Raw genomic sequence first — 103,846 nt, forward strand, 5'->3', positions numbered from 1 at the left:
CTTCCTGATGGATGGCGAACACATCGGCTTCTTCGACCGTCTGCGGATTGATGCCCTGATGTGACTGGACATGCGAAAGCGCTGCCAGACGGTCGCGATAGACTGCCGCATGTTCGAAATCGAGATCGGCAGATGCCGCCTGCATGGCGGTGGCCAGATGGTCTTTCACCGACTGGCTCTTGCCGGACAGGAATGCTTTGGCCTCCGAGACCAGCTCGGCATAGTCGGCATCGCTGATTTCGTGCGTGCACGGACCGGAGCAGCGCTTGATCTGATAAAGCAGACAGGGGCGCGTGCGGCTTTCGAATACCGAATCGGTGCAGGTGCGCAGCAGAAAGGCGCGTTGCAACGCGTTGATTGTGCGTCCTACCGCCCCGGCCGACGCGAAGGGGCCGAAATAGTCGCCCTTGCGAGAGCGTGCGCCGCGATGCTTGAAAATACCCGGCGCGCGATGATCGCCCGTCAGCAGAATATAGGGAAACGACTTGTCGTCGCGCATCAGCACATTGAAGCGCGGGCGCAATCGCTTGATCAGATTGGCTTCGAGCAGCAGCGCTTCGGTTTCGGTGCGCGTGACGACAAATTCCATCATCGCCGTCTCGCGGATCATCCGGACGATGCGATTCGAATGGGCTATGCCGCGCGCATAATTGGAAACGCGTTTCTTGAGATTGCGCGCCTTGCCGACATAAAGCACGTCACCGTCACTGTTGAACATGCGATAGACGCCGGGATTGTTCGGCAGCCGTTTCACGAAGGCGTTGATGATATCCTGACCGCTGAGACCTGCCGTATCCGGCAGTCCATCGGACGAGTCCCACTGGATCTGATCGGCCATTGAAGGCGCAGCAACAATTTCGGAACCGGTGTCGTCGCTGTCTTCATCATCTTCGGCTTCCGCATCGCCAATGATAATACCGGCCACGTCCTGCTCGTCGTCGGACGGCAGGTTAGAGCCAGTATCGTCATGGCTTTTGCGGTTGCCGCTCATTCAGTGATTCCTGCGATGTCGGGGGTTTCCCATGCCAGATGTTGCCCGCCGTCAAGCGCGATCATCTGGCCGGTAATGGAACGATTCTCCCAGAAGTAACGCACTGTGCGCCCGAATTCCGGCAATTCTGGCGCACGTTGCAAGGCGACCTTGCTGACCTGTCGTTCAAAATCACCCGGTCGCTGCCGCTCACTCGGCAAGGTCGGACCCGGCGCAATGGCGTTGACGCGAATGCGCGGGGCCAATGCCTGCGCAAGCGTGCGGGTTGCATTCCAAAGCGCTGTCTTGGACAGCGTATAGGAGAAGAAGTTCGGATTGAGCTTCCAGACGCGCTGGTCGATTACATTGACGATCAGCCCGTCCACTGCTTCCGGCAGAGCCTTGGCCATTGCTTCGGAAAGCATGACCGGGGCTTTGAGGTGAATCGCAAAATGCTTGTCCCACAAAGCCATGTCGAGATCACCAACCCGGTCATCCTCAAACAAGGACGCATTATTGACGAGCAGGCGGATCGGGCCGATCTGGCGCTCTGCTTGCGCAATAAGGCCGCGCACATCCTGCTCGGATGAGAGGTCGGCCTGAACGACGCAGGCCGTTCCGCCGCGCGCAATGATGGCGTCGGCAAGAGCCTGACCTTCTTCGATGGAACGGTTGCAGTGGATCGCAACAGGGAAGCCATGGGCTGCGAGGTCTTCGACAATCGCCTTTCCGATGCGCCGTGCGCCGCCCGTCACGAGGACCGGACATTTTGCAAGCTGGCTGACTTCCTGTTCGTTCAACACGGTAAACACTTTCTTATCGAGATTCTCTCGTGATTTTCATGCCATTTTGCTCGTCAGATTGCATCCATTAATAGCGGGAAATACGTCCGCTACTGACAAAATGCGAGCAATATCAGTTGCTTCTCGTAGCGAGGGAGTGAGTTGATTGCCCCGCAACAATCCGCACCCGCTCATATAGTCACAAAAGCTTGGCGTTGCGAGAATGCAACATCGCATTTTTGCCATTTTCTCGTCGGGTTTTCTTCACAGAAGCGGGCATTTCGTGCCGCAATTACCGACGATACCTCCTCCCCATCAGCACGGCATGGGCAACTTCGAACTCCCAACATGCTGCCCGCCCGATAAGGGACCGTGTCAAACGTAATTTGTGTAAGGAGAATGCTATGCGCACTCTTAAGTCTCTCGTAATCGCCTCGGCTGCGCTGCTGCCGTTCTCTGCGACTGCCTTTGCAGCTGACGCCATTCAGGAACAGCCTCCTGTTCCGGCTCCGGTCGAAATGGCTCCCCAGAACACCTGGGCTGGCGGCTATACCGGTCTGTACCTCGGCTACGGCTGGAACAAGGCCAAGAATTCGAATGGTTACGGCGAAGTAAAGCCTGACGACTGGAAGGCTGGCGCTTACGCTGGCTGGAACTTCCAGCAGGACCAGTTCGTATACGGTGTTGAAGGTGACGCCGGCTACTCCTGGGCCAAGAAGTCCAGGGACGGTCTGGAAGTCAAGCAGGGCTTTGAAGGCTCGCTGCGTGCACGTCTCGGCTACGACCTGAACCCGATCATGCCATACATCACCGGTGGTATCGCCGGTTCGCAGGTTAAGCTCGACAACGGCTTTGATGACGAAAGCAAGTTCCGCGTTGGTTGGACTGCTGGCGCCGGCATGGAAGCCAAGCTGACCGAAAACATCCTGGGCCGCGTTGAATACCGCTACACCCAGTTCGGTAACAAGACCTACGATCTCGGCAACGAATCGGTTCGTAGCAAGCTCGACACCCATGACATCCGCGTCGGTCTCGGCTACAAGTTCTAATTATCTGATAATTGAACACGGAAAACCGGGCAGGCAACTGCCCGGTTTTTTGTTGCTCGAATTTTTCTTCGGGCAAACAGGCCGCTTAGTAACCTTCCTGCTGTGCGGTATCGATCAGCCATTTACGAAAAGCGGCCATCGCGTCCGTTTCCGGGCGCGATTGAAGTCGGGCCAGCCAGTAGCTGCCCATCGTCACCGTTTGTGGGAAGGGCTGGACGATTGTTTCGGCGTGAAGCTGCCGGGTGAACATTGACGGCGGCGCAAGCGCGACACCTGCCCCCTGTATTGCAGCTTCCATCATGGCCAGCGACGAATCGAACATGATGCTTTTGGGCAGCGGCATGTCGCCGGTGACGCCAGCAGCAGCAAACCATTGCGACCATTCATCGGCCCGATAGGACCGAAGCAGCGTATGGCGAGCGAGATCAGGCGGGTTTTTCAGCTGACTGGCTATGTCCGAAATGCACAAGGGCGAAAGCGGCGCTTCCAGAAGGCGGGTTGCCTCGACACCGTGCCACGCCCCGGACCCGAACCGAATCGCAAAATCCAGTCCCTCAGCGGCGATGTCGACGCGGTTATTATTGGTCGAAAGCCGCAAATCGATAAACGGATGCGTGGTCTGAAAATCGCGCAGGCGAGGGATCAGCCAGCCGACGGCCAAAGTTCCGACCACACCAACGCGCAGAACCTCGCGATAATGTCCGCCTTCAAAACGTTCCAGCGTCCCGGCAATGTTATCGAAGGCCTCCCGCAAGGTGGGCAGCAGCGTTTCACCTTCATGGGTGAGCAGCAATCCGCGCGGCAAGCGTTCGAACAGGGTGACATTGAGGCGGCTTTCGAGGCTTTTCACCTGATGGCTGACAGCGGCTTGGGTCACGCATAATTCGATTGCCGCCTTGGTGAAGCTGAGATGGCGTGCCGACGCCTCGAAGGCGCGCAGTGCATTCAGCGGAAGATGAGGCCGGACCATCGCTATACCCAAATTTTTCTAATGTCAGAGGCAAGATAACGTCGTTTGTTTCGGACGTATAGCTCGCTTATATCGAGAGTGCCGAATAGACGGGTTTTGATTTCAATTCACCTGCATCCGGTTTAACGCGCGTTATTTCACATGAGAAAACACCGATTCCTTCCGCATGTCTCCCACGCGGCAGGGAAATCGGTTCACAATGAGGATTGCGTATAAGTCATGAGAAAAACTACCGTTTCCGCCTTGAGCATAACTGCCGTCGCCAGCCTGTTGACCAGTGTCTCCGTACAGGCCGCAAACGCGCCGAGCGAGAAAGAAATCAGGCATCTGGTCGATGAAACGATCAAGCCTGTCATGGCCGAACACAAGATTCCCGGAATGGCTGTCGCCGTTACGGCGGGTGGCGAGACCTACTTTTTCGGCTATGGCGTCGCCTCTAAGGAAAGCGGACAGAAGGTGACCGAAGACACGATCTTCGAGATTGGTTCCGTCTCCAAAACCTTTACCGCGACGCTCGGCGGGTTGGGGCTTGCGGAGGGTGCGTTTAAACCGGGGGACACGGCGACGAAATACGCTCCCAAACTGGCAGGCAGCAGCTTCGACAAGGTCTCGATGCTTGATCTTGGCACCTACACTGCTGGCGGTTTGCCCCTGCAATTTCCAGACAGTGTCACCGACCACAAGACGATGATCTACTATTTCAAGAATTGGAAGCCGGATTATCCTGCGGGCACGCAGCGCCGCTATTCAAATCCGAGTATCGGTCTGTTTGGTTATCTCGCCGCTCAAAGCATGGGCGAGCCCTTCGACAAGGTGATGGAAACGAGGCTCATTCCAGCCTTCGGCCTGAAGCACACATTCATCCAGGTGCCTGAAAGCCAGATGAAGAATTACGCCTATGGCTATTCGAAAGCCAACAAGCCGATCCGCGTGTCTCCCGGCGCCTTCGACGCGCAGGCTTATGGAATCAAGACCACTGCGCCGGACCTGATCCGTTTCGTTCAGTTGAATATGGACAGCACATCGCTTGGTCAGCCGATGCAAAAGGCCGTAGCGGCCACGCATACCGGCCATTACAAGGTCGGTGACATGACACAGAGCCTTGGCTGGGAGCGTTACGCCTATCCTGTGAGTCTGAAAACGCTGCTTGGCGGCAACACCTCCGATATGGCGATGAAATCGCACAAAATCGAAAAGCTCGACCCACCTTTGCAGCCGTCGGACGACATGCTGCTGAACAAGACCGGTTCGACCGGTGGTTTCGGGGCCTATGTGGCCTTTGTGCCGGGCAAAAAGATCGGCATTGTGATGCTTGCGAACCGCAATTATCCGAACGATGCACGGATCAAGGCCGGTTACCGCATCCTGAAGGCGCTGGACGGCAATCAATAATCGCTGAAAATACAAACGCCCCGGATAGCGGCTGCCATCCGGGGCATTTGAAAGCTTGGCGCAGAACTTAGCCTTGCGGCAGCAAAGCCGCCAGTTCCGGATGCAGTTCCTGATAACGCTTGATCCAGCGCTTCAGCTTCGGACGTCCACGTTCCCATTTGCCATCGAAGCGCAGCGCGAGATAGCCCAGCACAGCAGCGACGGCGATATGGCCCGCATGCAGCTTGCCCGCCAGACGCGGCGGGGCCTCATTGAGCAGGTCGAGCGCACGCTCGGCCTTGCGCCATTGCAGATCCAGCCATGGCTGGTGGATTTTATCTTCCGGGCGCAGGCGGCGTTCATAGACATGCGCGAGCAGAACGTCGGCCAGGCCATCGGCAATGGCTTCATAACGCTCGGCATCGGTGCGCTTTTCCGCGTTGCGCGGGAAAAGCTTGTTGCCGGAAACGCGGTTCAGATATTGGGTGATGGCGCGGCTGTCGAACACCGCCTTGCCGTCATCGGTAACAAGGGTTGGAATCTTGCCAAGTGGATTGGCGTTGATGAGGTTCTCCGGCTCCGCCGACGTGTTCACGACCACGCTTTCAAAAGGGACGCCTGCATAATGCGCGGCCATGCGCACCTTCGCGCTGTAAGGCGAGGCGGGTGAATAGAGAATCTGCGTCATATTTGATTCCTGAGAATGAAGATTATTGGGTTGCCGGCATCATGACCGAACGGCTGCGGCAGGCGTTATTATTAACCTCCTGGCAGGCGCGATATTGGAGATCCTTCGTCATGCAGATGCGCACTTCCTGAAGATAATTGCGCTGGCAGGTGACAGAAATGCCGCTGGCCTTCATGCCCGGATTGGCTGCAAGAAAGGCTTTTTCGACCAGCATCGGGTCAACCCGGCGGTCACCGCTTACATTGCGAAGGCTGGGCGGAATATTGACCTGCTCATAGGCGTTGCGCAGCGTGTCGAAATAATCGCTCTGGGACAGACCCGAGCAGCTTCCGTGCTTGCGCCATTCATGGCCTATCAATCCAGCGGCCGGCATGATGTCCGAGAGGCTGGAAATAATCTGACGCGGAACATAACCGCCGCGGCTGCGCACATTGTCGAGCTGGCAATTGGCCGGATAGCCCCATTCATTTTGGGGCCAGAGACCATGGGCGACGAAGCCGAAAGGGCGCTGGTTGTTGCATTGCTGCTTGTTGGCGCGACGGCCTTCCGACGCGCAATAGCTCGGTGACCAAGAAAGCGACAGCACATAGAAGTCGAAATCGCCGGGCACATCGCCATTGTCCTGGTCGTCAGCAAGAGCTGCACCCGACAATATTGTCGTCGCCATCAGGGCAATCGAAAGCAAAGCGCTTGGGACAGCCGCCAGTCTTCGCAGCATGGAACCTCCGGTCAGGTCAGCGGAGGACGCGGCAGCTTGGCGCGTCGTAGACATACCAGCGGTCGAAGCCTTCAACGCAGAATTCCACGTTGCGACCGACCGATGCAAAACCCTGACCTTCTTCGACTAGATACCAGACGGAACGGTATTGGCCGTCGCTTAACACGGCAGTGGCCTTGCAATAGGTGCGTTCGATTTCTGCCGGGTTGGTCTTCGGCTCATAACGGGTCAGCTGAACATCGCTCATCGCTGAAATGCCGACTTGCGGCAGTTCGGGAACGTGGCGCACCTGATAGCCGAAGCGCGAGACCACCGAGCGCAGCACGCTCTGCTGGTTGCAGACGGTGTTGTCGACGACGGCTGGTGCAGACTGAGGATAATCGGCAGCGCTGGCGGGCAGGGCTGCAAAAGTCACCGGCAGGACGGAGGCGGCGAAGAGGGCGGCCCGCGAAAAGCGACCGAAGCGATCCAGTTTGCCCGAGGTAAGTTGCATGTCTCTATCCTGTCCCAAAATGCGAACGCGAAGCGCGCGCTTATGTCTGTGATAGCCGAAGCTTTGCTTCGCGCAGTTTCTTTCAGCACGCGGCAGCGGTCAAGAGCGATCCGTCTCGCCGCGTATCCACCGAACACTGAAATTGCTACCCTTTTCTTCGGCCAGCAGTTTCGTAAGGCTGGGAAGCACGGTTTGCATCTCACTTTCGAGTGTATAGGGCGGATTCACGACAATCATACCGGTGCCATCGAGGCGCGGCTTGGATGAGGGCGGGCGAATCGCCAGCTCGATCTGCATGATCTTCGGAATCCCGGTTTCATGAAGCCGCTTGGCGAAGCGCTCGGTTTCCTTGCGGTCCTTCACCGGATACCACAGCGCATAAGTGCCGCCGCCGAAGCGCTTGTGCGCCTTGGCGAGACCATCCACCATACGGTCGAATTCGCCTTCAATTTCGAACGGCGGATCAACCAGCACGAGGCCGCGTTTTTCCTTTGGCGGAAGATGCGCGCCAAGCGCCAGCCAGCCGTCGAGTTCAATGACGCGCACCTGATAATCGCCGTCGAAGCGCTTTGCCAGTTTGGCCGCATCCTGCGGGTGCAGTTCCAGCGCTGACAGGCGGTCCTGCTTGCGCAACAAATGCCGCGTCACATAAGGCGAACCAGGATAGTGGCGGAGTTTTCCGTCCGCGTTCACCGCCCGCACTGCATCGAGATAAGGCGTGAGCAGTTCCAGCACTGCCGGTTCGATCTGGCCTTTTTCGACCGCTTCGATGACACGGTGAATGCCACCCGTCCATTCGCCGGTCTTGCCCGCTTCGACGCTTTTCAGGTCGTAAAGTCCGATGCCCGCATGGGTGTCGATGACGCGAAAGGCCTGATCCTTGCGCTTCAGATAGTCGATGATACGGGCGAGGATGACGTGTTTGACGACATCCGCGAAATTTCCGGCGTGATAGGCGTGACGATAATTCATGATCGCGCTTGTTTCACGGCTTTCCGCTTTCGGCAAGAGGATACCAATTTCCGATTCGCCACGACTGTCATAAATGTGACATACAGCGGTCACCAACCGCATCTTCACCTGAGTCGAGCTTGCAATGTCCGGTGGCGTCCTTCTGATCGTCCTGTTTGGCGCGTTTCTTCACGCGAGCTGGAACGCCATCGTCAAAAGCAGCGGCGACAAGTTTTTCGCTGCCGCCAGCGTGACCGGCGCTGCCGGTTTCATCGCCTTGTTCATCGTGCCATTTCTGCCGATGCCGAATGCGGTCAGCTGGGTCTATATCCTGATGTCGACCGTCACCCAGACTTTCTATATGTCGCTGGTGGCGGCGGCCTATAAATCCGGCGATATGAGCGAGGCCTATCCCATCATGCGCGGCACGCCGCCTTTGCTCGTCGCGCTGGTCAGCGCCCCGCTGGTGGGCGAGGTCATGGGCTGGAAGAGCTGGCTCGGCATTGTCTTCATCTGTTCAGGCGTGCTGGCCATGGCGCTGGAAGCAAGGCGGCGCAATCGCGGCACCTCCAGTCGCACGGCCATTCTGGCGCTGACCAATGCCGGCTTTATCGCCGGTTACACTATCATCGACGGTCTTGGCGTGCGGGCGTCGGGTGCGCCGCTTTCCTATACATTATGGCTGTTTGTCATCAATGCCGTGCCGTTGGCGGGCTGGGCGCTCTATCGCGAGCCCGACCGTTTTATCAGCTATATGCGCAATCGCTGGCGTCCGGCGCTGATCGGCGGCGTGGGGACGCTCGGTTCCTACGGGCTGGCACTCTGGGCGATGACCATGGCGCCGATTGCCGTGGTGGCGGCCTTGCGTGAAACCGCCATCCTGTTCGGCATGATCATTTCTGCGGTCGTGCTGAAGGAAAAGGTAGGGTTGCCGCGTTTTGCGGCTGCGGCACTGATTGTGCTGGGTGCGATTACGCTTCGTCTGTCTTAGAGGTCCTACGTTGAAAACATATTTCGCCGTGTGAGCGCTTGCGGTAATAAAGAAATATGAACGAGCAAATTTCCATATCCAATATCAAGATCGGTCATTCGGCTTGCCCGCATGACTGCCCGTCCACCTGCGCGCTCGACGTCGAACTTCTGGACGAGCGCACCATCGGTCGTGTGCGCGGTTCGAAGGACAACAGCTATACGGCGGGGGTCATCTGCGCCAAGGTGGCGCGTTATGCCGAACGCGTTCATCATCCGGATCGCCTGAAACACCCCTTGATACGCTCCGGCGATAAGGGCGCGGGCGAATGGAAACAGGCGTCCTGGGAAGCAGCGCTTGATCTGATTGCCGAGCGGTTTTTGAAAGCCGAAGCAGAATATGGCAGTGAAAGCGTCTGGCCCTATTACTATGCTGGCACGATGGGGCTTGTTCAGCGCGATTCCATCAATCGTCTTCGCTTCGCTAAGCGCTATTCCAACCAATTCGATAGCTTCTGCACGAACATGGCCTGGACCGGCTATTTCGCCGGAACGGGAAGCCTGATCGGCCCCGACCCGCGTGAGATGAGCAAGGCCGATGTGGTGGTGATCTGGGGCACCAATGCTGCCGCAACGCAGGTCAATGTCATGACCCACGCCGTGCGTGCGCGCAAGGAACGCGGCGCAAAGATCGTCGTCATCGACATTTATGCCAATGCGACCGTGCGACAGGCCGATATGGGCATCGTACTCAAGCCCGGCACGGATGGCGCCTTTGCTTGCGCCGTCATGCATGTGCTGTTCCGCGACGGCCTTGCCGATTGGGATTATCTGGAGCGCTACACCGATGACCCGAAGGGGCTGGAAGCGCATCTGGCAACCCGCACGCCGGAGTGGGCCTCCGCCATCACCGGTCTGACGGTTGAGGAAATCGAAGCCTTCGCGCATCTGGTCGGCAAGACCAAGCGGACCTATTTCCGCCTTGGCTATGGCTTCACGCGCCAGCGCAATGGCGCGGTGAATATGCATGCCGCAGCCTCTATCGCTTGTGTGACCGGCGCTTTTCTTCATGAAGGCGGCGGGGCGTTTCACTCTAACGCCAGCATCTTCAAATTCGACAAGCGCGAGATTGAAGGTCGGGCGATGCAGGATAAGACCATCCGCTTCCTCGACCAGTCGAAGATCGGGCGCGTTCTCACCGGCGATCGCGAGGCGCTTTATGACGGCCCGCCCGTCATGGCGATGCTCATCCAGAACACCAATCCGATGAATGTGACACCGGAACAGCGTCTTGTCCGCAAAGGTTTTGCGCGCGAGGACCTGTTCGTCACCGTGCACGAGCAGTTCATGACGGATACGGCCAAGATGGCCGATGTCGTGCTGCCTGCCACCACATTCCTCGAACATGACGATATTTATCGCGGCGGCGGCCAGCAGCACGTGGTGCTTGGGCCAAAGCTGATCGAACCTTTAGCCGAGGCGCGACCGAATATTTTCGTCATCAACGAACTAGCCAACCGGCTGGGCGTTGGGCATCTTCCGGGCTTTTCTGTCGATGAGCGCACGCTGATCGATAATATGAATGCCAATAGCGATCTGCCGCATTTCGACGGACTGAAAGAGCGACGCTTTGTCGATAAGCAGCCGCCATTTGAAGAAGCGCATTACATCAATGGCTTCAAATGGCCGGATGGCAAATTCCGCTTCCGTCCCGACTGGACGGGTAGTCCTGCACCGGACCGTCCGCCGGAAGTCATGGGCCTGCAAGGCGAGTTCCACTCGATCCCGGAATTCCCGGATTATTGGGAAGTCATTGAGGTGGCGGATGCCGAGCATCCGTTCCGGCTCGCGACATCACCGGCGCATAATTTCCTGAACTCGACTTTTGCCGAAACGCAGACCTCTATGGCCAAGGAAATCCGCCCGGAACTGCTGATTCATCCGGACGATGCGGCGGAACTTGGCATTGCCGATGGCGAGCGGATCGAGATCGGCAATCATCGCGGCGAAGTGGTGCTGCACGCCGTGTTTCGCGCTGGTCAAAAACGCGGCGTGGTGGTGTCGGAAGGCATTTTTCCAAACACGTCATTCGAGCGCGGCGAGGGGATCAATACGCTGCTCGGTGCGGAGCCCGCCGCTCCTTATGGCGGTCTGGCGGTGCATGACACAAAGATCTGGATCAGAAAACTTGCGTAATAAAAAGCCGCGCCGAATGTCTTCGGCGCGGCTTTTCCGTAAAGCAGACTAACGATTAACCGGCGTAGTTCAGCTTCAGCTTGGACACACCAACAGCTGCATTGAGGCCACGCTGGCCCTGAACCGAAATCGGCTGCAGCGAAATCGTCTTCCAAGAACCACCCGTCAGGATGTTCGTGCCGAAACCGATGCCGATGGCTGCATTGGCCGAAGCGCCGACATAACGGCCCTTGAGTGCGCCTTCCGGACGAACGGTCGGAGCCCAGACGGCCCAGGCGACAGTGCCGCCATTGATAAAGCCGACGTCAACGCCGAGCTTGGTGATCGTTCCGGTGTAATGTTCCAAAGGATTACCACGGCGCGCAGGGCGGAACACACAATCAACCTCCTGCTGGCTGCCGATGATCACACCGATCGCCGGGGAAATGTCGCAGGTCAGGGTGCCGACTTCCGAACGCGGCTGCGTGCGACCCGAAGCGGGAGGAGCTACGAAGTCTGCCGCGATGGCGGGAGCGGTGACAGCAATGCCGGAGATGACGGCCATTGCGGACAGGAAGGAAGTCGAAAAACGGAGAGACATGATCTTGTCCTCTTCTTGAACACATATTGAAAGAGACGGGGCTGCATAGGCTCGTCTCAATAACGGGGATTGCCGAAGCAAGTTCCGTTACAAATCTGAATTAGAGCTTTTTGCGGGAAATTAAAGTTTTATTAACAAAAAACTCGGGGTGTGATGAATTTGTCGCGCATATGCGCGGAAGCGCCCTCAGGCGCTCACGAGCATCGCGTCGGCTAGAGACGCATCATCGTCCTTCTGGCCATTCGCAAACTGCCGCAGAACGAGCGGATAAATCCGATGTTCGGCTTTCAAAACACGTGCCGCCAGCGTGTCGGCAGTGTCGCCGTCGATGACCGGCACGGCAGCCTGAGCCAAAATGGGGCCTTCGTCCATGCCTTCCGTCACAAGATGCACGGTGCAGCCTGCAAGTTTCACACCGGCGTCGATAGCGCGCTGATGTGTGTGGAGGCCCGGAAAAAGTGGCAGCAGGGAAGGGTGGATGTTGAGGATGCGTCCTTCATAGGGCGCGATAAAACGCCCGGACAGAAGCCGCATATAGCCAGCGAGGCAGAGGAAATCAGGCTTCAGCGTAGCCAGCGCGGCGAGGATCGCATCTTCATGCTCTTCCTTCGACGCAAAATCCCTGCGCGTGAAAACTTGTGTGGCAACGCCAGCGGCTTGCGCTTTCACGAGGCCGCCTGCATCTGCCTTGTCGGAAAAAACCGCGACGATTTCCGTCGGAAAGTCGGGTGCCTGCGCAGCCCGGATCAGCGCCTCCATATTGGAGCCGCCGCCCGAGATGAAAATAACGGCCCGCTTGCGGCTCATAGTGCGAGCGTGCCCTTATAGACGACGCCGTCCTTTTCGCGTGCGATCATGCGACCGAGCGTGACGACCTGTTCGCCTTCAGCCACGAGGGCCGCGACCACTTCGTCAACCTTTTCAGGCGTGACGACGGCGATCATGCCGATACCACAATTGAAGGTACGCAGCATTTCATTGGCTTCCACGTTGCCGGTCTTGGCAAGCCAGGAGAAAACGGGCGGTACGGCGATGGCCGTCAGGTTGATTTCGGCAGCCAGACCTTCAGGCAGAACGCGCGGAATATTGTCGGGGAAACCGCCGCCGGTGATATGCGCCAACGCCTTGATACCATCCGAAGCGCGGATGGCTGCAAGCAGCGGCTTCACATAAATGCGGGTCGGGGTGAGTAGCGCTTCACCCAACGTCGAACCCGGCTGGAATGGCGCATCGGACTTCCAGCCGAGGCCGGACAGTTCAACAATGCGGCGCACCAGCGAAAAGCCGTTGGAATGAACGCCGGAAGAGGCGAGGCCAAGAATGATATCGCCTTCGGCAATATCGCCGCGCGGCAACAGCCGGTCGCGCTCTGCCGCGCCCACGGCGAAACCGGCCAGATCGTAGTCGCCGTCGCGATACATTCCGGGCATTTCAGCGGTTTCGCCGCCGATCAGCGCCGAGCCAGCCTGACGACAGCCTTCGGCAATGCCTGCAACGATGTCCACGCCCTGATCGGGCGACAGCTTGCCGGTGGCATAATAATCGAGGAAGAAAAGCGGCTCCGCACCCTGTACAACCAGATCGTTCACGCACATGGCGACGAGGTCGATACCAACGGTGTCGTGCTTGTCAGCGTCGATGGCGATCTTCAGCTTGGTGCCCACGCCGTCATTGGCGGCGACCAGAACCGGGTCCTTGAAGCCTGCCGCTTTCAGATCGAACAGGCCGCCGAAACCGCCGATCTCGCCATCCGCACCGGGACGGCGCGTCGAACGCACGAGTGGCTTGATCTTTTCAACCATCAGGTTGCCGGCATCGATATCGACACCTGCCTGCGCATAGGTCAGGCCATTATGGCCGTCGAGCTTGTTTTCCGAGGACATGGCCTGCTCCTGAAACTGGGTGCTATCCACTAGGGTCTAAACTCGATTAGGTTTCGGGCGCGGCGCGAGCTGGATTTTGTTTTAGAATAGGAGAAAAGACCGTGATGGAGTAAATCTCCATGAGGGCTTTTCGACGCATTCTGGGACAAAATCCACCGCGTTCCTTCGGAATATGACGGAAATCCCTCATCTTTTCGTCGCGAACACTTGATGGAGATACACTCCACCTTCGCGTTCGCTCCTAAAGCTGAGCGATTTTCGCTCATACCGCGCTCCAAATCCTAATCGAGTTCAGACCCTAGCGCGCAATGCCACGAGATGGCGCTGCCCGCAAGGTCAAGAAGCGGGAAAAGCGCAAAACTCTGCTGGATTCTGCCCAGTTTTTCGCATGATCGGCCGTTGTCGTGCCGATGACTGCGTGTGTCGCATGGCTTTGCATTTCGCGCGGGCCAGTCTACTCTTAGTACAGAATGAGCCGAGCATCAGCGATAAGATGCCGGTAATGCAATTCTGATATTGTTTTGCCAGCAGATATTTGCAGAGAACGGAACCATATGGTCAAGAAGCCGACGCCGACACGCCAGACAAGCGCCAGAACAGATACCAACCAGACGGCTGGCAGCAAAGTCATTCGCCAGACGGATGCCATCGCTTCGGATGGCAATATCCACGTCAATGTCGAAGTCGGCAGTTTGACGGGAACAACGGTGCGGCGTCAGGCGATGTTCTGGGTCGCGACAATGGCCTTGTTCGTTCTGTTTCTGGTGGTGTTCAGCTCGGTGCTGCTGCCTTTTGTGGCGGGCATGGCTCTGGCTTACTTCCTTGATCCCGTGGCTGACAGGCTCCAGCGTTTCGGCTTGTCGCGTCTGACTGCAACTGTCGTGATCCTGCTGGTTTTTCTGATCGCGCTCGTCGTCGGGCTGATGATCATCGTGCCAATTCTGGCGACGCAGCTTGCCGATTTCATTTCCAAACTGCCCGGATACATCACGCAATTGCAGTCGTTGCTCGCTAACGAAAACTCGCAATGGCTGAAGAAATATATCGGCATCGACAGTTCGGTCATTCAGCAAAATCTCAGCGCGCTGGTCCAGCAGGGCGCCGGTTTCATGACAACGCTGCTGCAGTCCCTGTGGAATTCGGGGAAATCCCTGATCGATATTGCGGGACTTTTCGTCGTCACGCCGGTCGTCGCCTTCTACATGCTTCTCGACTGGGACCGGATGGTCAATCGCATCGATTCCTGGGTGCCGCGCGCGCAACTTCATACGGTGCGCCAGATCGCACGCGAAATGAATGCAGCGGTTGCAGGCTTCATTCGCGGGCAGGGCACGCTCTGCCTCATTCTGGGCACGTATTATGCCCTGGGACTGACCCTGACGGGGCTCAATTTCGGCCTGCTGATCGGCTTTTTTGCCGGTCTGATCTCCTTCATTCCCTATATCGGCTCGTTCGTCGGTCTGGCACTCGCCATTGGTGTGGCGCTGGTACAGTTCTGGCCAGACTGGATCATGATCTGTGCCGTCGCGGCGGTGTTTTTCATCGGCCAGTTCGTGGAAGGAAACATCCTCCAGCCCAAGCTGGTTGGGTCGTCGGTTGGCCTCCATCCGGTATGGCTGATGTTCGCTCTGTTCGCGTTCGGTTCACTGTTCGGCTTCACCGGAATGCTGGTCGCTGTGCCCGCTGCGGCGGCAGTCGGGGTGCTTGTGCGTTTTGCCTTGAATCGCTATCTCAATTCACCGATGTACGATCCAGCCTTTCGTCGTCGCGACCCGGATGCGGGGCCGCTGATCGAGGCAGGCGAGAATGCAGGCCCGAATGCAGGCAGGGACAAATGAGACTGAACCGCAATCTGGACGGATGTGCGGGAGGCAGCGATGCGTGACGCCCCGCGTCAGATTCCGCTGAATCTCGAACACCAGCCCGGTTATCACCGCGAAGACCTGATCGTCACGGGCTCGAACCGTGCGGCGGTTGACCTTATCGACCGCTGGCCGAACTGGGTATCGCCGGTTACGATCCTGGCCGGGCCTACCGGCGCGGGCAAGACGCATCTCGCCGAAATCTGGCGCGCAGGTACAGATGCGCTTCTGGTCGATCCCGCGCGGATTACCGATGAAATCGTTCAGGCTGCGGCAGAGCGCGCCGTGCTGATTGACGATATTGGCGGCACGCCGTTCGATGAAACGGGGCTGTTTCACCTCATCAACAGCGTTCGCCAGCATGCCGCGCAGGGTTTCGGGCCGTCACTCCTGATGACGTCGCGCCTGTGGCCCGCGAACTGGAACGTAAAGCTGCCCGATCTCGCTTCGCGGCTGAAAGCGGCCACCGTGGTGGAAATCGCCGAGCCGGACGATCTTTTGTTGTCGGGTGTCATTCACAAGCTTTTTGCCGATCGTCAGGTCAGCGTTGAGCCGCATGTCGTGACCTATCTGGTCAGCCGGATTGAACGTTCGCTCCTGTCTGCGATCCAGATTGTCGACAAGCTCGACCGGGCGGCTCTGGAACAGAAAACCCGCATCACGCGGGCGCTGGCGGCGCAGGTGCTGGCTGATACGGATGGCCAAACGGGCGACAAGGCAGGCTGACGGTGAAGATTGTCGTCACGGGGGCAGGCGGGTTTATCGGCAGCGCGCTTGTGCAGCAGCTGTATGACGAAGGGCATCAGGTCACGCCCCTCTCTCGCAACGATCTGGCGAATGCGTATTTCTCCGGCACGGAGTCCGTTGTGCACTGCGCGGCCCTTGCCCATCGCACGGGCGCGGAACGACCGGACGCTGATGCTTTCGATGCCGTCAATCACCGACTGACTGTTGAACTGGCCGAAAAGGCGAAACAGGCGGGCGTGAAACGCTTCGTCTTCGTTTCAACCATCTATACCATTGCCGGAAATCCAACGCCGTTGACGCCCGACATGCCACTATCGCCGAGGGCAGACGACGATTATGGACGCGCTAAGGCGAAGGCGGAAGCGGCGCTGCTGGCGATGACCGGCATCGAGGTTGTCATTGCGCGTCCCGTACTCGTCTACGGTCCCGGTGCACGCGCCAATCTCCGGGCCTTGATGAAGCTCTGCGATAGTGCATTTCCGCTACCGTTCGGCATGGCGAACAACCAGCGCAGCTTCGTATCCTTGCAGAATGCCGCCCGCGCACTTGCTTTCCTGTCGCAAGCTCCGGCTGAAAAAGTCGCGGGGCGGGTGTTCCATCTGGCTGAACCCAAACCACGTTCAACGCGGCAACTGGTATCCATCGCCCGTAAGGCTATGGGGCGTCCGACGCGCCTTCTGCCCGTGCCGCCAATGCTGATGCGCCTGCTGTTGACGGCACTCGGAAAAAAGGGGCTCTATGAGCAGCTGTTCGGTGATCTGACAGCGGACACGTCGTCACTGACCGGCGCCGGGTTTGAATATCTTCGTGGCGATCCGCAGATTGCAGCCATGGCTGCGGAAGTTAAAAAAGCCTAATTCTTATCTCCAACCGCCTTGGGCGGGACGATGCGGGACTGCGTCTGTAGAGGCGCGCTTTTAGCGATCTCGGGCTTCTTCGTGACCGAGCCGGTGATCAGCGTTGCGCTGTCGGGCTTGTTGCGACCGCCGACAAGCTGATCTTCATGAACCCAGCCAATCATATTGGTCTTAGGCACGATGACGCGATGCCAGCGCCCTGTCTTGCCGTAAGAGCGCATCTCGCGTCCCTTTGCGACGGTGCCGATGGCTGCGGATTTGTCCCATGCATTCTTGTGAATGGTCAGCTGCGTCCGGGCATAGACGACCGAAGGCGAATGCGCAGGCGTGTTGACGCCACGCGGCGGCATCATATGCGGGCCGGTCGGCGCTGAGGCGACGAGTTGATTGGTCGGGCGTGGCGGCTTCGGCGCTTGAACGGTGACTTGAGTTGGGGCTTGAGCCGCCGCCTGCTGAACGGGCTTCGGAGCGACAGGCGCTACAGGCGCTGACGGACGCGGCACAGGGCCAACGGCTGCACCATAGTCCTTGTCTTTCTCCTTCGACAGTGCGGTCGTTTCTGGAGCCTTTGCGGTAACCGTGGGCTTGCTTTCCGTGCGGGGCGGGGTCGATGCAAAAGGATTGGTCGCGGAGCGCGGGAACAGCGCCGTCAGTGCGGCTTGCGGGCTTTTGTGCTGCGAGGTGGCCCATAGGCTGAAAGCGCCAAGACCGAGGATGGCGGCCAACGCCAGAACAGGCGCAGACGAACCAGATCCGCCCTTGGTGGAGCGGGACCTCTTTTTCGGTGCAGCTTTTCGGGTGGGCTTCCGTGCAGCCATATGTCTGACCCCTGTTCGAATCGCGATGGCTAGACGCTAACAAGTCTTCCTTCGCATTTCGTTACCTGGCGCTTAATGGGCAAGGGCAGGCCACAAACGGAAAACGCCGCTTTCGCGGCGCATCCAATTCTTCGAGAAGAGGCTAATCAGTGTCCGGACGTCTCGCCGGAAACCTTATCCTGTTGTTTCTGGTTCGATTCCTGCTCTTCAACTGCGTCACGCCACTGTGCCCATTCGCGTTCGTGACGACGATAAAGTTCATCGGAAACAGTCTGGATACTCATTTTGATCCTCCGTTCATCTGGCGATGCAGATAACACGGAGCTGCCCAGAACGTTGCATCACAAAGCGTAAGCACTTGAAATCTAAATCGGTTTATATGTTTATAACCTTTTTAGAGGTCAGTTTTCCTCGACGGAAACACCGCCTTCTCCGATTTTTAACTCGATCCCGGCGGGTTTCGTCTCTTCGCGATAGACGTAAAAAGCCAGACCGGTGGCAACGACGATCAATGCGCCGATAATCAGATAAAGCCCGTTTCTGTTCACATTCAACTCCTTAACGTGAGGGGTAAGAATGGAACGCCCGAATGCGCCATCGGTTCCGATAAAGAAAACCCACGCGGCCATGCGCTCGCGTGGGTTGTTGCGGACTTGATCGGCAATCAGTGCGTTATGGCAGGCAGGGTTTCCGCCGGAACCATATGGGTAAATGGCGGCAGATAGGCCTGTGCCATCACGAGAAGACCGATGAGCGACGCCAGCGCAACCGAGTGGAAGAACACATAGCGCAGGATCTTCGACTCATGCCCGTACCACTGGGTTGCCGTGGACGCGACAACGATGGATTGCGCATCGATCATCTTGCCCATGACGCCACCCGACGAGTTGGAGGCAGCCATCAGTACCGGCGAGAGCCCGAGCTGCTCGGCGGTAATCTTCTGCAAGCCGCCGAAAAGAACGTTGGATGCCGTGTCCGAGCCGGTGAGGGCAACGCCGAGCCAACCCAGCATTGCGCCGAAGAACGGATAGACCCAGCCGGTCTGCGCGAATGCAAGACCAAGCGTGGCATCCGTACCGGAATAGCGGGTGACATAGCCCAGCGCCAGCATGGCCGCGATGGTGATGAGCGAGAAGCGCACCACATAGGCAGTCTTGCCGTATTCCTTCAGCAGCTTGAACGGATTGAAGCCCAGAACCAGCCCCGCCACGATGGCGGAAAGCAGGATGCCCGACCCTGTGGCCGACAGCAGATTGAGCGTATAGACCGCCGCTTCCGCATGAGCTTCGGCGACGACGGGCGGCACTTTGAACACCAGATTATGCAGATAAGGTACCTGCACTTTCAGCACCCAGAGTGAGTCGAGCCATGCACGGAACTGTGGCGTGCCCCACAGAAACACGAAGACTGACAGAATCAGCCATGGCAACCACGCACGGAAAACGATTCCGCTCGCATGTTGCTGCGGTGGCGTATAGGGCGCGGCGACTTCGTCGGCATCGAGACTGGTGGAAGTCCAGATGCGTTTCGGCTGCCATATTCTCAGAAATCCGGCGAGCGCTGCCATGGAACAGACGGCGGCAACCACGTCGACCAGCCACGGACCATGGAAGTTTGAAACCAGATATTGCGGAATCGCAAAGGCCACACCGGCAACCAGCAAGGCAGGCCAGACTTCCAGCATGCCTTTGCGTCCGGCAAAGGCCCAGATCAGCCAGAAGGGCACGATAACCGAGAAGAACGGCAATTGCCGCCCGATCATGCCTGATAGTTGCAGAAGATCGATGCCGGTCACGGCGGAAAGCGCGATGACTGGTGTTCCAAGCGCGCCATAGGCCACAGGCGCGGTGTTTGCGATCAGCGACAGGCCAGCAGCTGGGAGAGGGGCAAAGCCCAGCCCCATGAGCATCGCCGCAGTGACCGCGACAGGCGTGCCAAAACCAGCCGCACCTTCAAAGAAGGCACCGAAGGAAAAGGCGATGAACAGCAGCTGCAGACGGCGATCCGGCGTAATCCCGGCGATCGAATCGCGCAGAATGTTGAATTGCCCGGTCTGTTCAGTAAGGCGATAGAGAAAAATGACGTTCAGGATAATCCAGCCGATGGGCAAAAGCCCGTAGGCCGCGCCATAGACGGCAGTTGCGCCTGCCTTGTCGGCGGGCATACCAAATCCTACAACGGCGATGATGAGAGCGGTCAGAAGACCGAGTATTGCTGCAGTATGAGCTTTCATATGGAGAAAGCCGATGCCGCCCAACAGGACGACAATTGGCAAAGCGGCAAGCAATGTTGACCAGAACATGCTGCCCAAAGGGTCGTATACTTGATTCCAGGGCATGGTTTCCTCCCTTCCTGGACTGAAAAACGTTCCTCTCTTCAATGCAAAATGCTTCACCGGTCTGTCTGCCGATGAAGAGGCAACGGACACCATCCTCTCCCCGGACGTGCCTATTGCTGATTGTTGACTTCTTTAGACGATTGATTGGTAAACTTACTTTACCAGGACTGTCAATTCGGGCTCTTCTGCTACTTTAGGCATGGATATGCTGCTCGTGCAGGAGAAAAGTCTGTGCTTGTTCAAATGACGTAACGTCAGAACTTGTTCTGATTCGGGAAAAGCATGCGCCAATACAGGCCGCTTTTTCGTCGTTATTTCAGCGCATATTGGAAGGCCTCTTTGAGAGGAGGCTGTCATGGTCACGCGCGCATTGCCGCCGAAGGAATTCGAGGCACAGAATGTTCGTCAGGGCAGGCAGGGAACCCAGGTTCTGACCGTGTTGATTGTCAGTCTGATGGCATCCCTCGTCGTGTGGATGTTTGTCGGGCTGTTCGGGTAGAACCGGGCAGTTAGAGCGGCATTCGCCCTTTGCCGCCGGGCACCGATGAAGCGGCGCGGCGGAAAAGGACTTTGTGCGCCAGCGCCAATCAGGCTTTTTTCGACGGGCCAGTCATGGCAAAAGCCAGCTTGAACGCGATGCGCCCGACGACCAGCGAAAAGCAGAAGGCGACCGGCCAGGCAATCACGAAATTGCTGACCCAATCATGAAGCCAGGCTTCAGTCGGGCCGAGATGCAGGAAGCCCATGAATCCCGTCATCAGAAAAGCCATCATGCATGAGATCAACGCCTGAGCGAGAATAAGTGTCTTGGGCGACATTCGGAAAACTCCACAAACAGATAGGCGTGAAGCGGTCTTTAGGGATTTCGATCCGAAGAAGAGCACAGCACCACCAAGAGAAGGTTAGGTGCCGTGGGTTCGCTGAAGCGGTTGATTCCCGCGTCTAACGGGCACCGGAATAACCAACCGGCCTGGAATTTTTCGGCAGAGCCTCAATAAACCAGCCGGTCGCAAAGTCAATTGTCCGCCCGGACTTCCCCACGAAAAGACATTTTGTAGTCTCCGGGGAAATATCTAATGATAGGGCGGGGGAAGGCACTGCGAGTCGTCAATTTGCATTGACTGGTTGTGATTACCCTGCCGGCGGCTGGGTCGGCACATCAATAAGGGAACCAGCCAAAGCAAATTGGGAGAACTTAGCATGCGTGTCTTGAAGCGTATCGTCGTGGCTGCTTCGGTGGCGACGATGGCAACCATGATCGGCGGACTGGCAACGACTGCTGCAAATGCCGAAGCACCGCTGAAACTCATCATCGGCACCGAGGGCGCCTATCGTCCGTTCAATTTCATTAAGCCGGATGGCACCCTGGCTGGTTTCGACGTGGATATCGCAAAGGCGCTTTGCGATGAAATGAAGGCCGAGTGCACGTTCATCACGCAGGAATGGGACGGCACGATCCCGGCGTTGCAGGCCGATAAATTCGACGCCTATGTATCGTCCATGTCGATCACGGAAGAGCGCAAGAAGCAGGTCGATTTCTCCAACAAATATTACAACACGCCTCCCGGCGTCGCGGTTCCGAAGGATAGCGACATCAAGGGCGTGACCAAGGCGGACCTTGCAGGCAAGACGGTCGGCGTGCAGGTTTCCACCACCCATGCCAATTATGCCGAACACGCCTTCACCGACAGCACGATCAAGGCTTATCCGACCGCTGACGAATATCGCCTCGATCTGGCCAATGGTCGCCTCGATGCCGCCAATGATGACAGCGTCACGCTGGCCGAATGGCTGAAGACACCGGATGGCGCCTGCTGCAAGATGGTCGGCACCTATCCGCCCGACCCGGAAATTCACGGTGTTGGCGTGGGCGTCGCCCTGAAGAAGGGACGTCCGGAACTGGTTGAAAAGTTCAACGTCGCCATCAAGGCCATCCGTGCGAATGGAAAATACAAGGAAATCAACGACAAATATTTCGATTTCGACGCTTACGGCTCGGAAGACTGATTCTATCCGCGAATTTGCACCGGCTTGCGATGCGCAAGCCGGTGCATTCAAGCGAGCTTTTGGCAGGGGCGGGTCCAACTCTTGCGTCAACTGTTCGATTTTTTTATGAAAGTTTGAAAATAGCTCTTGCCTTAGGAAAGCGAATTCTCTAGGGAACTCAACGTCCGAAAGGGCCACGGAGCGTAGCGCAGTCTGGTAGCGCACCTGATTTGGGATCAGGGGGTCGCAGGTTCGAATCCTGCCGCTCCGACCATGTTTTCCCCACCATGATTGACCTGAAAAAACCAAGCTATCCTGTGCTTGGCTTGTGGCGCGCGTCTTTATCGCGTTGACATGGGTTGGTGGGTCTACTATTGCCTTGTTGAAATTCAGAGCCCTTTTGGGGGCGGCAAGAGCATAGTCCAAGGTTCTTCAAATGGTTGCACGCATTTTCCGTCCAGCTAAGACTGCCATGCAGTCCGGTCAGGCCAAGACAGATCAATGGATCCTCGAATACGAGCCGGAAAGCCCGCGCAAGGTCGAGCCATTGATGGGCTACACGTCGTCAGGCGATATGAAAAGCCAGATCCGTCTCGCTTTTGATAGCCAGGAAGACGCCATCGCTTATGCAAAGCGCTATGGCATTGCCTATCGCGTTGCCGAGCCGAACGAACCGAAGCGCCGCAAAGTGTCCTATTCGGACAATTTCCGCTTCGATCGCACGATGCCCTGGACGCATTGACAGCTTGCCCGGTCTTGGTCATCGCGCTAAGGCCGGAATATGATCGCTCGGGCTTTTACTGAAGCCCGAAGCGCTCAAAATGTCTTCGACTTTTCAAAGACGTGGTCCCGTAGCTCAGCTGGATAGAGCACCGGCCTTCTAAGCCGTAGGTCGCAGGTTCGAATCCTGCCGGGATCGCCACCTTTCCCAAATTTCCGTTCCGTTCTGCCTCCATGCGTTCATCCCGTGGGAAATGTTGCGCGCATGGATTTGCACGCCGGTTCTTGGTCCTGAGGACTTGGAATACCGCGACGGTGAGAATCGCGCTTAAAGGCGCCGGTCTTCTCGTCGGAAAGGTTGTTATGAAGCTCGTGTTTCTCGCAGTATCGTTTGCTATTGTTTTTCTCACTCCGATTGCCTATGCGGCGTCCGACGGACAAGCGGATAGTTGTATCGTCGCACCCCCGCAGAAATGCTGCCCCAACAAGGACAAACCCAATTCTATGATCTGCTTCCCCTATACCAGCAGATCATAAGCCGGTTTGATCCCTGTCATTGTCAGTAAAACTGTCGATATCCGGTGGATAGAGCCCGATTGTCTTTCTTGTTTACAGCTTTCGCGTGTATTTCAGCAAAGCTTTAATAAGTGAAGAGGAGAGGGCATGCGTTATATTCCAACGGCGGTGGCCGGGTTCATCGGTCTGGTTTTGCTCAGCGTTATTCTGGGCTCATGGTACACGATCGACGAAGGCGAACGCGGTGTCGTTCTGCGATATGGCGCGGTCGCCGGGGTCGCGCAGCCGGGACTGGGTTTCAAGATTCCCTTGATTGATTCCATCGTTCGCGTTTCGGTACAGTCGAAGGCGGCGATCTATAACCAGATGGAAGCCTATAGCCGCGACCAGCAACCGGCGACCATGAATCTGTCGGTCAATTATCGCATCCCGCCTGATCGCGTCGAGGAAGTCTACGCCAATTACGGCGGCGAGGACGGCCTGCTGTCGCGTCTGGTCGAGCGTCGCGTTTTCGAGGAGAGCAAGACGGTGTTCGGCAAGTTCAATGCCGTGACGGCCATTCAGGAGCGCAGCCGTCTCAATCAGGAGATCGCAGAAGCCATCCAGAGCAGCGTACGTGGGCCGGTGGTTGTCGACAGCGTCCAGATTGAGAATATCGACTTCTCCGATGCCTATGAACAATCCATCGAGCAGCGCATGCTGGCGGAAGTCGAAGTGCAGCGTTTGCGCCAGAATGCCGAGCGCGAAAAGGTGCAGGCGGAAATCACCGTCACGCAGGCCAAGGCGCAAGCTGATGCGCGCCGTGCGGAAGCCGAAGCGCAGGCCGATGCCGTGCGTCTTCAAGCCGAAGCGGAATCGGAAGCTATTCGTCTGAGGGGCGAGGCGGAAGCAACCGCCATCAAGGCGCGTGGTGACGCGCTGCGGGATAATCCGGGTCTCGTATCGCTGACACAGGCGGAAAGATGGAACGGCCAGTTGCCATCGACCATGTTGCCGAACAGCTCCATCCCGATGCTGAACCTTAATCCGCAGACCGTGTCTGAATGATCGGAAAATGGCGGGGCAAAAAACCCCGCCATTTTTTTGATCTCGTGGCCGGCTTAGCGCGGTTCGTTGCCGCGTGCGCGGATATAGGCACGTGGGCCATGACCGCCCGGGCGTCCGCCGTGCCAGCCGGGACGATCCCAGTTCCGGTTACGATAGCGATAGTCAGGGCGACCCCAATAACCGCGACGATAATAGTAATCATCGCGATCATTGAGCGCGGAGCCGATGGCCACACCGGCGATCAGCGGAATGCCGATGAGGGCTGCGTTACGTCCGAAATCATTGGAATAGCCGCTGCCGACCGTTCCTTCCTGAAACGCGATATAGCGTGACGACGACCAGCCATGGGTTCCGCCATAGCTCACCTGACACCAGCCATAACCCGAGGTGCAGCCGTGTACTGTCACCGGCGCGCCGCCCGGGATGGCGCCCATGGACGGATAGCTGGTGCTGGGGCCGGTGCGGATATTGAGATTGGCGGTGGAGATGGCGTTTGCGGCCTGTGCCGCGCCAGCCGACAAGACTCCCAACGCCACAAGGGCAGCTCTCAAAGCGAGTTTCATCGAACATCTCCCTGAATGAACACGATGAATGACGACAATCTTTTATGAAACGAGGCTGTCGGGCGAAAGTTCCTCTTTGGAACTTGGTAAACAGTCGGACGTCAGGGCAATCGGTGAGAAAAGCAATATACGGGACAAAGAAAAAGCGCCGGGATATCCGGCGCTTTTGTATACGTTTGCTTGGTGGGTCCGGGCTTAGCGTTTGCAGCGCGCCACGTAGATTTTGCCATGACGGTTGCGGTATTCGCAATTGCCATTGCGCAATTCGCGCACGAGCAGACCACCAAGCGCGCCTGCACCTGCACCGATCAGAGCACCCCGCCCGCCGCCGGCGATGCCGCCGATAATCGCGCCTGCACCCGTACCGATGGAAATATCTTTTTCAGTGGTGGTGCAGCCTGAAATTGCCATCAGCGCCACCAGTCCAAGTGCTACTTTCCGCATTTCTGTGTCCTCCGTAAGTGCAGTGATGCAATAAGAACGATTCGCCTTGAAATCGGTTGCTCGAAAATAAAGGAGAATTTGCAGCGAAAACAGTGGTTAGCGGCGATAGCGCAGAATGACCGCAATCGCCAGGACGGCCAGACCTATGGCGATGAAACCCTGAATAATGAAAACCGCATTCATCATGATATCGTCCTTTAGCGCTGATGGTTTTCCGTCAAACCACCGCGCATATGGTGCCACTGAAAGCACTTTGCGAAAAGTATAGAGCGCATTCCGGCTGCTGCAAGGTGCCGGGCATGCGCTCGCACTCGATTATGCCCGTCAGATCGCGGCAAAGCCTTTTTCAAGATCTGCGATGATATCGGCAACATCTTCCAGACCAATCTGCAGCCGGATGACCGGTCCTGGATAATTGCCCTTGGCAATCAGGCGGTCGGCAACGCGCACCTGCAGCGCGAGGCTTTCATAACCGCCCCAGGAATAGCCAAGGCCGAAGATTTCCAGCGCGTTGAGGAAAGCATGGGCTTCCGCCTGTCCGCCTTCTTTCAGAACGAACGAGAAGATGCCCGACGAGCCGGTGAAATCGCGCTTCCAGATTTCGTGGCCGGGATGGCTTTCAAGGGCAGGGTGCAGAACCTGTGCGACTGCGGGATGGCTTTCGAGCCAATGGGCAACTTCCAGTGCGCTCTTGCGGTGATGCTCCAGCCGGATGCCCATGGTGCGCATGCCGCGCAGGACTTGATAGGTATCGTCGGGGTTGGCGCAAAGCCCAAGCGTGCCGTGGGTTTCGAGAAGCTGCGGCCAGCATTTCTCGTTGGCGGAAATGGTGCCGAACAGAATGTCGGAATGGCCGGATGGATATTTGGTCGAGGCGTGAATCGTAACATCCACACCGAAGTCGAGCGCCTTGAAATAGACTGCGGTTGCCCAGGTGTTGTCCATCATCACGATGGCGTCGCCTTTGTGGGCAGCTTCAACGATGGCCGGAATGTCCTGCATCTCGAAAGTGTTGGAGCCGGGCGATTCCGTAAAGACCACCTTGGTATTGGGCTTCATCAGAGCCGCGATGCCCGCGCCGATTTCCGGGTCGTAATATTCGACATCCACGCCCATGCGCTTGAGGATCGTATCGGCAAAATGACGGGTCGGATTGTAGATCGAATCCACCAGCAGAGCATGATCGCCGGAAGACAGGAAGGCCAGCAGTGGCACGGTCACAGCCGCCAGACCGGACGGAACGCAGACGGTTCCGGCAGAGCCTTCCAGTGCATTGATCGCATCGCAAAGCGCATCGCTGGTGGGCGTTCCGCGCGTGCCATAGGTATATTTCTGGTTGCCGGTCGCCATGGTCTCGGCATCCGGGAAAAGCACGGTCGAGGCGCGGACAACCGGCGGATTGACGAAGCCGTGATAGTCGCGTGGCTGATAGCCATCATGCGCCAGTCGAGTGTTTATCCCCAGTTTCGCCGTGTTGACTTGCTGCTTAGCCACGAAATTGCCTCCAGACCGTGTTGCATGCGTTCCGCCGGTTCTCTTTTAGAGAGCTCTGCATGGTCGTACCGTCTACCGGATGCGGCCAGATGCGGTTGGCAGAAAGATCAATGATTCCGCCGATAACGGAATGTTTTGAAGTTCATTCGATAAGCCGCGTCTGGGCTGGATGCAACCCTGTGGTCAGTGCTCGAAGTGCAAGATGCGATGCGAAAAGGGAATAATGGAATGTCATCACCGGATATGAAAAACACGCTTCTCAATCCGGTATATGCGGCCATTGAACTTATCCGCTCCTTTCTGCGTCCTGCTTATAAGGGAGCTCCCTATTCCTGGACGATGCAGATGACAGCAATCGTCGTGCTGCTGCCCTTCATCATCCTGATCCTGCACCTATGGGACGCCGATATCGTTCGTGCGGCGGCTGGAAGCACCAATATCGTCATGGAAATCCTGCGAACCGTGACCGACGCGATCCGCACGCTGGTGTGGCTGGCGGTGGCGCTGATCGTCTGGCTCGTGACGGCTTTCATCTTGTCGCCCGGTTATCGGGGGCAGATGCGCCCCATTCTCATGCGCTGGCACGGTTGGGCCACGCTGGTATTGGCATCCATCGTCGCGGGCAGTATTCCAACGGAAATCGGCAAGCTTGCCATCGGTCGCGCGCGCCCGTTTCTGCTCGATCAATATGGTGCAGCCTATTTCTCGCCGTTCAAGGGTGAGTTTCTCTATGAGAGTTTCCCGTCGGGCCATTCGATGATGGCGGGTATCATGATGATGTCGCTGAGCATTTTTCTGCCACGCTGGCGCTTTCCGATTATCGTTATCGGTCTGTTGTTCTGCATCAGCAGGCTTGCTGCCGGAGCGCATTTCCCGACCGACATTGTGGCAGGTTGTACGATTGGATTGCTCGCAACCTGGTGGGTGGCGCGCTACATGGCGACGCGAAATATTATTTTTTCACTGGATGATAAGCACACGCTCCCCACTGTGTGATTCTGGCCCTGACCGCGGCTGTTTTCGACAGCCGCGCTAGGGCTATGTTCATTTAAATAACTGTTATTACTCTATTTTCACTTTCGAGATTCCAGCAAGTGTCGAACCTCACACTTTGTTAGCCGCGCTACCCAGAAATTGGGAAACCGTGTAAAAAATTGAACCGCTGTTTCGGGCTTTTCCACGAAACGCGGATTTTGCCGCCGTTATTAACTTGACCAATGCCCAAATATCGCCTTCGATAAGGCGGTGAAGGCGACAGGCGCCGCTGTGCTCGAAAATAATCAAGAGGCCGGATAAACTGGTCAGGGCGAGAGGCGGTCTGCTATGCAGCGTGGGGTTGAGGACGAGCGCAACGCTTTTCCCGGAAAAACCTATGCAACAACAACGAGAGAGACGCACGGGCAGTTTGCCCGACGTTTCCAGGGAACAAAAAGGTTGCAGGCCAGATGAAAAATACAATCGTAATGGGGTTATTGGGTGCGGCAGCGCTGTTCGGCGCGGCTTCAGGGGCATCTGCCGACACGCTTTCGGATGTGAAGGCAAAGGGCTTCCTGCAATGTGGCGTCAACACCGGTCTTCTCGGTTTTGCTTCGCCGGACGACAAGGGCGAATGGTCGGGCTTCGACGTGGATTATTGCCGCGCGGTCGCGTCCGCGATATTTGGCGATCCGACCAAGGTGAAGTTTACGCCGCTCAATGCCAAGGAACGCTTCACGGCATTGCAGTCTGGTGAAGTGGATGTTCTGATCCGCAACACCACCTGGACTATCAGCCGCGATACGTCGCTCGGTCTTGATTTCGCGGGCGTGAACTATTTCGACGGCCAGGGCTTCATGATCAATTCGAAGAAGCTTTCCGGCATCAATTCGGCGCTTCAGCTTTCCGGCGCTTCGATCTGCGTTCAGGCTGGCACCACGACCGAACTGAACATGGCCGATTATTTCCGCTCCAACAAAATGGAATATAATCCGGTCGTCTTCGAAAAGGTCGATGAAGCCAATGCGGCTTACGATTCCGGTCGTTGCGACGCTTATACCACCGACCAGTCCGGCCTTTATGCGATCCGCCTGACGCTCGCCAATCCGGACGATCACGTCATCCTGCCGGAAATCATTTCCAAGGAGCCGCTTGGACCAGCTGTCCGTCAGGGCGATTCCAAGTGGGCAGACGTTATCCGCTGGACCCATTATGCCCTGTTGAACGCCGAAGAATTCGGTATCACGAAGGCCAATGTCGATGAGATGAAGAACTCCGACAACCCCGAAATCAAGCGCTTGCTTGGCACCGAAGCCGATACGAAGATCGGTACCGATCTCGGCCTCGACAATGACTGGGTCGTCAAGATCATCAAGGGCGTCGGCAATTACGGCGAATTGTTCGAACGCAATCTCGGCAGCGGCAGTCCACTCAAGATCGCGCGCGGCCTCAATGCCCAGTGGACGAAGGGTGGCCTGCAATACGGCATGCCGATCCGCTAAGGACGACGGCTTTTGCATCTGACATGGGGTGGGGGCATTTGCACCCGCCTCATGCCGGATTTGTCAGCTCTTTATTTCCCTGAGAACAGGTTTCCCTCGGGATCGGACCTGTTTCGTAGCAGGCATTTGAAATGGGCGTTTGCCCACAAGAGCGCATAGCATTTCGCTGGCCAGACATTTGAACCGGCCCGTCGCAAAAAAGTATGGTTCGGCTGCATTGACGTTTCGAGAATTACGCTTCCGTTTGGGAGCGCCGTTTCCGTTCCGAAAAATTTGCGCCAGAGCCCCAAGATACGGGAAACATATGGCTTCCTATTCTGCAACCGAACGCCATGATGGCGGTGGAACCTCACTTCTCTACGATCCGCGCGTTCGCGGCATCTTCTATCAGGTGATTGTGTTCGTCGCGGTCGTAGGCTCGATCTACTGGATCGTCGGAAACACGATCACCAATCTTCAGCGCGCGAATATCGCCTCCGGCTTCGGCTTTCTGAACGGTCGCGCGGGTTTCGATGTCAGCCAGACACTGATTTCCTATAACAGCGATTCCACCTATGGCCGGGCCATTCTGGTCGGTCTGGTCAACACACTCTATGTGGCGGGCTTGGGCGTTATCACGGCCTCGATCATCGGCTTTCTTGTCGGTATCGGTCGTCTGTCGCGCAACTGGCTGATCCGAAAGATCTGCACGGTCTATGTCGAGGTGTTTCGCAACATTCCGCCGCTGCTGGTCATTTTCTTCTGGTATTTCGGCATTCTGGCCACCTTGCCGAATGTGCGCGAGAGCATCAGCGGACCGCTGCACACCTATATCAATACGCGCGGTTTCTTCATGCCCGCGCCAGTCTGGGGTGAGGGGGCGTGGCTGATACTGGCGGCGCTCGCATTGGGCATTGTCGCCTCTTTCGTGGTGGCGCGCTGGGCCAAGCGCCGGCAGATGGCGACGGGGCAGCCCTTCCATACAATCCGTGTCGCGATCGCTTTGATCATTGGTCTGCCGCTACTTGCCTTCATCGCGACCGGTTTTCCGGTATCCTTCGATGTCCCGAAACTCGGGACGTTCAATCTGACGGGTGGCGCGCAGGTCAAACCGGAATTTTTGGCGCTGTTTCTGGCTCTGTCTTTCTATACGGCGTCGTTCATTGCCGAAACGGTGCGCGCAGGCATTCTTGGCGTCAACAAAGGGCAGACTGAAGCCGCTTATGCTGTGGGCATGCGGCCCGGCCCGACGATGCGGCTGATCATCGTGCCGCAGGCGCTGCGCATCATCATTCCGCCACTGTCGAGCCAGTATCTGAACCTTATCAAGAATTCCTCGCTGGCAATCGCCATCGGCTATCCGGATCTGGTCGCCGTCGGCGGCACGATCCTCAATCAGACGGGCCAATCGGTTGAAGTCGTGGCGATCTGGATGGTGATCTATCTGGGCATCAGTCTGGTTACATCCGCCCTCATGAACTGGTTCAATGCCAAAATGGCGCTGGTGGAGAGATGACCATGGAAAATGCCGATCTCCAATATATCCGCACGCAAATGGTCGATAGCGAAAAGCCGCCGCGTTCCGTACAGGGCTTTTCGCACTGGCTGCGCGTCAATCTCTTCGCTTCTCCAACCGATGCGGCCCTGACGATCTTCGCTCTGTTTCTGCTGGTCTGGTTTCTGCCTTCGGCGATTCAGTGGCTCTTCATCAATGCGGTGTGGAGCGGAACCGACCGCACCGCCTGTCTGACCGTTGCGCAGGGCGGCGCACAGCCGGATGGCTGGTCCGGCGCGTGCTGGGCTTTTGTTCAGGCCAAGTATGAGCAGTTCATCTATGGGCGCTATCCGATCGATGAGCGGTGGCGGGTCAATCTCACGGCGCTGATCTTCGTCGTGCTTTTGGTACCGCTGCTGATCCCGAAGGTGCCGCAGAAGGCGCTCAACGCCATTCTGTTCTTCTTCGTGTTTCCGTTCGTCGCTTTCTTCCTGCTGGTTGGTGGCTGGTTTGGCCTGTCCTTCGTGGAAACGCCGCTTTGGGGCGGCCTTCTGGTGACGCTGGTTCTGTCCTTCGTGGGCATTGCCGTCTCACTGCCGCTCGGCATTTTGCTGGCGCTCGGTCGCCGGTCGCATCTGCCTGTCATCAAGACATTTAGCATCATTTTCATCGAGATGGTGCGCGGTGTTCCGCTGGTCACAGTGTTGTTCATGGCGAGCGTCATGCTGCCACTGTTCCTGCCGCCGGGTGTCACCTTCGACAAACTGCTGCGTGCGTTGATCGGCGTGGCGTTGTTTGCCTCGGCCTATATGGCGGAAGTGGTGCGCGGCGGACTACAGGCCATTTCGCGCGGGCAATATGAAGGCGCGGATGCGCTCGGCCTCAGCTACTGGCAGAAGACGGGTCTCATCATCCTGCCGCAGGCGCTGAAACTGGTGATTCCCGGCATCGTGAACACCTTCATCGGTCTCTTCAAGGATACGAGCCTCGTCTACATCATCGGCATGTTCGATCTTCTGGGTATTGTTCGCCAGAATTTCTCCGATGCCAATTGGGCTTCTCCACAGACGCCTGCTACCGGCCTTATTTTTGCGGGCTTCGTTTTCTGGATTTTCTGTTTCGCTATGTCGCGATACTCTATATTCATGGAACGACGGCTCGACACGGGTCACAAACGATAAAAAGAACAAAAGGGAATAATGGAATGAGTGCACAAAGCGCCCTCCCGCAATCCGAGCTCGGTGTCGATGTCGACGGCTCCAAGATGCAGGTTTCCAAAACCGATGTCGCCATCGAAATCACCAATATGCATAAGTGGTATGGTGAGTTTCACGTTCTGCGCGACATCAACCTGAAGGTCATGCGCGGTGAACGTATCGTCGTGGCTGGTCCGTCTGGTTCCGGCAAATCGACGATGATCCGCTGCATCAACCGTCTGGAGGAGCATCAGAAGGGCAAGATCGTCGTTGACGGTATCGAACTCACCAACGATCTGAAGAAGATCGATGAAGTGCGCCGCGAAGTCGGCATGGTGTTCCAGCACTTCAACCTTTTTCCGCATCTGACCATTCTGGAAAACTGCACGCTGGCCCCGATCTGGGTGCGCAAGATGCCGAAGAAAAAGGCGGAAGAAATCGCCATGCATTATCTGGCGCGCGTGAAAATTCCGGAGCAGGCTAATAAATATCCGGGCCAGCTCTCCGGTGGCCAGCAGCAGCGCGTGGCAATTGCCCGTGCGCTGTGCATGAATCCGAAAGTCATGCTGTTTGACGAACCGACTTCTGCGCTCGATCCGGAAATGGTCAAGGAAGTGCTTGATACGATGGTGAGCCTTGCCGCCGAAGGCATGACCATGATCTGCGTGACGCACGAAATGGGCTTTGCCCGTCAGGTCGCCAATCGCGTGATCTTCATGGATCAGGGCCAGATTGTCGAACAGAACTCGCCGAACGAGTTCTTCGACAATCCGCAGCACGAACGCACCAAGCTGTTCCTCAGCCAGATCCTGCACTGATCAGGCCGATTGCCTTGCATTGGAAAACACCCGCCAGTGTCACTGGCGGGTGTTTTCGTATTATCTATGTTGTGTCGACTGTATGATTTTCAATCTTCCACGAAATGGCGCAGGCGCTGCAAGGCATCGTCCCACTGCGTCGAAACGGCCGCCAGATAGGCGCGGGCATCGACAAGTGGAGCAGGATGCAGGCGGAAGTGACTTTCCCGCCCGATCTTTTCCCGCTGCACAAGGCCAACCTGTTCGAGAACGGACAGGTGCTTGGTCACGGCTTGCCGTGTGATGCTGCCATTCTGCGACAGCACCACGATGGAGCGGCTCTCACCGTCACTCAATGTTTCGATGAGCGCAAGTCGGGTCGGGTCGGCAAGCGCCCCGAAAATAGCGGATATTTCCATGGCGTGACTGGCCGGGCTTTCATTCATTTTTCGACATGGGCCTTGATGTTGCCGACCTGCTCCTGCCAGCCGCCATCGTTCATGCGCAGTGCCAATGGCTGGCGCTCGGCGGGCAGGGCATCGAAACCGCTTTCAACAACCGTCAGGCGGGTGCCGCTCTCGATCGGTTCTAGCTTGAATTCCACCAGCGTCGGCGGCTCCTTGGAATAATCGACATCGGGCTCGATCGCATAAGGATGCCAGGTGAAGGCAAAATAGTTCGGCGCCTCCATATCCTTGACGAAGGATTCCCAGCGCACATGCTCAAAGCCCGGATAGGTGATGTGGCCGGTCGAAGCGGTGCCGACGACGAACGGGCCATCGATCTTGACGCGAAACCAGCTTCCAAACTCGTCATGGTCGGTCAGGGCGCGCCAAACGCGGTCAATGCCTGCGCGAATATCGACGGTTTTCTCAATGCGATCTGTCGTGCTTGCAAGGGTCATGGTGTAAATCCTCCGTAATTGGCAACTCAATGGTTGCTAATTTACAGGCCCAGGAAAAATAAGCAACCGAAAAGTTGCATATTTATTCCGGGGAGGGTGCTTTGTCGGGCAAGGGGAACAGCGTGCGAAGCTTTTCTGCCAAGGCGCGATCTCCTTCGACGATCAGCAGACCGGCCTCCTCAAGCGCTGATAATGGCTGCCCGCCATAGATCGTTGCGGCGACCATGCGCGGTGCGCCTTGCAGCGAAAGATCGCATCGTTCTGGCTTACCACGGGCGATATCCAGCGCCTCATCATGCAGGTGGGCGGTGAAATCTTCTCCATCCAGCTGCAGGTGGATGGTCGCATTCATCCCATGCGCGCTTTCGCTATCCAACATAGTGCGCAGGGATAGCAAGAACGACACCGTTGATATCGGCAGGTTCGGATCGTGCATTGGCGAACGCGCGGCCCAACGACCGAGTGCTTGCAGGATAGGCTCGCTTTCATAGCCCCATTCGGTGAGTTCATAGACCTGCACCGAGGCGGGCGGCGGCAATTTGGTCTTGTGGAGAATGCCCGCCAGTTCCAGCCCTTCCAGCCTCTGGGTCAGCACATTGGCGCTGACGCCCGGCAGATCGGCGCGCAAATCGCTGAAGCGCTTTGGGCCCAGCATCAGCTCTCGCATGACCAGCAGCGCCCAGCGCTCTCCAATTAAATCAAGGCCATGCGCTGCGGCGCACGCATCGTCATAGCTGCGCTTGGCGGCTTGTTTTTCGCCTTTAGTTATTTTTTCTAACTTCATGGTTGCCTAATATAACTTATCTGTCATTATGTTCAAGCAAACTTAATCCAGACATGGCCGTTAGAGGCAGAAAATGTCTGGCCCAGCGACGATTAACGTTAGCAATGGAGACAGGGCCACACCCTGCCAATGGAGGAAATGACATGCCGAAAATGATTTTCGTGAATCTGCCTGTGAAAGACGTTGCGCGCTCGACCAGCTTTTATGAAGCCATTGGCGCGCAGAAGAACCCGATGTTCTCGGACGAAACCGCGTCCTGCATGGTTTTCTCCGATACGATCCACGCCATGATCCTTGATCATGACAAGTTCAGCCAGTTCACGCCGAAGAAAATTGCCGATGCCACCGCGGTCAGCGAAGTACTGGTCTGCCTTTCCGCCGACAGCAAGGCCGAGGTGGATGATACGGTCGAAAAGGCCGCGAAGGCTGGTGGTCGTGCCGATCCAGCGGCCAAACAGGATTACGGCTTCATGTATGGGCGCAGCTTCGAGGACCCGGACGGCCATATCTGGGAGCTGATGTGGATGGATATGGAAGAAGCAGCCAAAGTCATGGGCTGACATCAAACCGGATAGACAGGGAGGAATTGACCATGTCTGGTCTCACCATTTGCCTGTGGTTCGATGGGCAGGCGGAGGAAGCCGCCAATCATTACGTCTCGATTTTTCGCGCCTGCGGGCGACCGGCTTCAATTGATGGCTTCATCCGCTTCAAGCATGGCCATCAGCAGAACGAAGAACAGGCAGTCACCGCGAACTTCACGCTCGATGGGCAAAAAATATGCGGCCTCAACGGCGGTCCGTCGTTCAAGTTTACGCCAGCGGCTTCGTTGATCGTTCGCTGCAAGGATCAGGCAGAGGTGGATGCCTTCTGGGAAAAACTTCTGGAAGGCGGTTCGCCGATGGAATGCAGTTGGCTGACCGACAAATACGGCTTCGCATGGCAGATCGTGCCCGATATGTTGCTCGATATTCTCGAAAACGGTGCGCCCGATGTCCGTCAGCGCGTAGCGGACGCTATGATGAAGATGGTCAAAATCGATGTTGCAACACTGGAAGCGGCGCGCGACGCTGCCTGAGTTTTAACCGACTATCCACGTATGGCCGCAACCGCATCATAGCCGTAGAGCCAGTCCAGATCCTTCAGGAAAGTATCCGGGCGGCGCAAGACAAACAGCATGTTGCGGCCAAGCGCCATCGGTCCGGTGGCGTGATAGGCAAAGCGGTTAAGCTGGCCGCGTTTGGCGACCGCCGCGATCCGTTCCTTGCGGACGGTTTCGAAGCGGCGCAGTCCCGCCGATTGATCGGCGGCATCAAGCGCTTCGGCAAGTGCCGCAGCATCCTCAATCGCCATCGCCGCACCTTGCGCGGCAAATGGCGTGACGGCGTGAGACGCATCGCCCAGAAATATGGTGCGGTTCGGCCCCAGAAACTGCGGTTCCGACATTTCGAAAAGCGGCCAATAGGTCCAATCTTCGGCAGTTGCCAGAACATCGCGAACCGGCTTGGCCCAATCCCGATAGGCGGCTTGCAGCTTTGCGCGGTCGCCTGTTCCGGACCAGTTTTCGCCCGCATTTTCACCTGCCGTTATGGCAACGAAATTGAAGAATGTCCCGGCTTTGACGGGATAGGCGATGAAATGAACCCTCGGGCCGAGCCAGGCCGATACGGCCTTGCGTTCAGGAAGGGCGCTCAGGAAAGAGGCGGGCAGGGCATTGGTTGCCAATGTTGCGCGCCACGCAACATGGCCGCTGAACTGCGCCTTGTCATAACCGGCAAGTGCGCGCTCGACCGACCAGACTCCATCGCAGGCGATCAGATAATCGGCCTCGATGGTCTCCGTTCCGCTTTCGCTTTTGACGGTCGCCACGATGCCCTTGTCGCGAGCGCTATGGTCGAGGATTTCGCTGCCGAGACTGATCTGGATCGCCGGGTTTTCCGCGCAAGCTTGCAACAGGGCCGATTGCAAATCGGCACGATGGCAGACCACATAGGCATGATGCCAGCGCTTAAAAGCCCTGTCGCCCAGCTCCATCGCAAGCAGGGGACGCGCCTTGCGCCCGTCAACGAGGTAGAGCTTTTCAGGTGTTACGGCGTGGGAAGCCAAGCTGTCGGCGATACCGAGGCGTTCGAGGTGACGCATGGCGTTGGGGGCCAGCTGCAGGCCCGCACCGACTTCAGAAAGAGCTGAGGCTTTCTCGATGAGCCGGATGGTCCAGCCCCGTGCTGCAAGTTCCAGCGCCGCGCTCAATCCCGCGACACCGGCTCCTGCTATCAATATGTGGCCTTTGCCCATATCGGTCTTCTTGCCCAATGCTGTGACGAGATGGGCTTTAACAGACGCCGATCAGGCCGCTTTGTCGGCTGGGGCGTCGTAGGTGCAGCCTGACGGGACGGTTTCGTCGGCATGCAGCTTGGCATTGTAGCGATAAAGGGTCGAGCAATACGGGCAGACCACTTCGCTTTCATCGCCCATGTCGAGGAAGACATGCGGATGGTCGAAAGGCGGGTTTGCGCCGACGCACATGAATTCCTTTACGCCGATTTCAATGGCATTATGGCCGGCGTCGTTCTGGAAATGAGGAATGATGTGATCGGACATAATACGCTCCGGGCTGTCGTTCGCGGTATATAGCACGCCTCAGACCAGCGCGCTCAAAACTCTGCTTGCGTTTACCGCGAAACGCTTGTTTCCGGAAGCGTTTTCATCAATTCTAGGGATATTTAAGTGATTTGCTATCAAACTGTCATGCGACAGCCATAGGCTTTACGATGCGCCGGTTCGTTCCGGCAGATGCCGGATTAGGAAAAATGAACGAAAACAGTGCGTTGGCAAGCCAAACCCAGAACGGGGCTCATGAGATGACAGCTGAACCAGCCCGCACCTCCGATATCGGTTCGGACATGCAAAACGCTCCCGATGCTCACAAAGCTTTGAATGAAGATAAAATCGCGGAGCTGATGAACAGCGCGGATCGCTTCGTTAATCGTGAGTTTTCCTGGCTCCAGTTCAATCGTCGCGTTCTGGACGAGGCGGCCAATATGCGCCAGCCCTTACTGGAACGCCTGCGTTTTCTGTCTATTTCGGCCACCAATCTCGATGAATTTTTCATGGTGCGCATTGCCGGTCTTGCCGGACAGGTGCGGGCCGGTGTGGCGCTGCGCAGTGCCGATGGTCGTACGCCACAGGAGCAGCTCGATTTCGTTCTGGATGAAGTGAGCCGTTTGCAGGCCGAGCAGCAGGGACGTTTCCGCATTTTGCGTGATGAACTGGTGCAGGAAAATATCGACATCGTTCGCCCGTCGGGCTTGTCGGATTCGGAAAAGGAATGGCTGGAAAGCCATTTTCTTGAAACGATCTTCCCGGTTTTGACGCCGCTCTCCATCGATCCGGCTCATCCTTTCCCGTTCATTCCGAATCTGGGCTTCTCAATTGCCTTGCAGCTGGCGCGTCGCGCCGACAATCACCCGATGACCGCGCTTTTGCGCATTCCGGTGGCTCTGAAGCGTTTCATCCAGCTGCCGACAGACCAACAAAACGTCTATCGTGTCATCACCATTGAAGATGCGGTGAGCCTGTTTATCGGGCGGCTGTTCCCTGGTTATGAGGTGCGCGGAGCAGGCACATTCCGCATCATTCGTGACAGCGATATTGAAGTTGAAGAAGAAGCCGAAGACCTCGTGCGTCTCTTCGAAACGGCGCTGAAGCGCCGCCGTCGCGGTCAGGTGATCCGTATCGAATTCGATGGCGAAATGCCGGAAGCCCTGCGCGTCTTTGTGGCGACCGAACTTGGCGTCTCCGAAAATCGTGTCAGCGTGCATGAAGGACTTCTGGCGCTCAACATGATCTCGGAAATCGTCTCGATCCCGCGCGATGACCTGAAATTCGTGTCCTACAATCCGCGTTTCCCGGAACGTATCCGCGAACATGGCGGCGATTGCTTTGCCGCGATTCGCGAAAAGGATATCGTGGTTCACCACCCTTATGAATCCTTCGACGTTGTGGTGCAGTTCCTGCGTCAGGCGGCGGCGGACCCGGATGTGCTGGCCATCAAGCAGACGCTCTACCGCACCTCCAACGACAGCCCGATTGTGCGTGCGCTGGTCGATGCGGCGGAAGCGGGAAAGTCGGTGACGGCGCTGGTCGAGCTGAAGGCGCGCTTCGATGAAGAAGCCAATATTCGCTGGGCGCGCGATCTTGAACGCGCGGGCGTGCAGGTGGTGTTCGGCTTCATCGAATTGAAGACGCACGCAAAAATGTCGCTTGTCGTACGGCGCGAGGACCAGAAGCTGCGCTCCTATGTGCATCTGGGCACCGGCAATTATCACCCGATCACCGCGCGCATTTATACGGATCTATCCTTCTTCACTTCGGATGCGGATATCGCCCGCGATGTGGCGCATATCTTCAATTTCATCACCGGCTATGCCCAGCCCGCCGAGGAAATGAAAATCGCCATTTCGCCCTTCACCTTGCGCGCGCGCATCATCAAGCACATCGAGGATGAAGTGGCGCATGCGAAGGCCGGGCGACCGGCGGCGATCTGGATGAAGATGAATTCGCTGGTCGATCCACAGATTATTGATGCGCTTTATAAGGCAAGTCAGGCGGGCGTTCATATCGATCTGGTGGTGCGCGGCATTTGCTGCCTGCGGCCGGGTGTTCCGGGCTTATCGGACAATATCCGCGCCAAGTCGATTGTGGGGCGTTTTCTCGAGCATAGCCGCGTTTTCTGCTTTGGAAACGGGCATGATCTGCCGTCCGACAAGGCGATTGTCTATATTGGTTCCGCCGATATGATGCCGCGCAATCTCGACCGCCGTGTGGAGACTTTAGTACCCATCACCAACGCAACAGTTCATCAACAAATTTTATCACAAATCATGTTTGCCAACATAATTGATAACCAACAGAGCTATCAGCTACTTGCGGATGGCACCTCTCGCCGGATAGAAAAAGAAGAAGGAGAGGAAGCTTTCAACGCGCAGGAATATTTCATGACCAATCCTAGCCTTTCGGGTCGCGGAAAGTCGCTGAAGTCTTCGGCCCCCCGCCTCATCGCACATCGCAAGCGTGCGCAGGCGGAAAGAAAAACGACTGCATGAGCCCAGCTATAGCACAAGGCCGTCTGAAGGGTCTCAAGCCCATCGGGGTCATTGACATCGGCTCGAATTCGATCCGTCTCGTCATTTACGAAGGTATCGTCCGTTCACCGACGGTGCTTTTCAACGAAAAACTCCTTTGCGGTCTCGGCAAGGGACTCGCCAAGACAGGTCGGCTCAACGACAAGTCCGTCGATATTGCGCTGCGCGCCTTGCGGCGCTTCCGTGCGCTGGCCGAACAGGCTGGCGCCGTTTCCGTGCACGCGCTGGCGACAGCTGCCGCGCGCGAAGCGAAGAACGGACCTGATTTCATCGCGCAGGCCGAGGCCATTCTTGGACGGCACATTGAAGTTCTGTCCGGCAAGGAAGAAGCCTATTATTCGGCGCTGGGGATCATTTCCGGCTTCCACAAGCCCCAGGGCGTAGCGGGCGATCTCGGTGGCGGCAGCCTTGAGCTGGTGGCCGTCAACGATCACGATATCGGCGAGGGCATCACCCTGCCGCTCGGCGGCTTGCGCCTTCAGGACATGTCCGACGAAAAGCTGACGGAAGCCGCGAAGATCACACGCACGGAGCTTGCAAAGGCGACGCTGCTTGAAATGCATCAGGGGCAGGTCTTCTATGCGGTTGGTGGCACGTGGCGTAACCTTGCCAAGCTGCATATGACCGCGAAGCATTATCCACTACTGGTCATGCATGGTTACGAGATGGACCCGGTTGAGGCGCAGAGTTTTCTCAAGCGCGTCGCCAAGGGCAATATCGACACGATGCGCGGTATTGAGGCGGTATCGAAGAACCGTCGCCAGCTTCTGTCTTACGGCGCGACCGTGATGCTGGAAACCATCCGCCGCATGAAGCCATCTAAGATCGTTTTCTCGGCATTGGGCGTGCGCGAAGGATATCTCTATTCGCTGTTGCCGAAGAACGAGCAGAAACTCGACCCATTGCTGGCTTCTGCGGAAGAACTGGCGATACTGCGGTCGCGTTCGCCACGCCATGCGCGTGAACTTGCCGTCTGGACGACGCTTTCATTGCCGCAACTCGGCTTTGATGAAACCGAGGATGAGGCGCGTTATCGCGAAGCCGCATGTCTTGTGGCGGATATAAGCTGGCGCGCGCATCCCGATTATCGCGGTTCGCAGGCGCTGAACATCATTGCTCACGGCTCGTTCGGCGGCATTGACCATCCGGGCCGTTCCTATATGGCGCTGGCCAATTACTATCGTCATGAAGGGCTGATCGAAGACGAGATTGCGCCGGAAATCGTGCAGCTTGCCACACCGCGCCTGCGCGAAAGGGCCAAGCTACTCGGTGCATTGCTACGCGTCGTCTATCTTCTGTCGGCATCGATGCCGGGTGTCATTCCGCGCCTCTATTGGCGTGAGGAAGAAAACGGCATTGCGCTGGTCGTGCCGGGCGATCTTGCCGATCTTGTCTCGGACCGCCCGGAAGGTCGCCTGCAGCAGCTTGCCAAATTGACGGGCAAGAACCTCTATTTCGCGATTGGCGACAAGGGAGGGGAATAAGGGAGTAAGGGAATAGGGGAGTATGTTTATACAGCCCTTTTCACCTATTCCCCTACTGCCTTATTCCCTTACTCCCCTAATTCCACCGCCCGAATACGCCGGTTCTCGAACTTGATGCCGATCTTGCCGTCGATCAGGTCCAGTGCCTTTTGACCGAACACTTCGCGACGCCAGCCTTGCAAGGCCTGCACTTTCGCTTCATCGCCTTCGGCTGCAATCTTGTCGATATCATCCGAGCTGGCGACGATCTTGGCGGCAACGCCGTGTTCTTCTGTCACCAGCTTCAGCAGAACCTTCAGAAGATCGGCTGCGGCGGCGCTGCCTTCCGGCGAATGCGACGGCTTCGGCAGCTTCGGCAGGTCTTCTTTAGGGATAGCGAGCGCTGACTGAATTGCGGCGACCAGACCGGCGGCCTGTGCCGAGCGTTCCCAACCCTTCGGGATCGAACGCAGACGACCAAGCGCTTCGGCATCACGCGGCTGCTGCTGCGCGATTTCGGCAATCGTGTCGTCCTTGATGATACGGCCACGCGGCACGTTGCGTTCGCGCGCTTCCCGCTCGCGCCATGCAGCAACGGATTGCATGATGGCTAGTTCGATCGGCTTGCGCACGCGGGCCTTCACGCGCCGCCATGCGTCGTCCGGATGCAGATCATAGGTCTCACGGGCGGTCAGAACCGCCATTTCCTCGTTCACCCATTCGCTGCGGCCTTCTTTCTGAAGCTCTTCCTTCAGATAGAGATAGATATCGCGCAGATAGGTGACATCGGCCAGCGCATAGTCGAGTTGCTTGTCCGAAAGCGGACGCCGACGCCAGTCGGTGAAGCGTGACGACTTGTCGAGATGCTTGCCGGTGACTTTCTGAACGAGTTGGTCGTAGGAAATCGCATCGCCGAAGCCGCAGACCATCGCCGCGACCTGACTGTCGAAGACAGGAGACGGGATGAGATCGCCAAGATGAAACACGATTTCGATATCCTGCCGCGCAGCATGGAAAACCTTGACGATTTTCTCGTCGGCCATCAGGCGGAAGAAGGGTGCAAGGTCGAGACCGGGCGCAAGCGCATCCACCAGCGCGGTGTGATCCGGCGAAGCCATCTGGATAAGGCACAATTCCGGCCAGAACGTCGTTTCGCGGATGAACTCCGTGTCGACAGTGACGAAATCTGACTTGGATAGGGCGGATACGGCCTCTTCAAGGGCCTCTGTGGTCGTAATGAGTTGCATGGTTTTCTTCTAGAGCATTTCCAGCAAAAGTGCGAAGCGGTTTTGCGCCGGATAATGCGAAAGATAAAGATCTGCATTTCCAGCAAAAGTGTGAAGCGGTTTTGCGTCTGGAAATGCGCGCTGCATTCAGACAAAGCGACATTGATTGTCCCGAAAGAATGCGCAAAAGCGATAGCATAACAAGTGCAAATCGTGTTTTTTGTCGATACGTTACGTCATGCGGTCCGAACCGCGCCACTTGTAGAGAGTGCAGACTTGACAAAACCCGGTCAAAATGCGCTTTTCCGCCAGAATTTGCAGCGCTTTGCCTGCACTGACTTATCTTACCAAAAGGCAGAAATCATGCACCGTTACCGCAGCCATACCTGCGCAGCCCTCCGTAAGACGGACGTCGGTTCGAACGTTCGTCTGTCCGGCTGGGTTCACCGCGTCCGTGACCATGGCGGCATTCTCTTCATCGATCTTCGCGATCACTACGGCATTACCCAGATTGTGGCCGATCCCGATTCGCCCGCTTTCAAGGTTGCCGAAACAGTTCGCGGCGAGTGGGTCATCCGCGTCGATGGTGAAGTGAAGGCCCGCGCAGGTGATGCGGTCAATGCGAACCTGCCGACCGGCGAAGTTGAAATCTTCGCGACCGAGATCGAAGTTCTGGCCGCAGCCAAGGAACTGCCGCTGCCTGTCTTCGGCGAGCCGGATTATCCGGAAGATATCCGCCTGAAGTATCGCTTCCTCGATCTGCGCCGCGAAACGCTGCACAAGAACATCATGAGCCGCACCAAGATCATTGCCGCGATGCGTCGCCGCATGACCGAAATCGGCTTCAACGAGTTCACCACGCCGATCCTGACGGCCTCGTCGCCGGAAGGCGCACGCGACTTCCTCGTGCCAAGTCGTATTCACGAAGGCAAGTTCTATGCGCTGCCGCAGGCACCGCAGCAGTACAAGCAGCTTCTGATGGTTGCCGGTTTCGACCGCTACTTCCAGATTGCGCCTTGCTTCCGCGACGAAGACCCGCGCGCTGATCGCCTGCCGGGCGAATTCTACCAGCTCGACCTTGAAATGAGCTTCGTGACCCAGGAAGAAATCTGGGAAACGATGGAACCGGTCATGCGCGGCATTTTCGAAGAATTTGCCGAAGGCAAGCCGGTGACGCAGAAATTCCGCCGTATCGCCTATGACGACGCGATCCGCACCTATGGTTCCGACAAGCCGGATCTGCGCAACCCGATCGAAATGCGGGCTGTGACCGATCATTTCGCGGGTTCTGGTTTCAAGGTCTTCGCGAACATGATCGCCAATGATCCCAAGGTCGAAGTCTGGGCCATTCCGGCCAAGACCGGCGGCTCCAGAGCATTCTGCGACCGCATGAATTCCTGGGCGCAGAGCGAAGGCCAGCCGGGTCTTGGCTATATCTTCTGGCGCAAGGAAGGCGACAAGCTTGAAGGCGCTGGCCCGATCGCCAAGAACATTGGCGAGGAACGCACCGAAGCAATCCGTGTGCAGATGGGCCTCGACGATGGCGACGCCTGCTTCTTCGTGGCTGGCCAACCGTCGAAGTTCTACAAGTTCGCTGGCGATGCGCGCACCCGTGCAGGCGAAGAACTGAACCTCGTGGATCGCGACCGTTTCGAACTGGCCTGGATCATCGACTTCCCGTTCTACGAATGGGACGAAGACAACAAGAAGCTCGACTTCGCGCACAACCCGTTCTCCATGCCGCAGGGCGGTCTGGATGCGCTGGAAAATCAGGACCCGCTCGCCATCAAGGCCTATCAGTACGATCTCGTCTGCAACGGCTTTGAAATCGCCTCGGGCTCGATCCGTAACCAGCTGCCGGACGTCATGGTCAAGGCCTTCGAAAAGGTCGGCCTCAGCCAGCAGGATGTGGAAGATCGTTTCGGCGGTCTCTACCGTGCGTTCCAGTACGGCGCGCCTCCGCATGGCGGCATGGCTGCCGGTATCGACCGCGTCATCATGCTGCTGGTCGGTGCAAAGAACCTGCGTGAAATCTCGCTGTTCCCGATGAACCAGCAGGCGCTCGATCTTCTGATGAACGCGCCTTCGGAAGTGACGCCAGCCCAGCTGCGCGATCTTCATATCCGTTTGGCTCCCCAGACTCAGAAGAGCTAAGCTTTTTTTCAGAGAACAAAAAACCCGGCCTTTGAGCCGGGTTTTTTATTTTGGATCAAATCTCGGAAAAAAGCCCGGTGCATTCACCGGGCTTCTTCGATTTTAGTTGTTGGCGTCGATGCCGACCTTCAACAGCTGGATGATCTTCGTTGGATCGAGCGAGGCGGTTGCAACGATCGATGCGAAGGTGACCGGCTGGTCAGGCGAGGCGCTCAGCGTCAGAGACTTCGGATCGGAGAAATACTTGTCCGATGCCGCTTTCAGCTGCTGGGCGAAATCCGGGTTTTTCAGCTGCGTGGCCATCAGCGGAACCATCATCTTCAGCTGTTCGCCAAGCGCCTTGGCGTCCGAACCCTGCTGCTTGGCATAATAGGTCAGCAGCTTTTCGGTCAGCGATGCATCGTCAAAGCGGATCGTCAGGTTCTTGAGGTTCAGCTGTTCTGCGAGGCCGAGAATGGCAAGACCGGCGGCGTCCTTGTCGGCGTCCGACTTGGTCATTGCTTCCTGCGTCTTCTGCACGGCTTCGACAAAGGCCAGATCGTAACCGCCAAGGCTGCCGGTAATGTTGATCTTGCCGAGGTCCTGCGCATCAACTTCCATCTGATCGAGCGTGGCATCGCCCGACTTCGGCGACCACTGGCCCTTCATGTTGACGGCGGCCTGAAGGCTCTTCATGCCCAGCGGCTCAAGCGGGTTCTGGCCGTCCTTGCCGAAGGTGGCGTCAATGCTGGCGACAGTGGCGCTGTAGCCGATCTTTTCAGCCTTGTTCGACGTGTCGAGCGAGACATCGATGCCCTTCACCGTGGCGCCATCCGTGCCCGGCTTGCCGAAGGCGAGTTCATCGATCTTCATCTTGTCGTAAAGAACCATGCTGTCGAGCGGACCCTTGGCGGATTCGGCTGGAATCTGCAGGTTCTGCATCGACATGCCCTTGATGGAGGCCTGATCGTTCTTGCCGTCGGTGTTATCGAGCGTGAGGTCGGGAACGACAACCTGTCCGATGGTGAATCCGCCATCCTGTGCGTCCTGAACATCTTCAAGCGTCACATCGCCGACTTCCACGTCTTTCGGAGACAGCGTGGCAAGTTTGACCTTGGTGCCTTCGAGGACGATATTCGAACCGTCGGCCTTTACATTGGCAAAGCTCAGTTCACCGCCCTGCTTTTCGTAGAGGGCCTTGAGGCGCTCGGCGACGGCATTGGCATCCGCAGCCATGGCGGCGCTGCCGAAAATCAGCGAAAGCGCTGTGCTTGCAGCAAAAATGCGCGCCGCTGGCTTGATGTTGACGAAAACCTGCATTCGAAGCTCCTGGCTCATCTCTTGATTTGGGTGCGGCATTCATAGGCGCAAATGTTCTAATTTAACAACCAGATTTGCTAATCCTGTGGTTGCAGCACGAGAAAACTAGTTTCCGGTTGCTCTATAGTGTGTAAATGGCGGCGGATTTGCGACTGACGCTCTGTTGCACACTCCAATCTGGATTTGTGCAACTATGCAGTGGATTTCAAGCGCAGCCTTGCGCTTTGCGTGTCCTATTTGGCGCAGCCGCACTGTAATGTACTGGTTTAGTTCTCCTGAACGCTTGCTGACGAATCGCGCACTTGGTACTGAGAAGCATGGGAAAAAGTCTGATTCCGCCGGGCGACGGCGAAGAACACATCGAAAAGGTCGATCTTAAATCGGCCCTCGAGGAACGTTACCTCGCTTATGCGCTGTCCACGATCATGCATCGTGCGCTGCCGGACGTGCGCGACGGTCTCAAGCCGGTGCATCGCCGCATTATGCATGCCATGCGCCTGCTGCGTCTCAATCCCGATCAGGCCTATGCGAAATGCGCGCGTATCGTGGGCGATGTGATGGGTAAGTTCCATCCGCATGGCGACGCGTCGATTTACGATGCGCTGGTGCGACTGGCGCAGGATTTCGCGGTGCGTTATCCGCTGGTCGACGGGCAGGGCAATTTCGGCAATATCGACGGCGATAATGCCGCCGCCATGCGTTACACCGAAGCGCGCATGACCGAAGTGGCGACGCTGCTGCTCGAAGGCATCACCGAGGACGCCATCGATTTCCGTCCGACCTATAATGAGGAAGACGAGGAGCCCATCGTTCTGCCGGGCGCATTCCCAAACCTGCTGGCCAATGGCTCGGCGGGTATCGCGGTTGGCATGGCCACGAATATTCCGCCGCATAATGTGGCGGAGCTGTGCTCCTCGGCGCTTTATCTGATCAACCATCCCGATGCAGGCGTGGAAGAACTCATCACCTCGCCGGAGCAATATGCGGAAATCGAGCAGGAAGCGAAAACGGATCCGTCTGCACTTTTGAAAGCCAAGGTGCGCGGGCCGGATTTCCCGACGGGCGGTGTTCTGGTTGAAGAACACGGCAATATTGTCGAAGCCTATCGCACCGGTCGCGGCGCGTTTCGCGTTCGCGCGCGCTGGGAAAAGGAAGAGGGCAATCGCGGCACCTGGGTGATCGTTGTCACCGAAATTCCCTATCAGGTACAGAAGTCGCGCCTGATCGAGAAGATTGCCGAATTGCTGCTGGCCAAGAAGCTGCCGCTGCTCGACGATATTCGCGATGAATCTGCGGAAGATATCCGCATCGTTCTGGAGCCGAAGAACCGCACGGTCGATCCTGAACTGCTGATGGAATCGCTGTTCAAGCTGACCGAGCTCGAAAATCGCGTTTCGCTCAACATGAATGTGCTGTCGCACGGCAAGGTGCCGAATGTTCTCTCGCTGGGCGGCGTGCTGCGCGAATGGTTGGAACACCGCAAGGAAGTTCTGGTTCGCCGCTCGCAATATCGTCTGGCCGAGATTGAACGGCGTCTGGAAATCCTCGGCGGCTTTCTGATCGCCTATCTCAATCTGGATGAGGTTATCCGCATCATCCGCGAGGAAGACGAGCCGAAGCAGGAATTGATGCGGGCCTTCGAACTGACCGATGTTCAGGCCGAGTCCATCCTCAATATGCGCCTGCGTTCGTTGCGCAAGCTCGAAGAATTCGAGATCCGCAAAGAGTTCGACGCTCTGACCGTCGAGAAGACCGATTTGGAAGGACTGCTCGCTTCCGGCACGCGCCAGTGGAAGAAGATCAGCACCGAAATCAAGGCGGTGCGCGAGAAATTCGGCCCTGCTACCAAGCTCGGCAAGCGCCGCACGAATTTCGCGGAAGCCCCGACCCACGATCTTGAAGACATCCACAATGCCATGATCGAGCGCGAGCCTGTCACAATCGTCGTATCGGAAAAGGGCTGGCTGCGCGCGATGAAGGGCCATATGGCCGATTTCTCGACGCTTTCCTTCAAGGAAGGCGACAAGCTCAAACTGGCTTTCCACGCGGAAACCACCGACAAGCTTCTGTTCTTCACGACAGGCGGCAAGTTCTTCACCATCGGTGCAAATACGCTTCCGGGCGGTCGCGGCCATGGCGAGCCGATCCGCATTCTGGTCGATATGGAAAACGATCAGGATATCCTGACGGCCTTCGTGCACGATCCGTCGGCAAAGCTGCTGCTCGTTTCGCATGAAGGCAATGGTTTCATCGTTCCGGAAAACGAAGCCGTCGCCAACACCCGCAAGGGCAAGCAGGTGATGAATGTGAAGGCACCGGACGAGGCCAAAATTTGCACGCGTGTTTCGGGTGATCACATTGCGGTCGTTGGCGAAAACCGCAAGATGGTCGTGTTCCCGCTGACGGAAATCCCGGAAATGACGCGCGGCAAGGGCGTGCGCCTGCAAAAATACAAGGATGGCGGCGTGTCCGATATCCGCACTTTTGCAATTGCCGAAGGGCTGTCATGGCAGGATTCGGCAGAACGCACCTTTACGCGCAGCAAGGAAGAACTCATCGAATGGATCGGTGCACGCGCTTCCGCCGGCCGCGTTGTTCCGAAGGGGTTTCCACGTTCGGGTAAGTTCTGACAGGTATAGCACCACCCCTCATCCTGAGGAGGTGCCCTGAGCGAAGCGAAGGGAACCGTCTCGAAGGGTGAGGGGATAGGGGTATACGTTGTGCGTTTTCCCTCAGCGCTTCGATCCTTCGACAAGATCAGAAAACGCGACGTTACCCCTCAAACCGCTGCCAACCGCGAGGGCCGAGATGTTCCTGCGGTGTGAAGCGAATTTTGTACTGCATCTTGCGCGAGCCCTCGACCCAATAGCCGAGATAGACATGCGGCAGGCCTGCCGCTCGCGCCCGCTCTATATGATCGAGAATCATATAGGTGCCGAGCGAGCGGTCATGCATATGCGGTGAGAAGAACGAATAGACCATGGAAAGGCCGTCGGCCATCACATCGGTCAGTGCCACGGCGATCAGCTCGCCATCGCCTTTCGGGTCGATAAAACTGTCGGGGCCGCGACGGCGATACTCGATGATCTGCGTGTTGACATGGGTATCTTCAACCATCATCGCATAATCAAGCACGGTCATGTCCGACATGCCGCCTGAACGGTGGCGCGCGTCGAGATAATCGCGAAACAGCGCATATTGCTCGGTGCTGGGTTGCGCCTTGTGGACGCGACCGACCAGATCGCGATTCTGGCTCCAGACGCGGCGCATATTGCGCGTCATCTCGAACTCTCCCGCCAGAATGCGCACGGAAACGCAGGCGCGACAAAGCTCGCAGGCCGGGCGGTAGGCGATGTTCTGGGATCGGCGAAACCCGCCTTGGGTCAGGAGATCGTTGATCTCGTTGGCCTTGTCGCCCACGAGATGCGTAAACACTTTGCGCTCCATCTGACCGTCGAGATACGGACAGGGCGAGGGTGCCGTCAAGAAAAACTGCGGAGACTGTTGCGGTTGATGGGTCATTCAATATCCACGAAATGGCAATACCGAAACCATCACGATATTGGACAAGGATCGAACCGACGGCGCAAAACGTCAAGTGGCATTTTGCGCAGCCGACTCTGAATTTTTTTGAACTTAAGCCTGATAGGCCCCGATCTTAACGATCCGAGCGGATGACCGCTGTGCCGAGCAAAAGATCGTGTACCGTGCGCTTGCGGTCGAGAACCAGCGTAGCCAGCAGGATCAGCGGCGTCAGCACGACATTGAGGCCCCAGAACAGCACCGAGTGAACGATGGCGAGCATCGGGTCCACCGTGCCGCCTTCAAGCCGAACCAGCTTGAGATTCATCATCTGCATGCCCTTGGTCGCCTGCTGCGGGCCACCCATGGTGCGGGACACATAGATCAGTGCGACGATAGGGAACATGATGCCATAGAGCATCCAGCCGATGCCGAGTGTGAGCACGCCAAACAGGGCGATCACGATTGCAGCCGGAATGCACAGCAGAAAGACGATGAGATAGTCGATGAGGAAAGCCATGATACGGCGCGTACGCACACCTTCGAAAAAGGCGCGGCTGTCGTAACGCGGAGCCATAATCTCGCCGTGCAGGATATGGTCGGACATTTTTCCTTCCAGTCGTTAAACAAGACAACCGGAATAAAACTCATGGAGTAAAAACCATGTCCGGCGTCGCTCCGCCTTCCGGGCGGAACAGCAATCAACATGGTAAATGAAATAGGCCGTTTCAAGGAAGGTGTCAGAGAAAGCACTGACACCCTGCTATTATTAGCTTTGCTGTTTCAGCTTTTCCGCGACCTCGATCGCGAAATAGGTGAGGACACCGTCACAACCGGCGCGCTTGAAAGCCAGCAGGCTTTCCATCATCACTTTTTCCTCGTCGATCCAGCCATTGATACCGGCGGCCTTGATCATCGCATATTCGCCCGACACCTGATAGGCATAGGTCGGCAGGCGGAATTCGCTTTTCAGGCGATGGATGATGTCGAGATAGGGCAGGCCGGGCTTGACCATCAGCATGTCCGCGCCTTCGGCAATATCCTGTTCGGCTTCGCGCACGGCTTCTTCCGGATTGGCCGGGTCGATATAATAGGTCTTCTTGTCGCCTTTCAGCAGGCCCTGCGTGCCGATGGCCTCGCGATAAGGGCCGTAGAAAGCCGAGGCGAATTTCGTCGCATAGGACATAATCGGAATATGGTGAAAGCCGTTCTCGTCCAGCGCCTGACGTATCGCGCCGATACGGCCATCCATCATATCGGACGGGGCGATGACGTCGGCACCGGCCTCGGCCTGCGAAAGCGCGCCGCGAACAACCATCGCGACGGATTCGTCGTTGACGATTTCGCCATCGCGCAAAATGCCGTCATGGCCATGTGTGGTGAACGGATCGAGCGCGGCGTCGGTAATGATGCCGATTTCCGGCACTTCCTTCTTGATTGCCCGCACTGCACGATTGATCAGATTGTCGGGGCTGGCGACAAAGGCGCCGTCATCCGTCTTCACTTCGGCCTTTTCGCGCGGGAAGGGGGCAATGGCTGGAATGCCAAGCTTAGCGGCTTTCTCTGCCATGCGCACCGCCATATCAACCGAATAGCGCTCCACACCCGGCATGGCTTCCACAGGTTCGGAAACGCCGTTTCCATAGGTGAGGAAGAATGGCAGAATCAGATCGTCCACCGTCAGCTGCGTTTCCTGCACCAGCCTGCGCGACCAGTCGGCCTTGCGCATACGGCGCAAACGGCGGCTGCCGGTTACGTCATCGACATGCCTGCCGATATGAGGGGGGAGATATTTGGATTGACGGTCGCTCATTGAATTATTCCCGAGAATGGAAGCCGCGATGCAAATGCAATCAAAGGGCTGACTTCGGATGCGCACCGTTTATCACGGGAAAAGTGGTGAAACCAAGAAGATTGGCCCACTCTCGCCTGTGTGGGATTGACGCGGGGCGTCTCACTTTCTACCCATTTGGGGGAACGGGAGACAAGATATGCAGATTGACTTTGGCGGTGGCGACGAAATCGGCTTCGAACGCAAGGGAAAAGCCGGTCTGGTAAGGCTGACCCGGACCGCAGCGCTCAACGCGCTGACGCACAAGATGATTCTGGCGCTCGACCGCGCATTGCAGGCCTGGGAAAACGATCCCGAAGTCGCCTGCGTGATTCTGGAAGGCGAGGGCCGGGCATTCTGCGCTGGCGGCGATGTGGTGGCTGCCTACAAGTCTGGCCGCGAGGGAACGCCCGCTTACGAATTTTTCCGCGATGAATATCGGCTCAATGCCCGCATTGGCCGTTTCCCCAAGCCTTATATCTCGCTGATCAACGGCATCATCATGGGTGGCGGCGCTGGCATTTCGGTGCACGGCTCGCATCGCATCGTGACCGAAAACACCATGTTCGCCATGCCGGAAACCGGAATCGGTTTCTTTCCCGATGTTGGAGGAAGCGCGTTCCTGCCGCATCTCCACGACAATTTCGGCTATTATCTCGCCTTGACGGGCAATCGTATTCGCTGGGGTGATTGCCTCCAGAGCGGAATTGCCACCCATGCGGTTGCAGCCAGCGATCTCAATGACGTGCGCGAGGACCTCATCGCGACGGCCGATATCGACGCTGCATTGACCCGCAGCCAGTATCCCGATTTCGAAACCCCGGCAGAAGCGCGGAATGTGATCAAAGAATGCTTTTCCGGCGCGACGCTTGCCGATTGCATGAACCTGCTGGACAAGGCCGCAGCTTCGGGCAGCAAACCGGCGACGGATATTCTGAACGTGATCGCAACGCGGTCGCCGACCAGCGTGGCGGTGACCTTCCGGCAGATCGCCGATGGTCGCCCGCTCGATCTCGATGATTGCATGCGCATGGAATATCGCATTGCCAGCCGCATGCTGGAAGCGCACGACTTTTATGAAGGCGTGCGGGCACTTCTGATCGACAAGGATGGCGCGCCATCCTGGCAACCGGCTTCCATCGAGGACGTGAAGCCGGAACAGGTGAACGCCTATTTCGTCAATCTTGGCGAAAAGGAACTGACGTTCTCATGAGGAATTGCTGATGCATATGGATGAGTTGCGCCAGCACACGCAACCGAGCGGCCTGGAATGGACATTTACATGGTTCATTCGATTGCTGGCGCTGACTGCGCTTGCAAGCGGCGTTTTCTATTGGGTGCGGCTCATCGGCATTCATCCGGGATTGCTCTGGCGGTTCGATCTGATGCCATGGATGTGGCAGACCGCCGTGGTCGCGCTGGCGGTATTAATGCCGGTTGCCGCAACGGGTCTCTGGATGCGGGCAACCTGGGGGCCCGTGCTTTGGTTCGTGGCCGCAATCGGCGAGATCAGCATCTATTCGGTCTTTGAACGGAACTTTGAAAGCAGGCCGTTGACGGTCACGTTCAACGCCGTCTGCATCCTCGTTTATATCGTGTTCCGCGTCCTGCTGGCGCTGGAAAAACGGCGGCAGGCAAAGGCCAGCATTCCGGTCTGATCGCGGGCGCAGGTAAGTAAACATTAAGCCTGAATTTGCATTCCCCTTGGTAAGCTACTGTTAAGTCTGACTTTTAAGTCGAATTTTATGCATCTCGCCTAAAGTCCTCTCAGAACAGCGAGAAACATCGCTGCATAAAACAGGAAGAGAGCGGCATCTTGGATTTCCCGAATGCGGCTCCGACAGAGAGGCAAAGACAATGATGAATGCTCAGCGCAAAATCGACGCTCCGCTCTATGCTCCGGAAGCCGCACTCCGCAGCCTGTATCTGGAAGCCCTTCAACTAGTGGAGCGTCTGCACCGCCGTCTGCTTGATGTTGTGAAGGACGAATTCGACCGCAACGGTCAGCTCGACATCAACGCAACGCAGGCACTGCTGCTTTTCAACATTGGTAATTCGGAACTGACCGCCGGTGAACTGCGCTCACGCGGTTACTATCTCGGCTCGAATGTTTCCTACAACCTCAAGAAGCTCGTCGAAATGGGCTTCATTCATCACCAGCGTTCGCGTGTCGACCGCCGTTCGGTGCGCGTCAGCCTGACCGACAAGGGCAATGAGATCGCCAATCAGGTTGCAGCACTTTACGAACGTCACGTCCTGTCCATCGAACAGGTCGGCGGAATTCAGGTTGAAGAATTCATGGCGATGAACAAGTCCTTGCAGCGTCTCGACCGCTTCTGGAACGACAGCATCGCTTACCGTCTCTGATAAATGGACCGGCCTTCGGGCGCGTTTGTTGCAGAACGGACACAACGGACCGGCATTTACTGAGGCGGATGGGCAATTATGCTTCGATCTTGACGCGCGTGGCTTGCAAACTGGGCCGCGCGACATGATTAAGCCATAAAAACCGACATAAGCAGTCCTCAAGACTGTACGGGCAAGAATGTGCCATCTTCCAACAGGTCGGGAGATATAAGCGGGCGCGCATATGGTTGCGGGTCGGCTATCGCCTTGAAACACTGTTGCTGATATTCTCGGACGACTGCCGCCGACATTGACCGATGAGCGGCGCGCCTTTTTGGGACCAAGCAAATGACCAAAACTGACAAGAATGCCGAAGCTTTCAAAGTGGACCGCCGCCGCTTCCTGCGCGGTGCTGCAACAGCTGGCCTTTCCGTGGCAGCCTCGGCTTTTGCGACGTCGTCCTTTGCACAGCAGGCTTTTAACGATGTGCTCGCGTCGCCGCGGCGCGGTAACTGGGATGACCAGTTCGATGCGCGCGCGACAGGCGGCCAGAAGGTTGCGACCAACCAGCCAGTTCTGAGCCAGCAGACTGTCGGCAATCTTCAAAATGCCATTGCACAATATAGCGATATTGCCGGTCGCGGCGGTTGGCCGACCGTTCCGGGCAATGCAAAGCTTCAGCTTGGCGTGAATGACCAGTCGGTCCAGTATCTGCGCAAGCGCCTCATGGTCTCTGGCGATCTGCCGCAGGGCGCTGGTCTTTCCAACGCCTTCGACACCTATGTTGATGCCGCAGTGAAGCGCTTCCAGTCGCGTCATGGTCTGCCGGCAGACGGCGTGATGGGCCAGTTCACCTATGCCGCGATGAATGTAGACGTGAATACGCGCCTCGGCCAGCTCCAGACCAACTTGCAGCGTCTTTCGCCGCTGGTCAGCGCCGGTATGCAGGAACAGCGTTTCGTGATGGTGAATATCCCGGCTGCGCGGATTGAAGCCGTTGAAAATGGCAGCGTCATGCAGCGCCACACCGCCGTTGTGGGCAAGATCGACCGCCAGACGCCAATCCTTAATTCGAAGATTCATGAAGTCATTCTCAATCCTTACTGGACGGCGCCGAAGTCCATCATCCAGAAGGACATCATTCCGCTGATGCGGAAGGACCCGCAATATCTGGCGAAGAACAAGATCCGGCTCTACAATCAGGCCGGTCAGGAAGTTCCGCCGGAAAGCATCGACTGGAACACGGACGACGCCGTGAAGCTGATGTTCCGTCAGGACCCGGGCAAGATCAACGCCATGTCCTCGACCAAGATCAACTTCCACAACCAGTATGCCGTCTATATGCACGACACGCCGCAGAAGAGCTATTTCAACAAGCTCATGCGTTTCGACTCGTCGGGCTGCGTGCGCGTGCAGAATGTTCGCGATCTGGACGTCTGGCTCTTGAAGAACACCGCTGGCTGGGATCGCCAGAACATCGAAGAAACGATCCGTACGGGCAACAACACGCCTATTCAGGTCGCCGATCCCGTGCCGCTGCACTTCGTGTATATTTCGGCCTGGTCGACGGGTGACGGTGTCGTGCAGTTCCGCGACGACATTTACAAGATGGACGGCGCAGCCTCGCTGGCGCTTGGTACAGACACCTGATTTTTCGATATTTCCGACTGAAAAAGAGCCGCCTCGAATATTCGGAGCGGCTTTTTTAGTTGTTAAACCGATATCAAATCGGTTTGCCGCATTTTGGAACATGCTTTTCGCTTTGCGGCCATTGGCCTTGGGCATTCAAGTGTGATAATGCGCCTCATCCAATAGCTTTTACCGGCTGACCCGGAGGGTGTGAAAATGTCTCAAGCCAACGCCGCCGCCAAGAATGCGTTTTCCGACGCTTTCTTCAATGCAAGCCTCGAGGACATCGATTCCGAAATTTTCGGTGCAATTCGCAACGAACTCGGTCGTCAGCGCCATGAAATCGAGCTGATCGCCTCGGAAAACATCGTTTCGCGGGCTGTTCTCGAAGCGCAGGGCTCCATCCTCACCAACAAATATGCCGAAGGATATCCGGGCAAGCGCTATTATGGTGGCTGCCAGTATGTGGACGTGGTGGAAGAACTGGCAATCGAACGCGCCAAGAAGCTCTTCGGCTGCGAATTCGCCAATGTTCAGCCGAATTCCGGTAGCCAGATGAATCAGGCCGTGTTCCTGGCTCTGCTGCAGCCGGGCGACACCTTCATGGGTCTCGATCTCAATTCGGGTGGTCACCTGACGCATGGTTCGCCGGTCAACATGTCTGGCAAGTGGTTTAATGTCGTGTCCTATGGCGTCCGTCAGGACGACCATCTGCTCGATATGGACGAAGTGGCTCGCCTTGCCCGCGAAAACAAGCCGAAGTTGATTCTCGCTGGCGGCACCGCTTATTCGCGCATCTGGGACTGGAAGCGTTTCCGCGAGATCGCCGATGAAGTTGGCGCTTATCTCATGGTCGATATGGCGCATATTGCCGGTCTGGTTGCCGGTGGCCAGCATCCGTCGCCGATCCCGCATGCCCATGTCTGCACGACGACGACGCACAAGTCTCTGCGCGGCCCGCGTGGCGGCATGATTCTGACCAACGATGCGGACATTGCCAAGAAGATCAACTCGGCTGTGTTCCCCGGTCTTCAGGGCGGTCCGCTCATGCATGTTATCGCCGGTAAGGCTGTTGCCTTCGGTGAAGCGCTGAAGCCAGAATTCAAGCTCTATGCCAAAAACGTCGTTGACAATGCGCGTGCACTTTCGGAAGAACTGAAGTCGCATGGCCTCGATATTGTTTCCGGCGGCACCGATAACCATCTGATGCTGGTTGATCTGCGTCCTAAGAACGCAACCGGCAAGCGTGCGGAAGCCGCTCTCGGTCGCGCCAACATCACCTGCAACAAGAACGGTATTCCGTTCGACCCTGAAAAGCCGTTTGTCACCTCCGGCGTTCGTCTCGGCACGCCAGCCGGCACCACGCGCGGTTTCGGCGTAACCGAATTCAAGGAAATCGGCTCGCTGATTGCCGAAGTTCTCGACGGTTTGAAGGTCGCTAATTCCGATGAAGGCAATGCCGCCGTCGAACAGGCTGTGAAGGATAAGGTCGTCGCTCTGACTGACCGTTTCCCGATGTATGGCTATCAGGGGTAAACCTGATCGCCTGAATTTCAAAAGCCCCGTTCAACCCTGTTGAGCGGGGCTTTTTTGCCCGTCATACCCGGTGTGTCGCATTCGGTAGGTTGATTGGCGCAGATCAGCTATGATCTGTAGGAATCAGTCTTCGAAGAGTGAGTGAAAGAGTTCCATGCGTTGTCCCTATTGCCAATCTGAAGATACGCAAGTGAAGGATTCCCGTCCTGCGGAGGATGGTGCGGTCATTCGCAGGCGTCGTGTCTGCTCGGTTTGCGGCGGGCGCTTCACCACATTCGAACGTGTCCAGCTTCGCGACCTGATGGTCGTGAAGAAAAGCGGACGCCGTGTGCCTTTCGACCGTGACAAGCTGACCCGCTCCATCGAAGTGGCGCTGCGCAAGCGCGAAGTCGACAGCGAGCGTATCGAACGTGCGATTTCCGGAATTGTTCGCCAGCTTGAAAGCTCGGGGGAGGCGGAGGTGACATCCGACGAGATCGGTCGTCTGGCGATGGATGCGCTGAAGGGGGTGGATGATATTGCCTATATCCGGTTTGCATCGGTCTATCGCAATTTCAGCAAGGCCGTCGATTTCCATAATGTGATCGATGAACTGGCAGCTCCCGATACCGAGGACGATCTGGATAGATAGGCATGACTGCACTGGAATTTCCGCATTCCGACGTAACTTCGGACGATATCCGCTTCATGGAAGCGACAATCCGTTATGCCCGTCGTCACAAGGGGCTGACGGGCACCAATCCATCCGTCGGCACGCTGATCGTCAAGGATGGCGTCATCGTCGGACGCGGCGTGACCGCACTGGGCGGCAGGCCGCATTCCGAGCCGCAGGCGCTTGCCGATGCAGGCGAGGCGGCGCGAGGCGCAACGGCCTATGTGACGCTGGAACCATGCGCCCATCATGGTCGCACGCCGCCTTGCGCTGAAGCGCTGGTGCGTGCCGGTGTGGCCCGCGTTGTCGTCGCGGCCACCGATCCGGATGATCGGGTCAGCGGAAAGGGCTTCGCCATCCTGCGCGAAGCGGGTATTGAAGTGGAGCCGGGCATCCTCGCCGAAAAGGCAGCCGATGATCTCGCTGGCTACCTGAATCGATCTTCCAGGAAACGCCCGGAAGTGATTCTGAAACTTGCACTTTCCGCAGATGGCATGATCGGAAAAAAGGGCGAGGGGCAGGTGCCGATTACCGGCCAGGTGTCGCGCGCCCAATCCCACATCTTACGGTCGCAAACTGATGTTATCCTGATTGGTATCGAAACGGCGCTTGCAGACGATCCGGTTTTGAACTGCCGCCTGCCGGGGCTTGAACAGCGCTCGCCCATCCGCGTCGTGCTCGACAGTGGTTTGCGGTTGCCATTGGCTTCGAAGCTGGTTCAGTCGGCGGATGCGCAGCCGCTTTGGATTGCCTGTGCAGACGATGCATCGCCGGAACGGCGGTACGAACTGAAGGCGGCAGGGTGCCGCATTCTGGCGACCGAGGCGCATGATTGCCGGATTGCCTTGCCGGAATTGATGGACGACCTTGCCGCGCAGGGTATTGGTTCCGTTCTCGTGGAAGGCGGCGCGGGTGTGGCCAAGAGCTTTCTGGAAGAAAAGCTGGTTGACCGCTTGATTACCTTCCGCTCACCGATTGAAATTGGTGCTGCCGATGGGGTTGCCGTCCCCGGTCTTGAAACCCATATCGCAGAAGAATTCAAAATTCTCAGGCAGGCGCGTTTCGGTGACGATGCTTATGCGGAATATGTAAGGAAGTCTTGATGTTTACAGGCATTATTACCGATATCGGCAAGGTTGACCGGATCAAGCCGCTGAATGAAGGCGTGTTGCTGCGTATCGAGACCGTCTACGATCCCGAAACCATCGAGCTTGGCGCATCGATTGCGTGTTCCGGTGTTTGCCTGACCGTCGTTGCGCTGCCGGAAAAGGGCACCAATGCCCGCTGGTTTGAAGTGGAAGCATGGGAAGAAGCCCTGCGCCTGACCACCATCTCCACGTGGGAAAATGGAACCAATATCAATCTGGAACGCTCGCTGAAGCTCGGCGACGAAATGGGCGGGCATCTGGTTTCCGGCCATGTCGATGGACAGGCGGAAATCGTTGCACGCAAGGATGAGGGCGACGCGGTGCGCTTCACCCTGCGTGCGCCGGAAGAACTTGCGCCATTCATCGCCCAGAAGGGTTCGGTCGCGCTCGATGGCACGTCGCTGACGGTCAACGGTGTGAACGGTAATGAATTTGACGTTTTGCTCATCCGCCATTCGCTGGAAGTGACAACATGGGGTCAGCGAAAAGCGGGTGACAAGGTGAATATCGAGATCGACCAGCTCGCACGCTATGCGGCAAGGCTTGCGCAATATCGGAAATAGGCTTACAGCCTAAAATTCCAGGCTGTAAAAGCATATCCCGATTTAAGCGTTGACCGCAGGTCTTGCGGTCCGCAAAATTTGTCATGGAGTTTCTCATGTCCGATCACGAGGCGCGCGCGCCGCATTTGCTTATTGTTGAAGCACGTTTCTACGACGATCTTGCCGATGCACTTCTTGATGGCGCAAAGGCGGCTCTGGACGATGCGGGCGCCACCTATGACGTCGTGACCGTACCGGGCGCGCTGGAAATTCCGGCCACCATTTCCTTTGCCCTCGATGGCGCCGACAATGACGGCACCGAATATGACGGTTATGTCGCGCTGGGCACGGTGATCCGTGGTGAGACCTATCATTTCGACATCGTTGCAAACGAATCCTGCCGTGCGCTGACCGATTTGGCCGTTGAAGAAAGCCTTGCCATCGGCAACGGCATTCTGACCGTCGAGAATGACGAACAGGCATGGGTGCGCGCGCGTCGTGAAGACAATGACAAGGGCGGTTTTGCTGCCCGCGCCGCACTGACCATGATTGATCTGCGCAAGAAGTTCGGAGCGTGAATATTATGAGTTCTTCCGCAGAAGGTCGCCCGACACCAAACCTGCCGCGTACGGCGAACAAGCGTGGCGTTGCCCGGCTTGCAGCCGTGCAGGCGCTCTACCAGATGGACGTTGCCGGTACGGGCGTGATGGAAGTGGTCGCAGAATACGAAGCCTTCCGCCTCGGCAAGGAAGTGGATGGTACGCAATATCTCGATGCCGATCCGCAATGGTTCCGCGCCATCGTCGCCGGTGTTGTCGACAGCCAGCTCAAGCTTGATCCGATGATCCATCAGGCATTGACCGAGGACTGGCCGCTGTCGCGTCTCGATTCCACGCTGCGCGCGATCCTTCGCGCCGGTGCATGGGAGCTGACCTCGCGCAACGATGTGCCGACCGCCGTGATTGTCTCGGAATATGTCGATATCGCCAAGGCTTTCTACACCGAAGACGAGCCGAAGCTCGTCAATGCCGTGCTCGACCGCCTTGCCTTCGTTATTCGCGGTGAAAGCCGTGGGACCAAGCCGCGCCACTAAGAGCGGTTTTAGAGATTGATAAAAGCAAGAAGGGCTGTGAGAAATCACAGCCCTTCTTTCATTGTATGCTGGCAAAGAACGTCTTGACGTTTGTTAAACCGTTTCGCATGTTGGTCATGCGGCATTGAGAATGACCGACTGCAAGGGAACTTTGTAATTATTTGATTTCAAGGCGTTAAGTTCCTGATGAAACTATACCGTTGAAGCCCGGTACGAAGTGGTGGCTTCAAGCACTTTCCATGCCGCTCTAATCGGCCCGGGGAGGGGTTTTCGGGCCTTCATGCGCATATGCCTGCCGTTAATTGCCGAGTAAACGGATGTTATCTGAGGTCAAGCTGACGGTAGCCGGCGCAAACTCAATAGGAGTTGGCCTTTATGCAAATGGGAGTGGCAGTTTTACTTCTCGTTATTGCCTGCGGCGTGGTTTCCGTTCTTTTCGCCTTCTGGTCGATCCGTTCGATCCTGGCGGCCGATCAGGGAACTCCACGTATGCAGGAAATCGCTGGCGCCATCCGTGAGGGTGCGTCGGCCTATCTCACACGACAATATTCCACGATTGCGATTGTCGGCGTCGTCGTGTTCCTCGCCGCATGGTATTTGCTGTCGTTGAGCGCCGCTATCGGCTTTCTGATCGGCGCAATCCTGTCCGGCGTCACAGGCTTTATCGGGATGCATGTTTCAGTGCGCGCCAATGTGCGCACAGCACAGGCCGCTTCCTTGAGTCTGGCAGGCGGGCTTGAAATGGCTTTCAAGTCCGGTGCCGTTACCGGCCTTCTGGTGGCCGGTCTCGCGCTGCTTGGCGTCTCCGTCTATTATTTCATTCTCACTGTCTGGCTGGGCTATGCGCCTGCCGACCGCACGGTTATCGATGCACTGGTGGCGCTCGGCTTTGGCGCGTCGCTGATTTCGATCTTCGCGCGTCTCGGCGGCGGTATCTTCACCAAGGGTGCGGATGTCGGCGGCGATCTCGTCGGCAAGGTGGAAGCGGGTATTCCGGAAGATGATCCGCGCAATCCAGCAACCATCGCCGATAATGTCGGCGATAATGTAGGCGATTGCGCCGGTATGGCGGCCGATCTGTTCGAAACCTACGCCGTTACCGTGGTCGCCACCATGGTTCTGGGCGCGATCTTCTTCAATGGTTCGGACGTGTTGTCGAGCGTCATGCTCTATCCGCTGATGATCTGCGGAGCCTGCGTGATCACCTCGATAGCAGGCACGTTCTTCGTCAAGCTTGGCGTCAACGGCTCCATCATGGGCGCGCTCTATAAAGGCCTGATCGTGACGGGCCTCTTGTCCATCATCGGGCTTGGCGTTGCCAACACGCTGACGATTGGCTGGGGCGAAATCGGCACTGTGGCCGGAAAGAGCATCACCGGCACCAATCTCTTCATCTGCGGGCTGATCGGTCTCATCGTGACGGGTCTGATCGTGGTGATTACCGAATATTATACAGGCACCAACAAGCGTCCCGTCAATTCCATCGCACAGGCTTCCGTGACGGGGCATGGCACAAATGTCATTCAGGGCCTTGCCGTTTCGCTGGAATCAACCGCCTTGCCTGCCATCGTGATTGTTGGCGGCATCATCAGCACCTATCAGCTTGCTGGTCTCTTCGGCACGGCTATTGCGGTCACGGCCATGCTGGGCATTGCCGGGATGATCGTGGCGCTCGATGCCTTCGGACCGGTGACTGACAACGCTGGTGGTATTGCGGAAATGGCCGGTCTCGACCCGGAAGTGCGCAAGTCCACTGATGCGCTGGATGCGGTCGGCAACACGACCAAGGCCGTGACCAAGGGCTATGCCATCGGTTCAGCGGGCTTGGGCGCTCTGGTGCTGTTCGCAGCCTATTCCAACGACCTTGCTTACTTCGCTGCCAATGGTCAGACCTATCCGTACTTTGCGGATATGGGGCCGGTTTCGTTCGATCTGTCCAACCCCTATGTGGTGGCAGGTCTGATCTTCGGCGGCCTTATCCCTTATCTGTTCGGCGGTATGGCCATGACGGCTGTGGGTCGCGCAGGCGGGGCCGTGGTGCAGGAGGTTCGTCGCCAGTTCAAGGAAAAGCCGGGCATTATGACCGGCAAGGAACGCCCGGATTATGCCCGCGCGGTCGATCTTCTGACCAAAGCGGCAATCCGCGAAATGATCATTCCGTCGCTTCTGCCGGTGCTGGCGCCGCTCGTCGTCTATTTCGGCGTGCTGATGATTTCGGGCTCCAAGGCGGCGGCCTTCGCAGCGCTTGGCGCGTCGCTGCTCGGCGTCATCGTCAATGGGCTGTTCGTGGCCATTTCCATGACCTCCGGTGGGGGTGCATGGGACAATGCCAAGAAGAGCTTCGAAGACGGCTTTACCGACGCCGAGGGCGTGAAGCACCTCAAGGGTTCGGAAGCGCATAAAGCGTCGGTGACGGGCGATACGGTTGGCGATCCGTACAAGGATACTGCCGGTCCCGCGGTCAATCCGGCGATCAAGATCACCAATATCGTGGCGCTTCTGCTGCTTGCAGTGCTGGCGCATATGGCTTGATCCGTTTTCAAATCCCGAAAACAGAAAACCCGCCGAGAGGCGGGTTTTCCTTTGGATAAGATATTGCGGCGATCAGCTGCCGCCCGGTCCGCCTGCTCCCGCTCCGGGCACGGAGGTCGGAGCTTTGGAAACGCCCTGGATAACCTGGCCCAAGAAGGTCTGGTCCTTGCCGCCGGTTGGCGTGGTGCGCGATACGAAATCGAACAGCTTGCCGTCCTGCATGCCGTAATTGGCGATATTCTGAACCTTGCCGTCCTTGTCGAAATAGATTGCGAGAATCTGGCGATCAACCAGCTTCGGCTTCATGAACTGAGCCATGCGATGGCGCTTCTGCGAAATGTAATAGAACACTTCGTTGTCGAAGGTCGCGGTGGTCGACGGCGTGCCAAGCGCCAGCAGCACCTGCTCGCGGCTGGAGCCGACCGGCACCGAATCAAGCGCCTGCTGATCCAGCACATAGCCTTCCGTCAGCGTCTCGGACGGGTTCAGCGTGGACGCGGTGTTGCATCCGGCGAGGGCGGCCGAAAACAGAATTGCCGTACCAGCCAGAAGAGCACGCTGCTTGCGTGCGCCTGTTGATGCGCCGGAACGCACAGTTGAGAAAATCCGCTGCAACAAAGACCTCTCCATAATTCTATTATCAGCGCGGCACTTTCGCCGTCGGGAGAACTTCGGTAAACCACCTTGCTTCTATATGCAACTGGAACGGTCGTACAGGGATGATTCTCCAACTTTTCCGCCGCAAATCGAAGGCCAATGAGGCTATCGTGCTTCGCGTTTACGAGGCGATCGTGGCAGCGGCGCGGCAAAAACGGTTTTATGCACAATTTCATGTGCCGGATACGCCACTTGGCCGGTATGAGATGTTGTCGGTGCATATTTTCCTGACACTGCACCGGATGCGCGGCGACAATCCGGCTCTGATGGCGCTTGCCCAGGAGGTGGCCGACGAGTTTTTCAAGGATGTCGACCACTCGCTGCGCGAGTTGGGAATCGGCGATCAGGGTGTTCCAAAACGCATGAAAAAACTTGCCCGCATGTTTTATGGCCGGGTCGCCACCTACGGCGCGGCGCTAGACACCGACGATGCTGAAGCGCTAGCAGCCGCGCTGACGCGAAATATTCGGCCTGATCTGGAATTTTGGCCACAAGCTCGCCATTTAGGCGAATATGTTCTGCGTTGTCGCGACCGGTTGCGCGCAATCGACGACAGCACTCTGGTGGCTGGCGAGATTTCCTTTATGGATGCCGAAGATCCAGCGCTCGCGCTGACGCATGATAATACTGAAGAGGCAAAACAAAATGACTGACAAGCCGGCGCTGACCTATCCCGTTCCGGTTCTGCACCTGCCCCAGAAGGGCGTGACAGTGACAATCGGCACCGATGAGAAAGAACGCGCCGCGCTTGCCGCCAGCCATGCGCTTGAGGCGGTGAACGCGTTCTCGGCTGAATTTCTGCTGACGCCGTGGAAAAAAGACGGCATTCGTGTGCGCGGTCGCATCGATGCGGAAATCGTGCAGGCTTGTGTCACCACGCTGGAGCCGCTGACCAATGTGATTGCGGAAGAAGTCGATACGATCTTCGTGCCGGAAAATTCGCGTCTGGCCCGGGTTCAACTCGACGAAAGCGGTGAAATGATGCTGGATGCAGACGGTGCCGATAGCCCGGAAACCTTTGTCGGCGACCGGATTGATGTGGCCGCGGTTGCCGAAGAGTTCTTCGAACTGGCTATCGATCCTTATCCGCGCAAACCCGGTTTGCCTGACGAAGCAGAACCTCAGGTCTTTGGCGATGCCGGTGATGAGGGTGACAAGCCTGTTTCGCCCTTTGCAAAGCTGTCGGAATGGCGCGACAAGTCGTAATTGACGGTGATTTGCGCCGCGTTTGACAGAATATTGTTGTACGGTAACGCAAAACCACTATTTTCGCCGAAAGCCCTGTCGCGCCCCGAGCGCGGCCCGGGAGCAGGGATCGAACAGGAATAATCAAGAGTGGTAAAAATATCGATTGACGCGATGGGCGGTGATTTCGGTCCTGAAGTGGTCGTCCCCGGCGCGGCAAAGGCGCTTGAGCGCCACCCCGACATGCGTTTTATCTTTTTCGGTCTGGCCGGACAGGTTGAACCGGTGCTGGCGCGTTTTCCGAAGTTGCAGGCCGCATCCGAGTTTCGTGCCTGCGAAGTCGCCATCGGTATGGACGACAAGCCAAGCCAGGCGCTGCGCAACGGGCGCGGCAAGTCCACGATGTGGAAGGCCATAGAAGCGGTGAAGACGGGTGAAGCCGATGCCTGTGTTTCCGCGGGCAATACCGGCGCACTCATGGCCATGTCGAAATTCTGCCTGCGCATGATGTCGGATGTCGAACGTCCGGCGCTTGCAGGCATCTGGCCGACGCTGCGCGGTGAAAGCATCGTGCTGGACGTTGGCGCGACGATTGGGGCCGATGCGCGTCAGCTGGTCGATTACGCCGTCATGGGCGCTGGCATGGCGCGGGCGCTGTTTGAAGTGCGCAAGCCGACGGTCGGCCTGCTGAATGTGGGCACGGAAGAGGTCAAGGGCCTCGATGAAATCAAGGAAGCCGGGCAGATCCTGCGCGATACGCCGCTGGATGGTCTGCAATATTCCGGCTTCGTGGAAGGCAACGACATTGGCAAAGGTAGCGTCGATGTCGTGGTGACCGAAGGCTTCACTGGCAATATCGCTCTGAAGGCCGCTGAAGGCACGGCGCGTCAGATGGCGACATTGCTCCGTCAGGCCATGAGCCGCACTTTGCTGGCCAAGATTGGCTATGTCTTTGCAAAGGGTGCTTTTGATCGCCTTCGCGAAAAGATGGACCCGAACAAGGTCAATGGCGGCGTGTTCCTTGGCTTGAGCGGCATTGTCATCAAGAGCCATGGCGGCGCGAGCGCGGAAGGCTTCTGCTCGGCAGTCGAAGTGGGCTACGACATGGTGCGCAATCGTCTTTTGCAGAAAATTGAAGCCGATCTGGCGCATTTTCACCACAGTCACCCTCATGTTTCGTCCAGTGAAGGCGGCGAAGCGGCCAGGTAATTATTTGCCCTGAACGGGCGCGGATTTCGACGGTGCGGGCAATAGCCCCGTTCCGTTCGCTTATGAGGACAGGAATAAAAAATGATACGATCTGTCGTGCGGGGTATCGGTTCGGCATTGCCGAAGCGGGTCATGAAGAACACCGATTTTGAGGGTGTCATAGAGACCTCGGACGAATGGATCGTGCAGCGCACGGGCATTCGCCAACGCCATATCGCGGGTGAGGGCGAAACCACGGTTTCGCTGGGTGCTGCCGCCGCGCGCGCGGCCATCGAAAATGCAGGCCTGCAGCCATCCGATATCGACCTTGTGCTGGTCGCCACATCGACGCCGAACAACACGTTCCCGGCGAGTGCGGTAGAAATCCAGCGTGAGCTTGGCATTACCTCCGGTTTCGCTTTCGATATGCAGGCCGTTTGCAGCGGCTTCATCTATGCGATCACCACCGCCGACCTTTATATTCGCGGCGGCATGGCCGAGCGCGTTTTGGTCATTGGTGCGGAAACCTTCTCGCGCATTCTGGACTGGACCGACCGCACAACCTGCGTTCTGTTTGGTGATGGCGCTGGCGCTGTTGTGCTGGAAGCTGCCGAAGGCAAGGGCCTGACCTCGGACCGTGGCGTTCTGGCTGCAAATCTGCGCTCGGACGGCAACCACAAGGAAAAGCTCTATGTGGATGGCGGCCCTTCGACGACGCAGACCGTCGGCCACCTGCGCATGGAAGGCCGTGAGGTCTTCAAACACGCTGTCGGCATGATCACCGACGTTATCGAAGCTTCCTTCGCGGAAACGGGCCTTACGGCAGACGATATCGACTGGTTTGTGCCGCATCAGGCCAATAAGCGCATCATCGATGCTTCGGCCAAGAAGCTGAATATCGCCGAGAGCAAGGTCGTCATCACCGTTGACCGCCACGGCAACACCTCGGCTGCATCGGTGCCACTGGCGCTGGCGACAGCCGTTGCCGACGGCCGGATCAAGAAGGGCGATCTGGTTCTTCTCGAAGCCATGGGCGGCGGATTTACCTGGGGTGCGGTTTTGCTGCGCTGGTAAGCCAATTGCCACAAAACAGGCGCGTCGGGTCACGTTCGGAATCGGATCGGAAAAGAAAAGCAACAAAATTGATCCACCGCGAGGGAACTCGCGGCTTGACCGAGCCGCTTTTATTTGTGTAACGTCCTGTCACGTAAGGATATTATCTGTTCAAACGCTAACCAGGTGGGTTCGGTTATGGGAGGTAAAACGGTCACGCGGGCTGATCTGGCAGAGGCTGTTTACCGTAAGGTCGGTCTTTCCAGGACGGAGTCGGCGGCTTTGGTCGAGATGATTCTCGATGAGGTCTGTGACGCAATCGTCAATGGCGAAACAGTGAAGCTGTCGTCATTTGCCACTTTTCAGGTCCGCGACAAGAACGAACGTATCGGTCGCAATCCGAAGACCGGCGAAGAAGTACCAATTCTTCCGCGACGCGTGATGACCTTCAAGGCTTCCAATGTTCTCAAGCAGCGCATTCTGCAGGAACATCAGAAGCGCGAAACCAAGAGCAAATAATCCAGATCGATGCCGCCCCAGTTCCTTCGGGCGGCATTTGTTTTTCCAGATCAGGTGGCAAAAGCGGCGGCTTGCGCGTTCTGGGGCAAGACGATGATTGCTTTTGTGCTGCCGTCTTGATCCATCTCACATCGCGGAACAGGGCCTGCTTCGCCGGAAGGCGGTGCTGTCTCGCCCCATGTGCCCCCGCTGTTCCTCTGTCAAAAGCTGGCTGTTGAGCGTCATCCATGTGAAGGGATGCGCATAAAGCTCTGATATTATATAATGGAGATAGTGGAACGAATCATTTCGCTAATATTCGAATCCGGGAGCGCACAGGCTTTTCGGAAAGAGTTTCAGCGTGAAACGCCTCGGGTTTCAATCGGCGTTCGGACAGTATAAGTAGGCCACGGTTTTTGAAAACTGGTGGCATTCCGCCTTATTGTCACTGTCCGTGTATCGTGCGGACCGCAAGTGGATTTCAAAGCCTATACGGATATCGCTCGGTGAGCGGGCCGTTGCTGCTGGAAAGGGCAGGTGGATGGACAAGAGCCCTGATGCATTCAGGACGATCAGTGAGGTTGCGGAGGATCTTGATCTTCCCCAGCATGTGCTGCGTTTCTGGGAAACGCGCTTTACACAGATCAAGCCGATGAAGCGTGGCGGCGGTCGCCGCTATTATCGTCCAATCGATGTTGAGCTGCTCAAGGGCATTCGCCATCTGCTCTACGATCAAGGCTATACGATCAAGGGCGTACAGCGTCTGCTGCGCGAAAACAATCCGCAGTTTATCATTGCTCTGGGCAATGGCGATGTGCAGGCCATCGAAGTCATCTCGCGCCAGAAGCAGGCTGCGGCTGACAAGCGTGCAGCGGAAGAAGCTGCCGACAATGAAATGGCCTTGCCGAGTGGCATCAAGGCGCCGCAGCCGTCACGCAAGCTGTTCGGTTTGCTGAAAGGCGAGGATGACGGCCCCATTGGCGCGGACGGTAAGCGTCCGTCGAAGGACAACCGCTCGCTCTTGCAGGAAGCGCTTTTCGATCTTCTGGAGTGCAAGCGATTGCTGGATCAGGTTCGCTAGGATCGACAAAAGGGAGGCCGTGGCCTCCCTTTTTTATATCGTCAGCTGGACGAGAGTTTCAGTCCGATGATGCCCGCGAGAATGAGCATAACGCTTGCAACGCGGAAGAAACTTGCGGTTTCCCCGAGAATGAAGATGCCGACTACGAAAGCGCCAACTGCGCCGATGCCGGTCCAGATCGCATAGGCCGTGCCGAGCGGCAGGCTGCGCATGGCGATGGAAAGCAGCAGGAAGCTGCCGATCATCGTGACCAGTGTGATGATGCTGGGTGTCAGAAGAGAGAAGCCTTCCGACTTTTTCATGAAGAATGCCCAGACGACCTCAAGAATGCCGGCGATAGCCAGATAGACCCATGCCATTTGTATGCTCCATTTTTGGAAATGGGTAAAATCAAAGACTTAAACTGTTTCGATGAATCAGTTTCTCAAAGTCCCGGTGTGGTTGGTGTCCCAAGCAAAAAAACGTGCGAACCGCCAAGGCTGGCCAATTGGCCGCCAGTGTTTCTAGACCTGACGATGTGCTTGATGCTGGTTGGTTCGATTGGCCGTAACATAGGATGCTCCTATGGGGCCGTCCCCTATGCAAACAGTGGCGCGGGTCGTCCCGCGCGCCAGATAGATAGTGTCTCGCTGGTGCTGTGGCAAGATGCATGACGAAATTGCTGCCAACATTAACTTGATTGCTTCTGTCGTGGATCGGCTGTTGTTTTCGTTTATCCTGTCATTCTTACTCACAATTATGCCAGGAGATCGATCAATGACCATCTCAAGACGTAATTTCATTGTTGCAGCATCTGCTGCCGGTGCGGGGATGGCGCTTTCGCCGTTGGCCCTTGCCCAAGCAGCAGCCGAAACGGGCAGTTCAAACGTGCAAAAACCGTCGCAAGTTGAAAATCCGGGTTTCCATCGCTTCCAGCTCGGTGAATTTGAAATCACCACATTGTCTGATGGACGCCGGGCAGGCGAGGCGCCTGAAAAAACCTATGCGATCAATCAGGACCCGAAGGAAGTCGCTGCGCTGCTTGAAACGAACATGCTGCCTGCCGACCGATTTGTGAACAGCTTTACGCCGGTGCTGATCAACACTGGCAAGGACCTCGTCCTATTCGACACGGGCATGGGTGCCGGTGCGCGCGCAAACGGGCAGGGCAAACTTGTCAGTGCGCTGGAAGCATCAGGCTATAAGGCCTCTGACGTTTCGCTCGTCGTGCTCAGCCATTTTCATGGCGACCACATTGGCGGCCTTATGGAAGACGGTAAGCCTGCCTTCGCCAATGCCCGTTATGCAGCCGGACAAAAGGAGTTCGATTTCTGGACCGACCCCGCACGACTGGATAGTCCGATGAAGGGTGGTGCCGAGCTTGTCGGCAAGAATGTGAAACCGCTGGCCGAGAAGATCACCTTTCTGGAAGACAACAGCGAAGTCGTCTCAGGCATTCATGCTTTGGCGGCTTTCGGGCACACGCCTGGCCACCTGATATTCCGCGTCGAATCCGGCGGCAAGCAGCTGATGCTGATCTCGGACACCGCCAATCATTTTGTCATCACGTTGCAGCGGCCCGACTGGCACGTGGCTTTCGATGTGGACAAGGAGGCCGCCGTCGCGACGCGCAAGCGCGTCTTCGACATGCTGGCGACCGAGCGCCTGCCTTTCATCGGATATCATATGCCTTTCCCGGCAGTGGCTTATCTGGAGAAGGACGGCGCGGGCTACCGCTATGTTCCAGAGTCGTATCAGCTCCGGGACATGTAATCCCGGTCAGCGCCCACCTGCGACCTCGATGAACGAGCCGGTTGTGTAGCCGGGGGCGTCGTTGAGCAACCAATAGATTGCTTCCGCGACTTCCTCGGCTTTTCCTGCGCGTCCCATCGGGGTTCCGGCACCGAGCGTTTTGGCCCGGTCGGGATTGCCGCCGCTCGCGTGGATTTCCGTTTCGATCAAACCGGGGCGAACCGCATTGACCCGGATGCCTTTCGGCGCGAGCTCCCGCGACAGGCCGATGGTCAACGTGTCGAGTGCGCCTTTGGCACCTGCATAATCCACATATTCGAACGGTGAGCCGAGCTTTGCCGCCATAGAGGAAACGATGACGATGGAACCGCCCGGTTGAACGCGGCGCGCTGCTTCGCGTGCGCAGAGATAGGTGCCGTAGACATTGACATCGAACATGGTGCGCAGACGTTCCGCGCTCATCTCGGCGAGCGGCATCGTCTGCGCGACGATACCGGCATTCAAAACAACGCCTTGCAGCTTGCCCAATTCCTGTTCCGCGCGGTCGTAAATGGAAATAACGTCTTCTTCGTGTGAAATATCGCCTTGCAGCGCAATGGCTTTGGCGCCTGCACGTTTCAGACCGTCGGTAGTTTCCGCTGCTGCCGAGGTGTTTCCGGCGTAATTGAGGGCGATGGACCAACCGTCCGCGGCGCAACGCAATGCCGTTGCTCTGCCAATGCCACGGCTACCGCCGGTTATCAGGACGTTTTTCAAGCTCGAACTCCTCCGCATGATTTATGGTGGAGTTAAACCAGTTTTTCGCTCTCCGCAAAGCGGAGATTGTGCAGAAAAAACAATATGGGGAAGAAAATGGTCGGAGCGGCGGGATTCGAACCCACGACCCCTTGACCCCCAGTCAAGTGCGCTACCGGGCTGCGCTACGCTCCGAGCCGGGGAAAGCCTTAGAATGCAAAGGTATTTTCCGCAAGCCCTAAAAGTGGCAAAAAGGCAAAATGCGCACAATTGATATCTGGAAAACTACCAGTACCGCTTAAGTCCGCGGGGCGAACAGGATGATGCAGGTGCCTGCCAGAGCCACGCAGGCTCCGGTGATATCCCAGCGATCCGGCTTTGCGCCTTCGGCAATCCATATCCATAAAATGGAGGCGACAATGTAGATGCCGCCATAGGCCGCATAGGCGCGGCCCGCCGTATCGCTCTCGATCAGTGTCAGGCAGTAGGCGAAGAGCGCCAGCGACGCCATACCGGGAATGAGCCAGAGCGGCGATTTATCGAGTTTCAGCCACGCCCAGAAAGCAAAACAACCGGCGATTTCGCAGATTGCGGCGGCGGCATAGGTGATGAACTGCAAGTGGGCTCCTATGCTTGTGCTGGCTGGCGGACGACGGGCCGGGAATTTTGACGCCGGTATTTATATTCAAGCCCGGCGCAACCCCAGATGATCCCGAACAGCAGATAGAAATGCCGCCAATGATCGGTGTCGATGACATTGCCGATCAGCACATGCCCCAGATAGGTCGCATAAGCGCAGAGCAGATAAGGCTGCCACGGCCTGTTGCGGAAAAGCTGGCGAAAGCCGATGCCAAGCGTCATGAATGTCAGCGTGACGAAAGCCACAAAGCCGACCCAGCCATAATCGAGCGCGGCTTTGAGCCAGTTGTTATGCGTGTCTTCGCCGAACATCGGACCGAACTCCAGCGGGCCGATGCCGAGCGGATGCTGGGTGGCAAGCACCATGCCATACCAGTGGCGGGCAAAGCGCCCCATACGATCCGCGTCATAGCTTTGTTCGAGTTGCGCGCGCTGCAGAAAGAAATCGCCGATGCCGGGGATTTCGATGAGGATCAGCAGCCCGATCACCACAGCGGCAACCGCCAGCAAGGACAGCACGATGAGGCGCAGGCGAAAGCGGTTATTGTTGGTTTGTAGGAACAGGGTAAGCAGGATTACCATGCAGGCGAGGGGCACCATCGCCCAGGCTGCGCGCGAAAACGAGAACAGCACGCCGAGCGTCAGGATGGCGGCAGCAGGCAGATAGACCAGCATGTCGCGCGCACGTCCGGTGAGGATGCGGTAGACCGTCCAACTCAACGGCAGAATGAGAAACGGGCCGAACACGTTCGGGTCCTGAAACGCGCCTTTGGCACGCCCGTAGCGCGTGAAGAGATCGGCACCGGGGAATAGACTGAGATAGCCCGCAATACCGAGAAAGGCGGCGATCAGGCCGACAAACAGATAGGCCTTGAAGATCGTTTGCAGCCGCCGGTAATCCATCTCGATCATTGCGGCAAAGAAAACCGAAGTGAAGGCGAGGAACAGCGAAACGGCGATATAAAGCGGCGCGTTTTTGAGGTCGGCCATCTGTAAGGTCGAAAGGACCCCGCCAAAGTTGAAGACCGCGAGGATAGCCAGCAGAACGAGGTTGGTTCGGCTCAGGCGAAGTCCGAACAGCAGCGCAATAGCAATCAGCCCCGCCATATAAACTTCATAAGGCGCAGGTTCGCTCAGCACGAAACCCAGCAGAAACACGCCCAACCCAACTGCGAAGTTGACGATCAGGCGGTTCAGCGCCCGGCGTTGATGCTCCGTCGCGCCCCGGGGGGGCGCTGAATTGCGCATCGGCGCAACTATGGGCACTGCCTGGCTCAATAAGCGTTTTCCGTGTTGAGAAGGCGAATGGGTGTCAGGAAGAGAATCTTGAGATCAAACCAGAGCGACCAGTTTTCGATGTAATAAAGGTCGTATTCGGTGCGCATCATGATCTTCTCTTCATTGTCGATCTCGCCGCGCCAGCCATTGATCTGGGCCCAGCCGGTTACGCCCGGCTTGACGCGGTGGCGTGCGAAATAGCCATCGACCACTTCATTATAGAGAAGATTGTTGGAATGTGCCGCCACGGCGTGCGGGCGCGGGCCGACCAGCGACAGCGACCCGGCGACGACGTTGAAGAACTGCGGCAGTTCGTCGATGGATGTCTTGCGGATGAAGCGTCCGACGCGGGTAACGCGCGGATCGTTTTTCGTCACCGCATTGCGCGCCGTCGGGTCACATTGCTCGGTATACATCGAGCGGAACTTCCAGACGTTGATGACTTCATTGTTGAAGCCATGGCGCTTCTGCTTGAAGAAAACCGGCCCCTTGCTGTCGAGCTTGATGGCGATAGCAGCGCCAATCATGATCGGCGACAGCACCACAATGCCAACGAGACTGAAGGCGATGTCGAAAATACGCTTGGCGACCGAATCCCAGTCGTTGATCGGCTTGTCGAAAATATCCAGCATCGGCACCGAGCCGACATAGGAATAAGAGCGTGGACGGAAGCGCAGGTGATTGTTGAGCGCGGACAGACGAATATCGACGGGCAGCACCCAGAGCTTCTTGAGAAGGGCGAGGACACGCGCTTCCGCGCTGATCGGCAGCGACACGATTAGCAGATCGATATGCGCGATGCGCGCAAATTCGATCAGTTCGTTGATATTGCCGAGCTTGGGATAACCGGCGACCACGGGCGGCGAGCGCTTGTCGTCGCGGTCGTCGAAAATACCGCAAATACGGATATCGTTATCGGGCTGCTGCTCAAGAGAGCGGATCAGCGCTTCGGCATTGGGGCCGCCGCCAACGATCACGGCGCGGCGTTCCATAGTGCCATTGCGTGCCCAGCGGCGGATTTTCCAGGCAATGAAAAGGCGGGATATCAGAATGACGGCGATGGTGCTGACGGCCCAGATGAGGAACCAGCCGCGCGAGAAATGCGCCGAGACCTTGAAGAGAAAGCCAACCAGTGCAAGCGTGCCGAGCGTTGCCGCCCAACTGATGATCAGCCGCCGCAAATGGTGGGTGGGACTTCTGAGGATGTTGACCTGATAGCCGTCGTTGATTTCCATCAGGGCGACATAAAGAACGCCGCCAGCGATGACGATCAGCGGGTAATAGAGCAGATAATCGCTTTGAAGCCCGACATAATAGCCAAGGCTTAATATGCCCATCAGAAAGATGAGGCCGAACTCAACCAGACGCACGACGCCGCTGAGCATGAGCGGCGAAAACGTGTCCCGCTGATATTGCGCGGCTATGCTGCGCGCCAGAGGGCTGAGTTCCACCGGTTCTTGCGGCTTCGAATCCTGCTTGGCGCTGGCTTCAATCGCCTTGCGTCCGAATGGAGAAAAAGCATCATTGTCCCGCACGATAATGTCTCGCTTATCAGTTTACAGGAGGATGTGTACCGTCAGATTCCTAAGAAATCTCTGAAACACGCAGGTATCGGACCTGCTGAATACTCAAGAATGTGTTTCACGGTAAATCAATTCTATAGAATGAGCCATGGACTGCACGCTGAAACGTTCACGAAGTCGTGAATTTTCGGGCATTTGCACATCGAAATCGCCGTTGTCGGCTCTGAGTTCAAGGATTTTGGCGACCAGCGCTTCCACGGTCGGCTCGAACAGGGCGGGAGATGCGGGGCCGAATATCTCTGGAATACCGCCGACGCGGCTGGCGATGACGGTTTTTCCGGCAGCGAGCGCTTCCAGCACGATATAGGGAAAAGCCTCCGCACGGGAAGGAACCACCATCAGGCGGCCAAGGGCAAACGCATCGCGCGCCGCCATGCCAGGCAGAAAGCGAATTTGTGCGCCAAGGGCAAGTTCGCTTGCAAGTGCCGTAAAGGTCGGCTTTTCAGCGCCATCGCCGACCATGGTGGCGCTGAGCGGCAGGTCGTGCTGATCACGCAGCTCTGCGATGGCGCGGATCAGGATATCCGGGCCTTTCAGATCGCGCATCGTGCCGACGAACAGAAGGTCGCTGGCATCGGGCGCGTCGGGAACGGGAATGAATTCGTCATCGACCAGGCCGTTATAGACCACCGCATGGAGGCCATAAGGCCGTCCGACCTTTTCCTCATAGGTTCGTTTCTCGAAGTTGGAAACGAACATGACCGCATCGGTCATCGGGGCGAGAAGTCGCTCGACCAGAAAGACAGCGCCGCCGCGGCGTGTCTTCTGGTCGAAATGCAGGCTTCCGCCATGCGGTGAATAGATACGGGCTACGCGAGACCTAAAAACCCGTAGAACAGAGCCGAACAATCGGGCATAGACGCCGCCTTTGGCGCCATGTCCGTGCAAAATGTCCGGCCGCAATGTCTTGACAACACGGTATGCTTTGAACGCTGCCGCTGCGTCGCCGATACCAATATGGCGTTGCATGGCAATTCGATGCAGGCCCAGCGCGAGCTTGGGCCGCAATTCTTCTAGAAGCGCATCCTCTCTAGGACCGCCTGTTGTTGCGTCGCAGACGAGCCCGACAAGGTGACCTTTTTCCGCCTGTACGCCGACCAGATCGCGGACATGGCGGAATAATCCGCCAGTGGGCTCGCGAAAGCAGTGGACGATACGCAGAGGGGAAACGGTGTTGTCATCAGCCATCAATCGCCATCAGAACAGACGTTCGCGGACATAAATCGTATCGCCGGGCAGGATCGGATCGGAGATCAGAACCCGGCCTGTCAGCACCTTGCCATTGAACTGGCGGGTGATATCGGCATTCTCCTGATTGGCGCGCGGGCTGAAACCGCCTGCGGCTGCAATGGCTTTTTGCACCGTCATGCCCGGCACATAGGAATATTGCCCGGCCGCGCCCACTTCGCCCATGACGAAGATCGGGCGATAGCGGTCGATTTCCACGCTGACATCCGGGTCGCGCAGATAACCGCCGCGCAGTTTCGATGCGATCAGGCCTTCAAGCTGCTTTGCGGTCTTGCCGCGCGCTGGAATGCTGCCGACAAGCGGGAAAGCCACGTAGCCTGCCTGATCCACGCTATAGGTGTTGGTCAGGCTTGCCTGTTCGAAAACGGTGATGCGCACGCGGTCGCCCGCATCCAGCATATAGGGCTGGTTCAACGCTTCGTGAAAAGCCGGCGGTGCAGGGCGGTAGCTCGTGCAGGCGGATGACAGCGTCATCGCCGCAAGACCGAGCGCCGTGAGCAAAGCACGGCCTGTGCGCTTGTTGTGAATTGTCTTCGCCATCATGTCTCGCCTCGGTATCCCCGAAAAGCATCACCCGCATTTATGGAAACTGACCGGTGCCGAAGCGCGATCAGATGAATTCCTGTCACTGCGTTATCGATTGATTAGGGTTAATGGCTGGTAAAGATGTGCGGCGATGGTCAAAAAACTTTCCAGAAGAGGGCGACAGAGTAACGAGAGCATTTAAGCACTTTGAAATATATAGAAAACGATCCTGCGTGGTTTTGTCAGCGCTGCCCCATGAAGAACGCAGAAAGTCGAGTGCTTAACTCTATGGTTACCTTAAGCGTTTACTTTTCCGGCCGGAAATGGGTATGCGGCCTGGATGGAATGACGATTGTCAATGATCGACGGGCGCCCGCGGAGTAACGAAATGGCGGAAGTCGATTCGTCGTTGAAAGACGCAGACATCGATATAGGCGCGCTTTTTGGAAGCTTGCGCCGTAACTGGCTTTTGATTGTTGGTGGCGCTCTTCTCATGGCGGCGCTGGCGTGGATCATTTGTCTGCTTTTGACGCCGGATTACCGCGCGGAAACCCGCATCATTATCGAAACCCGCGAGTCCGTCTTCACGCGGCCCAATGGAGATAATCCTGCCGAGCGCCCGGTGCTGGACCCGGAAGGCGTGAAGAGCCAGATAGAGATTCTGACGTCTAACGATCTCATGAGACGTGTTTCCGACAAGTTGGATTTGCCGAACAATGAGGCATTTACTTCAATTGAAGTAAGGCCTTACAGCCGGATTCTGATTCTTCTCGGCATGATAGCCGATCCGGAGAAACTCTCTCCCGATGAGCGGGTTCTGCAGCGACTGCGTAAGCACCTGCAAGTGTATAATATCACGGGCTCGCGCGTTATCGCAGTGCAGTACACCTCTGCTAATCCTCAGTTGGCTGCACAAATCGCCAATACAGTCGCGGAAGAATATATCGCGCTACAGAGCGCGGCGAAGCTGCAATCGAATGACGATGCGACTAACTGGCTTGCGCCGGAAATCGAAGACTTACGAACACGTGTACGCGATGCCGAGAAAAAAGTCGCCGATTACCGCGCCTCGCGTGGATTATTGACCGGGCAGACCAACAATACGATTGCATCGCAGCAGCTTTCCGAAGTTTCGACGGACCTGACGCGTGTGCGCTCTGATCGCGCCACGGCGGAAGCGAGGGCGGCAAGTGTTCGCAAGGCGCTTTCTGCAGGCACACCGGTCGATACGCTGCCCGAAGTTGTTGCTTCCGGCATGATGCAGCGGCTCGCCGAGCGCCGCATCGAACTTAACGCCCAGATTGCCGATTTGTCGACGACGCTTCTTGATGGCCATCCGCGCATCAAGGCGCTGCGCTCGCAATTGGCCGACCTTGATCGCCAGACCAAGGCGGAAGGGCGCAAGCTGCTTGCCAGTCTTGAAAACGATGTCACGACGGCAAAGCTGCGTGAAGACGAGCTGACCCGCGAACTCAACCGCGTGCAGTCGCAAGCCGCGCAGGCAGGCGATCAGGAAGTCGAGTTGCGCGCACTCGAACGCGAGGCGGCAGCGCAGCGCGAGCTTCTGGAAACCTATCTGACCCGTTATCGTGAGGCAGCTTCCCGTATTGATCGCAATTATGTGCCTGTCGATGCACGCATTCTGTCGGGCGACGCACCAGCGCTTCCCTATTTCCCAATGGTTTTGCCGACTGTTGCTGCAACCTTTGTGGCGGGGCTGCTGTTACTCTCGATCTTCGTGTTGCTGCGTGAACTGTTCAGCGGGCGGGCCTTCGTGACCGCCGATGGCCGACGCGTCGAGGCTGTCGAGGAAATCGAAATGCCGGTGATTACCGCTGCCGCCCAAGCGGCTGCCGTTCCGCCGACCCTTTCCGAGCAGGAAGTGCCGGTTGCTGCTCCGCGCCGGTCCTGGACAGTGCCTTTTATCACGAGATCGTCTGGCTCTGACGCACGGACGACACCTGCGCCATCGGCGAAGGAGACGACCATGCCTGCACCGAAGAACCCGAATGGCGTGGAAGCCATTGCCAATCGTCTGCTGGACGGTCGCGACAAGCGCATTGTTGTGGTTTCGCCCGAAGGCGACGAAGCGTCGGCAACGAGTGTGCGGCTGTTGCGCGATCTGGCCGACCGTGGCAAGCGTGCGCTTCTGGTGGATATGACAGCTCAGGGCACGGTGGGGAGCGCAATGCTCGACGGGCATAAACTGCCCGGCATCACCGAGCTTCTAACTGGCGAGAAACGCTTCAATGAAGTCATTCATAGCGACCGCTTTTCGCAGGCGCATGTCGTGCCGCTCGGTGCAGCAGACCCGGTTGAAGCCATGCGCGCCGTCGATCGTCTGCCGCTCATTCTCGATGCGCTCGAAACCGTTTATGACTTCGTGATCGTGGAATGCGGCCCATCTTCCTCTGCACAGATTCGCCGTGTTGCTGATAATGACGCGACGGTTGTGATGAGCATAGTCGATCCCGAGAACAATGATGTAGCGCTTGCCGCACTCGATCTTGATCAGGGTGGCTATGAAGATGTCGTCATTCTGATGGACGACAAGACCCCGCAGCCACGCGCATAATTCGATTCAAAAACAGCGTCTTAAAGCGGAAAGCTGAATCAAAATCGCAACTTATCTCCGGGCAAGCTTTGCCCGTATACGCTTGGCGAGCCGCCAGAGTCGGGGATTGCGCTTGATTGTGCTGGCAATAGCGCTGCGAGTGGATTGCAGCGCCACAAAGAGCCTGCCTTTTGCCGACAGCGGCAGAACAGTGTCGAAGATTTCAAGCTCTATATCGCACCAGTCGCGCTTGTAGGGCTCATCGCCCACACCGAAGCTGTAGACCGCATAACCGGCATCGCAACAGCGCTTTATGTCTTCGAAGAAGAGAAACTCGCCGGGGCTGGCATGCGCCATATCATCATCGGCAATGGCGGCAAATTCGGCAGTTGGTCCGCTATCGGTCAGGTTCTTGCCGACGATCGAGCGGATAATGCCGCCCACTTCCAGAAACCGCAATTCGCAGATGGGCGCTGGTGCCGTGAGAGCTTGCCCGTAGAGTGCCTTGAAAAAAGCCTGCACGGCTTTGCTGGCAAACGGGTCGCTTATGCCCATCTGCCGGAAACGTCCGGCTTTCATGGCGAAGTAAAGGTCGAGAACGCGGTCGGATTCGTCCTGTGTCTGCGGCTGTTCAATGCGCCAGCCGCCGGCTTCCTGATAGCGGCGCTCATGCTGGCGGTGCTTCTTCAATCTGCGGCGACGGTTGGTGCGATTAAGCACCGCGTCAAAACCACCATCAAGCGAGACCATCAGGACCGGATTCGGGTTTCGTTTCTGCCCAAGGGTAAAAAGCGGATTGTCGATATCATCAACGGCGTCAAGCTGGCGCGTCAGCGCCAAAGCGTCGATATCCGGTCGCGCCTTGCATATGGCGGCAATGAGCCGGTCCAGAGCTTTGCGGTTGACTGCGGATGACCGTGCTGCGGCCAACCATGGGAAATTACCGTTGGCATGGCTGCCGCCGGGATAGCGCGCGATCGTCATGCCCTTCTGGCGGATGACTTCCAACGGCAGGAGAAAAACCGGGCGTTCAGCATCGAAAATTCCGGCGACGAAACAGTCAGTGTTGACGCAACGATGCCAGCAATCAATCCAGGCGAAGGATTGCGGTGCGCCGTGCAGGGCAGGCCCTATCGCCCAGAGACGCTCGATTTCGGAAAAATCGCTGATAATGCGTTCCGTAAGCGTGGCCGATCCCGCCATGTTGCCCCGCTCAGTCATGCTGTATTGCGCCCCTTGAATATGCTCAGAGCTGCTTTTTACGCGGTGGCTGCGCCATCCACCAGATGATCGCCATGGCTGGCAGGACCCAGAGCAGGCCTGAAACAATGAAATAGAGGAGATGCACCCATGCCGGAGAATTGCCGAGATGCGCGACGGCGATGATCGTGGCCAGAACCGCATAGACGATCACCAGCGTTACCAGCAGAAATGTGCCGATCAGTTTCTTCAGCCTAACGGGCATGATTGCGTCTCTCCTTTTCCCCGCACCATCACTAACCGCTGTGCCTGATCTGCGAAAGGGCAAAAAACGCGGCGGCATGTCGCGTGGACTTGCCTTGTAACTGACGGGTCGATGCGGCATGTATCGCTCCAGATGGTTTGAAGGAAGAACGGCATGACGGCAGCATCGATGGCGCAGCGCGGAGAGCGGAGTTCGAGAACGTCGAAGGACGAACGCGACCGGCGCCTTGTGCGCTATTGGCTTTATGCGGTTTTTGTCGTGCTAATCGCCATCGTGATGGTGGGCGGGGCCACCCGCATGACCGGCTCTGGCCTTTCCATCACCGAATGGAAGCCTATCCATGGCGTCATTCCCCCGCTCGACCATGCTGAATGGGTGGAAGAGTTCGATAAATATCGCCAGATCCCGCAATATCAACAGATCAACAAGGGCATGTCCCTTGAAGAGTTTCAGTATATTTTCTGGTGGGAGTGGGCGCATCGCCTGCTGGCGCGCTTCGTCGGCTTTCTGGTTGCGGTGCCGCTTGCTTTCTTCTGGGCGACGGGGCGTCTGAAGGGCGGGCTGAAATACCGCATGCTGGGGCTTCTGGCGCTGGGCGGCTTTCAGGGCGCCATTGGTTGGTGGATGGTGGCATCGGGCCTCAGCGAATTGACCAGCGTCAGCCAGTACCGGCTTGCAATCCATCTCACCACGGCCTGCGTGATCATTACGGCGGTCTTCTACATTGCCAGAGGACTTGTGACCTATACCGAGCGTCCGGCGGAGCGGTCGGTGCAGCGCTTCGCCGGGTGGCTGGTCTTTGCCGTTCTGGTGCAGATCTATCTTGGCGGTCTGGTTGCCGGGCTTCATGCCGGTCTCACCTACAACACCTGGCCTTTGATGGACGGCGCGATCATTCCGTCCGACCTCTTCATCCAGTCGCCATGGTGGCGGAATCTGTTCGAAAATCCGAAAACCGTACAGTTCGTGCATCGCATGTTCGCCTATACGGTGCTGGTTCTCACTGTTCTCCATGCCGTTCAGGTGTGGAAAGACGTGCCGGGCACGACCCATGCGCGCCGCACGATTGTTCTGCTCGGCCTGGTGCTGGTGCAGGCGGTCATCGGCATCGGAACGTTGCTGATGAGTGTGCCGCTGCATATGGGCCTGACACACCAGTTCGTCGCATTGATCGTACTGGCTTTCGCAGTCGCGCACTGGCGCGGCACCAAGGGCGCTTACGCAGGATAAGCCGTCTGGCGCAAATATCTCAGCGCGGTGGCAATCTTCAGCTCCCGCGCTTCGTCGGCACCATTGCAATCCTCGCGATGCCACGCGGCTGAAAGACAGCCATAGGCAAAGGCATAATCAAGAATATAGGACGGCGAGCGACCAATGATTGGCGCGAAATGCTCGGCCATGCGCTTTGCGCGATCAAGGTCGAGGCAGAGATCGTCACGATTCAGCGGATTGTAAAAGATATTGGCGGCATCGAAGGCCGCATCGCCAATCAGCCCGTGCGGATCGATGGCAAGCCAGCCGCGCTGTCCCCGCAGGATGTTTTCGTGGTGAATGTCGCCATGCAGCGGAATGGGCTTGTGCGGCGTCGCCAGCAGCTCTTTTGCGAGCGCGGCGGCTTCCGCATAGATCGGCGTCTGATCTGCGACTGCGAAAAGGCCGGAGAAGTGCCTGTCGAGCGGTTGCAGGTCTGACGGCACCGGCGCAGGCGAGGGTGTGTGCAATGCTTCCAGAACCTGCCCGAAGATCACCAGACAATCTGCGTCAAGCCCGCTTTTGAGGTGTTCGTCGAGATGATAGTTGCCCGCATATTCGAGCAGCATCGACCTATCTTCAAGATCGTACAGGCGCGCCGCGCCGTGCCCATCCCGCCAGCGCAGATAATGCGCACCGCGCATTTCCTCCATTCCGGCGGGTTTCAGCTGCTTGATAACAAAAACCTCGCCCGGATGATCGATGCGTTCGACCTTCCAGACGAGGCTTGAATGCGTATCCGCCAGTGGTTCGAATGAACCGACATTCCATTTTCCGGGGAATACCGGTTCAGTCGTCATCAGGCTTTGCCAAGCATGAGGTTCATGTTCTGGACAGCGGCACCCGAAGCACCTTTGCCGAGATTGTCGAGTAGGGCGACCAGATTGACCTGATCGTCGCCTTCGGTGCCGAAGACAAAGAGCTTCATGCCGTCCTTGCCGGCAAGTTCTTCCGCATCGACGCGCGGAAGCTTGCCGCTTTCCTCCAGTGGCACAACTTCGACAATGTCTTGACCGGCATAATGCTCGCTCAGGGCTGCGTGAATCTTTGTCAGCGACGGCCTGCCTTCAAGCTCGTTCAGGAACAGCGGAACCTGCACGATCATGCCCTGCGGGAAACGTCCGACGCTCGGGCTGAAGATCGGGCGACGGTCGAGGCGTCCATGCAGCTGCAATTCCGGCACATGCTTGTGATGCAACGGCAGGCCATAAAGGAAGTTGTTAGCGGCCAGATAGTCCGGATTGTTCTTGTCTTCCATCTGCGCAATCAGCTGCTTGCCGCCGCCGGTATAGCCGGAGACGGCATTGACGCTGACCGGATAGTCAGACGGCAACAGCCCTGCATCGCGCAGCGGGCGAACAAGCGCGATCGCGCCGGTTGGATAGCAGCCCGGATTGGCGACGAGTCTCGTTTCGGCGATGCGTTCGCGCTGGCCTTTGGCCAGTTCGGCAAAACCATAGGCCCATTCCGGATGCACGCGGTGGGCGGTCGAAGTGTCGATGATGCGGGTCGAATTGTGATCCCGCAGCAGGGAGACGGCCTCTTTCGAAGCGTCGTCGGGCAGGCACAGAATGGCAATGTCGGCAGAGCGCAGATAGTCGGCGCGCAAATCCTTGTTGCGCCGCTCGGCTTCCGGGATTGAAATCACTTCAAGATCGTCGCGCTCGGCCAGACGGCTGCGGATTTGCAGGCCGGTGGTGCCGTGTTCGCCATCGATGAAGATTTTCGGTTTCATGCTTTTGCCTTTTGATTTCATAAAGTTACGACAATATCCGGAATCGGTCTTTCAACCGCTTGAATCAGTTTCTCAACCGCATAAACGCGGCACCGTCATCGTCGTTCTTTCTGCTCTGCCAGCAGACCCAGATAATACATTGCGATTGTCGCTCCAGCGATAGCCGTAATATCGGCATGATCATAGGCTGGTGCAACCTCGACCACATCCGCACCGACGAAGTCAAGCGCCGTGAGCTTGCGCAGGATCGATAGCATCTTGGCGGACGAAGGGCCGCCCGCCACCGGCGTGCCCGTGCCGGGCGCAAAGGCCGGATCAAGGCAATCAATATCGAAGGTCAGATAGGTCTTCTTGCCCGCAGTGCGTTTCAAAATGGTGTCGGCAATCTCTGCTGCCGTCATGTCTTCGACTTCGTGACCGTAAATGATCTTGATGCCGCAATCTTCCGGCGCATGGGTGCGAATGCCGACCTGAATGGAATGGTCGGGATCGATGATGCCATCACGCACGGCGCGGGCAACGAAGGAACCGTGATCGATCCGCTTGCCGTCGTCAAACCACGTGTCCTGATGCGCATCGAACTGCACCAGTGCCAGCGGGCCATATTTCGCGGCATGGGCTTTCAGAAGCGGCCATGTCACGAAATGATCGCCGCCAAGTGTCAGCAAAAATGCATCGGATTTGAGGATCTTTGTTGCTTCACGCTCGATCGTGGCTGGCGTCTTGTAATGGTTGCCGTAGTCGAGCAGGCAGTCACCGTAATCGATCACAGCGAGGTTTTCGAACAGGTCGCGCTGGAACGGATATTGCGGATCATTGTCGAAGATCGCCGATGCGCGCCGGATCGCCTGCGGGCCGAAACGCGCACCGGGCCGGTTGGACACAGCTGCATCAAACGGAATGCCCCAGACAACGGCTTCCGCGCCCTTCAGCGACTTGGTGTAGACGCGCCGCATGAAAGACAGCACGCCCGCATGGGTCGGGTCGGTCGCAGCGCTCGTCAGGCTGCGTGCGGTAAATGCGTGATCAATGGTCTTGGATGGCATGGCCGTTCCCCGGTGAAGTTCTGACTTCTATAACCGGTCACGCCAGAAATTGGGAAGAGGTTTTAGTCTCTATCAAAACCGTAAGCGCGTTCGACACGGCCAATGCGCACGCGATAGGTCTCATACCACTGCTGGCGACCAAGCTTTTGCGCCACAAGGTGGTCCACTTCGCGCTTCCATGCGCGAATACTGTCTTCGTCCGCCCAGAACGAATTCGTTATGCCAAAACCTTCCGCGTCTCGGGCGCTTTCGAGGCCAAGATATCCGGGTTGTTGCGCCGCGAGTTCGGCCATGCGAACGGCCATATCGCCATAGCCATCGTCGTCGCCAATGCGTTGCGAGGCAAAACTCACGACGTAATAAGGTGGCTCCGGTGTGACGGCAAAGCGGCTGGACGACATCATGCTGGCTCCCTGCTGGCTGATTCCTGAAATTCATAGCAAAAAGCGGACCCGAAGGCCCGCTTTCCGTTGTTTGATCGTCAGAAGTTGACCGCGAGGTTCACTTTGATCGCGTGATCCTGCGCCTTGGTCGCGAATTGTCCCCGGTAGTGCAATCCGAGAGACGTGTTGTGCGCCAGATTGAGGTCCAACCCGGCATGTGCGTAGAACATGTTTTTGTCGAGCGGCAGACCTTCAACCATGAAGCCGGGACCGTCGCTGAAACGCAGCATTGTTTCCGGGTGGTCGGCGCTATTATGCTGCCAGCCGAGCGCCAGCTTCGTATTGACGCTGGTGTTTTCGGAGAGCGCATATTTGTTCGAAAGACGCACGCCGAGATAGTTGGTTAAAAGATCGCTGGTTGCGCCAGAGCCGGAGAGGGCGGTCACAGCCGCATTTTCCGTAAAGCCATTGATTTTCGCATAGGCATAGGAAATGCCCGCAAATGGCTCTAGCAGCGCCAGACTGGTGTTGATGTTGTAGCCGAGTTCCGCAAAACCATGGAAGCTGTTGCCTTTGTAGCTTGCGCGATTATCGTTTGAGACTTCCTTGAAGCGGATTGTGCGCTTGCTGTCGATGTCGTGCAGATTGGCATTGCCACCAAAAGTCAGGTTGAAGTTCTTCCATGCATAGCCGCCATAGGCGCCGATCTGATAGCTATCGACTTTCGCAGACGACAGGCCGCTATTGAGCGAGGATTGCAGATAACCGGCGAAGAGACCCAATTGCCAATTATCCGACAGTTGGCCGTCAATGCCGGTGATGAAGCCCGTCGCGCTGCGGCTCATAGCTTGCGCTTCTCCAATGCTCTGGAAATGCGCTCTGGAATTATAGGCCTGTCCCCATACGCCGTTTTTAAGCGGAGCATTCAGCGCCGAATGATTGAAGCGACTGTCGGACAGATCATTCATGCGCTGTGTCACGGCTTCGCGTGGCAGCTGGTTGTCATAAAGAAGCGAGGTTAAAGTGGATGCGTAAATATCGCCAGACAGCTCGGTATAGGCCTCTGACAAATCGTCTTCCATCCGCGATGTAAGCATGTTCTTGTAGAGCTTTTGATCGTGGCCGAGCGCTTGCAATGCGTTTGCAACCCTTCGTTGCTGGTTGCTTACCGCAGATTCTGCAAATGACTTGCCCGCCGTTGCGAAGGTGACTTCGACTTCATTCGGCCTGTATTCAAGTTTTTCGGTGATGAAGTGATAGGCGGGAAGAACGTCGCTGAAGCGGCCATTGACTTCGTTGTCGGCCTTCACGAATACGCTTGTTTTGCCTACCCGGGCGTTGATTTCGTCAACGGTCAACTTTGGATGGCCGCCGAATTTAACGCTCCCGGCGAGCATAGCCTTGTTGCTAGCATAAATCCCTGAAGTGTTGCCGTTGGCATCGACCTTCACGTCGAGAACACTGCCCGATTTCAGATCGATATCGCCATTCACGTTCAATGGTTTCATGCGCGGCGAACGGTAGTCGCCGGGGGAAACATGCGCACCGGCTCCAGCCACTATGCTGCCGGTAAAACCGGTGCCGCTCAGTGTACCGCCGGAGTGGACCAGAACCGGCGAAGTGATTGAGCCGTTTACCTTTAATTCCCCAGCGTAAATGTCGGTCACCCCTTTGTAGCTGTTCTGCCCGTTAAGGATGGTCATGCCGTCTCCAACCTGCTGTACGCGACCATCGCCGGTAATCTTGCCGTCGAATTCGAGCAGGTTGCTGCGATTGAACGACAGAAAGGCGTCTTTCTGCATCAAATCAACGTCGCCGATAACGGAGCCGGTTTCGCCGCCATTACCAAGCGCCAACCCGCCTTCCGCCACGAAGCTGTTGCCGGTGTATTTGTTTTCTCCCGTCAGCGTCAGCTTTCCAGGATTCATCTTGTATAGCGATCTGTTTCCGTCCAGATAGCCCGAGACTATCTTATCGGACGTCGGAAAGAAGAAGTTGCGCTCGGTCTTGAACAGGCCATTGGGAGACCGGACGTAGAAACCCGCCAAGTCGGGGTTTGACCAATATTCCCGCATGTAGTTGGCAATGTAATTGTGTGTGCGGGTTGTAGGATGAATATCATCCCAGAAAACATATTCATTCTGTATCGCCGAACCGCGCGGCTGGTCGAGACATGAGGGCGTATCGACACAATTTCCAGTCGCATTCGAGAAGCCGAAAACGCCGGGGTGCTTCACCACCATGTCAAGGATATCGGGTATCTGCGGGGCGTAGATCACAGCATCCGGGTGCCTTTGCTTAAAGATAGCGATGCTGGTGGCGATGGCCTTTTTGAAATCATCGGTTGCTTCTCGAGCAATGACGCCGGGCGCATTTGCATAGCGCGGAACTTTCGAAAAATCAGGCATATCGGGCACCAGAAATTGCCGTGCTCCCACCCGATAAAGGCGTTCCAGTGAAGTGAACAATTCATTTCCGCTAAATGCAGCTTTCACTCGCGTGGATTCATCGTGCTTGATTGCATCCAAAGCATCATTGCCCCCCGCCCATAGAGAAACGATGGTGTGTGGAGAGATGGTCTGAGGATAAACGGTATTCGTCCCACGAATGAACTCGGTCACCTCCTCAGCAATAGAGGGGATCATCCCCGGTATTTTGTGGTTCTCATATTTTGTGCCGCCTATGGCGTAGTTCACACTGGTGCCACCGTTCGGGGTGTTGCTGCCGAAATCACCAGTGGGCTGACGAGTTGGTCGAAATTTCGTGCCCCTTTCCTGGTCTCGGAAAAGGTACTCGTTCCAGACGCGTCCATTGCTGAAGCGTCCGTCGGTCGTGTACATTTTTTTAAGTTTTTCTATGAAAAACTCACTGAATGCGCCGTTATCGCTCAAGCTGTCGCCGAAGATGATGGCCCTGTCGAAATAAGCTTTCTCGACATTGTCGGTTATGCTCTGGGAGTAAGCTGCAGAAGAAAGTAAAAATTGAACAGAGGTGAGCGCAGTCAATATAAAATTGACTTTCCCAAAAGGAATATAGGTCAAAATAATCATCCTGTTAAAAAATTATAAAATAAAAATACTAGAAAAAATATAAAATAATATAAGTATAGTGTAAATTAGCCTCCTTTGAATAGGGGTCGGAGGACGGTAGAAACCAAAAAAGCGAGCCTTGCGGCTCGCTTTTTTGTAGATCCGAACGATGGAAATATCGCCGTTCGGAAATTTGGCCCCAAGCGCCGGAGCGCTTGGGAATATTCCTTGAAACGGATTAGCGCTTCGAGAACTGGAACGAACGGCGAGCCTTGGCCTTACCGTACTTCTTACGTTCGACGACGCGGCTATCACGGGTCAGGAAGCCACCCTTCTTGAGAACCGTGCGCAGGCCCGGTTCGTAGTAGGTGAGGGCCTTGGAAATACCGTGACGAACGGCACCAGCCTGACCGGACAGGCCGCCACCGGCAACGGTAGCAACGATGTCGAACTGGCCAGCGCGGTTCGAAGCGATGATCGGCTGCTGGAGGATCATCTGCAGGACCGGACGTGCGAAGTACTTTTCGAATTCCTTGTCGTTGACGGTGATCTTGCCGGAACCCGGCTTGACCCAAACGCGTGCAACGGCGTCCTTACGCTTGCCGGTGGCATAAGCGCGGCCCTGTGCGTCCAGCTTCTGGACGTGAACCGGAGCGGCAGCTTCGGTCTTGGCAACAGTGCCGAGTTCTTCGAGCGAGTTGAGCTGCTCAGCCATGATTATGCATTCCCTTTGTTCTTGCGGTTCAGCGCTGCGACGTCGAGGACTTCCGGCTGCTGAGCTTCATGCTGATGGTTCGGACCTGCATAAACGCGCAGGTTCTTCATCTGGCGACGGCCGAGCGGACCACGTGGGATCATACGCTCAATAGCCTTCTCGAGAACGCGTTCCGGGAAACGGCCTTCGAGAATCTGGCGAGCAGTGCGCTCCTTGATGCCGCCCGGATGGCCGGTGTGCCAGTAATAAACCTTGTCGGTGTACTTCTTGCCGGTCAGAACAACCTTGTCGGCATTGATGATGATGACATTGTCGCCATCGTCAACATGCGGGGTGAAGGTTGCTTTGTGCTTGCCACGCAGGCGATTGGCGACGATAGTTGCGAGACGACCAACGACGAGACCTTCGGCGTCGATCAGTACCCACTTCTTCACCACTTCAGCCGGCTTCTGAGAAAAAGTTGCCATTGAAGTCTTCCTTAGACTAATCCCCGATATGAACATCAGGGCTTTTTTTGTTGCTTGTGTTGGTGATATCCAACCCGAACGGGCGTGCAAAAATTAAGTTTCGCGCGCTTCCGGCGGGTCGATACACAAACTCTGCCCCACCGTCAAGTCCCGTATTTGCACGATGATTTTAAAAGCATAATAAAATCAATGGCTTGTTTATTTGGTATTATAATACCCTATGTTTTTGTGGTGCTTTTAACGCGGTGGGATTGAATAAGTCGCTGTTGCATGAGCAACCAGTTCGCCAGTCGCGCCATCGGTCAGGCTGATATCGAGGACGGCGAGGCGTTTTCCAAGCTTCAGAAGTTGCGCGTCAGCTTCCACCGCACCGGGTGAGGGCCTGCGCAGGAAATTGATGTTGAGATTGGTCGTCACCGCAAGCGCGACCGGGCCAATATGCGCCAGAATAGCCGCATAGGCAGCAACATCGGCCAGGGCGAATAGCGCAGGGCCGGAAACCGTCCCGCCGGGACGCAAATGTTGCTCGTCGGCGTGAAGGCGCATCGTGGTGGAACCTTCATCAATCGCAACAATCTCGAAACTCGTACCAAGCTGCGGAAACTCACGCTTCATGAAAGTGCGCAGCTCGTCGATATCCATCACCGGAGCCAGACTTGTGTGTCTTGTCATATTGATATTCATCCAGTCCTCCCAATCTTTATAGGAATAGAAGCGTGGACCCTTGTGTTGCAAGCGGCATCCTGTCGTGCGAACGATAAATACGGTCGCGCAGCTGAGACTGGTGAGGTAAGAACATGAACAATCCGTCTGGCGACCAAATTCGCAACATTCTCCAATCCGTCAAAACAATTGCGCTTCTTGGTGCCTCCCCGAAGCCAGAGCGCCCAAGCAATGGCGTGATGGAGTTTCTGCTCTCCAAGGGCTACCGCGTCATTCCCGTCAATCCGGGGCAGGTCGGCAAGGAAATTCACGGCCAGCGCGTCGTGGCGCGTCTGGCCGATATTGAAGAGCAGATCGACATGGTCGATGTGTTTCGTGAGCCTTATTCGCTGCCGGGTATTGTGGATGAAATCCTCGCCATGAAGCAGCGTCCATCGGTTTTGTGGACGCAGCTCGGCGTTGTTCATGAAGAAGCTGGCAAGCGTGCCGAAGACGCAGGGCTGACCGTCATCATGGATCGTTGTCCCGCGATAGAATACCCGCGCTTGATCGGATAGCGTATGAAGCGGGAATAAAATTCCGCGCTTTGATATCAGTCGAAAAATTCCTCCTTTGCTTTCTTTTTGGCAGAGCCTAACGTCCGCTCTCAAAGAGTGGCATTCGTTATCAGGAGGAATAGATGTCCAAACGCTCACCCGGCATAGAAACACTGGCCGTTCACGCAGGCGCGAAGCCTGATCCGACAACTGGCGCGCGTGCAACGCCAATCTATCAGACGACGTCCTTCGTGTTCGAAGATGCGGATCATGCGGCCTCCCTGTTCGGGCTACAGGCGTTCGGCAATATTTATACACGTATTACCAATCCGACGACGGCGGTGCTGGAAGAGCGCATCGCAGCGCTTGAAGGCGGCACCGCAGCTGTCGCGACGGCATCGGGGCATGCTGCGCAGCTGCTCGTTTTCCATACGCTGTTGCAGCCGGGCGATAATTTCGTCGCTGCGCGCCAGCTTTACGGCGGGTCGATAAACCAGTTCGGTCAGTCGTTCAAATCCTTCGGCTGGCAGGTGCGCTGGGCCGACGCCAGCAATCCGACCGACTTTGCCAAGCAGATCGATGGCAAGACGCGCGCAATCTTCATTGAAAGCTTTGCCAATCCGGGCGGCATAGTCGTGGATATCGAAGCGATTGCCGAAATCGCCCACAAGCATGGCCTGCCTTTGATCGTAGACAATACGCTTGCTTCGCCCTATCTCGTGCGCCCGATCGAACACGGCGCGGATATTGTCGTGCATTCGCTGACCAAGTTCATTGGCGGCCATGGTAATTCCATGGGCGGCATCCTCATCGACGGCGGAACCTTCGACTGGGCGAAGTCGGGCAATTATCCGCTTCTGACCGAACCGCGTCCAGATTATGCTGGTCTGGAATTGCATAAGACCTTCGGCAATATCTCCTTTGCCATTGCGGCCCGCGTGCTTGGCCTGCGCGATTTCGGCCCGGCGATTTCGCCATTCAACGCCTTCCAGATTCTGACCGGTGTGGAAACTCTGCCGTTGCGCATGCAGCGCCATTGCGACAATGCACAGAAGGTTGCCTCCTGGCTGCATGGTCATGAGAAGGTATCATGGGTGAACTATGCTGGTCTGCCACATGACAAATATCATGCGCTTCAGCAGAAATATTCGCCGAAGGGCGCAGGCTCGGTTTTCACCTTCGGTCTCAAGGGCGGCTATGATGCGGGCGTGAAATTCGTGGATAGCCTCGACCTGTTCTCGCTGCTGGCCAATATAGGCGACACGCGTTCGCTCGTGATTCATCCGGCCTCGACCACACATCGGCAGCTGAGCGACGAGCAGAAAGTGGCGGCTGGCGCTGGTCCGGATGTCGTGCGCCTGTCTATTGGCATCGAGGGTGCCGACGATATCATAGCCGATATCGAACAGGCTCTTGCCAAGGTCTGACCGGATGAGTCGGTTTCTCGACTTCGACTTGACCGGCATTGAACCGGAAGAGGGCGCTCCGCTGCCGGAGCGCATTCTCGCTGGCGATCCAAAATTCCGAACATGGAATCTGGAAGAAAATGCAGATGGCACGCTCTTTGCCGGCATATGGGAAAGCACGCCCGGAAAATGGCAGATCGAATATGACGAATGGGAGTTCTGTCACATTCTCTCCGGTCGCTCGATCTTGAGCGAGGAGGGCGGCGCGAGCCGTGAAGTCAAGGCGGGCGACAGTTTTGTCATTCGCCCCGGCTTCAAGGGCAGCTGGGACGTGCTGGAAACCACCCGCAAGGAATATGTGATCAAGCTCTGACAAAGAAAAGGCTGCGAATTTCGCAGCCTTTTTGATTCTCGACTTACCGCGGCTCATTGCCTCGCGACCTGATATAGGCGCGGGGCCGGTTGCTGCCCGAAGGTCTTGCTTCCGGGCGCGGTTGCGATGGGCGCTCGGCTTGCGGTGGACGCGGACGCTCACCTTGCGGCGGGCGCGGACGGTCCGGTCTGTTGTAGTTCGGGCGACGATCCCGATCACGATAACGGTAATCGCGATAGCGTGAATCCCGATAATAACGCGGGTAATTGCGATAATAGCGTCCGCTATCATAGACAACGCCGGTGCCGATATAGCTGCCCTGCACATAGTAGGGGTCGTAATAGCCGCCGCCGCTGCCGTAATAGCCTTCGGACACGCACCCGGTGAGCGTCAGTCCGGATATGCCTATGCCAACGGCGATCAGAAGTGATTTTAATGACATGGCCTTCGCTCCTTCAAAGCTCAAACGCTGTGCATCGCTGAATGTTGCAGCATTTGGCAAACATTCTTTCGACAAACATTATGCAGAAACGGCGTGAAGCGGCAAAATCACTAAAGATTACGGTGTGATAGCCGAAAGGCATAGACAGAACTCTGATGCATCCCTTCCGAAAAGAGTTGAGCACATCCTTTACCCTCAACTCTTTTGTATTTAATCAGTTGTTAATTTTTGCGCCACTTACCGCGTTGCTAATCTCGGTAAATTTTTCACCGATATCGGTTCCTAGCGTGCTTGCTCCGGCAATGATTGCCACAGAAATAAGTGCAGCGATGAGGCCGTATTCGATTGCGGTTGCGCCGGATTCGTCTTTGCGGAAACGTGAGAAAAGCTTGGACATTTGTTGCTCCTGAGACTCTGCTTTTATTAGCTGGTCGTCTTGACCTGAGGCAAAATTACACGGGCAATTCTTTTTGCGCCCTTAAGTTGCATGGTAAACAGAAGATAAGCGCTTTGTATGATTAATAAATTGCTGAAATATACCCAAGCATTGCGGCTGAACGATCATCTCCGGCGCACAAAGCCCGAAAAACAAAACCCCGCCTAAGCGGGGTTCTTTTCGCTTATCCAGCTGCGCTACTTGGGGAGCTGCGCACCGGCCTGCTTTACGGCGTCTGCCATGGTCTGGCACAGCTTTTCTTCCGAAATATTCTGCGCCTTTGCGCTGGTGGCCAGATCCTGTTCCATACCCATGACGGAAACCTTGCCCTGCTTGCCGGTTTCTTCGGCAGCTTCGGCCTTGGACGTGTCGGCGGGAGGAGGGATCAATCCAAGCATTTTGTTCTGAATTTCGATGGCCGCATCGTCGGTATAGCCCTTGTCCTTGCAATAGGTCAGCACGCCGAGCTGATTGCGGGCCGCACTATAGGCCATTTCCATCTGCTCAGGCGTCGCCTGCGCGAGGGCCGCTGTGAGATTTGCACCGAGAAAGAGGCCAGTCAAAGAAACGCGAATGACATTACGCATTATAATTCTTCTCCATGTTCCAAATACATTGCGAGATAATGCGATTTTCCCCACGGGGAAAATTCAAGAAAGATTAATTAGTGAAATGTGATAAAATGGAATTAGTTTCTTCTGATTTTTAAATCCGCGTCATATTTGTGCGTTAGAAGCCAAAGGCAGCTGTGCTTTTATCGAATGCCCTATCTTACGTGGCATTAGCAGCGCCAGCCCGATCCCCTTGAAAACAACTCTACCGTCCGCTCAGCTGCCGATAGTTTGGGGTGTTCATGGCGCATCGAATTTGTTCATTTTGGAAAAATGGTCGAAACTGTGCGAATTGCCAAAATTTGCTCTTGCGCTTGTCGCACGAATTGCCTAAACGGCTCTCACGCGACTGACAAATCAGTCGGGCGATTAGCTCAGTTGGTAGAGCGCTTCGTTTACACCGAAGATGTCGGGAGTTCGAGTCTCTCATCGCCCACCATTTATCTCTTTTATAATATATGCATTGTAAGCACAGCCCTCATCTGGCTGTCTGTTTGTCACGTTTAGTGCGCCACGCCGCTAAAACAACTATGGCGGGACAATGCCCGCCATAACCTCTATAAATATATATCAATTGGCGCCGAGTGGCGCTCGATCAATGCAAGCCGCCGACGCCGAGATGTTCTTCAACCGCGTGCTGGTCCGACGCCAGTTGTTCGGACGTCCCCGACCACGCAATGCGGCCGCGCTCCAGAATGATGACGTGATCGGCGAAATCGAGTGCGCTCTGGATGCGCTGTTCCACGAGCAGGATCGTCATGTCACCTTTCTGCGCCAGCGTCGAGAAGGCTGCCATCAGTTCCTCGCAAATGACCGGCGCAAGCCCTTCCAGCGGTTCGTCGAGCAGCAGCACCGTCGGTTTGCCGAGAATGCTGCGTGCGGTGGAAAGCATTTGCTGCTCGCCGCCGGAAAGCTGCGAACCGAGATTGCGTCGCCGCTCTTTCAGGCGAGGGAACATGGCATAGGCTTCCTCAAGCGCGTCCTTCGGCCGTTTTTTCAGGCCGACAAACAGGTTTTCTTCCACCGTGAGTGTCGGGAAGACATCGCGTGTCTGCGGTACATAGCCAAGACCGGCAAGCGCACGGGCAGCTGACGGCAATGTCGCGATATTCTGGCCGCCAAGCAGGATTTCGCCGCCATAGCGCCGGGTTTGTCCGGCGATGGTCGCAAAGAGGCTGGTCTTGCCGACGCCGTTGCGCCCTAATATGGCCAGCCGTGAGCCGGGTTCGGCTTTGAACGACACATCTTCAATGACCCGCGTAGGACCATAGCCGGACGAAAGATTGCGGATTTCAAGCGAGGCTGCACTCATTGCGCATAGCTCCCCAGATAGGCTTCACGGACGCGGGTATCCTGCACGACATCTTGCGGCAGTCCGTCGAAAATCACGGTTCCAGCGGCCAGAACGATAACGCGTTTTGCAAAGCGGAAAACCAGATCCATGTCGTGCTCGATCATGAGAACAGCAAGATCGGCGGGCAGGCGGTCGAGCGCTTCTTCGATGCGGCCCGTATCGCTTTGCGGCACACCGGCGGCAGGTTCATCCAGCAACAGCACCTTTGGACGCAGCGCCAGTGCCAGCGCGATCTCCAGCAGTCGTTGCTGGCCATAAGCGATCTGGCTGACGCGCAGCTGACTGAGCGGCAGCAGCCCGAGCGTGTCGAGAATATCGCGCACCTCATCCATCACGGCCGGCATTTTATGGTAGTCGCCGAGAATGCGCCCGGTCTTGCCTTCGCGTTGCAGAACCGCAAGCGCGACATGCTCTTCCGGCGTCATGTCGAAGAAGAGCCGCGTGACCTGGAATGAGCGCACCAGACCGCGCCGCACGCGCTGCATGGCGTTGAGTTTCGAGACATTCTCGCCGCCCAGCGTCACTGTGCCGGAGGTGGCGGGAAGGTTTCCCGTCACGAGATTGACGAATGTGGTCTTGCCTGCGCCGTTCGGTCCGATCAGGGCAACACGGTCGCCTTTGGCCATGCTGAGCGAGACGTCGTTCGTGACGGCAAGGCCACCAAAATTCTTGCGCAGCTTCGATACTTCAAACACGGTGCTCATGGGTTGCGCGCCTTCCGCTTCTCGAAATAATGGACAGCGGTGCCATAAAGGCCACGCGGGGCGAACAGCACCACGAGGATCAGCAATGCGCCAACCATGGTAAGCCAATGGAACGGATTGGCGGCAGAAACCAGATCTTCGAACCACATGAAGACGACGGTGCCGATCAGGCCGCCAAACAGCGTACCCGTGCCGCCCAGAACCAGCATGACCAGCGCCTCCGCCGACATGGTGAAGCTGAGGCTGTCGAGACCCACGACCTGCGTGGAAATGGCGTTCAACGCGCCGCCAACACCGGCAATGGCGCCGGAAATGACATACATGCGAAGCTGCGCCGAATGAACCGATGCGCCCATGGCATGAATGCGGATCGGGTCTTCCTTCACGCCCCGGCACAACATGCCGAATGGCGAACGCACGACATAGCGCAGGAAAATGAACGACACGACGAGCAGGATGACACCGAAAATATAGGCGGTCTGTCCATAAAGATCGAATTCGAACATGCCGAAGATAGGATCGGGCGAAATGCCGCTCAGGCCATCGCTGCCGCCGGTCCAGTTGGATGCCTTGTTGGCCGCTTCATGGAAAAGATGCACCACGGCAATCGACAGAACGAGCTGTGCCAATCCATGGGCGCGCAGGATGACGACACCGGAAACAAGGCCGGTGACGGCACCAGCGGCGAGGCCGATAAACGTCATCAGCAGCGGGTCGGTCACGCCGAAATGCGCTGCGGCAATGCCCGCGCCATAAGCGCCAGCGCCGAACAAGGCTGCATGGCCGAGCGTTGCGATGCCGCAATAGCCGGTGACGAGATCGAGCGAGAGTACGAGAAGCGCGATGGCGATGATGCGTGTCAGAAGCGCCAGATTGTCGGGGAACAGGAACCAGCCGATGACGCTGGCCGCAATGATGGCGATGACGCCAATCAGGCCCGCATAGGAATTGCGGTTTTGGGGGAGAGTTTGCGACATGTCGGTCATTTCTTGGCCAACCTTCCGGCAAGGCCGCGTGGAAACAGGGTAACGATCACGATCACCGCCAGATAGAAGAAGAATTCGCCATATTCTGGCGCGAGATAGCGTCCCGTTGTGTCGATAGCGCCGAGCAGCAGACAGGCGATAAGAGCGCCCGGGATGGAGCCAGCGCCGCCGACGGAAACGACCACGAGAAACGTCACCATATAGCGCAGCGCGTAATAGGGCTCGACGGGCAGCAGTTCGGCACCGACGACACCGCCGAATGCGGCAAGGCCGATGGCGAGCGCGAAGCTGATCGCATAGACGATTTCGGTCCGAACGCCGAGCGCGGCAGCCATATTGGCGTTATCGACAGCAGCGCGAAGTTTGACGCCGAAGGCGGTGCGTTCAACGATGTACCAGAGGCCGATTGCAACGGCGAGGCCACAGCCGATGGCGAAAACGCGATGCTTGGCGATGGCGCGGAAGCCGAGATCAATCGAGCCGCGCAGCATTTCCGGCAGTGGGATGGTCTTCAGCGTCGGGCCGAAAATATAGTTTGTCAGACCGATGATGCAGAATGTGATGCCGATGGTCATCAGAACCTGCGTCAGTTCCGGTGCGCCATAGATGCGGCGATAGAGCAGGCGCTCCACCGGAACAGCGATGATCATCGTGCCGATAACGGCAATAATGATGGCAAAACCGTAATTGAGGCCAAGCTGATGCGCGGCGTAAGACGCGAAATAGCCGCCGATCATAGCGAAGGCGCCATGCGCCAGATTGACGACGCGCATCAGGCCCATGGTGACCGAAAGGCCGATAGAGATGACGAAAAGCACCATGCCATAGGCGAGGGCATCGACAGCAATGCTGAGCACAGTCTGCATTGAGTAATCCTATTGGAGCATTTCCAGCATAAGCGCATAGCGGTTTTGCGTAGGATAATGCGTAAAACAAAGAGATAGAGCGGTTCCATGATTCCGTTCTAGCCGGAACGCTCTAGATCGATTCTCTGGCCGGAGGCGGAGAGAAAGTCGCTCCCGGAACGTTCCGGGAGCGCAAGTGCCTCATATCCCTTGGAATATAAGGCGGGCTGAACCGTCAAGCAGGTGAATTACTTGGCCTTGAGGCCAGGATCGCCCTGCTTTTCGAAGGTCTGGATTTCCTTGTTGTAATAGGTGCCGTCTTCCGCCTTGGCGACTTCACGCAGATAGATATTCTGCGTCAGGTGACGGCTTTCCGGATCGATGGAAACCGGGCCGCGCGGGCTGATCCATTCCATGCCCTTGACGGCTTCCACAGCCTTTTCCGCATCCTTCTTGCCGCCGGTTGCTTCGATCATCTTGTAGATGACATGCATTCCGTCATAGGCGCTGACAGACGGGAAGGACAATTCAGCTGGGTTGCCGATGGCCTTGCCCGCTTCTTCGACGAACTTCTTGTTTTCCGGAGAATCGTGCGAAATCGCATAATGGAAGGTCGTCAGCACGCCAAGCGCCGTTTCGCCAAGGGCGGGAAGATCGGATTCCTGCGTCAGGTCGCCCGGCGCAAAAAGCTGTACGCCGTCTTTCTTGAGGCCGTTATCGACATAGGCTTTCATGAAACCGAGCGTGGTGGGACCGGACGGTAGAAAGGCGAAAACGCCTTGCGCACCGGAATCCTTGATGCGCTGCATGATCGGGCTGAAATCATTGGTGGCAAGCGGCATGCGGATGGCTTCCACCACTTCACCGCCAGCTTCCGTAAAAGCGGCTTTGAAAGCATTTTCCGCATCGACGCCCGGACCGTAATCGCTGACCACCGAGATGACCTTCTTCACGCCCTTGTCGATTGCCACTTTGGCAATAGGGGTTGAGGTCTGCCAGGTCGTGAACGATGTGCGCACCACATAGGGGCTCTTGGTCACGATTGCGGACGTGGCGGCATTCATCACCACCATCGGCACATTGCCCTGCTTCAGGATCGGCGTGACGGCCATGGCGTCAGGCGTGAAATAGAAGCCTGCCAGATATTGCACGCCTTCCTTGACGACGAGTTCCTGCGCCAGTGCCTTGGACTGCGCGGGATCGGCCTGCGGTACATCGCGATAAACGACTTCCACCGTGTCCTCGCCGACCTTGTTGCCGTGTTCGGCAATATAGGCGTCGATACCGGCCTTGAAATTCTTGCCCTGAATGGCGAATGGTCCCGAAAACGGACCGATAACGCCAACCTTGACCGCATCGGCATAAGCCGCGGATGCGGTGAGCGACAATACCGCCAGCGCGGTGAGTGCAATTTTCTTCATGTCTTCCTCCCGGTTGCCCAACATTCCTGCGCCTGACCGTCTCAGTATCGCATGGAATGTCCTATTTTAGAGCGCGTTTCGATCTGTTTGCATCAGATCGGCGCGTCCCAACTTTTGCCTAACGCGCATCTTTCCGAAAACCGTCTCCACACTTTTCGGGTTGCGCTCTAGAATGTCGATCTGACTGTTTATGTAAAATGATATTGTCTGCCGAAATCATAACTCAATGGTTATGTTTGTGTCCAAATAAGAAATGATTCAACACCGCTGCACACAGACTTTCTTTCGAGGACTTAAGTCCGATATTTCCTCGCATTCAAGCCCGACGCGCACCGATAGGCACGATGGCGCGCCACTTAAGTACAAAGCAGCGCGCCGTATGTTTGATTGCTTATGTTTAGAACGGCAATCCTACATAGTTTTCCGCCAGCGCGGTCGATGCCGCGTGAGAATGGCTAATATAGTCAAGCTCCGCTTCCTGAACCTTCTGATCGAAAGCTTCCATGTCCGGGAAGCGATGCAGCATTTTCGTCATCGACCAGGAAAAGCGCTCCGCTTTCCAAATGCGCGCCAGTGCTTTGGCCGAATAGGCATCCACGCCCGCTGCAGAATTTTCGAGATAGAACTCGCGCAAGCCCTCAAAAAGATAGTGGACATCGCTGGCCGCCAGATTGAGGCCCTTCGCGCCGGTCGGCGGAACGATATGGGCGGCATCGCCGACGAGAAACAGTTTTCCGAAACGCATCGGCTCGGCAACGAAGGAGCGAAGCGGCGCTATCGACTTTTCGAAAGAGGGGCCTGTCACCAGAGCTTCCGCATGGTTCACGGGCAGACGACGGCGCAATTCGTCATAGAAGCGGTCGTCGCTCCAATCCTCGATCTTTTCGTCCAGCGAGCACTGCAGATAATAGCGGCTGCGGGTTTCCGACCGCATTGAGCACAGCGCGAAACCGCGTTCGTGATTGGCGTAGATAAGTTCGTGATCGACCGGCGGAATATCCGCCAGAACGCCAAGCCATCCGAAAGGATAGACCTTTTCGAAATTGGTGATGGCCTTTTCGGGCACCGATTTGCGGCTGATGCCGTGATAGCCATCACAACCGGCGATGAAGTCGCAATCGATCCGGTGCGTGACGCCATCTTTTTCGTAGGTGACGTAAGGCGATGCGCCGTCAAAATCATGCGGCGTAACATTCGCGGCTTCATAAATGCCGACAGTGCCGGATTTGTGCCGCTCATCCATCAAGTCTTGCGTCAGTTCCGTCTGACCATAGACGGTCACGCGCTTGCCGGTGAGGGTGTGAAGATCGATGCGGTGATCACGACCGTCGAAAGCAAGCGAAAAGCCGTCATGCGGCAGGCCTTCGCGGTGCAGGCGCTCGGCGGCGCCGGCTTCTTCCATCAGGCGAACGGTGCCTTCTTCGAGCACCCCGGCGCGTACGCGGCCCAGAATATAATTTTCGCTGGCGCGGTCGAGAATGACATTGTCGATACCGGCGCGCGTCAAGAGTTGTCCGAGCAGCAAGCCGGACGGACCCGAACCAATAATGGCGACTTTAGTGCGCATGATTTCCTCCCAACGCAACGATGCCCCTTATTTTTTGGAATCGTTGCAAACTGGCAATGGATTCTTGCTGCAATTAATTGTACAAATCGAACGCAATCTGCAGGAGAGAATGATGCGCGTCGATGTTCCAACCTATGAACTCTATGGGGAAGGGACCGATAAAAAGCCCGATTTCTGGCTACATTGTGAGACGCTGTATTCCAGATCCAGCCTGTATCAGTTTGAAATATCGCTGCATCGTCACGAGAATTTCTTTCAATTCCTGTACATTCAGGATGGCGCAGGCAATGCCAGTTTCAACGGCGTGATTCACAGTTTTCGCACGCCATGCGCTATTCTTGTGCCGCCCGGATTCAACCATGGGTTTTCGTTCTCACGCGATATCAATGGGCACATCATCACGATATTGCGCCCGCAAATGCCCTTTGTCGGCGACCGCCGCGGTGGGCCGTTCGGAGCTTGGCTGAATGAGCCGAGACTTGTGGCGATGGAAGATGCCGCGCTGGAGGATCGTGAACTGGCAGCCTTGACCGTCAATCGGATACAGGTCGAATTCTATTCCAGAAAGTCATATAAAAACAGCATATTGGAGTCCATGCTCAAGACGATGATTGTGCTGGTGTCACGTCATGGATTGAGTGGGTCACTTGATGAGACCGGACACCCTGACTATAGCGATGTGCGCGTGGAAAAATTTCTGGAACTAATCGAACGGCATTTTCGCGAGCATCGCCCGGTGGCGTTTTATGCTGATCAGCTCGGCCTGTCGCCAACCCATCTCAACCGGCTGGTGCGGCGGCTCACCGGCGAGACGACACAACATATGATTGCGCATAAGCTGATCGAGGTGGCCAAGCACGATCTGATCGCCATGCCGTCGTCAGTCCAGCATATTGCTTATTCGCTGGGCTTTGCGGACCCGGCCTATTTTTCGCGCTTCTTCCAGAATTTCACAGGCGAAACGCCCCGCAGCTTTCGCTTGCGCGAACGTGCGCGCCTTGAGGAATCCGTCCATGGAAACTGACTTGGACTTTTGAGACCGTCGCCGCTGCACGCCGTAATGATGAGACGCAGACCAAAGCTCTTTGAGACTTTGATCTGCGTCTCATCTGTTTATTTACGCGAGGTCAGCAGGGAGCACATCGGCTGGGATGTTCTGATAGCTGACGGGGCGCAGGAAGCGACGGATGGACATGGTTCCGACGCTGGTGGCGCCGAAATTGGTGCTGGCCGGGTAGGGGCCACCATGAACCATCGAATCGACCACTTCCACGCCGGTTGGGAAACCGTTGGCCAGAACGCGTCCGGCCTTGCGTTCCAGAACCGGCAGAAGCTTGCGCGCTGCGGCGGCATCGTCCTTGTCCATGTGCAAGGTTGCCGTCAGCTGGCCTTCAAAACCTTTTGCCAGATGCACCATGTCATCGACCGACTTGACGCGAACGACAACGCCGAGCGGGCCGAACACTTCTTCGCCGATGCTGTGATCGCCGAGGAAGGCGTCGCCGGTGGTCTCATAGAGATTGGGCGAAGCCTCACGGCCCTTGCTTTCGGTGGTCAGCACCGGCTTGACGGAGTTGCGGCTGTCGAAATGCGCCTTGCCGTCCTGATAGGCCTTGGCAATGCCATCGGTCAGCATGACCTGCGGCGCGACCTTTTCCAGAGCGCTGCGGGTTGACTGCACAAAGCTGTCGGCATCCGAACCGTCGATCACCACAGCAATGCCGGGATTGGTGCAGAACTGACCGGCGCCCATAGTCAGCGAGCCAGCCCAACCTTCGCCGAGCGACGTCGCGCGGGTCTTCATGGCTTCCGGCAGCATGAACATCGGATTGACCGAGCCAAGCTCGCCGAAGAAAGGAATCGGTTCCGGGCGCTTGGCGCACAGATTGAACAAAGCGCGGCCACCGCCCAACGATCCGGTAAAGCCGACAGCCTTGATCAGCGGATGAGTGACCAGCGCTTCGCCGACCTTGCGGTCGCCACCCTGAATGAGGCTGAACACACCCTTCGGCACGCCGGTCTTGGCGATGGCGGCCTGAATGGCGTCAGCGACGATTTCGCCGGTGCCGGGATGGGCGGAGTGGCCCTTAACCACAACCGGGCAGCCTGCGGCAAGCGCTGCGGCGGTGTCGCCGCCAGCGGTCGAGAAGGCGAGCGGAAAGTTGGATGCGCCGAAAACGGCAACTGGGCCGATCGGGCGCTGCATCAGGCGGATTTCCGGACGGGGTGCGGGCTTGCGATCGGGCAGGGCTTCGTCCACGCGACGGTCGAGGTAGTCAGCCTTGCGAATATGGCTGGCGAAAAGGCGCAGCTGGCCGGTGGTGCGTCCACGCTCGCCCTCAAGGCGACCCGCCGGCAGGCCGGTTTCCTGCGTGCCGATTTCAGTAATGGCGGCAGCGCGCGCTTCGATTTCGTCGGCAATGGCTTCGAGGAACAGGGCGCGTTCTTCGCGGCTTGTATAACCATAAGTCCAGAAAGCATCTTCTGCCGCTTCGCAGGCGCGCGCCACCAGATCGGGCGTACCGACTGCGAATTCATGTGATGGACCCGTCGCCGGTGTCGAGGCAAAAGTCGTCTCCCCCGCAACCCACTCGCCAGCTATCAGGTGTTGTCCATGGGGTGTCCAGCTCATCTCAATTCCTTTCCATCTGCTCTTGCAGCAAGTCAGTCTATCGCGGCGCGATCTTCATATTATACCGATCCGTTTTCTGCACGCCTTGGCGGCTAAAAGGGATCGGGGAGGCATGGATACATGGAATAGAGAGAATTGTCGCGTAACACCACAGTTACATTCTTCGTAATGTCCCGCTATGAGAGATTTTGAATCGCAAGTTCGGGTGAGAGGGCGAATATCCGAAGCAGCAGGTGATTCATCGCGCTGGTCGCCGTCATTGTTGCGGCGGTCAGCGTGGTGTGGATAACAGGATGTCTTTGAAAAAGCCGGGAAAACCGGCCTTTTCACAGAAAGGCAAAAATTCTTTTGCTTTCTTTTTCAGCACTTGCTTGACACTTGTTCGCGAACCCCTTAAACGACCGCTCACACCGACGGAAACGCCGGTGGTGACCGAAGCCTACGGGCTTTAGAAAATGCGCGGGTGTAGCTCAGTTGGTTAGAGTGCCGGCCTGTCACGCCGGAGGTCGCGGGTTCGAGCCCCGTCACTCGCGCCACTTTCCTTCAACACAATCAAATGCACTGTTGAACTGAAAGTGGCGCTCCACGCCTCCTCATTTGTTTCCCTTTTTTTGTATTTCATGTCGTGCAAGCATTTGTGTGCTGCTGCGCCGTGGGCCTATTCTAGTGGATTGAATTTGACGTTTGAATCCCGGCTGACACATACGCTGTTTCAAACGTCAAATTCGAAAAATCCACTAGATACATATAGTTGCTAGTGGTCTTTTTGATTCCAACATTTGCTCAGCGCGTGAACCGAGGGAGGCAAATGTTGGAATCAGACCACTAGCGGCCTGTTTTCGGGGTGTTTTGCAAAGCTTGTGAATGAATTGCAGAATATCGCAATTCTTCTCCAAACATGCGCTTGACACTTGTTCGCGAACCCCTTAAACGACCGCTCACACCGACGGAAACGCCGGTGGTGACCGAAGCCTACGGGCTTTAGAAAAATGCGCGGGTGTAGCTCAGTTGGTTAGAGTGCCGGCCTGTCACGCCGGAGGTCGCGGGTTCGAGCCCCGTCACT

The 103,846-nt window shown here is 56.8% G+C and carries 102 protein-coding genes and 5 tRNA genes (1 of these 107 only partly in view); 50 read left to right on the plus strand and 57 right to left on the minus strand.

The genetic code is table 11. The features are described from left to right. Positions 1-991: the 5' portion of an excinuclease ABC subunit UvrC gene (gene uvrC / locus HWD97_RS12380; protein ID WP_339439846.1), read on the minus strand. Its footprint begins 1,106 nt before the window's first position; only the first 991 of its 2,097 coding nucleotides appear in the window; it begins with the start codon at positions 989-991; the stop codon falls past the left edge of the window. Then, a complete protein-coding gene (locus tag HWD97_RS12385) occupies positions 988-1,782 on the minus strand; it encodes an SDR family oxidoreductase (RefSeq protein WP_371830776.1) in 795 nt (264 codons plus the stop codon). The genes uvrC and HWD97_RS12385 overlap by 4 nt, the downstream gene beginning before the upstream one ends. A 374-nt stretch (positions 1,783-2,156) precedes the next feature. Between HWD97_RS12385 and omp25 the strand changes: the two genes are divergently transcribed. Further along, positions 2,157-2,801, plus strand: a complete 645-nt coding sequence (gene omp25 / locus HWD97_RS12390) for an outer membrane protein Omp25 (RefSeq protein ID WP_339439845.1) — start codon at positions 2,157-2,159, stop codon at positions 2,799-2,801. Positions 2,802-2,886: 85 nt separating this feature from the next. Here omp25 and gcvA read toward each other — a convergent pair whose 3' ends face one another. Beyond that, entirely contained in the window at positions 2,887-3,771 is an 885-nt protein-coding gene (gene gcvA / locus HWD97_RS12395) for a transcriptional regulator GcvA (RefSeq protein WP_339439844.1), read from the minus strand. A 219-nt stretch (positions 3,772-3,990) separates the two neighbouring features. Between gcvA and ampC the strand changes: the two genes are divergently transcribed. Further along, positions 3,991-5,163, plus strand: coding sequence for a class C beta-lactamase (gene ampC, locus HWD97_RS12400; protein WP_371835076.1), 1,173 nt, complete (start codon positions 3,991-3,993; stop codon positions 5,161-5,163). A 67-nt stretch (positions 5,164-5,230) separates the two neighbouring features. Here ampC and HWD97_RS12405 read toward each other — a convergent pair whose 3' ends face one another. The 4 genes from HWD97_RS12405 to HWD97_RS12420 all read right to left on the minus strand — a co-directional run bounded on the left by HWD97_RS12405 (position 5,231) and on the right by HWD97_RS12420 (position 8,013). Continuing rightward, positions 5,231-5,830 (minus strand): glutathione S-transferase, encoded by a 600-nt coding sequence (locus HWD97_RS12405; RefSeq protein WP_140024820.1) that lies wholly within the window; start codon positions 5,828-5,830, stop codon positions 5,231-5,233. A 22-nt stretch (positions 5,831-5,852) separates the two neighbouring features. After that, a complete protein-coding gene (locus HWD97_RS12410; protein WP_140024819.1) occupies positions 5,853-6,548 on the minus strand; it encodes a ribonuclease T in 696 nt (231 codons plus the stop codon). Between the two features lie 16 nt (positions 6,549-6,564). Continuing rightward, on the minus strand, positions 6,565-7,041 hold the full coding sequence (locus HWD97_RS12415) for a hypothetical protein (protein ID WP_109368686.1): 477 nt from the start codon (positions 7,039-7,041) through the stop codon (positions 6,565-6,567). 99 nt (positions 7,042-7,140) lie between these two features. Further along, positions 7,141-8,013, minus strand: a complete 873-nt coding sequence (locus tag HWD97_RS12420) for a 23S rRNA (adenine(2030)-N(6))-methyltransferase RlmJ (RefSeq protein ID WP_109370202.1) — start codon at positions 8,011-8,013, stop codon at positions 7,141-7,143. 124 nt (positions 8,014-8,137) lie between these two features. Here HWD97_RS12420 and HWD97_RS12425 point away from each other — a divergent pair, with 124 nt between their 5' ends. Next, positions 8,138-8,983: a DMT family transporter gene (locus tag HWD97_RS12425; protein ID WP_109368687.1), complete on the plus strand. Its 846-nt coding sequence runs from the start codon at positions 8,138-8,140 to the stop codon at positions 8,981-8,983. Positions 8,984-9,039: 56 nt separating this feature from the next. Beyond that, positions 9,040-11,157 (plus strand): molybdopterin oxidoreductase family protein, encoded by a 2,118-nt coding sequence (locus HWD97_RS12430; protein WP_109368688.1) that lies wholly within the window; start codon positions 9,040-9,042, stop codon positions 11,155-11,157. A 55-nt stretch (positions 11,158-11,212) separates the two neighbouring features. On the opposite strand, the gene HWD97_RS12435 is transcribed toward HWD97_RS12430, so the two are convergent. The 3 genes from HWD97_RS12435 to purM form a co-directional block, all read right to left on the minus strand. Beyond that, positions 11,213-11,737: a DUF992 domain-containing protein gene (locus HWD97_RS12435; protein WP_109368689.1), complete on the minus strand. Its 525-nt coding sequence runs from the start codon at positions 11,735-11,737 to the stop codon at positions 11,213-11,215. A gap of 186 nt (positions 11,738-11,923) precedes the next feature. Beyond that, positions 11,924-12,544 carry a phosphoribosylglycinamide formyltransferase gene (gene purN / locus HWD97_RS12440; RefSeq protein WP_109368690.1) on the minus strand — a complete coding sequence of 207 codons (621 nt, stop codon included), beginning with the start codon at positions 12,542-12,544 and terminating at the stop codon, positions 11,924-11,926. Continuing rightward, entirely contained in the window at positions 12,541-13,620 is a 1,080-nt protein-coding gene (gene purM, locus HWD97_RS12445; protein WP_109368691.1) for a phosphoribosylformylglycinamidine cyclo-ligase, read from the minus strand. Before purM ends, purN begins: the two co-directional genes overlap by 4 nt. Positions 13,621-14,174: 554 nt before the next feature. On the opposite strand from purM, the gene HWD97_RS12450 reads away from it, so the two are divergent. From HWD97_RS12450 to HWD97_RS12460, 3 genes are read left to right on the plus strand one after another with little or no spacing between them, the layout of a single operon-like run. Next, the gene (locus HWD97_RS12450) at positions 14,175-15,458 is read left to right on the plus strand and encodes an AI-2E family transporter (protein WP_109368692.1); all 1,284 of its coding nucleotides are present in this window, start codon (positions 14,175-14,177) and stop codon (positions 15,456-15,458) included. A gap of 39 nt (positions 15,459-15,497) precedes the next feature. Next, positions 15,498-16,208: a DnaA regulatory inactivator HdaA gene (hdaA, locus tag HWD97_RS12455; RefSeq protein WP_109368693.1), complete on the plus strand. Its 711-nt coding sequence runs from the start codon at positions 15,498-15,500 to the stop codon at positions 16,206-16,208. 2 nt (positions 16,209-16,210) lie between these two features. Further along, on the plus strand, positions 16,211-17,086 hold the full coding sequence (locus HWD97_RS12460; RefSeq protein WP_339439842.1) for an NAD-dependent epimerase/dehydratase family protein: 876 nt from the start codon (positions 16,211-16,213) through the stop codon (positions 17,084-17,086). On the opposite strand, the gene HWD97_RS12465 is transcribed toward HWD97_RS12460, so the two are convergent. The 4 genes from HWD97_RS12465 to HWD97_RS12480 all read right to left on the minus strand — a co-directional run bounded on the left by HWD97_RS12465 (position 17,083) and on the right by HWD97_RS12480 (position 20,242). After that, the gene (locus HWD97_RS12465; protein ID WP_109368695.1) at positions 17,083-17,904 is read right to left on the minus strand and encodes a hypothetical protein; all 822 of its coding nucleotides are present in this window, start codon (positions 17,902-17,904) and stop codon (positions 17,083-17,085) included. The genes HWD97_RS12460 and HWD97_RS12465 overlap by 4 nt on opposite strands. A gap of 146 nt (positions 17,905-18,050) precedes the next feature. Continuing rightward, complete coding sequence (locus HWD97_RS12470) at positions 18,051-18,188, minus strand: hypothetical protein (RefSeq protein WP_371835077.1); 138 nt, start codon at positions 18,186-18,188, stop codon at positions 18,051-18,053. A 117-nt stretch (positions 18,189-18,305) separates the two neighbouring features. Then, complete coding sequence (locus HWD97_RS12475) at positions 18,306-18,452, minus strand: hypothetical protein (RefSeq protein ID WP_109370203.1); 147 nt, start codon at positions 18,450-18,452, stop codon at positions 18,306-18,308. A gap of 116 nt (positions 18,453-18,568) precedes the next feature. Then, positions 18,569-20,242, minus strand: a complete 1,674-nt coding sequence (locus tag HWD97_RS12480) for an L-lactate permease (protein ID WP_109368696.1) — start codon at positions 20,240-20,242, stop codon at positions 18,569-18,571. A 355-nt stretch (positions 20,243-20,597) separates the two neighbouring features. Between HWD97_RS12480 and HWD97_RS12485 the strand changes: the two genes are divergently transcribed. Beyond that, the gene (locus HWD97_RS12485; protein WP_180917957.1) at positions 20,598-20,741 is read left to right on the plus strand and encodes a hypothetical protein; all 144 of its coding nucleotides are present in this window, start codon (positions 20,598-20,600) and stop codon (positions 20,739-20,741) included. Between the two features lie 88 nt (positions 20,742-20,829). On the opposite strand, the gene HWD97_RS12490 is transcribed toward HWD97_RS12485, so the two are convergent. Then, a complete protein-coding gene (locus HWD97_RS12490; protein ID WP_109368697.1) occupies positions 20,830-21,060 on the minus strand; it encodes a DUF2798 domain-containing protein in 231 nt (76 codons plus the stop codon). Between the two features lie 382 nt (positions 21,061-21,442). Here HWD97_RS12490 and HWD97_RS12495 point away from each other — a divergent pair, with 382 nt between their 5' ends. From HWD97_RS12495 to HWD97_RS12515, 5 genes are all read left to right on the plus strand, one after another. Continuing rightward, positions 21,443-22,249 (plus strand): ABC transporter substrate-binding protein, encoded by an 807-nt coding sequence (locus tag HWD97_RS12495; RefSeq protein ID WP_109368698.1) that lies wholly within the window; start codon positions 21,443-21,445, stop codon positions 22,247-22,249. Between the two features lie 176 nt (positions 22,250-22,425). After that, a tRNA-Pro gene (locus HWD97_RS12500) sits at positions 22,426-22,502 on the plus strand. Between the two features lie 162 nt (positions 22,503-22,664). Beyond that, positions 22,665-22,970 (plus strand): ETC complex I subunit, encoded by a 306-nt coding sequence (locus HWD97_RS12505; protein ID WP_109368699.1) that lies wholly within the window; start codon positions 22,665-22,667, stop codon positions 22,968-22,970. A gap of 103 nt (positions 22,971-23,073) precedes the next feature. Continuing rightward, positions 23,074-23,150: transfer RNA gene (locus HWD97_RS12510), tRNA-Arg, on the plus strand. 461 nt (positions 23,151-23,611) lie between these two features. After that, positions 23,612-24,511 (plus strand): prohibitin family protein, encoded by a 900-nt coding sequence (locus tag HWD97_RS12515; protein WP_109368701.1) that lies wholly within the window; start codon positions 23,612-23,614, stop codon positions 24,509-24,511. 53 nt (positions 24,512-24,564) lie between these two features. Here HWD97_RS12515 and HWD97_RS12520 read toward each other — a convergent pair whose 3' ends face one another. The 3 genes from HWD97_RS12520 to HWD97_RS12530 form a co-directional block, all read right to left on the minus strand. Continuing rightward, positions 24,565-25,074, minus strand: a complete 510-nt coding sequence (locus HWD97_RS12520) for an SH3 domain-containing protein (RefSeq protein WP_371835078.1) — start codon at positions 25,072-25,074, stop codon at positions 24,565-24,567. 195 nt (positions 25,075-25,269) lie between these two features. Further along, positions 25,270-25,518, minus strand: coding sequence for a YMGG-like glycine zipper-containing protein (locus tag HWD97_RS12525; RefSeq protein ID WP_109368703.1), 249 nt, complete (start codon positions 25,516-25,518; stop codon positions 25,270-25,272). 324 nt (positions 25,519-25,842) lie between these two features. Further along, positions 25,843-27,012 (minus strand): cystathionine beta-lyase, encoded by a 1,170-nt coding sequence (locus tag HWD97_RS12530; RefSeq protein WP_109368704.1) that lies wholly within the window; start codon positions 27,010-27,012, stop codon positions 25,843-25,845. Between the two features lie 228 nt (positions 27,013-27,240). Here HWD97_RS12530 and lpxE point away from each other — a divergent pair, with 228 nt between their 5' ends. From lpxE to HWD97_RS12555, 5 genes are all read left to right on the plus strand, one after another. Further along, on the plus strand, positions 27,241-28,008 hold the full coding sequence (gene lpxE / locus HWD97_RS12535) for a lipid A 1-phosphatase LpxE (RefSeq protein ID WP_109368705.1): 768 nt from the start codon (positions 27,241-27,243) through the stop codon (positions 28,006-28,008). 449 nt (positions 28,009-28,457) lie between these two features. After that, on the plus strand, positions 28,458-29,489 hold the full coding sequence (locus tag HWD97_RS12540; protein ID WP_109368706.1) for an amino acid ABC transporter substrate-binding protein: 1,032 nt from the start codon (positions 28,458-28,460) through the stop codon (positions 29,487-29,489). A 304-nt stretch (positions 29,490-29,793) separates the two neighbouring features. Further along, the gene (locus HWD97_RS12545) at positions 29,794-30,984 is read left to right on the plus strand and encodes an amino acid ABC transporter permease (RefSeq protein ID WP_109368707.1); all 1,191 of its coding nucleotides are present in this window, start codon (positions 29,794-29,796) and stop codon (positions 30,982-30,984) included. 2 nt (positions 30,985-30,986) lie between these two features. Then, positions 30,987-32,144 (plus strand): amino acid ABC transporter permease, encoded by a 1,158-nt coding sequence (locus HWD97_RS12550; RefSeq protein ID WP_109368708.1) that lies wholly within the window; start codon positions 30,987-30,989, stop codon positions 32,142-32,144. Positions 32,145-32,167: 23 nt separating this feature from the next. Next, positions 32,168-32,977, plus strand: a complete 810-nt coding sequence (locus HWD97_RS12555; protein WP_109368709.1) for an amino acid ABC transporter ATP-binding protein — start codon at positions 32,168-32,170, stop codon at positions 32,975-32,977. A gap of 89 nt (positions 32,978-33,066) precedes the next feature. Here HWD97_RS12555 and HWD97_RS12560 read toward each other — a convergent pair whose 3' ends face one another. The 3 genes from HWD97_RS12560 to HWD97_RS12570 form a co-directional block, all read right to left on the minus strand. Beyond that, on the minus strand, positions 33,067-33,402 hold the full coding sequence (locus tag HWD97_RS12560; RefSeq protein ID WP_235891988.1) for a helix-turn-helix transcriptional regulator: 336 nt from the start codon (positions 33,400-33,402) through the stop codon (positions 33,067-33,069). After that, entirely contained in the window at positions 33,399-33,860 is a 462-nt protein-coding gene (locus HWD97_RS12565) for an SRPBCC family protein (protein ID WP_109368710.1), read from the minus strand. The genes HWD97_RS12560 and HWD97_RS12565 overlap by 4 nt, the downstream gene beginning before the upstream one ends. Positions 33,861-33,942: 82 nt before the next feature. Continuing rightward, positions 33,943-34,644, minus strand: coding sequence for a helix-turn-helix domain-containing protein (locus HWD97_RS12570; protein ID WP_109368711.1), 702 nt, complete (start codon positions 34,642-34,644; stop codon positions 33,943-33,945). A 143-nt stretch (positions 34,645-34,787) separates the two neighbouring features. On the opposite strand from HWD97_RS12570, the gene HWD97_RS12575 reads away from it, so the two are divergent. Then, positions 34,788-35,204, plus strand: coding sequence for a VOC family protein (locus tag HWD97_RS12575; protein WP_109368712.1), 417 nt, complete (start codon positions 34,788-34,790; stop codon positions 35,202-35,204). Between the two features lie 32 nt (positions 35,205-35,236). Beyond that, positions 35,237-35,722: a VOC family protein gene (locus tag HWD97_RS12580; protein WP_109368713.1), complete on the plus strand. Its 486-nt coding sequence runs from the start codon at positions 35,237-35,239 to the stop codon at positions 35,720-35,722. A gap of 11 nt (positions 35,723-35,733) precedes the next feature. On the opposite strand, the gene HWD97_RS12585 is transcribed toward HWD97_RS12580, so the two are convergent. Beyond that, a complete protein-coding gene (locus HWD97_RS12585; RefSeq protein ID WP_371835079.1) occupies positions 35,734-36,939 on the minus strand; it encodes an FAD-binding protein in 1,206 nt (401 codons plus the stop codon). Positions 36,940-36,990: 51 nt separating this feature from the next. Beyond that, positions 36,991-37,245, minus strand: a complete 255-nt coding sequence (locus tag HWD97_RS12590; protein WP_109368715.1) for a zinc-finger domain-containing protein — start codon at positions 37,243-37,245, stop codon at positions 36,991-36,993. A 260-nt stretch (positions 37,246-37,505) separates the two neighbouring features. On the opposite strand from HWD97_RS12590, the gene HWD97_RS12595 reads away from it, so the two are divergent. Together HWD97_RS12595 and ppx are read left to right on the plus strand one after the other, a co-directional pair. Beyond that, positions 37,506-39,749 (plus strand): RNA degradosome polyphosphate kinase, encoded by a 2,244-nt coding sequence (locus tag HWD97_RS12595; protein ID WP_371830902.1) that lies wholly within the window; start codon positions 37,506-37,508, stop codon positions 39,747-39,749. Beyond that, the gene (gene ppx, locus HWD97_RS12600; protein ID WP_109368717.1) at positions 39,746-41,272 is read left to right on the plus strand and encodes an exopolyphosphatase; all 1,527 of its coding nucleotides are present in this window, start codon (positions 39,746-39,748) and stop codon (positions 41,270-41,272) included. The genes HWD97_RS12595 and ppx overlap by 4 nt, the downstream gene beginning before the upstream one ends. A gap of 68 nt (positions 41,273-41,340) precedes the next feature. Here ppx and rnd read toward each other — a convergent pair whose 3' ends face one another. Beyond that, a complete protein-coding gene (rnd, locus tag HWD97_RS12605) occupies positions 41,341-42,498 on the minus strand; it encodes a ribonuclease D (protein ID WP_109368718.1) in 1,158 nt (385 codons plus the stop codon). A 342-nt stretch (positions 42,499-42,840) separates the two neighbouring features. Here rnd and aspS point away from each other — a divergent pair, with 342 nt between their 5' ends. Beyond that, on the plus strand, positions 42,841-44,631 hold the full coding sequence (gene aspS, locus HWD97_RS12610; RefSeq protein WP_109368719.1) for an aspartate--tRNA ligase: 1,791 nt from the start codon (positions 42,841-42,843) through the stop codon (positions 44,629-44,631). Positions 44,632-44,733: 102 nt separating this feature from the next. Here aspS and HWD97_RS12615 read toward each other — a convergent pair whose 3' ends face one another. Continuing rightward, positions 44,734-45,930, minus strand: coding sequence for a hypothetical protein (locus HWD97_RS12615; protein ID WP_109368720.1), 1,197 nt, complete (start codon positions 45,928-45,930; stop codon positions 44,734-44,736). 317 nt (positions 45,931-46,247) lie between these two features. Between HWD97_RS12615 and parC the strand changes: the two genes are divergently transcribed. Continuing rightward, a complete protein-coding gene (parC, locus tag HWD97_RS12620; RefSeq protein ID WP_109368721.1) occupies positions 46,248-48,560 on the plus strand; it encodes a DNA topoisomerase IV subunit A in 2,313 nt (770 codons plus the stop codon). A 142-nt stretch (positions 48,561-48,702) separates the two neighbouring features. On the opposite strand, the gene HWD97_RS12625 is transcribed toward parC, so the two are convergent. The 3 genes from HWD97_RS12625 to hemB all read right to left on the minus strand — a co-directional run bounded on the left by HWD97_RS12625 (position 48,703) and on the right by hemB (position 51,265). Next, a complete protein-coding gene (locus HWD97_RS12625; RefSeq protein WP_109368722.1) occupies positions 48,703-49,452 on the minus strand; it encodes an arginyltransferase in 750 nt (249 codons plus the stop codon). A 136-nt stretch (positions 49,453-49,588) separates the two neighbouring features. Further along, positions 49,589-50,059 carry an RDD family protein gene (locus tag HWD97_RS12630; RefSeq protein ID WP_109368723.1) on the minus strand — a complete coding sequence of 157 codons (471 nt, stop codon included), beginning with the start codon at positions 50,057-50,059 and terminating at the stop codon, positions 49,589-49,591. Positions 50,060-50,221: 162 nt separating this feature from the next. Then, positions 50,222-51,265, minus strand: a complete 1,044-nt coding sequence (gene hemB, locus HWD97_RS12635; protein ID WP_109368724.1) for a porphobilinogen synthase — start codon at positions 51,263-51,265, stop codon at positions 50,222-50,224. A 178-nt stretch (positions 51,266-51,443) separates the two neighbouring features. Between hemB and HWD97_RS12640 the strand changes: the two genes are divergently transcribed. The 11 genes from HWD97_RS12640 to HWD97_RS12690 all read left to right on the plus strand — a co-directional run bounded on the left by HWD97_RS12640 (position 51,444) and on the right by HWD97_RS12690 (position 62,761). After that, positions 51,444-52,496, plus strand: a complete 1,053-nt coding sequence (locus tag HWD97_RS12640; protein WP_109368725.1) for an enoyl-CoA hydratase/isomerase family protein — start codon at positions 51,444-51,446, stop codon at positions 52,494-52,496. 10 nt (positions 52,497-52,506) lie between these two features. Then, a complete protein-coding gene (locus tag HWD97_RS12645) occupies positions 52,507-52,941 on the plus strand; it encodes a DUF6163 family protein (protein WP_109368726.1) in 435 nt (144 codons plus the stop codon). Between the two features lie 199 nt (positions 52,942-53,140). Beyond that, the gene (ldtR, locus tag HWD97_RS12650) at positions 53,141-53,650 is read left to right on the plus strand and encodes a transcriptional regulator LdtR (protein ID WP_078340499.1); all 510 of its coding nucleotides are present in this window, start codon (positions 53,141-53,143) and stop codon (positions 53,648-53,650) included. A gap of 327 nt (positions 53,651-53,977) precedes the next feature. Next, on the plus strand, positions 53,978-55,279 hold the full coding sequence (locus HWD97_RS12655) for a murein L,D-transpeptidase (RefSeq protein ID WP_109368727.1): 1,302 nt from the start codon (positions 53,978-53,980) through the stop codon (positions 55,277-55,279). Positions 55,280-55,474: 195 nt separating this feature from the next. After that, on the plus strand, positions 55,475-56,794 hold the full coding sequence (gene glyA / locus HWD97_RS12660; RefSeq protein ID WP_109368728.1) for a serine hydroxymethyltransferase: 1,320 nt from the start codon (positions 55,475-55,477) through the stop codon (positions 56,792-56,794). 154 nt (positions 56,795-56,948) lie between these two features. After that, complete coding sequence (gene nrdR / locus HWD97_RS12665) at positions 56,949-57,425, plus strand: transcriptional regulator NrdR (RefSeq protein ID WP_109368729.1); 477 nt, start codon at positions 56,949-56,951, stop codon at positions 57,423-57,425. Positions 57,426-57,427: 2 nt separating this feature from the next. Further along, positions 57,428-58,549, plus strand: coding sequence for a bifunctional diaminohydroxyphosphoribosylaminopyrimidine deaminase/5-amino-6-(5-phosphoribosylamino)uracil reductase RibD (gene ribD, locus HWD97_RS12670; protein WP_109368730.1), 1,122 nt, complete (start codon positions 57,428-57,430; stop codon positions 58,547-58,549). Further along, the gene (locus HWD97_RS12675; RefSeq protein ID WP_109368731.1) at positions 58,549-59,157 is read left to right on the plus strand and encodes a riboflavin synthase; all 609 of its coding nucleotides are present in this window, start codon (positions 58,549-58,551) and stop codon (positions 59,155-59,157) included. The genes ribD and HWD97_RS12675 overlap by 1 nt, the downstream gene beginning before the upstream one ends. Positions 59,158-59,252: 95 nt before the next feature. Further along, entirely contained in the window at positions 59,253-59,714 is a 462-nt protein-coding gene (locus HWD97_RS12680) for a 6,7-dimethyl-8-ribityllumazine synthase (RefSeq protein WP_371835080.1), read from the plus strand. A gap of 5 nt (positions 59,715-59,719) precedes the next feature. Continuing rightward, positions 59,720-60,229, plus strand: a complete 510-nt coding sequence (gene nusB / locus HWD97_RS12685; RefSeq protein WP_109368732.1) for a transcription antitermination factor NusB — start codon at positions 59,720-59,722, stop codon at positions 60,227-60,229. A gap of 375 nt (positions 60,230-60,604) precedes the next feature. Further along, positions 60,605-62,761: a sodium-translocating pyrophosphatase gene (locus HWD97_RS12690; RefSeq protein WP_109368733.1), complete on the plus strand. Its 2,157-nt coding sequence runs from the start codon at positions 60,605-60,607 to the stop codon at positions 62,759-62,761. Positions 62,762-62,833: 72 nt separating this feature from the next. On the opposite strand, the gene HWD97_RS12695 is transcribed toward HWD97_RS12690, so the two are convergent. Then, positions 62,834-63,391, minus strand: a complete 558-nt coding sequence (locus HWD97_RS12695) for an outer membrane protein assembly factor BamE (RefSeq protein WP_109368734.1) — start codon at positions 63,389-63,391, stop codon at positions 62,834-62,836. 89 nt (positions 63,392-63,480) lie between these two features. Here HWD97_RS12695 and HWD97_RS12700 point away from each other — a divergent pair, with 89 nt between their 5' ends. The 6 genes from HWD97_RS12700 (at position 63,481) to HWD97_RS12725 (ending at position 68,423) form a co-directional block, all read left to right on the plus strand. Further along, positions 63,481-64,071 carry a ubiquinol-cytochrome C chaperone family protein gene (locus tag HWD97_RS12700; RefSeq protein ID WP_109368735.1) on the plus strand — a complete coding sequence of 197 codons (591 nt, stop codon included), beginning with the start codon at positions 63,481-63,483 and terminating at the stop codon, positions 64,069-64,071. Further along, entirely contained in the window at positions 64,064-64,624 is a 561-nt protein-coding gene (locus HWD97_RS12705) for a DUF177 domain-containing protein (protein WP_109368736.1), read from the plus strand. Before HWD97_RS12700 ends, HWD97_RS12705 begins: the two co-directional genes overlap by 8 nt. Before the next feature lie 129 nt (positions 64,625-64,753). After that, entirely contained in the window at positions 64,754-65,812 is a 1,059-nt protein-coding gene (plsX, locus tag HWD97_RS12710; RefSeq protein WP_109368737.1) for a phosphate acyltransferase PlsX, read from the plus strand. An 81-nt stretch (positions 65,813-65,893) separates the two neighbouring features. Next, positions 65,894-66,865 (plus strand): beta-ketoacyl-ACP synthase III, encoded by a 972-nt coding sequence (locus HWD97_RS12715; RefSeq protein WP_109368738.1) that lies wholly within the window; start codon positions 65,894-65,896, stop codon positions 66,863-66,865. Positions 66,866-67,042: 177 nt separating this feature from the next. Beyond that, positions 67,043-67,363, plus strand: coding sequence for an integration host factor subunit alpha (locus HWD97_RS12720; RefSeq protein WP_078340512.1), 321 nt, complete (start codon positions 67,043-67,045; stop codon positions 67,361-67,363). Between the two features lie 520 nt (positions 67,364-67,883). Continuing rightward, a complete protein-coding gene (locus tag HWD97_RS12725) occupies positions 67,884-68,423 on the plus strand; it encodes a MerR family transcriptional regulator (protein ID WP_109368739.1) in 540 nt (179 codons plus the stop codon). Positions 68,424-68,464: 41 nt separating this feature from the next. Here the strand turns inward: HWD97_RS12725 and sugE are convergent, their stop codons facing one another. Further along, entirely contained in the window at positions 68,465-68,782 is a 318-nt protein-coding gene (sugE, locus tag HWD97_RS12730; protein ID WP_109368740.1) for a quaternary ammonium compound efflux SMR transporter SugE, read from the minus strand. 397 nt (positions 68,783-69,179) lie between these two features. Between sugE and HWD97_RS12735 the strand changes: the two genes are divergently transcribed. Beyond that, a complete protein-coding gene (locus tag HWD97_RS12735) occupies positions 69,180-70,175 on the plus strand; it encodes an MBL fold metallo-hydrolase (RefSeq protein ID WP_140024794.1) in 996 nt (331 codons plus the stop codon). Between the two features lie 6 nt (positions 70,176-70,181). Here HWD97_RS12735 and HWD97_RS12740 read toward each other — a convergent pair whose 3' ends face one another. The 7 genes from HWD97_RS12740 to HWD97_RS12770 form a co-directional block, all read right to left on the minus strand. Further along, positions 70,182-70,910: an SDR family oxidoreductase gene (locus HWD97_RS12740; protein ID WP_140024793.1), complete on the minus strand. Its 729-nt coding sequence runs from the start codon at positions 70,908-70,910 to the stop codon at positions 70,182-70,184. A gap of 97 nt (positions 70,911-71,007) precedes the next feature. Further along, positions 71,008-71,084, minus strand: a tRNA-Pro gene (locus HWD97_RS12745). 103 nt (positions 71,085-71,187) lie between these two features. Continuing rightward, positions 71,188-71,508, minus strand: a complete 321-nt coding sequence (locus HWD97_RS12750) for a YnfA family protein (protein ID WP_109368742.1) — start codon at positions 71,506-71,508, stop codon at positions 71,188-71,190. Between the two features lie 8 nt (positions 71,509-71,516). Next, positions 71,517-72,776, minus strand: a complete 1,260-nt coding sequence (locus tag HWD97_RS12755) for an O-antigen ligase family protein (protein ID WP_109370206.1) — start codon at positions 72,774-72,776, stop codon at positions 71,517-71,519. A 26-nt stretch (positions 72,777-72,802) separates the two neighbouring features. Further along, entirely contained in the window at positions 72,803-74,341 is a 1,539-nt protein-coding gene (locus HWD97_RS12760) for an undecaprenyl-phosphate glucose phosphotransferase (protein ID WP_140024791.1), read from the minus strand. Positions 74,342-74,434: 93 nt separating this feature from the next. Further along, the gene (locus tag HWD97_RS12765; protein WP_339439836.1) at positions 74,435-75,577 is read right to left on the minus strand and encodes a glycosyltransferase; all 1,143 of its coding nucleotides are present in this window, start codon (positions 75,575-75,577) and stop codon (positions 74,435-74,437) included. 9 nt (positions 75,578-75,586) lie between these two features. Next, positions 75,587-76,177: a polysaccharide biosynthesis/export family protein gene (locus HWD97_RS12770; RefSeq protein ID WP_371830778.1), complete on the minus strand. Its 591-nt coding sequence runs from the start codon at positions 76,175-76,177 to the stop codon at positions 75,587-75,589. Between the two features lie 373 nt (positions 76,178-76,550). Here HWD97_RS12770 and HWD97_RS12775 point away from each other — a divergent pair, with 373 nt between their 5' ends. After that, complete coding sequence (locus HWD97_RS12775; RefSeq protein WP_371835081.1) at positions 76,551-78,737, plus strand: GumC family protein; 2,187 nt, start codon at positions 76,551-76,553, stop codon at positions 78,735-78,737. Between the two features lie 51 nt (positions 78,738-78,788). On the opposite strand, the gene HWD97_RS12780 is transcribed toward HWD97_RS12775, so the two are convergent. Both HWD97_RS12780 and HWD97_RS12785 read right to left on the minus strand, forming a co-directional pair. Then, the gene (locus HWD97_RS12780; RefSeq protein ID WP_371835082.1) at positions 78,789-79,937 is read right to left on the minus strand and encodes a GNAT family N-acetyltransferase; all 1,149 of its coding nucleotides are present in this window, start codon (positions 79,935-79,937) and stop codon (positions 78,789-78,791) included. 25 nt (positions 79,938-79,962) lie between these two features. After that, entirely contained in the window at positions 79,963-80,181 is a 219-nt protein-coding gene (locus tag HWD97_RS12785) for a DUF2842 domain-containing protein (RefSeq protein WP_109368747.1), read from the minus strand. Positions 80,182-80,334: 153 nt separating this feature from the next. Between HWD97_RS12785 and HWD97_RS12790 the strand changes: the two genes are divergently transcribed. Beyond that, complete coding sequence (locus tag HWD97_RS12790) at positions 80,335-81,411, plus strand: COX15/CtaA family protein (protein WP_140024787.1); 1,077 nt, start codon at positions 80,335-80,337, stop codon at positions 81,409-81,411. Here HWD97_RS12790 and HWD97_RS12795 read toward each other — a convergent pair. The 8 genes from HWD97_RS12795 to HWD97_RS12830 all read right to left on the minus strand — a co-directional run bounded on the left by HWD97_RS12795 (position 81,399) and on the right by HWD97_RS12830 (position 89,491). Further along, positions 81,399-82,232, minus strand: coding sequence for an aminoglycoside phosphotransferase family protein (locus HWD97_RS12795; RefSeq protein WP_371835083.1), 834 nt, complete (start codon positions 82,230-82,232; stop codon positions 81,399-81,401). The genes HWD97_RS12790 and HWD97_RS12795 overlap by 13 nt on opposite strands. Further along, positions 82,232-83,167 (minus strand): N-acetyl-gamma-glutamyl-phosphate reductase, encoded by a 936-nt coding sequence (gene argC / locus HWD97_RS12800; RefSeq protein ID WP_121536292.1) that lies wholly within the window; start codon positions 83,165-83,167, stop codon positions 82,232-82,234. Before argC ends, HWD97_RS12795 begins: the two co-directional genes overlap by 1 nt. A gap of 95 nt (positions 83,168-83,262) precedes the next feature. Beyond that, positions 83,263-84,213: an agmatinase gene (speB, locus tag HWD97_RS12805; protein ID WP_171317775.1), complete on the minus strand. Its 951-nt coding sequence runs from the start codon at positions 84,211-84,213 to the stop codon at positions 83,263-83,265. Between the two features lie 62 nt (positions 84,214-84,275). After that, a complete protein-coding gene (locus HWD97_RS12810) occupies positions 84,276-84,614 on the minus strand; it encodes an antibiotic biosynthesis monooxygenase (RefSeq protein ID WP_283736118.1) in 339 nt (112 codons plus the stop codon). Positions 84,615-84,694: 80 nt separating this feature from the next. After that, positions 84,695-87,637: an autotransporter domain-containing protein gene (locus HWD97_RS12815; protein ID WP_371835084.1), complete on the minus strand. Its 2,943-nt coding sequence runs from the start codon at positions 87,635-87,637 to the stop codon at positions 84,695-84,697. 226 nt (positions 87,638-87,863) lie between these two features. Then, a complete protein-coding gene (gene rpsI, locus HWD97_RS12820) occupies positions 87,864-88,340 on the minus strand; it encodes a 30S ribosomal protein S9 (protein WP_078340527.1) in 477 nt (158 codons plus the stop codon). Between the two features lie 2 nt (positions 88,341-88,342). Continuing rightward, positions 88,343-88,807 (minus strand): 50S ribosomal protein L13, encoded by a 465-nt coding sequence (gene rplM / locus HWD97_RS12825; RefSeq protein WP_078340528.1) that lies wholly within the window; start codon positions 88,805-88,807, stop codon positions 88,343-88,345. A 237-nt stretch (positions 88,808-89,044) separates the two neighbouring features. After that, the gene (locus tag HWD97_RS12830; protein ID WP_371835085.1) at positions 89,045-89,491 is read right to left on the minus strand and encodes a PaaI family thioesterase; all 447 of its coding nucleotides are present in this window, start codon (positions 89,489-89,491) and stop codon (positions 89,045-89,047) included. A gap of 113 nt (positions 89,492-89,604) precedes the next feature. On the opposite strand from HWD97_RS12830, the gene HWD97_RS12835 reads away from it, so the two are divergent. The 3 genes from HWD97_RS12835 (at position 89,605) to HWD97_RS12845 (ending at position 91,785) form a co-directional block, all read left to right on the plus strand. Then, complete coding sequence (locus tag HWD97_RS12835) at positions 89,605-90,027, plus strand: CoA-binding protein (RefSeq protein WP_371835086.1); 423 nt, start codon at positions 89,605-89,607, stop codon at positions 90,025-90,027. A gap of 122 nt (positions 90,028-90,149) precedes the next feature. Next, on the plus strand, positions 90,150-91,433 hold the full coding sequence (locus tag HWD97_RS12840) for an O-acetylhomoserine aminocarboxypropyltransferase (RefSeq protein ID WP_371835087.1): 1,284 nt from the start codon (positions 90,150-90,152) through the stop codon (positions 91,431-91,433). A 4-nt stretch (positions 91,434-91,437) separates the two neighbouring features. Further along, entirely contained in the window at positions 91,438-91,785 is a 348-nt protein-coding gene (locus HWD97_RS12845; RefSeq protein ID WP_371835088.1) for a cupin domain-containing protein, read from the plus strand. A 43-nt stretch (positions 91,786-91,828) separates the two neighbouring features. On the opposite strand, the gene HWD97_RS12850 is transcribed toward HWD97_RS12845, so the two are convergent. From HWD97_RS12850 to HWD97_RS12860, 3 genes are all read right to left on the minus strand, one after another. After that, positions 91,829-92,227, minus strand: a complete 399-nt coding sequence (locus tag HWD97_RS12850) for a hypothetical protein (protein WP_371835089.1) — start codon at positions 92,225-92,227, stop codon at positions 91,829-91,831. 214 nt (positions 92,228-92,441) lie between these two features. Then, the gene (locus HWD97_RS12855; protein WP_371835090.1) at positions 92,442-92,624 is read right to left on the minus strand and encodes a Flp family type IVb pilin; all 183 of its coding nucleotides are present in this window, start codon (positions 92,622-92,624) and stop codon (positions 92,442-92,444) included. A gap of 236 nt (positions 92,625-92,860) precedes the next feature. Then, positions 92,861-93,250, minus strand: coding sequence for a pore-forming ESAT-6 family protein (locus tag HWD97_RS12860; RefSeq protein WP_371835091.1), 390 nt, complete (start codon positions 93,248-93,250; stop codon positions 92,861-92,863). A 387-nt stretch (positions 93,251-93,637) separates the two neighbouring features. Between HWD97_RS12860 and HWD97_RS12865 the strand changes: the two genes are divergently transcribed. After that, positions 93,638-93,713 (plus strand) — tRNA-Val (locus HWD97_RS12865). Between the two features lie 156 nt (positions 93,714-93,869). On the opposite strand, the gene HWD97_RS12870 is transcribed toward HWD97_RS12865, so the two are convergent. The 6 genes from HWD97_RS12870 to pobA all read right to left on the minus strand — a co-directional run bounded on the left by HWD97_RS12870 (position 93,870) and on the right by pobA (position 100,151). Continuing rightward, positions 93,870-94,586 carry an ABC transporter ATP-binding protein gene (locus HWD97_RS12870; RefSeq protein ID WP_371835092.1) on the minus strand — a complete coding sequence of 239 codons (717 nt, stop codon included), beginning with the start codon at positions 94,584-94,586 and terminating at the stop codon, positions 93,870-93,872. After that, positions 94,583-95,332, minus strand: coding sequence for an ABC transporter ATP-binding protein (locus tag HWD97_RS12875; protein ID WP_124915630.1), 750 nt, complete (start codon positions 95,330-95,332; stop codon positions 94,583-94,585). The genes HWD97_RS12870 and HWD97_RS12875 overlap by 4 nt, the downstream gene beginning before the upstream one ends. Further along, positions 95,329-96,318, minus strand: a complete 990-nt coding sequence (locus HWD97_RS12880) for a branched-chain amino acid ABC transporter permease (protein ID WP_371835093.1) — start codon at positions 96,316-96,318, stop codon at positions 95,329-95,331. The genes HWD97_RS12875 and HWD97_RS12880 overlap by 4 nt, the downstream gene beginning before the upstream one ends. Continuing rightward, positions 96,315-97,184, minus strand: coding sequence for a branched-chain amino acid ABC transporter permease (locus HWD97_RS12885; RefSeq protein ID WP_109368789.1), 870 nt, complete (start codon positions 97,182-97,184; stop codon positions 96,315-96,317). The genes HWD97_RS12880 and HWD97_RS12885 overlap by 4 nt, the downstream gene beginning before the upstream one ends. 227 nt (positions 97,185-97,411) lie before the next feature. Beyond that, a complete protein-coding gene (locus HWD97_RS12890; protein ID WP_371835094.1) occupies positions 97,412-98,584 on the minus strand; it encodes an ABC transporter substrate-binding protein in 1,173 nt (390 codons plus the stop codon). Between the two features lie 397 nt (positions 98,585-98,981). Then, complete coding sequence (pobA, locus tag HWD97_RS12895) at positions 98,982-100,151, minus strand: 4-hydroxybenzoate 3-monooxygenase (protein WP_109368791.1); 1,170 nt, start codon at positions 100,149-100,151, stop codon at positions 98,982-98,984. Between the two features lie 112 nt (positions 100,152-100,263). Between pobA and HWD97_RS12900 the strand changes: the two genes are divergently transcribed. Then, a complete protein-coding gene (locus tag HWD97_RS12900; RefSeq protein WP_109368792.1) occupies positions 100,264-101,175 on the plus strand; it encodes a helix-turn-helix domain-containing protein in 912 nt (303 codons plus the stop codon). Positions 101,176-101,268: 93 nt separating this feature from the next. Here the strand turns inward: HWD97_RS12900 and HWD97_RS12905 are convergent, their stop codons facing one another. Further along, entirely contained in the window at positions 101,269-102,783 is a 1,515-nt protein-coding gene (locus HWD97_RS12905; protein WP_140025089.1) for an aldehyde dehydrogenase (NADP(+)), read from the minus strand. Positions 102,784-103,242: 459 nt separating this feature from the next. Between HWD97_RS12905 and HWD97_RS12910 the strand changes: the two genes are divergently transcribed. Beyond that, positions 103,243-103,319, plus strand: a tRNA-Asp gene (locus HWD97_RS12910). Positions 103,320-103,846 lie beyond the last annotated feature (527 nt).

This window comes from Ochrobactrum sp. C6C9 (assembly GCF_022627935.1).
GTDB classification, from domain to species: Bacteria; Pseudomonadota; Alphaproteobacteria; order Rhizobiales; family Rhizobiaceae; genus Brucella; species Brucella teleogrylli.

Coding starts and splice junctions, on each gene's coding strand:
- HWD97_RS12900 (WP_109368792.1), top strand. CDS start 100,264: ATGCGCGTCGATGTTCCAACCTATGAACTCTATGGGGAAGGGACCGAT.
- HWD97_RS12640 (WP_109368725.1), top strand. CDS start 51,444: ATGCAGATTGACTTTGGCGGTGGCGACGAAATCGGCTTCGAACGCAAG.
- purM (WP_109368691.1), bottom strand. CDS start 13,620: ATGTCCTCGGAAAACAAGCTCGACGGCCATAATGGCCTGACCTATGCG.
- HWD97_RS12840 (WP_371835087.1), top strand. CDS start 90,150: ATGTCCAAACGCTCACCCGGCATAGAAACACTGGCCGTTCACGCAGGC.
- purN (WP_109368690.1), bottom strand. CDS start 12,544: ATGAGCCGCAAGCGGGCCGTTATTTTCATCTCGGGCGGCGGCTCCAAT.
- HWD97_RS12690 (WP_109368733.1), top strand. CDS start 60,605: ATGCAAATGGGAGTGGCAGTTTTACTTCTCGTTATTGCCTGCGGCGTG.
- HWD97_RS12420 (WP_109370202.1), bottom strand. CDS start 8,013: ATGAATTATCGTCACGCCTATCACGCCGGAAATTTCGCGGATGTCGTC.
- HWD97_RS12890 (WP_371835094.1), bottom strand. CDS start 98,584: ATGAAGAAAATTGCACTCACCGCGCTGGCGGTATTGTCGCTCACCGCA.
- HWD97_RS12540 (WP_109368706.1), top strand. CDS start 28,458: ATGAAAAATACAATCGTAATGGGGTTATTGGGTGCGGCAGCGCTGTTC.
- rpsI (WP_078340527.1), bottom strand. CDS start 88,340: ATGGCTGAGCAGCTCAACTCGCTCGAAGAACTCGGCACTGTTGCCAAG.
- HWD97_RS12675 (WP_109368731.1), top strand. CDS start 58,549: ATGTTTACAGGCATTATTACCGATATCGGCAAGGTTGACCGGATCAAG.
- aspS (WP_109368719.1), top strand. CDS start 42,841: ATGCACCGTTACCGCAGCCATACCTGCGCAGCCCTCCGTAAGACGGAC.
- HWD97_RS12555 (WP_109368709.1), top strand. CDS start 32,168: ATGAGTGCACAAAGCGCCCTCCCGCAATCCGAGCTCGGTGTCGATGTC.
- HWD97_RS12695 (WP_109368734.1), bottom strand. CDS start 63,391: ATGGAGAGGTCTTTGTTGCAGCGGATTTTCTCAACTGTGCGTTCCGGC.
- hemB (WP_109368724.1), bottom strand. CDS start 51,265: ATGAGCGACCGTCAATCCAAATATCTCCCCCCTCATATCGGCAGGCAT.
- glyA (WP_109368728.1), top strand. CDS start 55,475: ATGTCTCAAGCCAACGCCGCCGCCAAGAATGCGTTTTCCGACGCTTTC.
- rplM (WP_078340528.1), bottom strand. CDS start 88,807: ATGGCAACTTTTTCTCAGAAGCCGGCTGAAGTGGTGAAGAAGTGGGTA.
- HWD97_RS12520 (WP_371835078.1), bottom strand. CDS start 25,074: ATGAAACTCGCTTTGAGAGCTGCCCTTGTGGCGTTGGGAGTCTTGTCG.
- HWD97_RS12630 (WP_109368723.1), bottom strand. CDS start 50,059: ATGTCCGACCATATCCTGCACGGCGAGATTATGGCTCCGCGTTACGAC.
- HWD97_RS12430 (WP_109368688.1), top strand. CDS start 9,040: ATGAACGAGCAAATTTCCATATCCAATATCAAGATCGGTCATTCGGCT.
- lpxE (WP_109368705.1), top strand. CDS start 27,241: ATGTCATCACCGGATATGAAAAACACGCTTCTCAATCCGGTATATGCG.
- nusB (WP_109368732.1), top strand. CDS start 59,720: ATGAGTTCTTCCGCAGAAGGTCGCCCGACACCAAACCTGCCGCGTACG.
- ldtR (WP_078340499.1), top strand. CDS start 53,141: ATGATGAATGCTCAGCGCAAAATCGACGCTCCGCTCTATGCTCCGGAA.
- HWD97_RS12780 (WP_371835082.1), bottom strand. CDS start 79,937: ATGACTGAGCGGGGCAACATGGCGGGATCGGCCACGCTTACGGAACGC.
- HWD97_RS12795 (WP_371835083.1), bottom strand. CDS start 82,232: ATGACGACTGAACCGGTATTCCCCGGAAAATGGAATGTCGGTTCATTC.
- HWD97_RS12425 (WP_109368687.1), top strand. CDS start 8,138: ATGTCCGGTGGCGTCCTTCTGATCGTCCTGTTTGGCGCGTTTCTTCAC.
- sugE (WP_109368740.1), bottom strand. CDS start 68,782: ATGGCATGGGTCTATCTGGCTATCGCCGGCATTCTTGAGGTCGTCTGG.
- hdaA (WP_109368693.1), top strand. CDS start 15,498: ATGCGTGACGCCCCGCGTCAGATTCCGCTGAATCTCGAACACCAGCCC.
- HWD97_RS12810 (WP_283736118.1), bottom strand. CDS start 84,614: ATGTCGTCCAGCCGCTTTGCCGTCACACCGGAGCCACCTTATTACGTC.
- HWD97_RS12415 (WP_109368686.1), bottom strand. CDS start 7,041: ATGCAACTTACCTCGGGCAAACTGGATCGCTTCGGTCGCTTTTCGCGG.
- HWD97_RS12680 (WP_371835080.1), top strand. CDS start 59,253: ATGTCCGATCACGAGGCGCGCGCGCCGCATTTGCTTATTGTTGAAGCA.
- HWD97_RS12875 (WP_124915630.1), bottom strand. CDS start 95,332: ATGAGCACCGTGTTTGAAGTATCGAAGCTGCGCAAGAATTTTGGTGGC.
- HWD97_RS12770 (WP_371830778.1), bottom strand. CDS start 76,177: ATGGCGAAGACAATTCACAACAAGCGCACAGGCCGTGCTTTGCTCACG.
- HWD97_RS12755 (WP_109370206.1), bottom strand. CDS start 72,776: ATGCGCAATTCAGCGCCCCCCCGGGGCGCGACGGAGCATCAACGCCGG.
- HWD97_RS12655 (WP_109368727.1), top strand. CDS start 53,978: ATGACCAAAACTGACAAGAATGCCGAAGCTTTCAAAGTGGACCGCCGC.
- HWD97_RS12625 (WP_109368722.1), bottom strand. CDS start 49,452: ATGACCCATCAACCGCAACAGTCTCCGCAGTTTTTCTTGACGGCACCC.
- HWD97_RS12785 (WP_109368747.1), bottom strand. CDS start 80,181: ATGCCCGTTAGGCTGAAGAAACTGATCGGCACATTTCTGCTGGTAACG.
- HWD97_RS12490 (WP_109368697.1), bottom strand. CDS start 21,060: ATGTCGCCCAAGACACTTATTCTCGCTCAGGCGTTGATCTCATGCATG.
- HWD97_RS12585 (WP_371835079.1), bottom strand. CDS start 36,939: ATGGGCAAAGGCCACATATTGATAGCAGGAGCCGGTGTCGCGGGATTG.
- HWD97_RS12590 (WP_109368715.1), bottom strand. CDS start 37,245: ATGTCCGATCACATCATTCCTCATTTCCAGAACGACGCCGGCCATAAT.
- pobA (WP_109368791.1), bottom strand. CDS start 100,151: ATGCGCACTAAAGTCGCCATTATTGGTTCGGGTCCGTCCGGCTTGCTG.
- HWD97_RS12735 (WP_140024794.1), top strand. CDS start 69,180: ATGACCATCTCAAGACGTAATTTCATTGTTGCAGCATCTGCTGCCGGT.
- ampC (WP_371835076.1), top strand. CDS start 3,991: ATGAGAAAAACTACCGTTTCCGCCTTGAGCATAACTGCCGTCGCCAGC.
- HWD97_RS12835 (WP_371835086.1), top strand. CDS start 89,605: ATGAACAATCCGTCTGGCGACCAAATTCGCAACATTCTCCAATCCGTC.
- speB (WP_171317775.1), bottom strand. CDS start 84,213: ATGCCATCCAAGACCATTGATCACGCATTTACCGCACGCAGCCTGACG.
- nrdR (WP_109368729.1), top strand. CDS start 56,949: ATGCGTTGTCCCTATTGCCAATCTGAAGATACGCAAGTGAAGGATTCC.
- HWD97_RS12450 (WP_109368692.1), top strand. CDS start 14,175: ATGGTCAAGAAGCCGACGCCGACACGCCAGACAAGCGCCAGAACAGAT.
- HWD97_RS12480 (WP_109368696.1), bottom strand. CDS start 20,242: ATGCCCTGGAATCAAGTATACGACCCTTTGGGCAGCATGTTCTGGTCA.
- HWD97_RS12465 (WP_109368695.1), bottom strand. CDS start 17,904: ATGGCTGCACGGAAGCCCACCCGAAAAGCTGCACCGAAAAAGAGGTCC.
- HWD97_RS12885 (WP_109368789.1), bottom strand. CDS start 97,184: ATGCAGACTGTGCTCAGCATTGCTGTCGATGCCCTCGCCTATGGCATG.
- HWD97_RS12545 (WP_109368707.1), top strand. CDS start 29,794: ATGGCTTCCTATTCTGCAACCGAACGCCATGATGGCGGTGGAACCTCA.
- HWD97_RS12715 (WP_109368738.1), top strand. CDS start 65,894: ATGATACGATCTGTCGTGCGGGGTATCGGTTCGGCATTGCCGAAGCGG.
- HWD97_RS12860 (WP_371835091.1), bottom strand. CDS start 93,250: ATGCGTAATGTCATTCGCGTTTCTTTGACTGGCCTCTTTCTCGGTGCA.
- HWD97_RS12575 (WP_109368712.1), top strand. CDS start 34,788: ATGCCGAAAATGATTTTCGTGAATCTGCCTGTGAAAGACGTTGCGCGC.
- omp25 (WP_339439845.1), top strand. CDS start 2,157: ATGCGCACTCTTAAGTCTCTCGTAATCGCCTCGGCTGCGCTGCTGCCG.
- HWD97_RS12700 (WP_109368735.1), top strand. CDS start 63,481: ATGATTCTCCAACTTTTCCGCCGCAAATCGAAGGCCAATGAGGCTATC.
- HWD97_RS12595 (WP_371830902.1), top strand. CDS start 37,506: ATGACAGCTGAACCAGCCCGCACCTCCGATATCGGTTCGGACATGCAA.
- HWD97_RS12790 (WP_140024787.1), top strand. CDS start 80,335: ATGACGGCAGCATCGATGGCGCAGCGCGGAGAGCGGAGTTCGAGAACG.
- argC (WP_121536292.1), bottom strand. CDS start 83,167: ATGAAACCGAAAATCTTCATCGATGGCGAACACGGCACCACCGGCCTG.
- HWD97_RS12495 (WP_109368698.1), top strand. CDS start 21,443: ATGCGTGTCTTGAAGCGTATCGTCGTGGCTGCTTCGGTGGCGACGATG.
- HWD97_RS12830 (WP_371835085.1), bottom strand. CDS start 89,491: ATGAATATCAATATGACAAGACACACAAGTCTGGCTCCGGTGATGGAT.
- HWD97_RS12570 (WP_109368711.1), bottom strand. CDS start 34,644: ATGAAGTTAGAAAAAATAACTAAAGGCGAAAAACAAGCCGCCAAGCGC.
- parC (WP_109368721.1), top strand. CDS start 46,248: ATGGGAAAAAGTCTGATTCCGCCGGGCGACGGCGAAGAACACATCGAA.
- HWD97_RS12515 (WP_109368701.1), top strand. CDS start 23,612: ATGCGTTATATTCCAACGGCGGTGGCCGGGTTCATCGGTCTGGTTTTG.
- HWD97_RS12485 (WP_180917957.1), top strand. CDS start 20,598: ATGGTCACGCGCGCATTGCCGCCGAAGGAATTCGAGGCACAGAATGTT.
- HWD97_RS12870 (WP_371835092.1), bottom strand. CDS start 94,586: ATGAGTGCAGCCTCGCTTGAAATCCGCAATCTTTCGTCCGGCTATGGT.
- HWD97_RS12615 (WP_109368720.1), bottom strand. CDS start 45,930: ATGCAGGTTTTCGTCAACATCAAGCCAGCGGCGCGCATTTTTGCTGCA.
- HWD97_RS12845 (WP_371835088.1), top strand. CDS start 91,438: ATGAGTCGGTTTCTCGACTTCGACTTGACCGGCATTGAACCGGAAGAG.
- HWD97_RS12905 (WP_140025089.1), bottom strand. CDS start 102,783: ATGAGCTGGACACCCCATGGACAACACCTGATAGCTGGCGAGTGGGTT.
- HWD97_RS12435 (WP_109368689.1), bottom strand. CDS start 11,737: ATGTCTCTCCGTTTTTCGACTTCCTTCCTGTCCGCAATGGCCGTCATC.
- HWD97_RS12725 (WP_109368739.1), top strand. CDS start 67,884: ATGGACAAGAGCCCTGATGCATTCAGGACGATCAGTGAGGTTGCGGAG.
- HWD97_RS12775 (WP_371835081.1), top strand. CDS start 76,551: ATGGCGGAAGTCGATTCGTCGTTGAAAGACGCAGACATCGATATAGGC.
- HWD97_RS12565 (WP_109368710.1), bottom strand. CDS start 33,860: ATGACCCTTGCAAGCACGACAGATCGCATTGAGAAAACCGTCGATATT.
- HWD97_RS12720 (WP_078340512.1), top strand. CDS start 67,043: ATGGGAGGTAAAACGGTCACGCGGGCTGATCTGGCAGAGGCTGTTTAC.
- HWD97_RS12850 (WP_371835089.1), bottom strand. CDS start 92,227: ATGTCATTAAAATCACTTCTGATCGCCGTTGGCATAGGCATATCCGGA.
- HWD97_RS12410 (WP_140024819.1), bottom strand. CDS start 6,548: ATGCTGCGAAGACTGGCGGCTGTCCCAAGCGCTTTGCTTTCGATTGCC.
- HWD97_RS12765 (WP_339439836.1), bottom strand. CDS start 75,577: ATGGCTGATGACAACACCGTTTCCCCTCTGCGTATCGTCCACTGCTTT.
- gcvA (WP_339439844.1), bottom strand. CDS start 3,771: ATGGTCCGGCCTCATCTTCCGCTGAATGCACTGCGCGCCTTCGAGGCG.
- HWD97_RS12505 (WP_109368699.1), top strand. CDS start 22,665: ATGGTTGCACGCATTTTCCGTCCAGCTAAGACTGCCATGCAGTCCGGT.
- ppx (WP_109368717.1), top strand. CDS start 39,746: ATGAGCCCAGCTATAGCACAAGGCCGTCTGAAGGGTCTCAAGCCCATC.
- HWD97_RS12645 (WP_109368726.1), top strand. CDS start 52,507: ATGCATATGGATGAGTTGCGCCAGCACACGCAACCGAGCGGCCTGGAA.
- HWD97_RS12550 (WP_109368708.1), top strand. CDS start 30,987: ATGGAAAATGCCGATCTCCAATATATCCGCACGCAAATGGTCGATAGC.
- HWD97_RS12580 (WP_109368713.1), top strand. CDS start 35,237: ATGTCTGGTCTCACCATTTGCCTGTGGTTCGATGGGCAGGCGGAGGAA.
- rnd (WP_109368718.1), bottom strand. CDS start 42,498: ATGCAACTCATTACGACCACAGAGGCCCTTGAAGAGGCCGTATCCGCC.
- ribD (WP_109368730.1), top strand. CDS start 57,428: ATGACTGCACTGGAATTTCCGCATTCCGACGTAACTTCGGACGATATC.
- HWD97_RS12855 (WP_371835090.1), bottom strand. CDS start 92,624: ATGTCCAAGCTTTTCTCACGTTTCCGCAAAGACGAATCCGGCGCAACC.
- HWD97_RS12880 (WP_371835093.1), bottom strand. CDS start 96,318: ATGACCGACATGTCGCAAACTCTCCCCCAAAACCGCAATTCCTATGCG.
- HWD97_RS12560 (WP_235891988.1), bottom strand. CDS start 33,402: ATGAATGAAAGCCCGGCCAGTCACGCCATGGAAATATCCGCTATTTTC.
- HWD97_RS12405 (WP_140024820.1), bottom strand. CDS start 5,830: ATGACGCAGATTCTCTATTCACCCGCCTCGCCTTACAGCGCGAAGGTG.
- HWD97_RS12525 (WP_109368703.1), bottom strand. CDS start 25,518: ATGCGGAAAGTAGCACTTGGACTGGTGGCGCTGATGGCAATTTCAGGC.
- HWD97_RS12470 (WP_371835077.1), bottom strand. CDS start 18,188: ATGAGTATCCAGACTGTTTCCGATGAACTTTATCGTCGTCACGAACGC.
- HWD97_RS12705 (WP_109368736.1), top strand. CDS start 64,064: ATGACTGACAAGCCGGCGCTGACCTATCCCGTTCCGGTTCTGCACCTG.